101 protein-coding genes, 1 tRNA gene and 1 CRISPR repeat array (1 of these 103 running past the window's edge) are annotated in these 115,343 nt (G+C 57.6%); of the genes, 39 read left to right on the top strand and 63 right to left on the bottom strand.

Annotated elements, in window-relative coordinates; translation table 11 throughout:
- The 5 genes from cas5e to GJA01_RS06835 form a co-directional block, all read left to right on the top strand.
- Positions 1 to 467: the 3' portion of a type I-E CRISPR-associated protein Cas5/CasD gene (cas5e, locus tag GJA01_RS06855; RefSeq protein ID WP_062502714.1), read on the top strand. 394 nt of this gene lie to the left of the window's left edge; 467 of the gene's 861 nt are visible here — the last part of the coding sequence; the start codon falls outside the window, past its left edge; its stop codon occupies positions 465 to 467.
- Positions 464 to 1,183 carry a type I-E CRISPR-associated protein Cas6/Cse3/CasE gene (gene cas6e, locus GJA01_RS06850; protein WP_099282314.1) on the top strand — a complete coding sequence of 240 codons (720 nt, stop codon included), beginning with the start codon at positions 464 to 466 and terminating at the stop codon, positions 1,181 to 1,183. Before cas5e ends, cas6e begins: the two co-directional genes overlap by 4 nt.
- 6 nt (positions 1,184 to 1,189) lie before the next feature.
- Positions 1,190 to 2,152, top strand: coding sequence for a type I-E CRISPR-associated endonuclease Cas1e (gene cas1e / locus GJA01_RS06845; RefSeq protein ID WP_062502712.1), 963 nt, complete (start codon positions 1,190 to 1,192; stop codon positions 2,150 to 2,152).
- Positions 2,133 to 2,465: a type I-E CRISPR-associated endoribonuclease Cas2e gene (gene cas2e / locus GJA01_RS06840; protein ID WP_062502711.1), complete on the top strand. Its 333-nt coding sequence runs from the start codon at positions 2,133 to 2,135 to the stop codon at positions 2,463 to 2,465. The genes cas1e and cas2e overlap by 20 nt, the downstream gene beginning before the upstream one ends.
- A 71-nt stretch (positions 2,466 to 2,536) precedes the next feature.
- A CRISPR array of direct repeats spans positions 2,537 to 2,931; the repeat unit is 29 nt; unit sequence GTGTTCCCCGCACATGCGGGGATGAACCG.
- A 75-nt stretch (positions 2,932 to 3,006) separates the two neighbouring features.
- Positions 3,007 to 3,213, top strand: a complete 207-nt coding sequence (locus tag GJA01_RS06835; RefSeq protein WP_010502791.1) for a hypothetical protein — start codon at positions 3,007 to 3,009, stop codon at positions 3,211 to 3,213.
- Between the two features lie 55 nt (positions 3,214 to 3,268).
- Here GJA01_RS06835 and GJA01_RS06830 read toward each other — a convergent pair whose 3' ends face one another.
- The 4 genes from GJA01_RS06830 to GJA01_RS06815 form a co-directional block, all read right to left on the bottom strand.
- Positions 3,269 to 4,729, bottom strand: coding sequence for a cytochrome-c peroxidase (locus tag GJA01_RS06830; RefSeq protein ID WP_062502710.1), 1,461 nt, complete (start codon positions 4,727 to 4,729; stop codon positions 3,269 to 3,271).
- 96 nt (positions 4,730 to 4,825) lie between these two features.
- Positions 4,826 to 5,656 (bottom strand): DNA-methyltransferase, encoded by an 831-nt coding sequence (locus tag GJA01_RS06825; RefSeq protein ID WP_010502789.1) that lies wholly within the window; start codon positions 5,654 to 5,656, stop codon positions 4,826 to 4,828.
- The gene (mltA, locus tag GJA01_RS06820) at positions 5,653 to 6,798 is read right to left on the bottom strand and encodes a murein transglycosylase A (RefSeq protein WP_062502709.1); all 1,146 of its coding nucleotides are present in this window, start codon (positions 6,796 to 6,798) and stop codon (positions 5,653 to 5,655) included. Before mltA ends, GJA01_RS06825 begins: the two co-directional genes overlap by 4 nt.
- 15 nt (positions 6,799 to 6,813) lie before the next feature.
- Entirely contained in the window at positions 6,814 to 7,572 is a 759-nt protein-coding gene (locus GJA01_RS06815) for a Tim44/TimA family putative adaptor protein (RefSeq protein ID WP_062502708.1), read from the bottom strand.
- A 181-nt stretch (positions 7,573 to 7,753) separates the two neighbouring features.
- On the opposite strand from GJA01_RS06815, the gene secB reads away from it, so the two are divergent.
- The gene (gene secB, locus GJA01_RS06810) at positions 7,754 to 8,278 is read left to right on the top strand and encodes a protein-export chaperone SecB (RefSeq protein ID WP_023945232.1); all 525 of its coding nucleotides are present in this window, start codon (positions 7,754 to 7,756) and stop codon (positions 8,276 to 8,278) included.
- An 8-nt stretch (positions 8,279 to 8,286) separates the two neighbouring features.
- Here the strand turns inward: secB and GJA01_RS06805 are convergent, their stop codons facing one another.
- Positions 8,287 to 8,952 (bottom strand): uroporphyrinogen-III synthase, encoded by a 666-nt coding sequence (locus GJA01_RS06805; protein WP_062502707.1) that lies wholly within the window; start codon positions 8,950 to 8,952, stop codon positions 8,287 to 8,289.
- A gap of 2 nt (positions 8,953 to 8,954) precedes the next feature.
- Entirely contained in the window at positions 8,955 to 10,028 is a 1,074-nt protein-coding gene (gene hemC / locus GJA01_RS06800) for a hydroxymethylbilane synthase (RefSeq protein ID WP_062023850.1), read from the bottom strand.
- 34 nt (positions 10,029 to 10,062) lie between these two features.
- Between hemC and tsaD the strand changes: the two genes are divergently transcribed.
- From tsaD to GJA01_RS06785, 3 genes are read left to right on the top strand one after another with little or no spacing between them, the layout of a single operon-like run.
- The gene (gene tsaD, locus GJA01_RS06795) at positions 10,063 to 11,136 is read left to right on the top strand and encodes a tRNA (adenosine(37)-N6)-threonylcarbamoyltransferase complex transferase subunit TsaD (RefSeq protein WP_062502706.1); all 1,074 of its coding nucleotides are present in this window, start codon (positions 10,063 to 10,065) and stop codon (positions 11,134 to 11,136) included.
- Between the two features lie 24 nt (positions 11,137 to 11,160).
- On the top strand, positions 11,161 to 11,985 hold the full coding sequence (locus tag GJA01_RS06790) for a 23S rRNA (adenine(2030)-N(6))-methyltransferase RlmJ (protein ID WP_062502705.1): 825 nt from the start codon (positions 11,161 to 11,163) through the stop codon (positions 11,983 to 11,985).
- Positions 11,982 to 12,959, top strand: a complete 978-nt coding sequence (locus GJA01_RS06785) for an NAD(P)H-dependent glycerol-3-phosphate dehydrogenase (RefSeq protein WP_062502704.1) — start codon at positions 11,982 to 11,984, stop codon at positions 12,957 to 12,959. The genes GJA01_RS06790 and GJA01_RS06785 overlap by 4 nt, the downstream gene beginning before the upstream one ends.
- Before the next feature lie 249 nt (positions 12,960 to 13,208).
- On the opposite strand, the gene GJA01_RS06775 is transcribed toward GJA01_RS06785, so the two are convergent.
- Positions 13,209 to 14,390, bottom strand: a complete 1,182-nt coding sequence (locus GJA01_RS06775) for a NupC/NupG family nucleoside CNT transporter (RefSeq protein WP_062502719.1) — start codon at positions 14,388 to 14,390, stop codon at positions 13,209 to 13,211.
- Positions 14,391 to 14,542: 152 nt separating this feature from the next.
- Between GJA01_RS06775 and GJA01_RS06770 the strand changes: the two genes are divergently transcribed.
- Positions 14,543 to 15,037, top strand: coding sequence for a glutathione peroxidase (locus GJA01_RS06770; RefSeq protein WP_010502768.1), 495 nt, complete (start codon positions 14,543 to 14,545; stop codon positions 15,035 to 15,037).
- Here GJA01_RS06770 and GJA01_RS06765 read toward each other — a convergent pair.
- On the bottom strand, positions 14,978 to 15,430 hold the full coding sequence (locus tag GJA01_RS06765) for a DUF4112 domain-containing protein (protein ID WP_062502718.1): 453 nt from the start codon (positions 15,428 to 15,430) through the stop codon (positions 14,978 to 14,980). The genes GJA01_RS06770 and GJA01_RS06765 overlap by 60 nt on opposite strands.
- Before the next feature lie 105 nt (positions 15,431 to 15,535).
- On the opposite strand from GJA01_RS06765, the gene GJA01_RS06760 reads away from it, so the two are divergent.
- From GJA01_RS06760 to GJA01_RS06745, 4 genes are all read left to right on the top strand, one after another.
- Positions 15,536 to 15,772 (top strand): hypothetical protein, encoded by a 237-nt coding sequence (locus GJA01_RS06760; protein ID WP_007282397.1) that lies wholly within the window; start codon positions 15,536 to 15,538, stop codon positions 15,770 to 15,772.
- 64 nt (positions 15,773 to 15,836) lie between these two features.
- Complete coding sequence (gene murJ / locus GJA01_RS06755; protein ID WP_062502702.1) at positions 15,837 to 17,393, top strand: murein biosynthesis integral membrane protein MurJ; 1,557 nt, start codon at positions 15,837 to 15,839, stop codon at positions 17,391 to 17,393.
- Positions 17,394 to 17,487: 94 nt separating this feature from the next.
- A complete protein-coding gene (gene mutS / locus GJA01_RS06750; protein ID WP_099282312.1) occupies positions 17,488 to 20,118 on the top strand; it encodes a DNA mismatch repair protein MutS in 2,631 nt (876 codons plus the stop codon).
- Entirely contained in the window at positions 20,115 to 22,961 is a 2,847-nt protein-coding gene (locus GJA01_RS06745; RefSeq protein WP_062504031.1) for a [protein-PII] uridylyltransferase, read from the top strand. The genes mutS and GJA01_RS06745 overlap by 4 nt, the downstream gene beginning before the upstream one ends.
- Here the strand turns inward: GJA01_RS06745 and GJA01_RS06740 are convergent.
- Positions 22,930 to 24,618: a tetratricopeptide repeat protein gene (locus GJA01_RS06740; RefSeq protein ID WP_062504029.1), complete on the bottom strand. Its 1,689-nt coding sequence runs from the start codon at positions 24,616 to 24,618 to the stop codon at positions 22,930 to 22,932. The two genes, GJA01_RS06745 and GJA01_RS06740, sit on opposite strands and share 32 nt — an antisense overlap.
- A gap of 153 nt (positions 24,619 to 24,771) precedes the next feature.
- Here GJA01_RS06740 and GJA01_RS06735 point away from each other — a divergent pair, with 153 nt between their 5' ends.
- The 6 genes from GJA01_RS06735 to GJA01_RS06710 all read left to right on the top strand — a co-directional run bounded on the left by GJA01_RS06735 (position 24,772) and on the right by GJA01_RS06710 (position 31,161).
- Positions 24,772 to 25,128, top strand: a complete 357-nt coding sequence (locus GJA01_RS06735; protein ID WP_062504027.1) for a hypothetical protein — start codon at positions 24,772 to 24,774, stop codon at positions 25,126 to 25,128.
- A 37-nt stretch (positions 25,129 to 25,165) separates the two neighbouring features.
- On the top strand, positions 25,166 to 26,170 hold the full coding sequence (locus tag GJA01_RS06730; RefSeq protein WP_172794472.1) for an SdiA-regulated/phytase-like domain-containing protein: 1,005 nt from the start codon (positions 25,166 to 25,168) through the stop codon (positions 26,168 to 26,170).
- Positions 26,171 to 26,192: 22 nt separating this feature from the next.
- Positions 26,193 to 27,593, top strand: coding sequence for a threonine synthase (gene thrC / locus GJA01_RS06725; RefSeq protein ID WP_062504025.1), 1,401 nt, complete (start codon positions 26,193 to 26,195; stop codon positions 27,591 to 27,593).
- A 66-nt stretch (positions 27,594 to 27,659) separates the two neighbouring features.
- Entirely contained in the window at positions 27,660 to 28,925 is a 1,266-nt protein-coding gene (locus tag GJA01_RS06720) for a M16 family metallopeptidase (protein WP_062504023.1), read from the top strand.
- Complete coding sequence (locus GJA01_RS06715; RefSeq protein ID WP_062504022.1) at positions 28,922 to 30,256, top strand: TldD/PmbA family protein; 1,335 nt, start codon at positions 28,922 to 28,924, stop codon at positions 30,254 to 30,256. The genes GJA01_RS06720 and GJA01_RS06715 overlap by 4 nt, the downstream gene beginning before the upstream one ends.
- On the top strand, positions 30,256 to 31,161 hold the full coding sequence (locus tag GJA01_RS06710; RefSeq protein ID WP_062504021.1) for a Tim44 domain-containing protein: 906 nt from the start codon (positions 30,256 to 30,258) through the stop codon (positions 31,159 to 31,161). The genes GJA01_RS06715 and GJA01_RS06710 overlap by 1 nt, the downstream gene beginning before the upstream one ends.
- Before the next feature lie 122 nt (positions 31,162 to 31,283).
- Here GJA01_RS06710 and GJA01_RS06705 read toward each other — a convergent pair whose 3' ends face one another.
- From GJA01_RS06705 to GJA01_RS06695, 3 genes are all read right to left on the bottom strand, one after another.
- Positions 31,284 to 32,231: a heme o synthase gene (locus GJA01_RS06705; protein WP_082785267.1), complete on the bottom strand. Its 948-nt coding sequence runs from the start codon at positions 32,229 to 32,231 to the stop codon at positions 31,284 to 31,286.
- Positions 32,228 to 33,403 (bottom strand): cbb3-type cytochrome c oxidase subunit I, encoded by a 1,176-nt coding sequence (locus GJA01_RS06700; protein WP_062504019.1) that lies wholly within the window; start codon positions 33,401 to 33,403, stop codon positions 32,228 to 32,230. The genes GJA01_RS06705 and GJA01_RS06700 overlap by 4 nt, the downstream gene beginning before the upstream one ends.
- Positions 33,404 to 33,486: 83 nt before the next feature.
- Positions 33,487 to 34,167 (bottom strand): class I SAM-dependent methyltransferase, encoded by a 681-nt coding sequence (locus tag GJA01_RS06695; RefSeq protein WP_010502747.1) that lies wholly within the window; start codon positions 34,165 to 34,167, stop codon positions 33,487 to 33,489.
- A 162-nt stretch (positions 34,168 to 34,329) separates the two neighbouring features.
- Here GJA01_RS06695 and GJA01_RS06690 point away from each other — a divergent pair, with 162 nt between their 5' ends.
- Positions 34,330 to 34,515, top strand: a complete 186-nt coding sequence (locus GJA01_RS06690; RefSeq protein WP_062023884.1) for an OadG family protein — start codon at positions 34,330 to 34,332, stop codon at positions 34,513 to 34,515.
- 29 nt (positions 34,516 to 34,544) lie between these two features.
- Here GJA01_RS06690 and gshB read toward each other — a convergent pair whose 3' ends face one another.
- The 5 genes from gshB to uvrB form a co-directional block, all read right to left on the bottom strand.
- On the bottom strand, positions 34,545 to 35,522 hold the full coding sequence (gene gshB / locus GJA01_RS06685) for a glutathione synthase (protein ID WP_062017140.1): 978 nt from the start codon (positions 35,520 to 35,522) through the stop codon (positions 34,545 to 34,547).
- Between the two features lie 85 nt (positions 35,523 to 35,607).
- Positions 35,608 to 36,015: an NUDIX hydrolase gene (locus GJA01_RS06680; RefSeq protein ID WP_062504018.1), complete on the bottom strand. Its 408-nt coding sequence runs from the start codon at positions 36,013 to 36,015 to the stop codon at positions 35,608 to 35,610.
- Positions 36,016 to 36,025: 10 nt separating this feature from the next.
- Positions 36,026 to 36,526, bottom strand: coding sequence for a transcription elongation factor GreB (gene greB, locus GJA01_RS06675; protein WP_010502741.1), 501 nt, complete (start codon positions 36,524 to 36,526; stop codon positions 36,026 to 36,028).
- On the bottom strand, positions 36,526 to 37,407 hold the full coding sequence (locus GJA01_RS06670; RefSeq protein ID WP_062504010.1) for an aldose 1-epimerase: 882 nt from the start codon (positions 37,405 to 37,407) through the stop codon (positions 36,526 to 36,528). Before GJA01_RS06670 ends, greB begins: the two co-directional genes overlap by 1 nt.
- A gap of 65 nt (positions 37,408 to 37,472) precedes the next feature.
- On the bottom strand, positions 37,473 to 39,680 hold the full coding sequence (gene uvrB / locus GJA01_RS06665) for an excinuclease ABC subunit UvrB (RefSeq protein WP_062017153.1): 2,208 nt from the start codon (positions 39,678 to 39,680) through the stop codon (positions 37,473 to 37,475).
- A 158-nt stretch (positions 39,681 to 39,838) separates the two neighbouring features.
- Between uvrB and GJA01_RS06660 the strand changes: the two genes are divergently transcribed.
- Entirely contained in the window at positions 39,839 to 40,252 is a 414-nt protein-coding gene (locus tag GJA01_RS06660) for a hypothetical protein (RefSeq protein WP_062504008.1), read from the top strand.
- A gap of 41 nt (positions 40,253 to 40,293) precedes the next feature.
- Here GJA01_RS06660 and GJA01_RS06655 read toward each other — a convergent pair whose 3' ends face one another.
- Complete coding sequence (locus tag GJA01_RS06655) at positions 40,294 to 41,274, bottom strand: DMT family transporter (RefSeq protein WP_062504034.1); 981 nt, start codon at positions 41,272 to 41,274, stop codon at positions 40,294 to 40,296.
- A gap of 93 nt (positions 41,275 to 41,367) precedes the next feature.
- On the opposite strand from GJA01_RS06655, the gene GJA01_RS06650 reads away from it, so the two are divergent.
- A complete protein-coding gene (locus GJA01_RS06650; RefSeq protein WP_061931563.1) occupies positions 41,368 to 41,856 on the top strand; it encodes an Lrp/AsnC family transcriptional regulator in 489 nt (162 codons plus the stop codon).
- A gap of 40 nt (positions 41,857 to 41,896) precedes the next feature.
- On the opposite strand, the gene GJA01_RS06645 is transcribed toward GJA01_RS06650, so the two are convergent.
- The 7 genes from GJA01_RS06645 to alkB all read right to left on the bottom strand — a co-directional run bounded on the left by GJA01_RS06645 (position 41,897) and on the right by alkB (position 49,540).
- Positions 41,897 to 43,258: an ABC1 kinase family protein gene (locus tag GJA01_RS06645; protein ID WP_062504006.1), complete on the bottom strand. Its 1,362-nt coding sequence runs from the start codon at positions 43,256 to 43,258 to the stop codon at positions 41,897 to 41,899.
- A gap of 7 nt (positions 43,259 to 43,265) precedes the next feature.
- Entirely contained in the window at positions 43,266 to 45,083 is a 1,818-nt protein-coding gene (locus GJA01_RS06640; protein ID WP_062504004.1) for a M3 family oligoendopeptidase, read from the bottom strand.
- Between the two features lie 80 nt (positions 45,084 to 45,163).
- Positions 45,164 to 45,658, bottom strand: a complete 495-nt coding sequence (locus GJA01_RS06635; RefSeq protein ID WP_172794473.1) for a DUF523 domain-containing protein — start codon at positions 45,656 to 45,658, stop codon at positions 45,164 to 45,166.
- Positions 45,659 to 45,798: 140 nt separating this feature from the next.
- Complete coding sequence (locus GJA01_RS06630) at positions 45,799 to 46,257, bottom strand: hypothetical protein (RefSeq protein WP_062504000.1); 459 nt, start codon at positions 46,255 to 46,257, stop codon at positions 45,799 to 45,801.
- Positions 46,254 to 47,444 (bottom strand): nicotinate phosphoribosyltransferase, encoded by a 1,191-nt coding sequence (locus GJA01_RS06625; RefSeq protein WP_062503998.1) that lies wholly within the window; start codon positions 47,442 to 47,444, stop codon positions 46,254 to 46,256. The genes GJA01_RS06630 and GJA01_RS06625 overlap by 4 nt, the downstream gene beginning before the upstream one ends.
- Positions 47,441 to 48,835 carry a class II 3-deoxy-7-phosphoheptulonate synthase gene (locus GJA01_RS06620; RefSeq protein ID WP_034881170.1) on the bottom strand — a complete coding sequence of 465 codons (1,395 nt, stop codon included), beginning with the start codon at positions 48,833 to 48,835 and terminating at the stop codon, positions 47,441 to 47,443. Before GJA01_RS06620 ends, GJA01_RS06625 begins: the two co-directional genes overlap by 4 nt.
- Positions 48,836 to 48,883: 48 nt before the next feature.
- Positions 48,884 to 49,540 carry a DNA oxidative demethylase AlkB gene (alkB, locus tag GJA01_RS06615; RefSeq protein WP_062503996.1) on the bottom strand — a complete coding sequence of 219 codons (657 nt, stop codon included), beginning with the start codon at positions 49,538 to 49,540 and terminating at the stop codon, positions 48,884 to 48,886.
- A gap of 94 nt (positions 49,541 to 49,634) precedes the next feature.
- On the opposite strand from alkB, the gene GJA01_RS06610 reads away from it, so the two are divergent.
- Both GJA01_RS06610 and GJA01_RS06605 read left to right on the top strand, forming a co-directional pair.
- Positions 49,635 to 50,090 carry a hypothetical protein gene (locus GJA01_RS06610; RefSeq protein ID WP_026017498.1) on the top strand — a complete coding sequence of 152 codons (456 nt, stop codon included), beginning with the start codon at positions 49,635 to 49,637 and terminating at the stop codon, positions 50,088 to 50,090.
- 85 nt (positions 50,091 to 50,175) lie between these two features.
- Positions 50,176 to 50,997 (top strand): alpha/beta fold hydrolase, encoded by an 822-nt coding sequence (locus GJA01_RS06605; RefSeq protein WP_010502718.1) that lies wholly within the window; start codon positions 50,176 to 50,178, stop codon positions 50,995 to 50,997.
- Between the two features lie 15 nt (positions 50,998 to 51,012).
- Here GJA01_RS06605 and GJA01_RS06600 read toward each other — a convergent pair whose 3' ends face one another.
- The 3 genes from GJA01_RS06600 to GJA01_RS06590 form a co-directional block, all read right to left on the bottom strand.
- The gene (locus GJA01_RS06600; protein WP_062017184.1) at positions 51,013 to 53,052 is read right to left on the bottom strand and encodes an FUSC family protein; all 2,040 of its coding nucleotides are present in this window, start codon (positions 53,050 to 53,052) and stop codon (positions 51,013 to 51,015) included.
- Positions 53,053 to 53,127: 75 nt separating this feature from the next.
- Positions 53,128 to 54,528, bottom strand: coding sequence for a glutathione-disulfide reductase (gene gorA, locus GJA01_RS06595; protein WP_062503995.1), 1,401 nt, complete (start codon positions 54,526 to 54,528; stop codon positions 53,128 to 53,130).
- Between the two features lie 27 nt (positions 54,529 to 54,555).
- Positions 54,556 to 55,443: a ferredoxin--NADP reductase gene (locus GJA01_RS06590; RefSeq protein WP_010502712.1), complete on the bottom strand. Its 888-nt coding sequence runs from the start codon at positions 55,441 to 55,443 to the stop codon at positions 54,556 to 54,558.
- Between the two features lie 136 nt (positions 55,444 to 55,579).
- On the opposite strand from GJA01_RS06590, the gene GJA01_RS06585 reads away from it, so the two are divergent.
- A complete protein-coding gene (locus GJA01_RS06585) occupies positions 55,580 to 58,045 on the top strand; it encodes a helicase-related protein (RefSeq protein ID WP_172794471.1) in 2,466 nt (821 codons plus the stop codon).
- A gap of 70 nt (positions 58,046 to 58,115) precedes the next feature.
- On the opposite strand, the gene GJA01_RS06580 is transcribed toward GJA01_RS06585, so the two are convergent.
- The 10 genes from GJA01_RS06580 to GJA01_RS06535 form a co-directional block, all read right to left on the bottom strand.
- A complete protein-coding gene (locus tag GJA01_RS06580; RefSeq protein ID WP_010502708.1) occupies positions 58,116 to 58,505 on the bottom strand; it encodes a helix-turn-helix domain-containing protein in 390 nt (129 codons plus the stop codon).
- A 365-nt stretch (positions 58,506 to 58,870) separates the two neighbouring features.
- Positions 58,871 to 59,608 carry an META domain-containing protein gene (locus GJA01_RS06575; RefSeq protein ID WP_255312268.1) on the bottom strand — a complete coding sequence of 246 codons (738 nt, stop codon included), beginning with the start codon at positions 59,606 to 59,608 and terminating at the stop codon, positions 58,871 to 58,873.
- Positions 59,609 to 59,625: 17 nt separating this feature from the next.
- On the bottom strand, positions 59,626 to 60,888 hold the full coding sequence (gene serS / locus GJA01_RS06570; RefSeq protein WP_062503991.1) for a serine--tRNA ligase: 1,263 nt from the start codon (positions 60,886 to 60,888) through the stop codon (positions 59,626 to 59,628).
- Between the two features lie 14 nt (positions 60,889 to 60,902).
- Positions 60,903 to 61,682, bottom strand: coding sequence for a twin-arginine translocase subunit TatC (gene tatC, locus GJA01_RS06565; protein ID WP_007283669.1), 780 nt, complete (start codon positions 61,680 to 61,682; stop codon positions 60,903 to 60,905).
- On the bottom strand, positions 61,679 to 62,269 hold the full coding sequence (tatB, locus tag GJA01_RS06560) for a Sec-independent protein translocase protein TatB (protein ID WP_062503990.1): 591 nt from the start codon (positions 62,267 to 62,269) through the stop codon (positions 61,679 to 61,681). The genes tatC and tatB overlap by 4 nt, the downstream gene beginning before the upstream one ends.
- Positions 62,270 to 62,278: 9 nt before the next feature.
- The gene (scpB, locus tag GJA01_RS06555; RefSeq protein ID WP_062503988.1) at positions 62,279 to 62,884 is read right to left on the bottom strand and encodes an SMC-Scp complex subunit ScpB; all 606 of its coding nucleotides are present in this window, start codon (positions 62,882 to 62,884) and stop codon (positions 62,279 to 62,281) included.
- The gene (locus GJA01_RS06550) at positions 62,866 to 63,624 is read right to left on the bottom strand and encodes a segregation and condensation protein A (protein ID WP_062503986.1); all 759 of its coding nucleotides are present in this window, start codon (positions 63,622 to 63,624) and stop codon (positions 62,866 to 62,868) included. Before GJA01_RS06550 ends, scpB begins: the two co-directional genes overlap by 19 nt.
- Positions 63,625 to 63,634: 10 nt before the next feature.
- Entirely contained in the window at positions 63,635 to 64,762 is a 1,128-nt protein-coding gene (locus GJA01_RS06545; RefSeq protein WP_062503984.1) for an SPOR domain-containing protein, read from the bottom strand.
- Positions 64,759 to 66,567 (bottom strand): arginine--tRNA ligase, encoded by a 1,809-nt coding sequence (gene argS, locus GJA01_RS06540; protein ID WP_062503982.1) that lies wholly within the window; start codon positions 66,565 to 66,567, stop codon positions 64,759 to 64,761. Before argS ends, GJA01_RS06545 begins: the two co-directional genes overlap by 4 nt.
- A 45-nt stretch (positions 66,568 to 66,612) precedes the next feature.
- On the bottom strand, positions 66,613 to 67,776 hold the full coding sequence (locus GJA01_RS06535) for a deoxyguanosinetriphosphate triphosphohydrolase (protein WP_062503980.1): 1,164 nt from the start codon (positions 67,774 to 67,776) through the stop codon (positions 66,613 to 66,615).
- Between the two features lie 185 nt (positions 67,777 to 67,961).
- On the opposite strand from GJA01_RS06535, the gene GJA01_RS06530 reads away from it, so the two are divergent.
- Positions 67,962 to 68,306 carry a HesB/IscA family protein gene (locus GJA01_RS06530; protein ID WP_061931529.1) on the top strand — a complete coding sequence of 115 codons (345 nt, stop codon included), beginning with the start codon at positions 67,962 to 67,964 and terminating at the stop codon, positions 68,304 to 68,306.
- Between the two features lie 4 nt (positions 68,307 to 68,310).
- Positions 68,311 to 69,081, top strand: coding sequence for an exodeoxyribonuclease III (xth, locus tag GJA01_RS06525; protein WP_062503978.1), 771 nt, complete (start codon positions 68,311 to 68,313; stop codon positions 69,079 to 69,081).
- A 36-nt stretch (positions 69,082 to 69,117) separates the two neighbouring features.
- Here xth and GJA01_RS15540 read toward each other — a convergent pair whose 3' ends face one another.
- Together GJA01_RS15540 and GJA01_RS06515 are read right to left on the bottom strand one after the other, a co-directional pair.
- Positions 69,118 to 69,243 carry a hypothetical protein gene (locus GJA01_RS15540; RefSeq protein ID WP_228118749.1) on the bottom strand — a complete coding sequence of 42 codons (126 nt, stop codon included), beginning with the start codon at positions 69,241 to 69,243 and terminating at the stop codon, positions 69,118 to 69,120.
- 313 nt (positions 69,244 to 69,556) lie between these two features.
- The gene (locus GJA01_RS06515) at positions 69,557 to 70,456 is read right to left on the bottom strand and encodes a LysR family transcriptional regulator (protein ID WP_062503976.1); all 900 of its coding nucleotides are present in this window, start codon (positions 70,454 to 70,456) and stop codon (positions 69,557 to 69,559) included.
- A gap of 127 nt (positions 70,457 to 70,583) precedes the next feature.
- Between GJA01_RS06515 and GJA01_RS06510 the strand changes: the two genes are divergently transcribed.
- The gene (locus tag GJA01_RS06510; RefSeq protein WP_062503974.1) at positions 70,584 to 71,678 is read left to right on the top strand and encodes an alkene reductase; all 1,095 of its coding nucleotides are present in this window, start codon (positions 70,584 to 70,586) and stop codon (positions 71,676 to 71,678) included.
- 42 nt (positions 71,679 to 71,720) lie between these two features.
- Here GJA01_RS06510 and GJA01_RS06505 read toward each other — a convergent pair whose 3' ends face one another.
- The 6 genes from GJA01_RS06505 to GJA01_RS06480 form a co-directional block, all read right to left on the bottom strand.
- Complete coding sequence (locus tag GJA01_RS06505; protein ID WP_062503972.1) at positions 71,721 to 72,539, bottom strand: alpha/beta fold hydrolase; 819 nt, start codon at positions 72,537 to 72,539, stop codon at positions 71,721 to 71,723.
- Between the two features lie 118 nt (positions 72,540 to 72,657).
- Positions 72,658 to 73,302 (bottom strand): CPBP family intramembrane glutamic endopeptidase, encoded by a 645-nt coding sequence (locus GJA01_RS06500; RefSeq protein WP_062503971.1) that lies wholly within the window; start codon positions 73,300 to 73,302, stop codon positions 72,658 to 72,660.
- A gap of 87 nt (positions 73,303 to 73,389) precedes the next feature.
- Complete coding sequence (locus tag GJA01_RS06495) at positions 73,390 to 74,865, bottom strand: sugar porter family MFS transporter (RefSeq protein ID WP_062503970.1); 1,476 nt, start codon at positions 74,863 to 74,865, stop codon at positions 73,390 to 73,392.
- A gap of 271 nt (positions 74,866 to 75,136) precedes the next feature.
- Complete coding sequence (aspS, locus tag GJA01_RS06490; RefSeq protein ID WP_062503968.1) at positions 75,137 to 76,933, bottom strand: aspartate--tRNA ligase; 1,797 nt, start codon at positions 76,931 to 76,933, stop codon at positions 75,137 to 75,139.
- Between the two features lie 81 nt (positions 76,934 to 77,014).
- Positions 77,015 to 78,538, bottom strand: coding sequence for an FAD-dependent oxidoreductase (locus tag GJA01_RS06485; RefSeq protein ID WP_062503967.1), 1,524 nt, complete (start codon positions 78,536 to 78,538; stop codon positions 77,015 to 77,017).
- 143 nt (positions 78,539 to 78,681) lie between these two features.
- Complete coding sequence (locus GJA01_RS06480; protein ID WP_062503965.1) at positions 78,682 to 79,437, bottom strand: DUF2076 domain-containing protein; 756 nt, start codon at positions 79,435 to 79,437, stop codon at positions 78,682 to 78,684.
- 335 nt (positions 79,438 to 79,772) lie between these two features.
- Between GJA01_RS06480 and GJA01_RS06475 the strand changes: the two genes are divergently transcribed.
- From GJA01_RS06475 to GJA01_RS06460, 4 genes are all read left to right on the top strand, one after another.
- Positions 79,773 to 80,651, top strand: coding sequence for a glycine--tRNA ligase subunit alpha (locus GJA01_RS06475; protein WP_062503964.1), 879 nt, complete (start codon positions 79,773 to 79,775; stop codon positions 80,649 to 80,651).
- Positions 80,644 to 82,698 carry a glycine--tRNA ligase subunit beta gene (gene glyS / locus GJA01_RS06470; RefSeq protein WP_062503963.1) on the top strand — a complete coding sequence of 685 codons (2,055 nt, stop codon included), beginning with the start codon at positions 80,644 to 80,646 and terminating at the stop codon, positions 82,696 to 82,698. The genes GJA01_RS06475 and glyS overlap by 8 nt, the downstream gene beginning before the upstream one ends.
- 5 nt (positions 82,699 to 82,703) lie before the next feature.
- Positions 82,704 to 84,725, top strand: coding sequence for a DUF2075 domain-containing protein (locus GJA01_RS06465; protein ID WP_062503961.1), 2,022 nt, complete (start codon positions 82,704 to 82,706; stop codon positions 84,723 to 84,725).
- A gap of 110 nt (positions 84,726 to 84,835) precedes the next feature.
- A complete protein-coding gene (locus GJA01_RS06460) occupies positions 84,836 to 85,876 on the top strand; it encodes an L-idonate 5-dehydrogenase (protein WP_062503960.1) in 1,041 nt (346 codons plus the stop codon).
- Positions 85,877 to 85,879: 3 nt separating this feature from the next.
- Here GJA01_RS06460 and rodA read toward each other — a convergent pair whose 3' ends face one another.
- The 5 genes from rodA to GJA01_RS06435 all read right to left on the bottom strand — a co-directional run bounded on the left by rodA (position 85,880) and on the right by GJA01_RS06435 (position 91,623).
- Positions 85,880 to 87,067: a rod shape-determining protein RodA gene (gene rodA / locus GJA01_RS06455; protein ID WP_010502676.1), complete on the bottom strand. Its 1,188-nt coding sequence runs from the start codon at positions 87,065 to 87,067 to the stop codon at positions 85,880 to 85,882.
- Positions 87,064 to 88,989 (bottom strand): penicillin-binding protein 2, encoded by a 1,926-nt coding sequence (mrdA, locus tag GJA01_RS06450; protein ID WP_062503959.1) that lies wholly within the window; start codon positions 88,987 to 88,989, stop codon positions 87,064 to 87,066. The genes rodA and mrdA overlap by 4 nt, the downstream gene beginning before the upstream one ends.
- A gap of 65 nt (positions 88,990 to 89,054) precedes the next feature.
- A complete protein-coding gene (locus tag GJA01_RS06445; RefSeq protein WP_062503957.1) occupies positions 89,055 to 89,621 on the bottom strand; it encodes a hypothetical protein in 567 nt (188 codons plus the stop codon).
- A 3-nt stretch (positions 89,622 to 89,624) separates the two neighbouring features.
- Complete coding sequence (mreC, locus tag GJA01_RS06440) at positions 89,625 to 90,557, bottom strand: rod shape-determining protein MreC (protein ID WP_010502671.1); 933 nt, start codon at positions 90,555 to 90,557, stop codon at positions 89,625 to 89,627.
- 16 nt (positions 90,558 to 90,573) lie between these two features.
- Positions 90,574 to 91,623, bottom strand: coding sequence for a rod shape-determining protein (locus GJA01_RS06435; RefSeq protein ID WP_007283695.1), 1,050 nt, complete (start codon positions 91,621 to 91,623; stop codon positions 90,574 to 90,576).
- A gap of 297 nt (positions 91,624 to 91,920) precedes the next feature.
- Here GJA01_RS06435 and GJA01_RS06425 point away from each other — a divergent pair, with 297 nt between their 5' ends.
- Together GJA01_RS06425 and GJA01_RS06420 are read left to right on the top strand one after the other, a co-directional pair.
- Positions 91,921 to 92,178, top strand: coding sequence for a hypothetical protein (locus GJA01_RS06425; protein WP_010502664.1), 258 nt, complete (start codon positions 91,921 to 91,923; stop codon positions 92,176 to 92,178).
- 44 nt (positions 92,179 to 92,222) lie between these two features.
- Positions 92,223 to 92,672 (top strand): hypothetical protein, encoded by a 450-nt coding sequence (locus GJA01_RS06420; RefSeq protein ID WP_062503955.1) that lies wholly within the window; start codon positions 92,223 to 92,225, stop codon positions 92,670 to 92,672.
- A 20-nt stretch (positions 92,673 to 92,692) separates the two neighbouring features.
- Here GJA01_RS06420 and GJA01_RS06415 read toward each other — a convergent pair whose 3' ends face one another.
- The 3 genes from GJA01_RS06415 to GJA01_RS06405 form a co-directional block, all read right to left on the bottom strand.
- Positions 92,693 to 93,460 carry a sulfite exporter TauE/SafE family protein gene (locus tag GJA01_RS06415; RefSeq protein WP_026017496.1) on the bottom strand — a complete coding sequence of 256 codons (768 nt, stop codon included), beginning with the start codon at positions 93,458 to 93,460 and terminating at the stop codon, positions 92,693 to 92,695.
- Between the two features lie 113 nt (positions 93,461 to 93,573).
- The gene (locus GJA01_RS06410) at positions 93,574 to 95,142 is read right to left on the bottom strand and encodes a 2-isopropylmalate synthase (RefSeq protein WP_010502658.1); all 1,569 of its coding nucleotides are present in this window, start codon (positions 95,140 to 95,142) and stop codon (positions 93,574 to 93,576) included.
- Positions 95,143 to 95,359: 217 nt separating this feature from the next.
- On the bottom strand, positions 95,360 to 96,205 hold the full coding sequence (locus GJA01_RS06405; RefSeq protein ID WP_062503953.1) for an N-acetylmuramoyl-L-alanine amidase family protein: 846 nt from the start codon (positions 96,203 to 96,205) through the stop codon (positions 95,360 to 95,362).
- A gap of 546 nt (positions 96,206 to 96,751) precedes the next feature.
- On the opposite strand from GJA01_RS06405, the gene GJA01_RS06400 reads away from it, so the two are divergent.
- The gene (locus GJA01_RS06400; RefSeq protein WP_253783292.1) at positions 96,752 to 99,487 is read left to right on the top strand and encodes an Rne/Rng family ribonuclease; all 2,736 of its coding nucleotides are present in this window, start codon (positions 96,752 to 96,754) and stop codon (positions 99,485 to 99,487) included.
- A gap of 77 nt (positions 99,488 to 99,564) precedes the next feature.
- Here the strand turns inward: GJA01_RS06400 and GJA01_RS06395 are convergent, their stop codons facing one another.
- From GJA01_RS06395 to xseA, 4 genes are all read right to left on the bottom strand, one after another.
- The gene (locus GJA01_RS06395; RefSeq protein ID WP_062503947.1) at positions 99,565 to 100,407 is read right to left on the bottom strand and encodes an NmrA family NAD(P)-binding protein; all 843 of its coding nucleotides are present in this window, start codon (positions 100,405 to 100,407) and stop codon (positions 99,565 to 99,567) included.
- A 100-nt stretch (positions 100,408 to 100,507) separates the two neighbouring features.
- Positions 100,508 to 100,861 carry a zinc ribbon domain-containing protein YjdM gene (locus tag GJA01_RS06390; RefSeq protein WP_010502654.1) on the bottom strand — a complete coding sequence of 118 codons (354 nt, stop codon included), beginning with the start codon at positions 100,859 to 100,861 and terminating at the stop codon, positions 100,508 to 100,510.
- Positions 100,862 to 100,946: 85 nt separating this feature from the next.
- A complete protein-coding gene (locus tag GJA01_RS06385) occupies positions 100,947 to 101,309 on the bottom strand; it encodes a hypothetical protein (RefSeq protein WP_062503945.1) in 363 nt (120 codons plus the stop codon).
- 45 nt (positions 101,310 to 101,354) lie between these two features.
- Positions 101,355 to 102,848: an exodeoxyribonuclease VII large subunit gene (gene xseA / locus GJA01_RS06380; RefSeq protein WP_062503943.1), complete on the bottom strand. Its 1,494-nt coding sequence runs from the start codon at positions 102,846 to 102,848 to the stop codon at positions 101,355 to 101,357.
- A gap of 76 nt (positions 102,849 to 102,924) precedes the next feature.
- Here xseA and purD point away from each other — a divergent pair, with 76 nt between their 5' ends.
- The gene (purD, locus tag GJA01_RS06375; RefSeq protein WP_062503942.1) at positions 102,925 to 104,154 is read left to right on the top strand and encodes a phosphoribosylamine--glycine ligase; all 1,230 of its coding nucleotides are present in this window, start codon (positions 102,925 to 102,927) and stop codon (positions 104,152 to 104,154) included.
- Positions 104,155 to 104,193: 39 nt separating this feature from the next.
- Here purD and GJA01_RS06370 read toward each other — a convergent pair whose 3' ends face one another.
- From GJA01_RS06370 to polA, 4 genes are all read right to left on the bottom strand, one after another.
- A complete protein-coding gene (locus GJA01_RS06370) occupies positions 104,194 to 105,210 on the bottom strand; it encodes a hypothetical protein (RefSeq protein ID WP_062503940.1) in 1,017 nt (338 codons plus the stop codon).
- An 80-nt stretch (positions 105,211 to 105,290) separates the two neighbouring features.
- Positions 105,291 to 106,934 carry an ABC transporter substrate-binding protein gene (locus tag GJA01_RS06365; protein ID WP_062504032.1) on the bottom strand — a complete coding sequence of 548 codons (1,644 nt, stop codon included), beginning with the start codon at positions 106,932 to 106,934 and terminating at the stop codon, positions 105,291 to 105,293.
- A gap of 6 nt (positions 106,935 to 106,940) precedes the next feature.
- Positions 106,941 to 107,549 carry an SCO family protein gene (locus tag GJA01_RS06360; protein WP_062503938.1) on the bottom strand — a complete coding sequence of 203 codons (609 nt, stop codon included), beginning with the start codon at positions 107,547 to 107,549 and terminating at the stop codon, positions 106,941 to 106,943.
- Between the two features lie 14 nt (positions 107,550 to 107,563).
- Entirely contained in the window at positions 107,564 to 110,356 is a 2,793-nt protein-coding gene (gene polA, locus GJA01_RS06355; RefSeq protein WP_062503936.1) for a DNA polymerase I, read from the bottom strand.
- Between the two features lie 50 nt (positions 110,357 to 110,406).
- Between polA and GJA01_RS06350 the strand changes: the two genes are divergently transcribed.
- Complete coding sequence (locus GJA01_RS06350; RefSeq protein WP_253783290.1) at positions 110,407 to 111,429, top strand: alpha/beta fold hydrolase; 1,023 nt, start codon at positions 110,407 to 110,409, stop codon at positions 111,427 to 111,429.
- 62 nt (positions 111,430 to 111,491) lie between these two features.
- Positions 111,492 to 111,568, top strand: a tRNA-Arg gene (locus tag GJA01_RS06345).
- Positions 111,569 to 112,000: 432 nt separating this feature from the next.
- On the opposite strand, the gene GJA01_RS06340 is transcribed toward GJA01_RS06345, so the two are convergent.
- Positions 112,001 to 114,715 (bottom strand): Hint domain-containing protein, encoded by a 2,715-nt coding sequence (locus tag GJA01_RS06340; RefSeq protein ID WP_062503932.1) that lies wholly within the window; start codon positions 114,713 to 114,715, stop codon positions 112,001 to 112,003.
- Between the last annotated feature and the right edge of the window lie 628 nt (positions 114,716 to 115,343).

The following is a 115,343-nucleotide window of genomic DNA, read 5'->3' as shown; positions in this document are numbered from 1 at the left end:
TGGAAACTCTGGCACAGGCCATGCATGAACCGGCTTTCACACCATATCTGGGGCGCAAATCCTGCCCGCTTGGTCTGCCCCTGGCTCCTGACCTCCAGAGCCATGACACTGCCGTTTCCGCACTGCGCGACCGCTATCGGCATGGCCCTGAAAGCAGAGTGTCGATCGGACGTTCATCTTCTTCCCCAACAGCGCCTCAGGAAAGCACAACCCTGCGTCATGCACTGGCCCGAACGGCTCCGAACCGCAGGCACTGGGCTGAGTGGGATCGCCTTGCAACCACGCCGGACCAGAACCCCGAACACACAATGCGGCACATGATCGTCATGGATCAACAGGATGCCGAAACCCATGGCGCGCCTGATGACACCGTCCAGACCGTCTTCCGCAGAGACCAGCCACGCTCCCGAACCCGCTGGCAGTTTGACCTGAGAGAGGAGGCCGTCATGACGGTACCGGTTCTGTGATGTCGCTCTACCTCTCCCGGGCACGTCTGAGGCGGGACAGTCAGGCGCTTTCGGCCCTGTCCAGCCTTCTCCTGCCACACGACGCCAGCGCCCAGATCAAAAGCGGACATCACTTAATCTGGGCGTTGTTCGGAGACACCCCCGAGCGAAACAGGGATTTTTTGTGGAGACAGGAGGAGCCGGGCAACTTCTATATCCTGTCCGAACGTCCACCCGCAGACCCACACGGCCTGTTCGAAATCGACGAACCCCGACCGTTTGAACCCAATCTGCGCCCCGGCGATCAGTTAGAGTTCAGACTCCGTGCCAACGCCACCATCAGCCGTGCTCTCCCCGGTCAGAAGCGGGGCAAGCGACATGATGTTGTCATGGATGCGCTGCACCATATTCCTGGCAAACAACCATCAGAAAGTGGCAAATCAACCCTGCGCGCCGAAGCCCGCCTCGCCCTTGTTCAGGACGCTGGCGCAGCATGGCTCACACGCCAGGCGCAGGAGAGAGGCTTCTCGCTTCCCGTCCCTCCACGGGTGGACAGCTACGATACCGTTGTCATCCCCCGAACGCTTCAGCAGAAACCTGCAACCTTTGGCGTCATGGAGTTCGAAGGCATCCTGACCGTCACAGACCCTGAGCTTTTTCTGACCAGCCTGCGCAATGGCCTCGGACGAGCCAAGAGCTTCGGCTGCGGCCTGATGCTCATCCGGCGGGCCTGGTAAGACATCATGACGGAGCGGCCGGTCCCGGGGCTCCCACCGCCCCGCCCTATTCCCATCCGGGAACGGTCTTCCATCCTGTTTGTTGAAAAAGGACGGCTGGATGTTCTGGATGGTGCCTTTGTCATGGTCGATGAACGCGGCATCCGCACCCACATTCCCATTGGAGGCCTGTGCTGCCTGATGCTCGAACCCGGTACCCGGGTCAGCCATGCCGCCACAGCCCTCGCCGCCCGAGCAGGAACGCTCCTGATCTGGGTCGGGGAAGCAGGGGTACGCCTGTATGCTTCCGGACAACCCGGAGGCGCTCGCGCAGACCGACTTCTCTATCAGGCAAAACTGGCTCTGGATGAAACGGCGCGCCTGAAAGTCGTGCGCCAGATGTACGTTATGCGTTTCGGCGAGGAAGCTCCAGCCAGACGGTCCGTCGACCAGCTTCGCGGGATCGAAGGCACCCGCGTTCGGGAGACCTATCGCCTTCTGGCCTTGCAGTACGGCGTAAAATGGGAGGGGCGACGCTATAATCCACAGGAATGGTCATCCGCCAACGACATCAACCGGGCTCTTTCAACAGCTGCCTCCTGCCTGTACGGCATCTGCGAAGCCGCTATTCTCGCAGCCGGATACGCTCCCGCAATTGGGTTCCTTCACACCGGGAAACCCCAGAGCTTCGTCTACGACCTCGCCGATATCGTAAAATTCGAAACCGTAGTTCCGGAAGCATTCAGAGTCGTCGCAGCCCTTGAGAAAGGCCGCATGCTGGACGGCGAGACCATCACGAACGTGACGGGAACCGTCCGCCGGAGATGCCGGGATGCCTTCCGCCGAACCAGAATTCTGGAACGTCTTGTCCCAATGATCGAAGACGTTCTCTCCGCAGGCGGCCTCTCCCCTCCCGAAGCACCGGAAGAAGCCATGCCCGTGGCCTTTGAAGACCCGGAAGGATTGGCCGATGCTGGTCATCGTGGTTGAAAATGCCCCACCACGCCTGCGAGGACGGCTTGCCGTCTGGCTGCTGGAAATCCGTGCAGGCGTTTATGTCGGAACTTATGGTAGAAAAGTCCGGGAAATGATCTGGCAACAGGTCTGCGCCTATATCGACAGCGGCAATGCCGTCATGGCCTGGGCCGCCCCGAACGACGCTGGATTTGAGTTCGATACCTGCGGTGCAAACAGACGTTGCCCCGTAGATCTCGATGGATTTCGCCTGGTCGAATTCGGCCCCGAAGCAGCCCTCCCCCTCCTGCCCGGCCCTCTTAATTCTCCCAACCGAAACAGGCGTTAGAAACCCTTTGAAAATCGGTAGCTTTTTGAAGTGGAAAAATTCCCTTCTTAATCATAAACTTGCACACAAGAGTGTTCCCCGCACATGCGGGGATGAACCGACGGATTTACCGTTACCTGTTGGGCCGAAAACGTGTTCCCCGCACATGCGGGGATGAACCGAACAATGCCGAGTTTAGGCGTAACGTTTGACTGTGTTCCCCGCACATGCGGGGATGAACCGGCGTTTCACTTCTCTTGATAATGAGACTCGGGGTGTTCCCCGCACATGCGGGGATGAACCGGAACCCAACTATATCAAACAGGCTGCGGTCTCGTGTTCCCCGCACATGCGGGGATGAACCGCCGCATCAAGGACAAGTTTCTCTCTGAGTGGGGTGTTCCCCGCACACGCGGGGATGAACCGGCTACTGTCGTGAACACGCTTCACCTGGCTGGGTGTTCCCCGCACACGCGAGGATAAAGCGTCAGAACCAGATCTGTAATACCTGCACAAACCTTACTGCCCGTCCCACATACCCTTGCAGACAAGGAGACATCCCATGAGCAAACTCACAAAAGAAGAACGGGACAGCCTACCTGACGATGAATTCGGGCTCCCTGAAAAACGGGCCTATCCTGTCGATACCAAGGCACGAGCACGCAATGCGAAAGCCCGCGCTACGCAGGAGTTAGAACGGGGGCTTCTCACACCGGAAGAGCGGGATGAAATTGACCGTGCCGCAGATCGAAAACTGAACGAAGACTAGCCAGAATCAAAAACGGCTCCGGATCACTCCGAGGCCGTTTTCTCTCAACACCTAATCAGTTCGCCTGCGCCGCCCGCAGCGGGGCATCAGCAGGAACATCCTTGAGCGGAATCCCTTGATACTTGCCCGTCAGGGTCTTCAGGAACGCCACGATGTCTGCAACATCCTGGTCGGTAATATCATGATCCGGCGTTTCGTAACGTGCCATGGCACGCACAGCAGCATCCAGTGTTTTTGCTGATCCGTCATGGAACCAAGGACCGGTCAGTTCAACGTTCCGCAGGTTCGGCACCTTGAAGCGTTCACGATCAGACGGATTGTTGGTGAACGAGAAGCGTCCATCATCCGCAGCCGTCAGCTTGCTGTGACGGTCTTCGAAATATGGCCCTTCCAGGCCCAGAATTTCGTAGGCATCCCCACCAACCGCAACACCACTATGGCACCCTGAGCAGCCAATCGCCTTGAAGCGCTCATAGCCGCGCTTTTCCTGCGCCGTAATCGCGTCTGCCTTGCCTTTCAGGTACAGGTCAAAGCGGCTATCAGGCGTAATCAGCGTCTTTTCATACTCGGCAATCGCATCGGTCACGGTGTTCTTGGTAACATCGTCAGACCCGTAAACAGCCGTGAACTGATCCGAATAACCCGGCTCTGCCCGCACGCGATCCGCCACAGCAGTCCAGTCATGCGACCCCATTTCCAGCGGGTTCATGACCGGGCCAGCAGCCTGCTCGGCCAGATCCTTGGCACGACCATTCCAGAACTGCCCGATATTGAAGACGGAGTTATAAACCGTCGGCACATTGATCGGGCCGGTCTGGCCGTTGATGCCAGTCGCAGTCGTCTGATTGTCCACGCCGCCCTTGTCCAGACCATGGCAGCTTGCACAGTTAAGCTGGCCGTTGCCGGAAAGCTGCTTGTCAAAGAACAGGGTACGGCCCAGTTCGGCCTTCTTCCAGTCCACGGCAATTGTTTCCGGGATCGGCTGAATGACTTCACCACGAAACTGCGGCGCCACATCCGTGCTGGCATAATAACGCTCGCGCTGGTCACGCACCCATTTCAGAATATCCGCACGCTGCTTCTCGTTCAGGTGAGCGTGCGGATGCATCGTGAGATAAGCGGCCGGTGGCATCCGGTTCTGTACAATGACTTCTTCGATACGCGAAAGCTGTTCAACGGAAGGCGGCTTGCCTTGCTGGAACGCTTCGATGATCGGCGCAAATTCAAAGTGACGCTGCCCCTGTTCCAGATCCCGGTTCATGATCTGATTGGCCAGCGGGAGTTTGAAATAGAACGGAAGATCGGCATTCCGCGTGTGACAGTAATCACAGCGCACTTCCTGAAAAGCTGCAAACGCCGTCATGGCAACAGGGTCATGACGTGTCGGGCTATTGGCTGGAAGCTTGGGCGCGCCAGCATGATCGAAATGCTCAAGATAGGTGACTGTACCGCCCCAGGCGACAACGCCCAGTGCCACCAGACCGGCAATTCCTTTGGTAAGTGTGCTGCGACGCACCGCAAATCTCCTCACTGTCACGATATCGTGAGATTTGGAGACTGTAACAGAAGAAGTCAAAACGATTGATCCTGTCAGACACACAGGTCTGACCGATCATTCGTCCTCCCAGTCTTCCTCCGGCGTGCCAATGGCAGCCCGCAGACGCTTGCGTGCAATGTTGACGTAACGCGTATCTTTCTCGACCCCGATACCCGACAGCCCCTTGCGTTCTGCGGCAATCAGGCTCGTGCCCACGCCCATAAACGGGTCAAGCAATACACCGCCAGGCTTCAGACCATGCAGACGGATACAGGCTTCCGGTAGCGCGATGGGAAACGTGCCCGGATGGCTGAACTTTTCTTTACGACTCCGAACTGTTTCATAAGGAATAAACCACGTATCGCCACGACAGCGCCGGTCCATCTCGTGCTGCCTACGGGAGATATTGCTCTTGTCCGTAAAGGGGACGCCCGCATCCAGCCGAGCCACTTTCACGTCGCCCTTCTTGGTCAGATGGAAGATGTGCTCATGGTTCCGGTTCACGAAGCGCGGCGAATTCAAAGGCTTGAAATGCCCGTACGTGATCTCACCCACCGAAATTGACTTGATCCAGGTGATATGGTTCTGGAGCACGAACAGCTTCCGCAACCGGGACATCAGTTCAAACGGAAGCCAGGGCTGAGATGATGAGCCCGCGATATTCAGGAAGAACGATCCATCATCCTTCATGATCCGCTTCACGCTGGCACAGACGTCTTCCATCCAGTCCAGATAGGCATCTTCAGGCAACTGGTCCTGATAAGTGCGGTACTCGATACCCAGATTATACGGCGGGGATGTGACGACAATATCGACACTCTGCGACGGCATCCGCCGCAGAACGGTCGTGCAGTCTCCACGGATCATCGTATGGGCGCCGAGCGTCTCCCGGCGGCTACGGATCATGGGGCCGAGGAATCCGCAGGAGGACGTGGCAGCAGAACAACCATCCTGCCCCCTTCATGCAGATTACCGGCCACATACTGGGCAAAAGCACCCCATCCGGTAAACAGATCGGCCCGCCCTGCGCCTTTAATGTCCGTCCCGATATCCTGTGCAAAGACCAGATGCTGCCATGGCGCAGGCTGACCTTTGGCATCCGGCAATTTCGTCTCGATCCAGAGCGGGGTCGCGAACGGAATAACAGACCGGTCAACAGCAACAGACCGACCAGCCGTCAGCGGCACGCCAAAAGCCCCAGTTGCGCCCTGAGCAAGACTGCCATCATCGCGACGGAAAAAAACGTAATTCGGATTACGCTCCATCATTGCCATCATGCGATCCGGATGCGCTTCCAGCCAGCCGCGGATGCTGTCCATGCTGACGGCCGAGGACGCCAATTCGTTATCCTGAACCAAAACACGGCCCAGCGGCACATAAGGCTGACCGTTCTTCCCGTCGTAACTCATCCGGATCTGGGAACCATCAGGAAGAAGCAATCGACCCGATCCCTGAATTTGCAGGAAAAACAGGTCCACCGGACTTTTCAGCCAGGCAATTTCCAACCCCTGCCCGTCCAGCGCGCCCTGGTCAATTTGGGCACGATCATAATATGATTTGAACTGACCATTGTCCCAGCGCCCAGTAACCATCTGACCATTGGTAGCCTTAGTGCGAACAAGATCTTTGGGCCGCCCGTAAACCGGGGTTTGATAGGGGCCACCGCGTGTCAGAGAGGCTTCGATCTGTGGCTCGAAATAGCCTGTGTAGAAGGCATTTCCATCAACAGCATAAGGCTGGAACCATGTCTGAACATAGCTCCGGGCATCCGTCGTGGTCTCAAGAGCCGCACAGGCTGCAGACCAGTTCCCCGCTTCCCGGCCATAGGGCAGTTCGTCCGCGCCCCCCAAAGAGGTTTCTGGCGAAAGCTGCATGACCCGATGACAGTTCTGCCGCAGAACAGGCAGAAGAGAGGAAAAATTCTCCCTTTCCCAGCCTGCGAGAGCATCAAAGCTGGTCGCTGTCAGGGAAAGGGGAGCGGATGTCTCATTCTGTGTGGCGCAGCCCGCCACGAAGGCAAGCGCAACCAGTGTCAGCAGTTTTTTCATGATGCGCGTATATAATCAGGCCGGACAGGATGCCGCCAGACGCCATTGTGTTCCAGAGGCCCCAAACTCGCGTTCGAACAGCCACAGATCATGGAACTCGGTCACGGCATCCGTGCCCTGTACTGGCTCGCCCTGACGATCCGTCAACATGTTCACCTGACGCGACACAATCCGTACTTCGATTCGACCGGTCTGCGTATTGGCGTCCCCGGCAACAAGCATCGCATCCAGAATAGCCATGCTGTCGATACCACGAAGATCACTACGCTGCGTCTCACCGGCTTCCGTTCGTGCGTTAATCGCAGCCAGAAACGCCTCTTCTGTCTCCGGTGTCATCAGCCCTGACAGTGCCGCCCGGTCTCCAGCAGCGAAAGCCGGAACCACCTGACGGAAAATAGTCTCGGCGTCTTTCAGGAAGCCCTGCGGCGTGAAACTACCATCAAGCTGCGTCATCTGCCCCAAAATACCCCCCACACGCGTAGCTGGTGCGGGAATGTCATAATCGACCTGAGCAGCAGGCTCGGCTTGCCCCTGTCCGGCAGCGGCCGGAAGAGGCGGTGGCGTCTGGCGCGTCTGAGCCTGTCCTGCCGCTCCCGGGAACACAGGGGGGCGTGCCTGACGTACACCCTGCATCCCGATACGACGTCCCAGCACGCGATAAAGCCGGAAACCCAACGCAACCGCCAGAACGGCCAGCACCACGATGTCCCAGGGAAAGTCGTGGCCAGTATGACCGATCAGGGCGGACGGGAGATGAATGTCGTCAGAAGACATGAAGGTTATGTTTCACGCAGATCGTTAAGGTTTCTATTCTCTTACAGATAGGGCGACCGCGGCCCAATCTCAACCTCATGCATGCAGGAAGCCTGTCTTGGCGTGCATGACACATCATGCTACCGCCACTGTATCGCAATCGTTCCATTGCTATCCGCCTCGCGGATCGGGAGACCGTTTTATGTCCGAGACCATCAACGACAACGCCACGCAAAATCTTGACGGCGCTCCGCCGCAGATGCCGCTTGCTGTCAACCTGCAGTACACGAAGGACCTGTCCTTCGAAGTCCCGGCTGGCGCTTCCATTTTCGCAACGCTTCGCTCCGCCCCACAGATTTCCGTCAACATCGACGTTCAGGCAAACCGCCTCGAAGAAGAGCAGCCGGTTTATGAAGTGGCTCTGGCCGTCCGCGCCGAAGCTGCTGAACCCGCAGCAGAAGAAGGTGGCAAGGCTGGCCGCACGGTGTTCATCGCCGAACTGACCTACGCCGCTATCGTGACGCTGGGCAACGCCCCGCAGGAACTCGTCGAGCCGATCCTGCTGGTTGAAGTTCCGCGTCTGATCTTCCCGTATGTGCGCTCCATCATCAGCGACGTCACCCGTGACGGTGGTTTCCCGCCGGTGGTTCTGCAGCCGATCGACTTCGTGGCCCTGTGGCAGGCCAAGCGCGCCCAGCAGTTCCCGGAGCCAGCTGGCGAAGCCTGATCTTTCGATCAGTAAGGCCCGAGCCGTTCCAGCGGATCGGGCCACTCCACTGCACGCCAGTTCTTTTCGGTCAGGCGTGCAGCGATGGCCTCTGACAGACAGAGCGCCCTCACCCCGGACAGACTTTTCCTGTCCTGTTCATCCAGCGCCTCCATGAAGGCGTCTGCCGTTTTTCCGGAATAAAAAACAACGGCCTCGGCTTCGTGCCTCAACAGGGCCTCCCGAGCGGCATCCGTAAGCCTGACATTTTTGGTCACGCCATAAACGCTCACCCGGGATGCATTCAGTTCTTCTGCAAGATCCAGCCCGTAGCCTTCGCCGCAAGCCAGCAGGAGTGAGGGACCGGTCAGATTATGACTATGGCAATACGCAGCGAGAGAACACGCATCACCATCTGCCGCCTCGACCCATTGAAATCCCATATCGCGAGCACGGGCAGCGGTGCTTGAGCCCACAGCGACAATACGCTGATCGCGCGGCCAGTCCTGCAGCGCGACCAGTGCATTCGCACTGGTAATAGCGACAGCAACACATTCCCGCACCGCTATAGGCGCATAAGCCCGAACATCCAGCATTGGACAGGCGATCGCGTTCCATCCAAGACGCCGGACATCCTCCAGCGTGCCCGTCAGACCCGGTTCAGGACGCGTTACAAGAACGGCCTGTCGCTTCATGGTCAGGCGCGGATCATCTCAGCGAAAATGGCAGCAGGCGTATCCCGGCGCAGTTCCTCGGCCAGTTCCGTTCCCATGCGGGCGGCCTCCAACGGCGCGCCAGCAATTTCGCGACGAATCAGGAATGTTCCATCTTCACTGGCGATCATACCAGTCAGCTTCAGAACGCCATTTTCGATGCGAGCATAACCGCCAATCGGTGTCCGGCAGGAGCCATCAAGCTCAGCCAGAAGAGCGCGCTCCGCCGTCGAAACAGCCCGGGCTTCCGGATCTTCGATCGCGGACAGCAGTTCACGCAGTTCCGTATCACTCTCACGCACCGTCACACCCACAATGCCCTGCCCCGCAGCAGGCAGCATTTGATCCGGCTCGAGTACGATATCAACGCGGTCTTCCATCCCGAGACGGCGCAGACCAGCAAGTGCCAGAAGCGTAGCATCACAAGCGCCAGCCTGAAGCTTGTCCAGGCGGGTCTGAACATTCCCTCGCAGCAATCCGAACCGCAGATCCGGCCGGCGACTCAGCATTTGGGCCTGACGACGCACAGACGCACAACCAATCAGAGCACCTTCTGGCAAGCAGGCATACGGATCAGATGGATCGACCTTGAGCGTCCGATCACGAAGGATGATCGCATCACGCGCATCTTCCCGCTTCAGCGTACAGGCCAGAACAAGACCGGGAGGCAGATTTGTTTCAAGATCCTTGAGGCTGTGAACCGCAAAATCAATCCGTCCAGCCACAAGTGCTTCGTGAATTTCCTTGGCGAACAGACCTTTGCCACCAATTTCCGCCAGGCGCTGCGTAAGATTACGGTCGCCCTCAGTGCTGATCTGATGCTCCTGAAACGCTCCCATGTCGCGCAGGACCGGGCAAAATCGCGTCAAACGGGTCAGGAATGTCCGTGTCTGCCAGAGCGCCAGCGGAGAGGCGCGTGAGCCAACTCTGAGCGGGAGTTTGCGCTGACCGGAGGGGCTGGCGGCATGAGATCGGCGGACGGCTTCCGCCGCGACCTTTTGGAGGGCGTCGGAAGACAGGACGGAAGCATTCATGGACGGCAGCTTTAGCTCATTCACGCGGGGCTGTCATGATGAGAGAGACTCGGTCATAATGCATGGCATGTCCGACCCTGCTGCATTGCGCCCGCTTCTGGCGATCGAAACGTCCTGTGATGACACCGCCTGCGCCATTCTTGCCTATGATGGCACCATTCTGGCCGAAGGTGTCCTCTCCCAGAACGATCATGCCATTCTGGGTGGCGTTGTTCCCGAAATTGCAGCTCGTGCGCATCTGGATGCCCTGCCCGCACTGGTTCAGTCCGTTCTCGCCAAGGCCTCCCTCACACTGGCAGACATCGACACCTTTGCAGGAACAACCGGACCCGGCCTGATCGGTGGCCTGATTGTCGGCAGTTCCTATGCAAAAGGTCTGGCTCTTGCCCTCGGGCGCCCCTTCATCGCGGTCAATCACATCGAAGGCCATGTCCTGACGGCACGACTGCCCGCGCTTGACGCTAACCTTAAGTTCCCATTTCTGACGATGCTGGTCTCTGGCGGCCATTGCCAGTGCATTTCCGTGGAGAAGACCGGGCAATACATTCGCCTCGGAGGCACCATTGACGATGCCGCTGGTGAGGCTTTCGACAAAGTTGCCAAAATGCTCGGCCTCGGCTGGCCCGGCGGACCCGCTCTTGAAAAACTCGCCGCAGAAGGCCGGGATGATGCCTTCGCCCTGCCCCGTCCGCTCAAAGGACGCGAGGGATGCGACTTCTCGTTCTCTGGTCTGAAAACCGCCGTCAGCCGTCTTATCGAACCGCAGGGTTCCGGCGCACTCCCCCGCCAGTTCGCCGCTGATGTTGCCGCATCCTTTCAGCGCGCCGTTGCCGACGTCATGGCAGATCGTGCGGAACACGCGCTCACCATGGCGCCGCATTCCACGGCCCTTGTCGTGGCCGGAGGGGTCGCGGCGAACCGCACGCTACGCAGCGCGCTCGAAGCTGTTGCCGACCATCATGGCATCCCCTTTATCGCACCGCCCCTACGCCTCTGCACGGATAACGCCGTCATGATCGGCTGGGCCGCCCTGGAACGTCTGCATGCAGGCGAACAGCCACACGAAATCGACGTCGCCGCACGTCCCCGCTGGCCTCTTTCGGAACGCCAGCCCGCCACCGCATTGTCCTGACCCCCAAGCCGGAATACAGAACCCTTGAACTACCGCCACGCCTACCACGCGGGAAACTTCGCGGACTGCATCAAACACGCGATCCTTCTGGTCCTTCTGAAAGCCCTCGCCCGCAAACCGGCAGGGTTCTGCGTTCTGGACACACATGCCGGCTGCGGACAATACGACCTCTCTTCCGAGGAAGCCCAGAAAACCGGCGAGTGGAAAACAGGGATCGGCCTCCTGGAAGGTTCGGAAGACCCTGCGCTTCAGGAGTATCTGGCAGCCGTACGGGATCTCGGGCTGTATCCCGGCTCCCCGGCTTTCACACGCCACGTCCTGCGCCCGCAGGATGAACTCATCGCCTGCGAACTGCACCCGGAAGACGTTCGCCCTCTGCGTCGTCTGTTCCGGGATGACCCACAGGTCTCCATCCATCATCGCAATGGCTACGAGGCCCTACGCGCACTCCTGCCACCGAAGCATTTGAAGCGCGGTCTGGTCCTGATCGATCCCCCGTTTGAAAAGCTGGATGATTTCCAGCAATGCGCGCAGGCCGTTTCACTTATCCGCAATCGCTTCCGCGCCGGGATCGTGGCGGTCTGGTATCCGATCAAACATCGCACACCCGTCCGCGCCTTCTACAATGCCCTGACCGATGCTGGCATCCGAGACATCATCGCCTGTGAATTCCTGTTGCGCCCCGCCCTCGACCCCTCTCGCCTGAATGGATGTGGAATGCTGGTCGTGAACGCCCCATATGGGTTTGAGAACGAGGCCCGCACAGTTCTGGAGGCTATGAAAACCGGACTGGCTACAGAGGATCGGGAAGACATGCAGGTGCATATCGAACGACTGGCCGAAGAATGAGCATGACGGATCGCCATATCGCCGTCATCGGAGCAGGTGCCTGGGGAACGGCGCTCGCCTGTACCGCAGCACGGACAGGGGCGAATGTGACACTATGGATGCGTTCGCCTGTTGCCCCCGATGTTCGGGAACTCCCTCGCCTGCCCGGTATCCGCCTGCCCGATACAGTGCACGTCACGGGAGAATTTCCCACACAGGCCGATCTGGTCCTTCTGGTCGTCCCTGTTCAAACCGCACGGCAGGTCTCGACCTCACTGGAGCAATCTTTAACCCCCGGAATACCCGTCATCACCTGTTGCAAAGGACTGGAACAGGGCACATCCCTTCTCCCCCTTGATGTTCTCGCCGAAACCATGCCCGGTCGGCCAACAGCCGTCCTTTCCGGCCCGAATTTCGCCATTGAAGTCGCCCAAGGCCTGCCCGCTGCCGCAACGCTCGCCAGTGCGGATCTGCCGCTTGCCCAGCATCTGGCCAGTCAGCTTAATTCCTCGTCATTCCGCCTCTATGCCAGTGATGACATTGCCGGTGTACAGCTTGCCGGAGCTGCAAAGAACGTTGTGGCGATAGGGGCAGGCATCGTCATCGGCGCGGGGCTTGGTGAGAATGGACGCGCCGCCCTCATCACACGCGCTGTCGCAGAAATCGCCCGTCTGGCGGAAGCGCTCGGCGGTCGGGCATCCACCCTCGCAGGCCTCTCCGGCGTTGGCGATCTGATCCTGACCTGCACTGGCCGTGGGTCACGAAACTACAGCCTGGGCATCGAACTTGGGGAAGGACGCTCACTGACGGACATCCTCGCCTCCCGCACGACCGTGGCTGAGGGTGTTCTGACAGCTCCGGCACTCGTGGCTCTGGCGCAGAGCCTGAACGTTCAGGTGCCTATCATCGAAACCGTGACGCATCTGCTGTCAGAGAAGCTGACGATCGACGAAGCCCGGTCCCTCCTGCTCGATCGCCCGCCAACGGTGGAATAGAAATCTCTTTCAGGTTCAGGGATAAACATGAAAGCCTCATGGCACGCTTTCCTGACGACACTCGTTTTCTTTCTGCTTGGAATAAGCATCAGTGTGCTGGACTTCGTCGCGACAAAAGAAAATTTGTTCGGCAATTCCCTTTTCTGGGAATGCATCGCTATTGGTGCACCATCCTTATGGATAACGTTCTTTTTCAGCAAAAAGTCGATAGAGCCCTAACGCCTCTGAAGCCCGTCTCCAGAAGCCGCGTCAAACAAACAGTCCCGCAATCACTGCACTCATCGCATTGGAAAACGTTCCAGCCACAACTGCCCGGACAGCCAGCTTCGCTACATCCGTCCGTCGACGTGGTTCCGCACTCCCGAACGCGCCGATCAGAATTCCAATCGTGGAAATATTAGCAAACCCACACAGCGCAAAAGACAGGATCGTAATGGTTCTGTGAGACAGAGCATGCGCTTGGATCATCGGCGACAGATTCACGTAAGCCACAAACTCATTGAACGCGATTTTCTGACCCAACAGGCCACCCGCGACATTGCATTCCGCCCAAGGAACCCCGATCAGCCATGCGAAAGGCGCGAAAACCATTCCCAGAATGCGGGACAGAGACAGCCCAACCATGGCGAGCAGCCCATCTGTCAGCGCAATAATTCCCACAAACGCAATGAGAACCGCACCAACGGCAACGGCAATCCTGGCCCCGTTCATCGCGCCTTCGGCCAAAGCCTCGAACATGCTGTGATGGCCATGATCGGCCCCGGCAATTTCCGTGCTGGCATGCCGCGGACCGGGGAACAGCACCCGGGAAAACAGTATACCACCCGGAATAGCCATGGCAGACGCTGCGAGCAGGTTCTCCATCGGCACACCCAGAGACGCATACCCGGCCAGTACGGACCCCGCGATAGAGGACGTCCCGCTACACAGAACGGTCGCCAGTTCTCCCATCGACAATCCAGCCAGACAACTCTGAAGCACGATGGGCATTTCGCTTTGCCCGAGAAAAATCGTCAGAACTGCGGAGAAAGATTCAATCCGGGTGGTTCGCAAAATCTTGGCAAGCCCCCCACCAATCAGTCGGGACAAAAACTGGAGAACGCCCCAGTGCTGCAACAGCGCCAGAAGGGCCGCGACATAAACGATTTCAGGCAGAACTTTCAGGGCAAAAACAAAGCCACCATTGCCCAGCACATCCGCCATTCTGGGCCCAACGAGCCCACCAAACAGAAAAGCGCTTCCCTGGTCGCCGTAAGACAGCACTTTTGTAATACCATCAGAAACCAAATGCAGAAGATGCGCGCCCATCGGAACCCAGAGGATCACGGCAGCAATGGCAACCTGCAAAGCGAGTGCCCGCAGAACGAAAGCCCAGTCGATTGCCCGACGGTTCGTAGAAAACAGCGCGCCAAGACAAAGAAGACCGGCCATGCCGATCAGGACGCGCAGGATCACGAACAGAAGCTCCCTTTCAGAGACAGAACGGTTCCCAAACTGTCTGCATGACAGCGCCGTGTCCAGCCCTCCTCTCGCGTCCGACGCGTTATGCCATTACACTCATTCAAAACGAGAGGGAGAAACCCATGTCCTGCGCCTATGACTTCCACCTGCCGGGCCTGTCAGGTGAAACCATCGACCTCTCCGCCTATCGTGGCCGCCCACTTCTGGTGGTCAATACAGCATCAAAATGTGGTTTCACGCCTCAATATGAAGACCTGCAACATCTCTGGTCTCTCTACGGGCGAGACAAACCTGATGGACTGATGGTTCTTGGCGTCCCGTCAAATGATTTTGGCGAGCAGGAACCAGGATCAGCGGAAGAAATTAAAACATTCTGCTATCGGAATTATGGCGTGACTTTCCCCATGGCCGCAAAGGCTCATGTGAAAGGACCAGAAGCCATTCCCCTTTTCCAGTGGCTTCGTCAGGAGGGTGGCTTCCTTTCGCGCCCACGCTGGAATTTCTACAAATATCTGATCGGCCGTGACGGTAATCTCACCCGCTGGTTCACGCCGCTGTCAAAACCGACTTCGGGACGGGTAGAAGAGTCCGTCCGCCGGATTCTTCTCGATCACTGATCCCGCATTATTCCGGAATCTCGTCCGCGCAAGAACCTCTTCAATTAGCGCAACATTCCGGAGATCAGCCTTGAAGACAGTATCAAACACATCTCCAAGAAGCGGCACCACACCAACAGCCGCTTCGATTCCGACATTCAGCAGCATCTTGCGAACAATGCGCCTTCCAACGCCCATCCGATGGCCTTCCCACACGATGTAAAGTGAAAGAAGCGTTCCAAACGCAAGCCCACCCGGAACAAGGCCCAGAATCGTATCTGCACCCGCCCGCAGGCGCAGACCGGGAATGCGCACCGCAGCATTCAAAATCCAGGCAAGGCGCCTCAACTTCTCCAACTTCTGCATGAGGTCTTCGGTGCTGGAGGGAGACGTAGTGAACGAAGTTTTGGTCATGATACAAAACAACACAGCAACGGGATCGGAAGTTGCGTCTTTTTCCTTGACGCCATGCACTCAAAAACGCCAGCTTCATGACAGCAATATGACAGGAGGCTTGTCATGACGGTGTCTGTTCTGCGCCCTATTCTGCCGCTACTGGTCGTTGCCGCTCTCGGGGCACTCACGCCGTCTGTTGCCCATCACGTCTCAAGCTTTCTGGGCCTTCCCGGCATCTTCTGGGCCAGTGTCATGTTGACTCTGGAAATCGTCCTGCTCTGCATCGGGCTGGCTGCTGTTCGCCCGAGCATGACCCGCCCTTCCGAGAAGCTGTACGCCCGGGAAACCGTTCTGCGATAAAAATCGTTCCTTCTGCCCTCAGGAGGATATGTTACCTGCTGACGGGATAGGCTAGAGACGGGAAATGCTTCGCAATTTCCTGACTGTTGGCAGCTGGACCATGCTTTCGCGTGTTCTGGGCCTGATCCGTGACCAGCTTCTCGCAGCGTTCCTGGGCGCAGGCCCGGTGCAGGACGCGTATCTGGTCTCCCTGCGTCTGCCCAACATGTTCCGGCGCCTCTTTGGCGAGGGTGCGTTCAATGCCGCCTTCGTGCCAATGTTCACAGCGAAATATGAAACAGAAGGCCGAGCGGCTGCCCTGCGTTTCGCGGGACAAGCCCTTTCGGCCCTTATCGCATGGCTCGTGATTCTGACGGTTCTCTGCGAATTGTTCATGCCGCTCATCATTTCAATTCTGGCCCCAGGCTTCCAGGGCGAGCGTTTCGCACTGGCCCTGACACTGACGCAGATCACCTTCCCTTATATGATTATGATCTGTGCGGCGGCTCTTGTGTCCGGCGTACTGAATGGTCTTGGAAAATTCGGTGCTGCTTCCGCTGCCTATCTGAGTTTCAACATCATTGGCATCGCCGCCATCTTCCTGGGCGCATATGTCTGGCACAATGTTGCCTTCACAAGCGCCTGGGGCGTGACGATTTCCGGCGTTGTGCAGCTTGGCGCGCTCTACTGGGCCGCTCATCGGGCCGGAGTTGCTCCACATCTGATCCGCCCGAGTTTTTCACAGGATATCCGCGCCCTGCTGCGCCGCATGGGGCCGGGCCTTGTCGGGTCTGGCGTGACCCAGATGAACCTGATGGTAGACACCATCATTTCTACCCGCCTGCCGGTCGGGTCTCCCTCCATCCTGTACTTCGCAGATCGAATCAACCAGCTTCCCCTTGGCGTTCTGGGCGCAGCGGCTGGCACAACGCTCCTGCCGCTTCTGACCCGTCATGTCGCGAACAAGGATCGTGTTTCCCTTCACACCAGCCTGAACCGGGCCCTTGATTACGCGCTCCTCCTGACGCTACCCGCTACCGTCGGGCTGATTGCGCTTGCACCGTCCATCATGGCTGGCCTCTTCAGCTACGGGCATTTCACGGTTGCAGACGCTATGAAATCTGCACAGTCGCTCCGTGCCTATGCGCTCGGACTGCCTGCCTTCGTGCTCATCAAGGTCTTTTCACCGGGCTTCTTTGCAGAGGGCGACACCAGCACGCCAGTCCGCATCGGCTTCTTCACACTTGCCCTGAACCTTGTTCTCAATCTAGCACTGTACAAACCGCTCGCCCATGTCGGCCCTCCGTTGGCCAGCACGATCGCCGCACTCGTCAACGTCGCCATTCTGGCCGTCCTTCTTCGTCGTCGTAACGTTTTCAAACCCGATCCCCGCCTGAAGAGTCGCGTCACACGTATCGTCGGAGCGGCCATCATGATGGGTCTGTGGGTTGCCGCCGCCCAGAAATTCGTCGCTCCCGATCTGCCAAACTGGCACGGTGTCTGGCGTCTGGGGATGCTTGGCGCGCTAATCATTTTTGGCGGCGTAGTGTATGCCATCTCCCTCGACGCCCTGAAGGTCGTGAAACTCCGGGATGCAGCCGCGGCGTTGCAAACGCGCATCGCCCGACGCCGCACTCGCTGAGAGAGTCATCCTGCCGGTTCACACACCGGCAGGGACAGGGTAGTTTCCCGCCCCTCCCCTTTCACTACCGGAGACTGGACCCATCGGCACGTTCATGCCCCTGCCTTCTGCTGCGAATGCCACGCCCTCCATGGCTCAGTGGTTTGACCTGAAGCATCAGGAGCCGGATGCTCTGCTGTTCTTCCGCATGGGGGATTTCTACGAGTTGTTCTTCGGGGACGCGCAGGCAGCAGCCATGGCGCTCGATATCGCTCTGACAGCCCGTGGCAACCACAATGGCGAGCCGATTCCAATGTGCGGTGTGCCCGTCGCCGCCGCGCCAGCCTATCTGTCCCGCCTGATCCGCCGCGGCTTCCGCGTCGCCGTCGCCGAACAGACACAGTCTCCGCAAAAGGGCCAGAAAGGCCCACTCCCCCGCGCCATCGTCCGCGTCGTCACCCCCGGCACCCTGACCGAAGACGAACTGCTGGAAGCCGGACGGGCCAATCTTCTGCTGGCCATTGCCCGATCCGGAACGCGCCGTTCCAGCATGATCGGCGCCGCCTGGATCGATATTTCGACCGGGGCTTTCGAAACAACATCCGTTCCCGAAGCCGCATTGCCAGAACTCATGGCCCGGCTCGATGCAGCGGAAGTTCTGTCCGATCCGGAACTCATTCCCTCTGACTATGCGAGCCGTCTGGCGCCGGTTGCCGTCCCGCCGACCATAGATAGTGCCCGCACTCTGATCGCCCGCGCCTATGGCGTCGCCCAACTGGATGCGCTGGGAGACTTCCCGGACGAGCAGGCCATCGCCTGTGCCATGGCTCTGAATTACGTTCAACGCAGTCAGGCCGGTGCGCTTCCACGCCTGTCCCGCCCCATCCCACAGGGTGTCAGCGGCGTTCTGGGAATCGACCCGGCCACCCGCGCGAGCCTCGACATTCTCCGCACCCGCGATGGCGAAACGAAGTACAGTCTCTTTGGCGTCGTCTCCCACACGGCTACAGCCGCCGGCTCACGCCTTCTTTCACAATGGCTGTCCTCGCCGCTCACCAACGCCCAACAGATTACGGACCGACAAAACGCCTGGCTGTGGCTCCAGTCCATACCGGGCCTCGTGGGATCGCTGGGTGACATTCTTAAACGCACCCCCGATCCGGCACGCGCTCTTGGGCGCCTGTCTGCCGGGCGCGGCCAGCCCCGTGACCTTGCCGCCATTCGGGACACGCTGATCGCCGCAGATGATCTCACCGGCTTATTGCAGCCCGTTTGCGACGAACAAACCCCAACGCTGATCCGTACTCTAACAGCCGGATTATATGGCAGGGCAGACACCCTCCTCGATCGCCTGAAAGCTGCTGTTGCCGAAGATCTCCCGGCCCGTATTGAAGATGGCGGGTTCATTGCTGCCGGATTTAATGAAGAACTGGATCGTTATCGCACGCTCCGGGACGAGAGCCGGCGGATTGTCGCTGCCCTTCAGGGGCGACTGTCGGAAGAATACGGCATCGGCAATCTGAAGATCCGCCATCACGCCCAGCTCGGCTATGTCATCGAAGTGCCGTCCGCCGCCGGTGCGAAGCTGAAAGACCGGCCCGAACTGTCCTTCCGTCAGGGTACGGCCAGCCTCGCCCGTTTTTCAACGGAAGAACTCGCTGCTTTGGACCGCGCCATTCTGGAAGCCGCCGACAAAGCGAGCGCCTTGGAACGCCGCCTCTTTGCCGAGCTTTGCACGCATATTCTCCAGACCCCTGCTCTGGACGAAGTGGCGGAATTTCTGGCGTTGGCAGACGTCCTGCGCTCCTGCGCGCTTTTGTCCGAAGGCGGATCATGGTGCCGCCCGGACGTCACAGACGGGACCGATTTTGAACTCGTCGCCTGTCGCCATCCCGTTGTAGAAGCCGCATTGGCAGAATCAGGAAGTGCAGACGCACGCTTCATTCCCAATGACTGCAAGCTACCGCCTGAACATCGCGCCATGCTCCTCACCGGCCCAAACATGGCCGGCAAATCAACCTTCCTCCGCCAGACAGCACTGGCCGTCATCATGGCGCAGGCCGGACTGCCTGTACCCGCAAAAAGCGCCAGAATCGGCGTTGTGGACCGGCTGTTTTCCCGCGTCGGTGGCGCGGATGATCTCGCTCGAGGGCGCTCGACCTTCATGGTTGAAATGACCGAGACCGCCGCCATTCTCAATCAGGCCGGACCGAAATCCCTCGTCGTCGTCGATGAAATTGGTCGGGGCACGGCCACGCTGGACGGTCTTTCCATCGCCTGGGCCACGCTTGAAGCGCTCCATACGCAACTCGGCTCCCGCACAATCTTCGCCACGCATTTCCATGAACTCGGTGCATTGACGGAGTTTCTTCCTCGTCTCGCACCTTACACCATGGCCGTGAAGGAATGGCGCGGCGAAGTCATCTTCCAGCATGAAGTCCGCCCCGGATCGGCACGGAAAAGCTGGGGGCTGCATGTCGCCAAGCTTGCAGGCATCCCGCAGTCGGTCGTCAATCGTGCCTCGCGCCTGCTAGCAACATTCGAACGTGAACAGGCCGAAGCACGCTCTTCCCTGCCATTATTTGAAGCCGTGGCGGACACACCAGACCCGGCCAGTGAGACATCAGAGCCACAATCGCCCGCCCTGGAAGCACTCACAACGCTAAATCCCGATGAACTCTCTCCCCGGGAAGCATTAGCGGCATTATATGAACTTAAACGCCTCGCCTCAGGAGACAGGACTTGAAAAAAGCGGGTTTCTGGGGCGAAAGTCATCCTTCCCCTTTCGCTGACGATACGGATACGACCCTGTCTGACCGCAAAGCCATGACCCCGTCGCTGCAAGCAGCTCTCCAGAATGCTGCAGCCCAGGGGCAGACATCCCGTGAAGATGTTCTCTCCGTCCTCCGTCGCCACCTTGGCAACGGCCACGCGGCCATCCGTCAGCGGTTTGAAACCCGCCAGATCTCCGGTATCGCAGCCGCACGTGCCCTTGCGGCTCAGGCAGACAGCGTTGTCTACGCCTTGGCAGACCTGTCGGCCCGGCAGGACGGCGCATCCGACGAACCGCTCTGTCTCTGTGCGACAGGCGGTTATGGTGCGGGCCTTCTCGCGCCTTTCAGTGACATCGATATTCTCTTCCTGATTCCGGAAGACGCATCCGCTGCCCTCACGATCCGAATCGAGTTCATTCTCTACGCCCTATGGGATCTCGGTCTGCGCGTCGGCCATGCCACCCGCTCCATCAGCGCCTGCATCAAGGACGTCGCGGAAGATCTGACGATCCGTACGGCCCTGTTGGATCTGCGTCCACTTTACGGAGATCGTACCCTCGCCCGTGACCTGCGCTCTGCCCTTGGTGCCGATCTTCAGAACGATACGCTATGCGATTTCGTACGCGGCAAAATTGAAGAGCGCGAACTTCGTCACCGCCGCTTTGGCGACAATCCGTACATGGTGGAGCCCAACATCAAGGAAGGTCGTGGCGGCCTGAGAGACCTCCAGACCTTGAACTGGATGGGCCGCGCCGCCCTTGGCTGCGCGATTACGACGGTTGACCAGACGGCAGCCCCAGCCGAAGCTGTGCCCACACCGTCCTTCATTTCCTTTGGCCTCCTGACTAACCGTGAAACCCACCGCGCCCGGCGTGCGTGGGATTTTTTCTGGACGGTCCGCCTGCATCTTCACTACATCACCGGCCGTGCTGAAGAACGTCTGACCTTCGATGTTCAACCCGTCATCGGTGGTCGCATGGGCTATGCGACACACGGTCGTCAGCGTGGTGTCGAGCGCTTCATGCGCCACTATTTCCTGACGGCCCGTGATGTCATGCGTCTGACGCATGTGCTTCAGCCCATCGTCCTGATGCGCCTTCAGGATCAGGCCAGCGACACCCAGCCGGAAACCCTGGCCGGACCTGAAGGCTTCGAGCGCATTGCGGGGCGTCTGTGCCCTGTCGAACCCGTGACGTTCGCGAAAAATCCGCGTGACATGTTCCGCATGCTGGATTGTGCCCGTCGCCACGATCTGGAACTTCACCCCCTCGCCATCCAGCAACTCATTCGCAACGAACGTCATGCGGTCGAACTTCGGGATGATCCGGAAACGGCTCAGATCTTCCTGAACCTGCTCTGCGAACCCAGTGCGGATGAGACGAAAAATGTTCCGTTCTGGCTCCCCATTCTGAACGAAACCGGCCTGCTCGGACGTTTGCTGCCAGACTGGTCCCGCGTTGTCGGGCAGATGCAGTTCGACAGCTATCATATCTATACGGTGGACGAGCACATCATCGAGGCCGTCCGCATGATGGGGCAGATCGAAGCGGGGCACATGGCGGATGAAATTCCGCTGGCTTATGCCTTGGCCAAGGATCTACGCTCCCGTCGTGCCCTGTATGTCGCCGTTCTTCTGCATGACATCGCCAAAGGCCGTGGCGGTGATCATTCGGAACTCGGAGCGGAGCTGGCACTCACAATCTGCCCGCAGCTTGGCCTTGATCCGGAAGAAACAGACACCGTTTCCTGGCTGGTCCTGCATCATCTCCTGCTCTCGCAGACAGCCTTCACCCGTGACATCGACGATCCACGCACCATTCTGGATCTCGCGGACACCATCCAGTCTCCGGAACGCCTGCGCCTCCTGCTCCTGCTAACCATCGCAGACATGCGCGCCGTCAGCCCGAAAGTCTGGAACGCCTGGAAAGCAACGCTGCTGCGCGAACTGTTTTCCCGTGTTGCCGAAGTTCTGGAAGGCGGACTGGCCGCTACGGAACAGGATGGACGCGTCAGCCATGCCCGCGAACTTGCCCGCGACGGCCTGACCCCGCTCCTGCCCGAGAGCAGCGTCGAACACTTCCTGTCCCTCGGCTACCCAAGCTACTGGCTGGGCTTCGATACCGACACGCACATGCGCCACGCCCGCATGATCCACGATTCGGACCGCTATCGCTCTCCCGTTACGGTAGAAGCTTATCCCATTCCGGACCGTGGCGTGACGGAGCTGACCGTGCTCTGCGCTGATCATCCGGGCCTGTTTTCACAGATCGCCGGAGCCCTCGCCGTTGCCGGCGCTTCCATCGTAGACGCCCGAATTCACACGCTCAGCGACGGGATGGCTCTGGACACGTTCTGGGTTCAGGACGCAGATGGATGCTCTTTCGAAGACCCGCACCAGCTTGGTCGTCTGAATCATCTCGTTGAGCAGGCTCTGTCTGGTCGTCTGGATCTGGAAAAGGGAATTGCCGAAGCCCGCCACCGTGGCGCATCGCGCCGGATGCGCGCCATTCATGTTCCGCCCCGAGTGGTCATGGATAACACAGCCTCAGACCGTCATACCGTCATTGAAATCAATGGCCGTGACAGACCAGGCCTGCTCCATGACATTACGCGGACCCTGAGCCAGCAATCCCTTCAGATTTCCTCGGCCCATATTACGACTTACGGGATGCGCGCCGTGGACGTCTTCTACGTCCGCGATCTTCTGGGCATGAAAATCACGGACCCGGCTCGACTGGCCCATATCCGTGACTCCCTGCTGTCTTCACTGACACCACTCCCTGTCAAGAAGTCGGCTGCCGCTCCCACACTCTAAGGGCTTCGGCCACTCGTTCAATAACGAGTGGCCAGTCCTCAGGCAGAAATCCGTCAGGCCGAAACTGTCGAACATTCTGGTACCAGGACACATCTTTCCAACGCCAGTCTCCTCCTCGCCGATTGAGAAGCCAAAGAGGGCGGCCTGTCGCCCCCGCAACATGAGCAACCAACGTATCAACGCTGATCACCAGTTCGCATTGGCTGACAGCACGTGTCAGAGCCCGCAAAGTCGAGAGATCGACCTTTTCCATCCAGTCCGGACATTCTCCCCGCTGAAGAGACACGAATCTCAAGCCTGAAACGTCTCTCAACGGGTCCAGCCACTCTGGCTTCAACGAACGTCTCGAATCAAAGCGGTATGATGGATTGCCCGCCCAACACACACCAATCGTCTTCGGTACCGGGTCCAAACCTGTTTCAAGATAAGGCTTTTGGTCTGGTGCGCCCTGAACACCCAGAACAAACGGCAAGCTGAGAAGACTGACTTCGCTCTCTACCGGGCCCTGGCGATCCAGAATTCGGGATGCCCCCAGTTGAGGCATGAAAGACACAACATCAGCAGCCGGGAACTGAAGCCTCAAAGGGCGGCGCTTTGCAGCTTCCCTCAGAAGCCGCAGAAACTGCACGCTATCACCCAGCCCCTGCTCCGCCGTGACCGCAATCGGTTCTTCCCCGGGGGAACCATCCCAGGCGGAAACCTGAGGCCTATATCCCAACAGAGAATGGCGGCTTTCAAATTCCTTCCATCCCTGAGCAAAAACGCCCTGACCCAGAAGAAGTGTCGCATGGTTAAAGCGTGCCTGCTCCCGGTCAAAACCGCTCTCGCGCTCCATAACAGCCCTAAAAAGCGCTCCCGCTACGGTATCCTCATCCATTTCCATGAGAACCGTACCCAGACTGTTGGCAACACGGCCATCCTCCGGTCGAAGCGACAGCGCCTCTTCGAGAATGGATCGCGCCTGTGGCAAATCTCCCAGCGCCATCAGAACAAGACCAAAATTATTCAGAGTCTCCGCCGTTCGCGGCCCCAGTTCACAGGCCCGCAGTAAAGTTTCCCGCGCCTCTCCATACTGCCCGAGCCCGAACAGAACGGCTCCGAGATTTGCCCAGGCCCGTCCGTCCTGTGCACAGCGGCGCGTGACTGTTTCAAAGTAGATAACAGCTTGCTCCCCCTGACCATCCTCAAGATAAATCTGCCCCAGCCTCATCAGATAACCCGTATCATCTGAAGCAAGTCTGACCGCTTCTCCAAAGGCCTCTTTCGCCTCGTCTCTCCGCCCCAGAAGCAGCAACGCTTCACCAAGAGCCGCCAACGTACGCGGATCAGAAGGCTGAAGCGTTTGAGCCACCACAAGAGCAGCACGTGCAGGCTCCGAATGACCTTCCGCCATTAAGGCCAGACCCATCGTGAGATGAATACGGGCCAGCCGGGATGCCGGGAGGCCCTCAGCCGCTTTAAGAGCCTTTCCACACAGCGCAATCGCCACAGCGTTTCGGCCGTTGGCACGCGCCAGACAGGCCATACCATGCAAAGCATCCGGCTGCGTCGGATCAGACGTCAGAATATCCTGGAAACAGCGCGCCGCTTCGCTCAGATCTCCCCGCGCAAAGAACTTAAAAGCATATCGGGTGGGATCAGAAGAAAGGCTGCGCATCGTGTTTCCGTCAAACCGGAAGGAGAAAGAAGAGCCGGTACATCTCCGTCACAACGTACCGATATATCCGGTGAATATTAAAAGCCGTTAACGAAGTATTCAGTCTTTGGACAGCATGGTGCGTGTGAACAAGACAATCAGAGGCGTCTGACCATGCATCTTGAACAACGGACAGGCAATGTTCCCGGCCTGGTTTTCGCGACAGTCCGTCAGGGTATGACGACACGAACCTTCCCGATTGAAGTCAGACAAACTGCGTCAGGGCACTACATTTCCCGTATGCCCGATCAACGCTGGTCCATTGAATGCCAGACCATCGATTCCGCTCTCCTGATGCATGCGGCTGTTCTTTTCCCTGTGGAGCATGAACATGCCCCCTGGCTATCCAATCCGCGCCCAGCGCCGCGCCCAACAAACCAGGATTCCCGCATTCCGGAAAAAGCAGGCTCATCTTCTCCAAGTGCGAAGTTTACTGACAAAGCCTGCTCAGAGCTGACACTGGAGAATTAATCCCTTTTCGGTCTTGTCAAATTTTCCAGACAGGCCGATGTCTCGAACCATGAAAAGCTGGCTTCTACATTCCGTCTCCGCCGTTCTTCTGGGAACGTCCTGTCTGTTCGCTTTTCCTGCGTATGCCGATCATCCGTGGAAAGACGCTCCTCAGACAGCAAAGATTACGACGGATGTCCAACTTGAGAATGTGCGGCTGACAGCCTTGACGCGACATAATGCCCTGTCTCTCCTGGGGCTGGATGTAGATGGGCGGCCTGTCCTCATCGATTCGGCCAATCAGGAACATCCGTTTCCTGAGAGTGGGGCTGAAAGAGCAAAAATTCCGCCTCTTTCCGCGCTCACCAAACAAGACAGCATTTTTTGGGGACTTGCTGCCTCCCCAGAAGCCGCATTCGTTCAGTTATCCTCAGACGGAAAACTGCTTCAAACAATTCCTCTTCAAGGTGCCCATAGCGCAGACAGCCGTTTCACGGCCATTCAGGTCGATGGAAATTACGCTTATCTGACCGATGAAGGACAGGCTGCTCTCGTTGTAGTGGCCCTCAAAGACGGCAAGGCGCAGCGTTTTCTTCCCTATGATCCCTCCGTAACAGGTCGCCGCCCCCTTAAACGGAACGACCAGATAACCAATGGTCCTGACAATCATCCGCTGACAGGCGGAAATGTGCGGTTTCTAGCGCTGGATGCCAAAGGCCAGTGGCTGTTCTATATGCCAGCCTGTGGTCCCCTTTATCGTATTGGCAGCGCCCTTCTTACCGACCCGGCTTTCACGCCCGTGGAACAACTTGATGGGATTGTTGAATGGCGTGACACACCTAGCCTGGGCGGTCTCACCCTGTCCGCAGACAATATTTTCTATATGTCTGACATCACTGATGGGGCATTGCTGAAATTCGGTAGCGACCGCAATCCGCTGATCCTTCTTCGGGACAAACGTCTTCTTGATGCTGGGGCACTGGCGGTTTCAGGCGATCATGAGGTCAGTGTTCTGACATCAGAAGATGGAAAACCGCACATTCTTCGCATCGCCTTGCCATAGAAGGTCGTGATATAAAGGCGGCATGCGCTACCGATCTACTCGCGGCGACCTGACCGCCGACGCCCCCAACTTTTCCGACATTCTGCTTGCCGGCCTTGCTGGAGACGGCGGTCTCTACATGCCGGAGACATGGCCCAAAATCAGCCCCCAGACATTCCGGGACTGGCGCTCCCTGTCCTACGCAGATCTGACGGCTGAAGTCATTTCCCTGTTCTCTGAAGGTGCCATTGATCGCGATACCCTGCGCGATATGGCCCGGGATGCCTATGCCGGTTTCGATCACGCGGCCGTAGCACCGCTTTGCGAAGTCGAGCAGGATCTGTTCTCGCTCGAACTGTTCCATGGTCCGACGCTCGCCTTCAAAGATATGGCGATGCAGATGCTTGGCCGCCTGTTCGACCATGTTCTGACCCAGCGAAACCAGAAGGTCACGATCGTCGGCGCAACATCCGGCGATACCGGTTCGGCTGCCATTGAAGCCTGCCGAGGCCGTGAACGCCTCTCGGTTGTGATTCTCCACCCGAAGGGTCGCACCTCGGAAGTCCAACGTCGCCAGATGACGACTGTACCGGACGACAACATTCTGAATATTGCTGTCGAAGGTGACTTCGATACCTGTCAGAATATCGTCAAGGCGCTCTTCGCCGACCAGCCGTTCCGGGACGAAGTCTCCCTGTCCGCCGTCAATTCCATCAACTGGGCACGTATCGCCGCACAGATTCCCTATTACGTCCGTGCAGCGCTGGCTCTCGGCGCGCCAGATCGGGAAGTGTCTTTCTCCGTTCCGACTGGCAATTTCGGTAATGTGCTTGCGGCATGGGCTGCCCGCCAGATGGGCCTCCCCATCCGCCGTTTGTGCATCGGATCAAACCGCAACGACATTCTCACGCGCTTCCTTCTGGAAAACGACATGAGCGTCCGCACGGTTGAGCCCAGCCTGTCGCCGTCGATGGATATTCAGGTTTCGTCCAACTTCGAACGCCTCCTGTTCGAACTTCTGGACCGTAACCCAACGCGTTGCGCTGCGATCATGAGAGAGTTCCGCGAAACTGGCCGTATGGCTGTTCCGCATGATGCCTGGACGCGCATGAAAGACGTCTTCGATGGTATGACGCTCAATGATGAGCAGACCAGCGAAGCCATGCGTCATTTCTATGATGAGAGCCTCTATCTGGCTGATCCGCATACGGCCATCGGTCTGGCTGTCGGCAAACGCTTTCAGGAACCCGGTATTCCGATGATCGCCGCCGCGACGGCTCATCCCGCCAAATTCCCGGATGCAGTCTTCTCAGCGACCGGCATCAGAGCTGCCCTGCCTCCACATCTGGCTGATCTTTTCGAGCGTCCGGAACGCTATGACACGATGAGCAGTCAGATCACTGGCATTCAGGATGCGGTCCGTACCCATCTCAAAAGCCACTAATACCTTGTTCCTTCCCGCAGGCTCCCCATCTCAGGGAGCCTGTCTTTTTATGACTTACGGAAACTCATGCCCGATACGATTGAAGTCACTACGCTCGACAACGGTCTGACCATCATTACGGAACGCATGGATCGCGTTGAGACGATCTCGTTCGGGGCATATGTCTCGATTGGCACCCGTGACGAGACCGCCGAAAACAACGGTGTGTCCCATTTTCTTGAACACATGGCTTTCAAAGGAACCGAACGCCGCTCTGCCTCCCGTATTGCTGAGGAAATCGAGAATGTCGGCGGTTACATCAATGCCTATACCGCCCGTGAAACCACAGCCTACTACGTCAAACTTCTTAAAGAAGATCTGGCTCTCGGCGTGGACATCATCGGCGATATCCTGACGCACAGCACGTTTCTGGATGCCGAAATCGAGCGTGAACGCGGCGTGATCCTTCAGGAAATCGGTCAGGCGAATGACACGCCGGATGACATCATCTTCGACCAGTTTCAGGAACGCGCTTTCCCGGAACAGCCCATGGGTCGCCCGACACTCGGTACAGAACAGCTCGTCTCAGGCATGACACGTGAGACACTGATGGGCTACATGCGTGAGCACTATACCACGCACAACATCACCATCGCCGCCGCCGGAAACCTGCATCATCAGCAGGTTGTCGATCTGGTAAAAGAGCACTTCCGGGACCTTCCAACGCATCAGACGCCGCGCCCTCGTGGAGCAGCTTATGCGGGTGGTGACCTGCGCACGACACGCGAACTGGATCAGGCCCATCTGGTCATGGGCTTCCCGTCCGTGAGCTATCACCACCCCGATCATTACGCGGTTATGATCCTCTCCACCCTTCTGGGTGGCGGCATGTCTTCACGTCTGTTCCAGGAAATCCGGGAACGCCGTGGCCTAGTATACAGCGTTTATTCTTTCGCCTCCCCCTTCAGCGACAGCGGACTGTTCGGCCTCTACGCAGGCACTGGTGAAGCCGAGACGGCCGAGCTTGTCCCGGTCATGATCGACGAACTCAAGCGCCTTCAGGATGGCCTGACAGCGGAAGAACTCTCCCGTGCCCGCGCACAGCTTAAATCTTCTCTGCTGATGTCTCTGGAAAGCACAGGCAGCCGCTGTAAACAGCTCGCTCGCCAGATCCAGATCCATGGCCGCCCTGTCACCGTAACCGAAACGGTCGGAAAGATTGATGCCGTGACGGAAGAGGACATCCTGCGCGTCGCCCGCGAAATCTTCGCTGGCACACCAACCTTCACCGCCATCGGTCCGGTCAAGAACATGCCGACGATGGACGACATCACCGCGAGGCTTGCCGCATGAGTACAACCCGTCACGTTGAAGCCCTTCTTGCTGCGGCAAAACGTCACGGCGCCGACCATGCCGACGCCATTTTCATCCGGAACGAATCCGAGTCCGCCATGGTGCGGAAAGGCATTCCCGAAGGCATCGAGCGCTCTGAAAGCGTAGCCCTCGGTCTGCGGGTTTTCCGTGGCCAGAAAGCAGCTTCCGTTTCGACAAGCGTGCTGGATGATGCTGAGTTTGATCGCTTGGCAGAACAGGCCTGCGCCATGGCGCTGGTGGTGCCGGAAGACCGCTTTGGAGGGGTAGCTCCTGACGCCATGATCGGGCATTTCGATGCTGAAGGGCTAGATCTGTCCGACACGGCATCACCAGATATGGACACCCTGTTGAGCCGCGCCCGAGAAGCCGAGGAGGCCGCTCTGGCGGTATCAGGCGTCACCAACACTAACGGCGCATCCGTCGGACACGGCCGCACTGTGATTGCCTTAGGCACGTCCGCTGGCTTCATGGGCAGCTACAGCCGCACCGGCCACTCCCTCAGCGCCAGCGTTCTTGCGGGCGAAGGGGTGTCCATGCAGCACGATTACGCGTATCACAGCACCGTCCATCTGGAAGATCTGGACGCGCCTGAGAGCGTTGGGCGCCTCGCTGGTGAACGCGCTGTTGCCCGCATCAATCCAAGCCGCCCCAAAACCGGCACTTATGACGTCATCTATGATCCCCGCGTTTCCTCCAGTCTGCTCGGACATCTGGTCAGCGCGATCAATGGTGCGTCGATTGCGCGCGGTACGTCCTTCCTAAAAGAAGCAATGGGGACACAAATCCTCAGCACAGGTCTGACGGTCAGGGACAATCCACGCCTTGTCCGCGGTCCTGCTTCGCGTCCATTCGATGGGGAAGGCTGTGCAGCCAATGTTCTGGATCTCGTCATCGACGGTGTTTTGCAAACATGGCTGCTGGACTCACGGAGCGCCCGCCAGTTGGACCTGCGTTCAAATGGTCGGGCCAGCCGGGGCGTTTCGGGGCCGCCAAGTCCAAGTGTGACAAATCTTCATCTTGCACCGGGTGATCTTTCCGCCATTGAACTGCGTTCCGATATAAAGGAAGGGATTCTGGTTACGGAACTCATGGGGTCGTCCGTCAATATGCTGACGGGGGATTACAGCCGTGGGGCTTCCGGCTTCATGATCCGCAACGGTGAACTTGCTGAGCCGGTAGCGGAACTCACGATTGCCGGGAATCTGCGGGACATGTTCACCCGGATGGTTCCAGCCAGTGATCTTTCCTTCCGGAACAGCGTGAATGCGCCGAGCATCCGGATTGATGGCATGAGCATTGCAGGACTTTGATGCGTAATTTTCGTCTTTTCTCTATCGCCTGTGCACTTCTCTGTGTGCTGGGTTCCGCTGATGCCCGTCCGGGTGGAGGGTCGTCCATGGGCAGCCGTGGATCCCGTACCTGGAGCGCGCCTCCCCGGACCTCCATTACGCCGAGCTGGACACGCCCGATGGACCGGACCATGACGCCGCAGTCCAACTACGGTGCCCAGTCCGCCGCCCCTCGCCCTATGGCGCCCATGACACCAGGGTACCGTCCCTCTTTCCCCAACCGCCACCCGTTCATGACGGGCTTTGCAGGCGGTCTACTGGGGGCTGGGCTTTTTGGAATGCTGAGTGGGCACGGTTTCTTTGGGGGTATGACAGGCGGGACGTCGATCCTCGGCTTCCTGTTCCAGGTTTTCGTGATTGGCGCGCTAATCATGTTCGTTCTGCGCCTGTTTAACCGCCGTCAGGGCGCCTCCGGTTCATCTGCTGCCACGCCCTTTGGTGCAGCCAGCGGCAATGCGCCAGTGACGCTGAGCAACGACGATTACACCAGCTTCCAGCGTCTGCTGCTCGACATCCAGTCTGCCTGGAGCGCACAGAACATGCGCGCCCTGTCGTCCATGACAACGCCGGAAATGGCAGGCTACTTCAACGAACAGTTGTCCGATCTGGCGAGCCGTGGCGCACGGAATATCGTTTCCAACGTCCGCTTCCTGCGGGGTGACCTTTCGGAAGCCTGGCGTGAACGCAACCTGACCTACGCCACAGTCGCCATGCAGTATTCAATGACCGACGTGACGACAGACTCGTTTGGTAATGTCATTGACGGCAGTTCGACCGAGCCGGTTACAGTCACGGAACTCTGGACGTTTGTTCGCGCTGACGGGCGCGGAAACTGGATCCTCTCAGCCATCCAGCAGGGTGGCTGAGAAACTTCCTCAGAAGCGGATCAGGGTAATCACGTAAAAGATTGCAGCGAGGGTGATAACCCCTCCTGCAATTCCCACGATCCGGCTTTGACGCCGCTTGGCGGCAAGATGGGTTGTTGTTTTCATGACAGCAGCACCCGATCCACCAACAAGCCACAGAACAGAAAAAACAGATACGCCAGCGAGTAGCGGAACGCGAACCGTGCTGGCTTGTCTTTCGTAAGGCTGACGCCCTGAGCGTCCTGCTGATCCAACAGCACACGAACCGCGCAGAGAATAAAGCCCAGATCAAGCAGGCTGGTTGTAACCGTGTAGAACAGCCCACATTCATGGACGAAAGACGGAACCAGAGAAACAGCCGTCAAAATGAATGTGTAGAGCAGGATTTGCCAGCGTGTGTGTCGCGCGCCTTTGACGACCGGTAGCATCGGAATCCCGGCTTTGTCGTAATCCTTGCAGGCATACAACGACAGGGACCAGAAATGCGGTGGCGTCCACAGGAACACGATGGCAAACATGGCGACCGGCAAAACAGCCATGGAATTCATGGTTGCAGCCCAGCCAATCATGGGTGGGAATGCGCCCGCCGCGCCGCCAATAACGATATTCTGTGGCGTGCTTCGCTTGAGCCACATCGTATAGATCACGCTGTAGAAAAAGATCGAGAAAGCCAGAATACCAGCGGCCAGAGCATTGGTTGCGAGCCAAAGCACCAGCACAGACAGCACTGACAGCACCACGCCGTAGATCAGCGCACTATCGGCTGGCATCCGTCCGTCTGGGATAGGTCGGACATTCGTACGCTTCATAATCGCGTCGATATCGCGGTCGTACCACATGTTGATCGCACCGGCGGCTCCTGCCCCAATGCAGATACACAGGATGGTAATGATCCCGATGGGGATGGAAGGCCATCGTGGCGCAACCGCCATGCCTGCTGCGCCCGTAAAGACCACGAGTGAGATGACGCGTGGTTTCAGGAGCGCAAGCCAGTCCTTCAAAGACGAGTCGCCGTCAGCGCCCAGAACAGAAAAAAGCCCCGACGGGGCTAGAGGGGTTGTCTCGCTCATGCTCTGACCCGGGCACGCCCGGTCTCCCTGATCAGGAACAGTCCCAGCAGCCCGAATGTCAGCAGACTAAGACCCATCAGTCCTTCACCGACAGGCATCAAAACCGGCGTCAGGGAGCAAAGAGCCCCGACAAACGTCAGGCCTGCATGAAGGCGGCTGAGAGGCGCAGGAATATGATCTGGCAGAAGGCGCATCATCCAGGCATAGAACCCGCCACAAAGTGCCATCACACCGCCGAATGCCGCAGCCGTATGATCGAGCGCATGCCCCGGCATGAACTCCGCAATCCAGCCCGCGGAGAAAAGAACGAGGCTTCCCAGCGCCCAAAGCGTTGTACCGTCCAGGGCGCGCTTCTGCTTCCAAACATCTACGCAAAGTGCCCCCACAAGCACAAAAGACGGAAGAAACTGCGTCAGAGTGACAAGGCTGCTCTGGGAGAGACCCGACATTCCGCCGAAAAGACTATCCATCCAGCAGAGCGGTCCCAGAACGGCCATACATCCGAACACATAAGGCGCAACGCGGCCTGAAAAATTATTCGTATCCGGACGCGGCATCAGAAGATGGCACACCAGACCAAGAGCAGGCGTCAGCATCAACGCCGTCTCAGGAAGATGGAGCATCCCGATCAGACCCTGAGCCGCACTGTCAGGGGCATCATTGATCAGCATGCGGGTCACAACAGCCGCAAGCGTTGGGGCCACAATCGTCACACCTGAAGCCGTGGCCAACATAGACCAGGCAAGTGGAGACAGCGTACGAAAAAGGCGCGTCCGGCCCTCGAGGACAGTCGTGATGATATCCACTGCGAGCGCAAGAACGCCGACGGCCCAAAGTGCAAGAGCAAGAAGAGGTTGCAACGGCAGCAGGACAACGCCCGAAGACAGAAAACCGAAACCGGCCAGACTGAAAGCAGGAAGCGTGGTTCTGTCCGTCCCCAGCTCGGCAGGAAGCAGCCATTGGCCAAACCCGCCGAGCGCAGCCGGACAAATCACAAAAAATGCCATCAGAATCCCGTGGCAGAACGCGAGCCCTGCTGTCGGATGTGTCTGAAGAAATGGCAACGCCAACGACCCACCCAGCAGACCGGCAAACAGCGCCAGCAGAATGAAGGATGTTCCGATCCGTCTGTTGGAAAGAACGGGGGTAGAGTCGAAGGCCTGATAAGTCATGATCGCGTAGTCGGTCCCTGCCAAGGAATACCGCAGCGAGCGTCGGAATACTCGGCGCCGGTTATACCGGAACCATACGCCGATCAGGCGACCAGGGCTGCGGCGTCGCTTTTACTCTCGCATTGCGGCAATGTCACGAGTGTAAACAGCCCTGCAGGCGGAACAGGCGTCAGAGTAGCGCGTTTCAGGTCTTCCGGGGGAAGAAGAGACTCGATCGCGAAGTCCGGATGCCAGCCCAGTGAACGGGATGCACGGGCCATTCCCCGCTCAACTGTCAGGCGCAATCCACCCGTTGCAAGAAAGTGATTTACAAACAGGATATGCCCGCCCGGCCGAACAACACGCTTGAGCTCTGCCAGAAGACGATCCGGATGTGGCACAACGGAAGCCACGAACATCGCTACGGCAATATCGAAACTGTCATCTTCAAAAGTCGTGGCTTCAGCATCCATTTCCAGAAGATCGTCCACATTCGTCAGACGGTCCTGAAGAACGCGCATCCGTGCCCGGTCAAGCATGTCTTCTGAAAGATCAATGCCGGTGATCCGTTTCTCTGGCGTGTAGGACGGCAGGGCGAGTCCCGTTCCAACGCCGACTTCGAGTACCCGTTCACCCGGAAGAGCATTGACAGCCTCAACAGCCCTCTTGCGCCCATAACCGGAAATACCGCCAAAAACAGTATCGTAAACGCGGGCCCATCGACGATAGGCCGCTTTGACGGCCTCCGCATCCAGTGCGGAACGCGGGGAGAGGGTTGAAGACATATTCTATGCGACCTTCTGTGTCCGCTCCCCTCAAGACTGGAGAGCATATCCGGAAACGTAGTTCAGTTGGCTCCTTCTTGCCCTTCCGGATATGCATCTGGCAAGACACGGGTTGCGGATGGTCACTAACTCGACCGTTTTTCATCATTTTGGAAGCAACAGATGCTGATTGTGTTTCTGATCCTGCTTTGCCTTGTTCTGTGGACAAGCATCTACGCCATGTATTTTCGCAAAGAGATCGTAGCCTGGTTTGCAAACCGATTTGAAAAAGATGAACCACCCGCTTCCGACGAGCCACCGGAGCCCATTCGCTACAAGCCGGAGCCCGAGGCAAAGAGTGACGGCTGAATTCTGCTTTCAGCCGCCTTTCCTTCAGCTCAGGACGGGTAACGCCGTTCAATAGCGTCCCAGATCAAACCGGCGCTATTGATCCCTTCAAAACGATCGAGTTCCTGAAGTCCGGTTGGTGAGGTGACGTTGATTTCCGTCAGCCAGTCTCCAATCACGTCGATCCCCGTGAAAATCAGACCGTGATCGCGCAGATACGGGCCAATCGCTTCACAGATTTCCTTGTCCCGGGCCGTCAGGTCCACACGCTCGGCGCGCCCGCCAACATGCATGTTTGAACGTGCCTCACCTGTTGCGGGAACACGGTTAATCGCTCCGATCGGGTACCCGTCCACGAGGATAATGCGCTTGTCGCCCTGACGGACAGCCGGTTCATAGCGCTGGATCATCAGAGGCTCGTTGGTCCGTGCAAAATGCATTTCCAACAGGGCCTTCAGGTTCTCATCATCAGGCTTGATACGGAAAATGCCTGCACCACCATTGCCGTAAAGCGGCTTGACGATGATGTCCTGATGCTTCTCGCGGAAGGCCAGAATATCCCGTGGATCCCACGCCACCAGTGTCGGCGGCATCAGATGTGGAAAATGCGTCACCAGCAGCTTTTCCGGCGCATTCCGGACCGCTACCGGATCATTTACGACCAGAGACAGGCCCTCACCAACGCCATGAACATGCTCCAGCATATGCGTTGCTGTGATGTAGCCCATGTCGAACGGGGGATCCTGACGCATCAGAATGACGTCCGTCTCACCCAGCGGAAGGATTTCTTCTTCCCCAAACGTCGCATGATCGCCACGCACGCGACGAACCTCGACACGACGGGCGCGGGCCTGAAGACGGCCGCCTTTCCCCTGCCCTTCCGTCAGGCTGAGGGTGGAAACAGGATAAACCCAGAGCTCGTGTCCACGCGCCTGCGCTTCAAGCATGAGGGCAAAAGTGGAGTCGCCGTCGATATTGACCTGTTCTAGCGGGTCCATCTGTACGGCAACCCGGAGTGAGCGGGACATGTCGGAAACTCCAACTGAAAAAACGTTGAGAATTCTTCTGTAGCGGGCAGAAGAACTTTTTCAAAGCCGGGGCATAAGCCTGTTGTTAGCGTGGATGCCCGTGAAGTGCCTCTACGGCCTGAATGGTCGGCGTTGTCAGTGGAGAGGGCAATTCCCCGAGAGCGAACCAACCGAAAGCACTGTGTTTTTCAGGCTCCATGAGGGCTGGTATGCCTGTGAATTCGGTGACCAGATAAACGGGCGCAATCCAGTGCGTACCTGCGGCGGGATCCGACTGTTCCACCAGACACAGCATCTGTCGGGCGTGAATCGTAACGCCGAGTTCTTCAGCCACTTCCCGCTCAACCGCCCGGGCAACAGGTTCAAAGAGATCAACCTTGCCGCCCGGAAGCCCCCAGCATTCGGCTTCAGGCTCTCTTTTGCGGCGGATCAGCAGCAGCTTTCCGTCAACGAGAATAGCAGCACCACATCCGATGCGAGGTTCAGATTGCACAGATGCCTCTTCAGTCCTGCAGATCAGGGTAAGTAATTTTCAGGATTTCGATTTCAACAGGCCCACGTGGCGTCTGCAACATCGCCACATCCCCAACGCGGGTACGCATAAGGGCACGTGCAATCGGGGAAATGAGACTGACTTCCCCCCGCACGAGATCCGACTCGTCCACACCCAAAATCGTCACGGTATGTTCCGTGTCATCCTCATCGACATACGTCACTGTTGCCCCAAAGAACACGCGATCACGCGTGGTCTGAGCCGCCGGATCGACGATCACGGCGTTTTCCAGCCGCTTACCCAGAAAGCGCAACCGACGATCAATCTCACGCAGACGACGCTTGCCGTACTGATAATCCGCGTTTTCGGACCGATCTCCATTCCCGGCCGCCCAGGATACGATCTCGACAATACGAGGCCGCTCCTTCTGCGCCAGTTCCTTGAGTTCCGCGCGCATAACAGCGGCACCCTTTGGTGACAGGTAATGCGAAAGCGGCGTCTTTTCAGACATCAGACGGCCCCGACACGAAAACGCATCCGGCCACCAATCCGCGTTTTCGGCTTGAGGATATGCAGCCCCCGGCCCGGAATATCAGGTCGATTGACCGCATCCGTCATGTTCGTCACCGGTTCCACAGCGACGAAAGGTCCATCAGGAGACGTAAAAACGACTAGGTGTGTAAAGATCGGATCAGCTTCTACTGAGACTTTTACGCCTGCGTCCGGACGATCAAGCCCGACCGTTCCCCCAAAACCTGCAAAGCAATTATCAATGGACCGCGCGTGAGCATCCTTTGCAGCGTGAAAAGACCATTCGCCTTCACACGGAACGGACTCAACAGGGAGGCCATCCGGTGAAGTCAGCCAGACTTTTTCCGCATCGAACGAAAGTGTCGCCAGCCCCTCGGCTGCCAGAAACGGATGAAAGCCAAACCCGACCGGCTGATCGACCGTATCGCGGTTTTCGACGACCATGTGGACATCGAGCACATCGTCAGTCAGCAGATAGGACAGAACCGCGCGATAAGCGAAGGGCCATTGCCGGTCATTGTCCTGCGGAACATGATCCAGCGTCAGGACAGCATGGCTCGCACCCTGATGGGCGACCGTCCATTCCTGCTCCCACGCATTGCCATGAATCGTATGAGGATGATCGCCCATATTGGGGGTCAGATCGTAATCCTGCCCATTAAATGAAAAACGTCCGTTCGCTATCCGGTTGGAATAGGGAATCAGCGGATATGCCCCCACGGCTTCCCCCTTCTGCGCAGTCAGGGCTTCGTTCGGGACTGGCAGAAAAATGTCTTTCCCGTCCCGTTGCCAGACACCCACGGCGCCTCCCGTTTCGGGAAGGATGGTCAGGCGGCTCTTACCGCGGCTCAATTCGATCATGACAGTCTGCAATCCTGATAGTGGCGGTCGGTCATGGGCAACCGGGGTCGCCCCATATACCCCGATCAGCGACGACCGCCACGTTTGCGTTTGGCCGGATCATACCCGCCGCCGCCTGGGCCAAGTGGCGTCGGACCTTTCGGCTTCTTGCCCCCTCCAGGCCTCCCGGCCGTCGATGTGGCGACCGGCGGCGGCTCCAGCCCCATATCAATCGCTTCAAGACGACGCACTTCATCACGCAAACGCGCCGCCTGTTCAAAGTCCAGATTGGCGGCCGCTTCACGCATCCGCTTTTCAAGTTCCTGAATGGTGACAGGCAGGGATTTCCCAACAAACTGCTCGGTATCCCCGGCCTCATCAGGCGCGACCGTGACATAGTCCTGCTCGAAGATGGACGACAGTGCATCGCCAATCTTGGAACGAACCGTCATCGGCGTAATGCCGTGCGCCTCATTCCATTCCATCTGACGGGTCCGACGTCGAGCCGTTTCCTCAATGGCGAAGGTCAGGCTGTCCGTCATCTTGTCTGCATAGAGCAGCACACGCCCATCCACGTTACGGGCGGCACGACCAATCGTCTGGATCAGTGACGTCCGTGAGCGCAGGAAGCCTTCCTTGTCTGCGTCCAAAATGGCGACGAGCGCACATTCTGGAATATCCAACCCTTCACGCAGCAGGTTAATGCCAACCAGAACGTCAAAAGCGCCCAGACGCAGGTCCCGAATGATCTCGATCCGCTCCAGTGTATCCACATCAGAATGCAGATACCGGACCTTGATCCCGGCTTCGCCCAGATAGTCCGTCAGATCCTCGGCCATACGCTTGGTCAGTGTCGTGACAAGGACACGGCCACCCTGTGCAATCGTCTCACGCGCTTCATGAAGCAGATCATCCACCTGCCCTTCAACGGGCTTCACGATCGTGACCGGGTCAATCAGACCTGTCGGGCGAATGATCTGTTCGGCAAAGACGCCGCCCGTCTGTTCCATTTCCCATGGGCCCGGCGTGGCAGACACAAAAATACTTTGGGGCCGGAAGGCATTCCACTCCCCGAAGGCCAATGGCCGGTTATCAATGCAGGACGGAAGACGGAACCCATAATCGGAAAGAACGGATTTCCGAGCCCTGTCCCCACGCTCCATGCCGCCAATCTGCGGAACCGTAACGTGACTTTCATCGACGATAAGAAGCGCATCTTCGGGCAAATATTCGAACAATGTAGGCGGTGGATCGCCCGCCCCACGGCCAGACAGATACCGGGAATAATTCTCGATGCCTTTGCACGCGCCGGTCGTCTCGATCATTTCCAGATCGAAGGTCGTTCGCTGGGACAGCCGCTCGGCTTCCAGCAGTTTTCCATCAGCCGTGAATTCCTCCAGCCGCTTACGAAGCTCGTTCTTGATGCCAATCATCGCCTGATTAAGCGTTGGGCGCGGTGTGACGTAATGGGAGTTTGCGTAAACGCTGATTTCCGCAAGATCTGCCGTTTTGTTACCCGTCAGCGGGTCAAACTCGGTGATCTGATCAATCTCGTCGCCAAACAGCGAGACGCGCCAGGCGCGGTCTTCATTCTGGACCGGGAAAATGTCGATCTGCTCTCCACGCACCCGGAACGTCCCGCGCTCGAACCCGGCATCATTTCGACGATACTGAAGTTCGACAAGGGCCTTGATGAGCTTCTCGCGATCAATCTCACCACCGACCTCAAGCCGGACCACCATTTTTGAGTACGTCTCAACCGACCCGATACCATAAATACAGGACACGGATGCAACGATGATAACGTCATTCCGCTCCAGAAGTGCCTGCGTGGCCGCATGGCGCATCCGGTCAATCTGCTCGTTGATCTGGCTGTCTTTCTCAATATACGTGTCCGACCGCGGGACATAAGCTTCCGGCTGGTAGTAATCGTAGTACGAGACGAAATATTCGACGGCATTATCAGGGAAAAACTGCCGCATCTCGCCATAAAGCTGCGCAGCGAGAGTCTTGTTCGGGGCCAGAATGAGCGTCGGCTTCTGCGTCGCTTCAATGACCTTCGCCATGCTGAACGTCTTGCCGGACCCCGTCACGCCCAGCAGAACCTGATCGCGCTCCCCATTCTCCACGCCCTGCACAAGTTCGGAAATGGCCGTGGGCTGATCGCCTGCCGGCTCATAATCCGCCTTGACCACGAACTTCCGCGTCTTGGCCTTTGCAGGCTGCTTTTCAGGAATGAATGCCGTCATGGGCATTGCGGTCGCATTGCGGAGGGCGGAGGGTTTTTTGGCCATGAGATCCAAGATGGGAAAGAAACGGGAACATCACAAGAGCGCAGCAGCACGGAAGGCGTTCCGGCGGCGTATTTTTATGTCATTCTATTGCTGAAAAGGATGGAGAGACTCGCCAAGAGGGCGTATTCAGGCCGCGTATCTTTGAAGGGAAACCGATCATGGACGTCCAGGCGATCGAGCAGACATACAATCAGCTTCAGGAACAGGCCCAGCAATCCGCACATTCTCTCCAGACGCTAGGCGCCAAGATGCAGAGTGCGGCCCAGAGCGGAGACATGCAGGCTCGGGAATGGGCACTGGATCTGCGGGAAGTCGCGCTCTCGTTTCAGGCCGAGCAGCAACAGGTCACAACCCTGCTCCAGCAATTGCATGCAGCGCTTGAAAGCGCGGCAAACAGCCAGAACACCTATGTCTCGCCCCAGCCATATCAAGCACAGCCTCCTGTTCAGGCCGTGGAACAACCTGCTGAAAACAGTTTCTTTTCCAATATCCTCAATTCTGGCTTTGCCCGTTCCGTTGAAGCTGGCGCCGGTTTCAGTATCGGGAATGATCTCATCAAGGAAATCTTCTGAGACTGTCTGGCCCGATCATCCACTGACAAAAGCAGAACTCATCAGGCCGCAAGATCCATGACTGGCAGCGTCTCACGGGCTGAATACCTGCGGTGAACGGCAACGCAGGAAAGAACGCTCCCGATCACCAGAGCAAACGCCGCCATTTCCAGAACACGCGGCGCTCGCTGCTCCCACAAAAATCCGTAAGTCAGACCAAACAGTGTCTCGAACAGGATCATCTGGCCCGTCATGGTCAGCGGCAAAAGTCGGGACATTCGGTTCCACAGGGCATTTCCGAACAAAGAGGCAATCACGGCAACACTTGCCGAAACAAGTGCAAAGCGCCCCCATTCCGGCAGGGAGTGACTGCCTGAAGACACCAGCACAGCAATAGGCAACAGAACCACCGCCTGCCCTCCCGTGACCAGCCCGGTCAGCAGATTCCAGTCATGCACCGAAAGATGGTGCAGACGCATCAGGCATCGACTGTTCCACACGGCATAGGTCGTCCAGCACGTCAAAGCAGCCAACGCATAAACCAACCCCATCACGGATTGCCCTGACGATGAGGGCATGGTCAGCGCCTGCCACCCGATACACACCGCACCCGCCGCACATAATCCTAATGACGGGAGCAGAGACCTGAGCGGCACCGCACCTTTATCCCGACTGCCAATGATCGTCACAGCCACCGGCATGAACCCCAGCACAAGCGACGTCAGGGCAATCCCCCCGGCATGCACGGCAGAAGACACCAGAACGTAATAGAGCGTGTTGCCAAACAAAGAGAGCCAGAACAGGGCTTTCCAGTCCTGAAATTTGACGGCGTAGAAAACACGGTTCCAGCGGGGAGCACTCAGAATGACGGCGATAAGACCGTAAGCGAGATACCGTCCTACAGAAAGCTGAAGAGGCGCAAAAGACCGCACCAGTTCGGGAGCCAGAAAAACCAGCCCCCACAACGCCCCCGCCCCTGCACCACACAGAACTCCCAATGTGGTCTGACTGGATCTGTCTGAATGATGCGACGATGTGTTCACGATGATCTTTCCTCTGGGGACGAGAGGCATATCATCGGTTCGGCGAGTTTTGCGCTCTTGATTGGGGGATCAAATGCAACAAAAACTCATCCCATGACCAAGAAGCCTCCTGCGCCCTCCCGCTCCCTGGACCCGTTTGACCGCGCCATCCTGCGGATCATTCAGAAAGACAACAAAATGCCGCAGCGCCAGATTGCCGAGAAGGTCAATCTGTCTGCTGCGGCTGTGCAGAGACGCATTGCCGCCATGGAAAAATCCGGCGTCATTACCCGCAACAGCGCCACAGTAGAGGCCCGTGCCGTTCAGATGGGCATCACCTCCATTGTTGAAGTCATGCTGACGGACGAACGGATTCAGACTGTTGATACGGCCAAGGCTCTCTTTCGCGCCGCGCCAGAAGTCCAGCAATGCTATTATGTGACCGGCGGCGTCAGCTTCATGCTGATCATCGTCTCACAGGACATGACAACATACGAAGAAACAACGCGCCGCCTGTTTGCGCAGAACGAAGCCGTTGCCAGCTATCGCAGTCTGATTGCGCTGGACCGCGTCAAAACCGGAAGCGAGATCCTCATTCCATGAAAAAAGGCGCCTCCCTGAGAGAAGCGCCTTTTCAATTGGTTCAGCGAGACGAAATCGCTGGAGGAACCTTGGCTTTAGCGAGTGCTTCTTTCTGACGCTCAGCAAGAACATTAACGTCAAAGCCTTCAATCAACTCCTGGAACATCTGATGCCAGTTCAGACGTGCTCCCAGACGCAGGAACGCGCTGCCCAGTCCAATGGCTGACCGGTCCATCAGAACGAACTCACGAGGCAGTTTTACGCCTCCCGTACGCTTCAGCCCTTCATAGACCCGTTCCAGAACCTGCTTGGCTTCTGCCGGATCATTGCTCTCCTGCATGGCACAAACGCGATCCGTCATGAGCGGACGATAGAAGAACCGCGCCCATTCATTCAGCACAGCAGCCGTTTCGCGGGAAAGCCCTTCAAAGCCCCATTTGCTGTAAGCATGGAAGGCCCGATCTTCGTCATTGTCCCGCAGAGCCGCGAACAGATCCACCACGCCCTCAACAAAGCGGGGGGAGAAAATACGAACGGCTCCGAAATCCAGCAGGTTCAGACCGTAATCATCCCGCACGGTGAAATTGCCCATATGCGGGTCACCGTGAATGACGCCATAGCGATAGACCGGCGTATACCAGGCCCGGAACAACGCCCGCGCCATATCATCGCGCTGTTCCTGCGCGGCATCAGACGCCAGCACCGTCTTCATGCTGCGACCCGAGACCCAGTCCATGGTCAGCAAGCGGCCGGTAGACAGTTCTTCAATGGCGGCCGGAACCGTCACAGTTGGGGTTTCGGACAGCATGTCCCGATACAGACGCAGATGGCTGGCTTCCCGACGGTAATCCAGCTCTTCCCGAAGGCGGTCGGACAATTCGGTGTAAACCTCGTCCTGACGGATCGTCGTCTCAAACCGCTTGTAAACACCAAGAGCCGCACGAAACTGCCTTAGATCGGAATCAACCGCGCCCTGCATGTCCGGGTACTGGAGCTTGCAGGCCACTTCGCGTCCATCAGCCAGACGGGCCCGATGCACCTGCCCCAGAGACGCCGCTGCTACGGCATCATGGCTGAAAGAGCGGAAGTTCTTTTCCCAGCCGGCCCCAAGTTCCGCCGTCATTCGACGGCGCACGAAGTTCCAGCCCATCGGGGGTGCATTGGCCTGAAGATGCGCCAGTTCTTCCGCATACTCATCCGGTAGAGCACCGGGGATGGTGGAAAGAAGCTGGGCCGCCTTCATCAACGGCCCCTTCAGATTGCCCAGCGAAGACTTCAGACCTTCCGCGTGAACACCCTTGTCCGTCTTGATGCCAAGACGGTTTCCAGCCAGGCGCGCAGCGATGCCGCCGACTGCACCAGATGTCCGAGCCATCCGGCGAAGTTCGCCCATCAAACCGGTATTATCGAGATCGCGCGCCATGGTGCCCTCAGCCCTCCTGCTCGAGCTGATCGATCAGACCCGAGATTACATCCAGTCCTTTACGCCAGAAACCCGGATCCGTCGCATCAAGACCGAACGGTGCCAGTAATTCCTTGTGGCGAAGCGTTCCGCCAGCTTCGAGCATGGTCCGATATTTGTCAGCAAAACCCTCAGGCTGATCCTGATAGACGCCATACAGCGCGTTCACCAGACAATCCCCGAAGGCATAGGCATACACATAGAATGGCGAATGCACGAAGTGCGGAATGTAGGACCAGTAAGCGTCATAATCCGGCGTAAAGTGAAACGCCGGGCCAAGGCTTCGTTCCTGCACATCGCGCCAGATAGCGCCAAGCTGCTCTGCGGACAGCTCACCCTTGGCACGTTCATCATGCACGCGCACTTCAAACTGATAGAACGCGATCTGGCGCACTACCGTATTCAGCATGTCCTCCACTTTCGCCGCCAGAAGATGTCGGCGGCGCTTCGGATCGGTTTCCCGATCAAGCAAAGATTGGAACGTCAGCATCTCACCGAAGACAGACGCTGTTTCAGCCAGTGTCAGAGGCGTTGCGGAATTCAGATAGCCCTGCTTCTGCCCTGCAAGAATCTGGTGCACACCATGCCCAAGCTCGTGAGCCAGCGTCATCACGTCACGGGCGCGGCCATGATAGTTCATCAGGATATAGGGATGAACAGACGGTACGGTCGGATGAGCAAAAGCCCCCGAAGACTTGCCCGGCGCGGCTTCCGCATCAATCCACGGATGCATCAGGAAGCGGTCTACCAATGTCCCAAGCGCCGGATCGAAACCCGTATAGGCGTTCAGAACAATTTCCTTACCAGTCTCCCAAGAAATCACTGTATCCGCCACGCCCGGCAGAGGCGCATTACGGTCCCAGTGTTCCAGCTTTTCCAGCCCGAGCCATTTGGCCTTCATCGCGTAATAACGATGAGACAGTCGCGGGTAAGCCTCATCAACAGCACTGACCAGCGCGTCCACAACTTCGTCTTCAACCATATTGCCACGGTTGCGACTGCTGGACGGACGGGGGTAGCCTCGGAGCTTGTCCCCGATCGCCTTGTCCTTGGCGAGCGTGTTCGTAATCATCGTCAGAAGACGGGAATTGTCGGCCAGAACAGCACTGATCTGCTCCGCAGCCGCAGCGCGCTTTTCGCGTTCTGCACTCGTGAGGGTGTTGAACGCCGCGCCGAGGGGTTTTGTCTCCCCATCAAGCGTGACAGTCAGGCTGGCCATGGTTTCATCGAACAGTCGGTTCCAGGCATTGCGCCCCGTCACCGACTTGTCCATCAGAACCTGCTCAACCTCATCGGAAAGCTGGTACGGGCGGAAAACGCGCAGATCCCGCAGGAACGGCTGCCATTTTACCATCTCAGGTGCTGTCGTGATTCGCGCCAGAACGTCATCTTCAAAACGGTTCAGTTCCAGCGAGAAGAACAACAGGTCAGCAGAAATATCCGTGACGCGTTCCTGCACACCCTGTGTAAACCGGCCCCAGGTCGGATCCGTTGTATGAGCAGCAAAGCCGAGCTGAGCGAAGGAGCCGATGCGCCCCAGCCCTTCCTCGATCCGCTCATACTCGGCAAAAGCAGCGGCCAGCGCGGTGCCGTCAGCCTGTCCCAGTTTCCCCTTCCAGGTTTCGCTGAATGTTCGGGCAGCGGATGTCAGAGCCGCGAAATCCTGTTCAATCGCAGGATCGTCCAGCGACGCGTACAGATCGGACAGGTCCCAGCGCGGCGGAGTCACGCTCTCGGCTGAAGGAGCAGAAAGGCCTGTGGCCGCGGAGAGATTCTGACTGTTCATCCTTTGAATTTAGACATCCCTGCCGCCGGGTCAAACGGGCGGTTGATGACAAATCCGTAGTAAATGCCCGAACACGGCTTTCAGAGTGCCTGCTGCAAAACGACGCCAAGATCTTCAATAGTGTCCTGACTGAAAACCTGAATCCCGTTCTGACGCAGAAGTGCGGCCGTTACACCCGCTCCGGCATGTTTCTGCCCGCTGAAACTGCCGTCATAGATCATCTGGCTGCCACAGGACGGGCTGCCCTCCATAAGTAATGCGAACCGACACCCCTGTGCCTGCGCGACAGTCAGGGCAATCCGCGCTCCCGCGACGAACGCATCCGTTACATCCGCACCGGACGTGTCAGTCACCCGCACCTCGCCCAGAAGAACATCTTTCCCATCCTGCCGTGCCCCAATTTCCGCCGGAGGGCGTGGAACAGGCATCCCACCTGCAAGCTCCGGACAGACCACAACCAGCCGTCCCTCTTCCTGCCATTGCTGAAGCAGCGGATGCAGAAGGGTCTTTGCCTTGCCATCGTATCGAACAGGCTGACCCAGCAGACAGGCGCTGACCAGAATTCGGTTCTTTATAAGCGGCAAGATCCTACTTTCGGAGCTGATGAGCGTTTTACTCCCGAACCCTTATCGACCCGAAAGCAGACCTCTTTCTGACGCAGTTGCGATCAGGAGACATTTGCCCCTGACATGCCAGCCATACAGGAGCAATACTTTTAGTGACGAATAACTTCGTGAGCGTCTTCGTCATCCTCATCATCGTCTTCGTCATCAACATCCGGTGGCCCGGCGATTTCATCGTCATCCACCAGACGGCGTGGATCAATGGCACGCCAGTCGCGCTCCATATCCGTTGCCGGATTGGCGGCAAAATCTTCCAGTTCTGTGGAAGACTTCCAGCCATCTTCCCCAGCGTCCACCACTTCGGCATTCTCACCGAACGCAAACCAGCTTTCCAGAACTTCCTTGCTCGTCGCACCCGGAACCCGGCAACGCTCGATGCTGTCCCGCACATAGGCGCGGGCATAAGCATTAGCGTGCATCAGATCCATGAAGTCTTTCACAACTTCAACGGTGTCATCCTCGGATGCGCCCGACAGATCAATGATCCGGACATTCCAGGTCTGCCCCTGCTCCGCAGTGCCCGCGCCTGTATTTTCGGGTTCGTCGCTCATGAGGCCTCCTGTTCGGCTCGTGCCTTGTTCAGCAGAAATTCACGTCCTACCTTGACGCGAAGCGTGCCGTCATAGGCCACGATGTCCGCCGTTGCATAGGTCTCGGACCAGCGATCCGGAATAAAAGACCCACTGCCCACGACGTCGATCGGTGCATGAGCATCTCGCATCGTGGTGCATTTGGAAGCATTAAAGCCCGAAGAGACCGTGATTTTCACTTTCGGAAAACCGGCCTCGTCCAGCGCTTCACGCATGCGCCAGATAGCAGCAGCCGAAACACCCGTCCCGACCAAGTCGCGGAGCTCCGCGTCCGAACGATAACGGCGGATCGTACCCGGTGTGTAGCGTTCCAGCACGGCATAGGAAGACTGTGGGTCCAGCCCTTCCAGGAAGCGGCCACCATGCGTGTCGAGGCGGACACTCAACTGTCCCGCTGCGGCTTTTTCAGGAAAACGACGACAGACTTCCAGAGCGTCCGTCACTTCCTGCCCGAAATAGTCCACCAGAATTGTCAGCGGATCATTTGGATAAACATCCACATACATTTCGGCAGCGCGCAGGGTCGAACCCGCATAACCAATCAGGGCATGCGGCATGGTACCAAGCCCATGATCCTGCCCGAAGAACCCTGCCGTCGCATCATTGGCATTGCCAATGAAACCACGAGCACCTTCCTTCTGGGCGGCCTGAGACCCAACGGCCGCGGCATAACCCATCTGTTCCTGCATTTCGAAACCGGCACAATGCCGTGCTTCCATGGCCAGAAACGAGACATCAGGAAGCGCCATGGCCATCTGATAGGCATTATGTGCAGCCACACAGCACGCCCCGAGACGCTGAAGCAAGAGTGTTTCCAAAGGAGCGAGGCAGCTAAAAGGGCCAGTCAGGTACAGGATGGGCTCACCGGCTCCAACCCATTGCCCTTCTTCATACACCTCGCGGATGTGAAGATCGAAGCCCTGCTCTTTGGCGACATTGCGAAGCCAGGTGACGGCAATGCCACAGGCCGCAATCACCGGGCGGCGGATGAACACCGCGTAGGTGACGCGGGAGTCCCCGAAATGTTCAACGATTTGTCGGGTACGCCCGAAATAGGCATCCGTCCGGGATTCGATTGTTTTCCGATCCAGCGGGCCAAGGACACCACTGGACTGGTTTAGTGCACGTTGAGAAACGGAAGAGTTCATTCCTGCTTTCCTGCTCGTCGTCCTGTCAGTTCATGAGCAAGAAGGAACGCCATTTCAAGCGACTGTTCCGCATTTAGGCGCGGATCACAGAATGTTTCATACCGATCACCCAGATCGGCCTCCGTCAGGCACTGGGCACCACCGATGCATTCGGTGACGTCCTGACCCGTCATTTCAAGGTGAATACCGCCCGGACGACGGCCTGCAGCCTCGAAAACATCGAAGAAGCCAAGGACCTCACCAAGAATACTCTCGAAGGAGCGCGTCTTGACCTTGCTGGACGTCGTGGTCGTGTTGCCGTGCATCGGGTCACACAGCCATGTGACCGTACGGCCCGTCTTGATGACGGCATCCAGAAGCGGCGGCAGATGCTCGCGCACCTTGTCCTTGCCCATACGCGAGATCAGCGTGATGCGACCTGCCTCGTCATTCGGGTTCAGGATTTCGAGCAGCTTTTCCAGATCCTCAACCGTGGTCGTCGGACCAACCTTGATGCCGATCGGGTTCTGAACGCCGCGCAGGAACTCTACATGAGCGCCGTCCGGCTGACGGGTGCGATCCCCAATCCACAGGAAGTGCGCAGAGCAGTCGTAGTAGTCACCGCTGGTGCTGTCGATGCGGGTCAGAGCCTGCTCATATGGCAGCAGAAGCGCCTCATGAGAGGTATAGAACTCTGTCTCATCAATCTGGGACGCAGCCGCGTCAAAACCACAGGCCCGCATGAAGGACAGCGTCTCATCAATGCGATGAGCCAGATCCCGATAGCGCGCCGCCAGCGGGGAACGCTCAACAAAGCCGAGGTTCCAGCTATGAACCTGATGCAGGTTTGCATAACCGCCATTTGCGAAAGCGCGCAGCAGGTTCATCACGCCAGCCGACTGGAAGTATCCGGTCTCCATACGGGCCGGGTTAGGAATACGGGCGTCTGCCGTGAATTCCGGACCATTGATGATGTCACCGCGGTAACACGGCAGCGTCACACCATTGATCGTTTCCGTGTTGGACGAGCGCGGCTTGGCGTACTGGCCTGCCATACGCCCAATCTTCACGACCGGCACCTTGGCCGCGAATGTCAGAACCACGGCCATCTGAAGCAGCACGCGGAACGTATCGCGGACGATATCGGCCGTGAACTCGTCAAAGCTCTCAGCGCAGGCGCCGCCCTGAAGCACGAAGGCCTCTCCACGGGAGGCTGCGGCCAGACGTGTCTTCAGGCGACGGGCTTCCCCCGCAAAAACCAGCGGTGGATATCGATGCAGACGTGCCTCGACAGCGGCAAGCGCAGCTTCGTCTTCATAAGACGGAGCCTGGACGATCGGACGGGAACGCCAGCTTGCAGGAGACCATGACATCGTGTTGTCGGACGTCTGGGTCTTGGTCGAGGGGTGCATTGAATGCCCTCCGGGGGTCAGTAAGTGAACAGAATTGCGGGGCGCTGTTTATGGCTGAAAAAGCGCCGCGTTGATAGCGCGAAAAGTCAGATTGTAACGCATGGCACCTGTCTGCGGATGGAATGTTTCGCGTATGGGCGAAACCCCATGCCAGGCAAGGCGGGAGATGCCTCCCCACACGACCACATCTCCATGGAAGAGATCATGCCGTTGCACCGGGTCCGTCTTTAATAAACCACCAAACGCAAAGCGGGCCGGAACCCCAAGAGAGACCGAAACGATGGGGGAGGACAGATCATCCTCATCCCGATCCTGATGCAGCCCCATCTTTGCCCCCGGCTCATAGCGGTTGATCAAACATGAAGACGGAGAAAAATCCGGATAACCAGCCTCTTTTGCTGCGGTACAGGCCAGTTCAAAAAACATATCTGGCATTTGGGGCCATGGCTTCCCGGTTAATGGATCTGTCCGCACATACCGATATCCCTTCTGGTCCGTATACCAGCCACAGTCCCCACAACTGGTTGTCGCAACAGACAGGGGCCGGCCGCCCGGCGTTTTCATGATCCGAAAAGGCGTTTCAAGAGCAAGATGCCGGATACCTTCCAGCAGTTGCTCCGCACAAGATATGGCAAAACCGGGAAGAAGCACCGCTCCATCCGCAAGGTCGGTACGACATCTCAGCGTCGCAAAGAGATCCTCCATGTCATCCCCCGCTTCCCTGATCCGGGAAAAGAACTCTTGAACCGCAGCCCAACCGAGCCGATTATAAAAGAGAGTATGCGGTTCTGCTTCCCATATGGTGATGGGGCCGTTGATTTCCATGATTGGTTCAGGACCAGACTCCATGCTGCCCTTTTCCCGCTTTTTCTGCCACGCTCTGCTGGCAACCGCCCTGCTGGGCGGGGTAGCTCAGGCTCAGACCACGACATTTGGTCAGCCATACGATGCCGCCCCTCAACAGAACAGCACACAGGCGCAGGCTCCATCCACGCAGCAGAAAACCAATGGCGGCGAGCATTTCCGTGCCCGTGGTCATCGTTCTCTCCCGCCCGGATATCAGGATGCCCCAAGCACTGAATTCGAGCATGGTCCTGATCCGGATCACGAAGCTGGCGTTGAGCGTGACAGCGTAACAGGCGCAAATCTGTCCAAGTTCGGCTCTGCCTATCAAGGCAGCAACAACACCCAGTCCGGGCAGTTGGGCGATGCGACCGGAAACGGCTGGACGGCCCCTCGCGGCAACGGCTGGTAAGACGCAACCAATCTGACACAGCGGGGTTCTGCTTTTCAGGATGCGGCTGGTATCATCCAGCCAGATCATATGAGGAGCAGAACCCATGCCCTATATTACTGCGACTGACGGAACCAGCCTTCATGTGAAGGATATGGGCGCAGGCCGCCCCGTTGTTCTCATCCATGGCTGGCCACTAACGGGGGATATGTGGGAAAAACAGACCCTCGCCCTCGTTGAAGCCGGATATCGTGTCATTACCTACGACCGTCGCGGCTTCGGTCTCTCAGGCCACCCCATCAACTGCTACAACTATGACGTTCTGGCAGACGATCTGGCCGTCATTCTGGAACAGCTCGACCTCTGGGACGCAACACTTGTCGGTTTCTCGATGGGCGGCGGTGAAGTCGCCCGTTATCTGAGCCGCCATGGCCGCGCCAGAATTTCCAAAGCGGTGCTTCTGGCATCCATCGTTCCGTTCCTGCTGAAAACCGCAGACAATCCGGATGGCGTCGATATCTCCGTGTTCGACGGAATCAAGCAGGAAATCCGTCAGGACCGTTTTGCGTTCCTGAAAAGCTTCCTCCCCGGCTTTTATGGCATGAGCATGCTGCATCATCCGGTCAGCGAAGGCGTGCTCGACTGGTCTTTCACGCTGGCCAGCATGGCAAGCCCGATGGCAACCCTCGACTGCGTGGATGCATGGGGGAAAACAGATTTCCGCAGTGACCTTCAGGCGTTCACTATTCCAACACTCATCATCCACGGCACTGCCGACAGCGCCGTTCCGGCTGACATCGCTGGACGCCGCGCAGCAGATCTGATTCCGGGATCAGTCTTCTTGGAATATGATGGTGCCCCACACGGTCTGTTCCTGACCCACGCGGAACAGGTCAACGAGGATCTTCTGAAGTTCCTCGCGTCCTGAACAGCAAGACCTGTTTCAGGTCGTCGCTCTCAGGAATGCTCTGCTGGTTGGCAGTTCCGATTGCACAATCAGCAGGGATCCAATCGCCAGAACCAAGTCATGCCGGATGGATGTGTCCTGTGACTCCCGCTCCAGTGCATAAAGTTCTGCGAGTGTCGGCTCGATAGTTGCTGCCGTATGGGTCAGCGGCAACTTGCGGCGTAGCAGATTCCGGATTAGTCCATCCACGGCGGCTACCGCGGTATCTGGCAGGCTTCCATGCTGGGCCAGCTTTCGCAGCATCAACACGTTTCGCCCTACGGTCATGACAGACAGGGTACCGCGCAGCATTTCTTCCGCACGGTCACTCTCCAGAGATCCCGCAAAGCGAACCGCACGCTCCATGCTCTGCGTACCGTCATTGATCCAGACATATTCGTCCATCACAACACCCGGCAGCGCCAGCCGCCGCAGACTGCGCTTGAGCTGATAACGCAGAACTTCCGCCGCCCGACGCGGCGTAAACGGCAGAACCGCCCGGAAGATCACCACACCGGCCCCAAGACCCAGCAGAAGCGCAATGGTGGTATTGAGCCAGGACAGCTCATCCATACGCCCCTGATTGTCCATGCCGAGCAGGAAGGGGAAGAACGTTCCGTAAGACGCGGCCATAACAGCCGTGGCCGGGTTACGGGTCGCAAGGCCACCGAGCATCATGAAGAAGCCGACTGTCAGACAGAAAAATACATAACTGGCTGTAACTGGCATCACGACAAAAACAGGAATGATACTGGCCAATGCCGCAAAAACGGCTCCATAGAAAAACGCCGCGCTGAGCAGAACAGTATTTTCAAAAGTCGCAAACCGGGCACAGACCACTGCAATAAAGGTCAGGAAGACGCTGCCCTGCGGCCACGCCGTCACTTCCCAGACATACGCTCCGAAAAGAAGCGCGGCCATGGTCCGCACCCCGTTTCGGACGGCTGCTCGCCAGTCCGTATTGCGGGTCAGACGGTGACGCTCGGAAATCGGTGCACCGTCCACACTCGCCCGATAAGAACGGAGTGTTTCACAGAGATCCGAGATCATGACCTCAACACCCGTCAGAATGATGCCTTCGTTCAGAGAGTCATCATCGTCCTTTGGAAGGACGGCCTGCATCCGCCCTCGACATTCCGCCAGCAGAGCCTCGGTCTGAACAAGGGCCGCAATACCGCGTCGATCGCTCTCCAGACGTGCGGGCAGCCCTTCAATCGCCACCGCCATATCCCTCAGGAACGGAAGGAGCGCCTGCGGAATATGGGACACAGATGTCATGCGCGTCTTGAGGCCAAGCCCGCGTGATAGCACACGCGCTACAAGACCCAGCGTCACATATGCATGTTCGACTTCATTGCCCTGACTGCGAATTTCGATGCGGGAGAACTCGATCTGATCACTGGACGCCTGAAGCGACCCCATCAGCGCACAAAGCGTATCCGTAGCGTTCGGTTTCTGGTTCAGAACATCCGTCAGAGCCGCGCTGGCTTTGGTAAGAATGGCCTGAAGGCGTTTGCGCAGCTCTTCCCGAGCCCGATCCGCCACATTGGGAACGAACACCATTCCCATGACCATCTCACAAATCACGCCGAGAAAAATATATGTCCCGCGGGCCATGGCAATGTTGAACACATTGTCTGGCTCTTTAACGGCACCAAGCGCGATAATCGTGCAGGTATAGCCCGCCAGAACGAGTGCATACCCCCGGAAGTTATGCGTCAGCGTAGCGAGGCCAGCACAAAGCCCGACCCAAATCGCCAGCGCTGGCAGGAAGAGCCAAGGATATTGCGGAAACATTCCCATCAGGGCGATGGCAGTAATCATGCCGACAACTGTGCCGACAAGCCGCCAGCGCCCTTTGGAAATACTTTCTCCACGAGAGTTTTGTGCGACGATCCAGACCGTCATTGCCGCCCATTGCGGTTCACCAAGCTCCATCCACAGAGCAATCGCAAGCGCCAGCAAAGCAGCAATCGTCGTGCGCAGGGCGAACATCACGGACGTGATGGACGGCGCAAACAGCCAACCGAGTTTCACGCCTGCACCTGCCCTGTTGTGTGATGGCTCATGATCTTCAGGGGCGGCAAAGGATCGTCATGAACCATCGGAGTATCAGTTCTGTTTGTCGGAGGAAGGAGGAACATGGCGCGTTGGCGTCCGCATGGTCACGAACTCCTCCGCACTTGTAGGGTGAAGACCGATCGTGCGGTCCAGATCACGCTTGGTCAGACCTGCTGTGACTGCAATGGCCAGCCCTTGGATGATTTCCGGTGAATCCGGGCCAATCATGTGCGCACCCAGCACGACCTGACTTTTTGAATCCACAACCAGCTTCATAAACGCCTTGCCCTTACGACCAGACAGCGACTGACGCATCGGCGTGAAGGAGGAGGTATAGATATCAAGCGTGTGGTGTTCAGCAGCCTCTTCTTCAGTCAGACCTACCGATGCGAGCGGCTGGCTGAAGAACACGGCTTTGGGCGTCGTAGCAAAAGACCACTCACGGCCTGCCTCACCGAACAGACGCTCCGCCAGAAGATGTCCCTCGGCAATCGCTGTCGGCGTAAGGTTATAGGTATCGGTCACGTCCCCGATGGCATAAATGCCCGGAACATTCGTCTTGGCATCTTCAAGGCGCGTGACAATCCGACCGTCCGTGACCTCTACCCCGGCCAGATCCAGACGCAGGGATTTCAGGTTCGGATGACGCCCGGTTGCCATAAAGACGCAGTCGGTCTCAATGACCTTGCCGCCTTTCAGATGCAGGCGATATCCGTCAGACGTCTTTTCAATACGCTCCGGCGTGCTGCCTAGATGGGAGGTGATCCCATTCAGAGGCACCAGTTCTGCGATATGGCGACGCATTTCCTCGTCAAACCCGCGCAGTGGCAGGTCCTGACGGTAAACGAAGTCCACCTGCGAGCCGAAGCCCGCGAAAATCCCTGCAAATTCAATCCCGATATAACCGCTGCCAATAATGGCAACGCGCTCGGGTCGGTTCTCCAGATGAAACGCATCATCCGAAACAATCGCGTGCTCCGCGCCCGGAATATCGAGGCGCGTCGGTGCACCACCCGTCGCAATGACAATGTTCTTCGCACGAACGGTTTGAACGTCAGCATCCGGAGCAAGCTCAGACGGGCCGATTTCAACCGTGTTCGCATCCACAAAGCGTGCGTCGCCGGTGAATAGCTCAACCCCAGCTTTCTGCAGCATTGAGACGTAAATGCCATTCAGGCGCTCGATCTCGCGGTCCTTGGCATCAATCAACGTGCGCCAGTCATGTGGCCCTGGCGTCACGTCCCACCCATAGGCGCGGGCATCGTCGATCTCGCGGCCATATTCCGCCGCGTAGACCATCAGCTTTTTCGGCACGCAGCCGAGATTGACGCAGGTTCCGCCCCAGTGACGACGCTCCGCAATCGCGACGCGCGCGCCGTTCTGGGCAGCGATACGCGCACAACGTACCCCACCCGATCCGGCTCCGATGACGAAAAGATCGAATTCCTGCATAAATCCCGGCCTTCCGTGCCTCTGGTCTCAGCGCTCTGCGAACGCCTTTTCAACAACATAAGAACCCTGACGGCTCATGTTGCCTTCCTCAAAGCCCATACGCTCAAGCAGTGCTTCCGTATCCGCAAGCATTTCCGGCGAACCGCAGATCATGACGCGGTCATGCTCAGGGTCGAGCTTGTCGATACCCAGATCCTCGAAGATCTTGCCGCTTTCGATCAGCTTTGTGATGCGATCCGTGACGGCATAATCTTCACGCGTTACAGCCGGATAGTACTTCAGCTTTTCAGCAACGAACTCACCTAGGAACTCATGTTCTGGCAGTTCATGACGGATGTGGTTCTCATAAGCCAGCTCGCCAGAGATACGGACCGTGTGGCTGAGGATCACATTCTCATAGCGCTCGTAGGCTTCCGGGTCCTTAATGAGGCTCATGAACGGCGCAAGGCCGGTACCCGTGGACAGGAAGTACAGGTTACGGCCCGGCTTCAGGTTATCGAGCAGCAGCGTCCCCACCGGCTTGCGACCGATCAGAACCGTATCTCCAACCTTCACATGACGCAGACGGGAGGTCAGCGGACCATCCGGCACAGCGATGGAAAGGAATTCCATGTGATCTTCATAATTGGCTGAGGCAATGGAGTACGCACGCAGAAGTGGCTTACCCTCGACCTCGATGCCAATCATTGCGAACTGGCCGTTCTCGAACCGAAGGCCCGGATCGCGCGTTGTCGTGAAGCTGAAAAGGCGATCCGTCCAGTGGTGAACGGTCAAAACCTTTGCAGGATACAGATGAGCATATTCCTTGCTTGGCTCGGCCAGACGGTACTGTTTCGGATGGCCTTCATACGGCGCCAGACCCGTTAGGGGTTCGTCGATCTCAGGAGTCGGGGCGGCAAAACTCGGTGTGGACATATCGGTTTCTGTCTCCGGTGTGGCGCGGATCAAAGGTCTCGGACCTGATAAGAGCCGGACCTTTTAGCGCAATCATCACATTTCGGAAAACCCATCTGCGTTGAACCTGATAGCTGAATGACGCAAAAGTCTTTTCATGACAGACGACTCCGTGAGCGACGCCCCCCTCTCCCCCGCTGAACGCGCCCTGAATCAGGCTGAAGCCGACTTCGGAACGCCGCTGGATATTACTCCGCGTGAGCGACCCGCCCTTTTGCGGCAGGTGGCGCGTCGGCTTGAGGGGAACGAAGCGACCCTCCCTCCTGAAGCCCTGATCGACGCGTTGTGTATTGTGCGTCGCAAAACATGGGCCTCCCAGCTCATGAATGTGGCCCGTCGCGCTGGCGAAGTCTGGGTCACGAAAGCCGACACACAGGAAGCCGCTGCCCGCACACACGATCCCCGTGCCGACATTGCGGCTCTGCGCCTGACGCTCGACGATGTTCTGGTCTCGCGTTGGCAGGATCTTGGGGACTCGCCACGCAGCGTTCTGGAAGAAATCCGGGCTGATCTGGCAGATGCCGGGCTGATTCTTTCAGGCGGTCAGCTTGAAAAGCTTTCCCGCAGCATAGCAGGCGCTTTCGGCAGCGTTGATCTGGGCTTCGAGGACGATCTGCGTCTGGCCGAAGAGCGTCGCGCCCGTGAGCAGGCTGACATTCAGGCCCGTGCCGAGCGCCGTCGGGAGCGCGAACTCGAACGCCTGAAGGAATGGGAAGCCAATCTTGTCAGCTTCGATGAGGTCCCAGGCATTCTCCATTGCTCACGGCGTGAGGCCCTGCGCTGGGTTGCGGAAAACCGTCTCCCGATTGCCAAGCGCGAAACACGTGATGATGGGATCGAACTGTTCTTCTTCGATCCTGACGAACTCAAGAAACTGCGCGCGCGCCTTCCCGAATGGCGCGGTACAACACCGGCCCGACCAGAAGTTCTGGAACGTGGCACCAAGGTCGGTAATGCCGCCATCGCCCGCGTTGCCGCGCTGGACAGGTTTGCAGCTCATTTCCGGACAGCACGTTCTCTCAAGCGCCGTATCACACTCGTTACGGGACCAACCAACTCCGGCAAGTCCTACACAGCGCTGAACGCCCTCGCCAACGCAGAGAGCGGTCTCGCCCTCGCGCCCCTTCGTCTTCTGGCGCACGAATTCCGGGAAGCCCTCCTTAATCGTGGCGTCCCTGCATCCCTCGCCACGGGTGAAGAGCGCATCGAAATGCCGGGCGCACGCCATCTGGCGGCGACGGTTGAAATGTGCCCGTTCCACAAACCTGTGGACGTCGCTATCATCGACGAAGCCCAGATGCTGGCGGACCCCGATCGTGGTGCGGCATGGACCGCCGCCATTATGGGCGTTCCAGCACGCCATGTGTTTATTCTGGGTGCCGCCGACTGCATCCCGCTGGTCAAGCGTATTGCCGAACTTTGCGATGACCCGGTTGACGAAATCCACCTGGAAAGAAAAAGCCCTCTCAAGGCGGGAGGCACACTTCATCTCAGCGAACTCACGGCTGGCGATGCGGTCATTGCGTTCTCACGCCGCGAAGTATTGGACATGCGCGCCGAACTCATGGCGCGCGGGCGACGGGTTGCGGTGGTTTATGGCGCTCTCAGTCCCGAAGTCCGCCGCGCAGAAGCCGCCCGTTTCAACAGTGGTGACGCGGATATTCTGATTGCCACCGATGCCATCGGGATGGGCCTGAACCTCTCCATCCGTCGCGTCGTTTTCAGCGCCCTGAGAAAGTTCGACGGACGCCAGACACGCGATCTCATCTCGCAGGAAGTCAAACAGATTGGTGGCCGGGCCGGGCGCTTCGGCAAGCACGAAGAAGGTCTGGTCTGTGTTCTGGCAGAATCCGGAAGCCCTGCGTTTGTGCGACAGATGCTGGCTGCCCCACCGGAACCGGTCACGGAACTACGCCCTCTGGTTCAGCCGGATTCCGACATCGTCCGAGCCGTTGCCGAAGAAATTGGCAGCGACAGCCTCTACGGTGTTCTGACCCGCATCAAGCGCGCTGTTCTACGGCCAGACGACCCCAATTATCGTCTGGCGGACATGGAACAGTCTCTTGAGATTGCGGCAGCACTGGAAGGCGTGGAAGGTCTGGATCTGACCACCCGCTGGACCTATGCCATGTGCCCGATTGATGAACGGGACAATGGCATCCAGCGTCTGGTCTCCTGGGCGGCTGACCATGCCGCGGGTCGCCCCGTCCCTCCCCCAGGAACCGGTCGTCTGCCCCATCCGGAACAGGCAGGTCGCGAAGAACTCGAACGCGCTGAAAAACGCCACAAGCGTCTCGTCGCATGGCGCTGGCTGGCTCTGCGTTTTCCGGAGGCCTATCCGGCGCAACAAAACGCAGAAATCAATACGTCCATTCTGAATGACTGGATCGAACAGGTTCTCCGCACCCAGAGCCGGATGCGCGAAAGCCAGAAGCAGCAGCGCGGCAACTTCAAGCCCAAAGAACGAAGCGATCGGCCCTTTGCTGGCAAATCTGGCAAGCCCCCCTTCAAGGAGGGCTTCAAAAAGCGTGGGAAACCCTCTGGCCCACGGAAACGAAGCTAAAAAAAAGCCCCTCCCAGTTCTAACGGGAGGGGCTTTCTCTTTTCTGAAAAAACAGACAGGGACAGCTTTTTCAGCCCTCCGCGTCCTCCTCAGCCTGACGAACCCGACGTTCAACCCATTTCTGCGCCTGAAGTTTGATCAGGGGACTAAGCTGACGATACAGGTTCAGGAACATGCTTTCGTCCGGCGTCAGCGTTTCCTGAATTTCCTTATAGGCCATTCCGGTGAGCAGAACTTCGGCATCTACTCCCAGCGCTTCAGCAAGCGCACCAAGATGCTTGCCAACATGGCCTGAACGCCCAGTTTCCCAAAACGCCACAGCAGAACGTGAAATCCCGACCTTATTGGCGAGTTGCTGCTGGTTGAGGCCAGCCATTTCCCGCAGCAGACGAATGCGTCGCCCCAGTTCCAGACCCGGCGAAATCCGTGTCTTCGCGGTATCGTCCGTTACGTCACTCATTCCTTCATCCACCCTACGTTCAATATCTGCCCCACCCTGAAAAGAGCCTGCGGATAATGCAGCCAGACATCACACGCCCCAAGCTCACCCTTAAATAATCATGGCGACTTTACCAACCAAGCCCATCGGCTTTACCTCTTGGTCGTTGACGCCACGACTTCACAACACTTCAGGTTCCATGCCCCTTTCAGCCTTTAAGAGACACGCTCTCAAGACCAGAAAAAACACGAACAATCAGGGTGCTATCGTAAAAACATTGAGGTTTTGCAAATAATTTTTATTTCAACGCGAAGTTTATAATAAACTGACAGATAATTTTACCTTAGCTAAAATACAAAAAAGAATATTTCCAATATTCGGATATTTTATTTCTGTTTTTCTGAAATATCTTCAGAGCGCAGGACTATCAACGGCTTCATATTTTCAGATTGAAAAATCAGGCTTCCTTTCTGATCCAGAGACCAAAAGCGCACTGCATCCAACGCTTTTACAAACGCATTCTCGGTTTTCATGCCCGAACCGATACAAGCCATTCTTGTCATTGCAAAAGGCTGAAATTTCAGACGGTTTCCTGCAAGGTCGGCTTGTCCCATCAGTCTGTTACATCCGCCGCTTCCAAAGACATGACCATCACGCGCCAGCGTCAATGTAGGTGCCCGAACTGCCTCAGGGATCACTTCTCCGTTCAGAGCGTGAACAGCCCAACTGCCGTAAGGAAAGTCATTTGCGGGCGCTGCGACCCTTGTAACCACGATGTCAGGTTCACTTGGAGAATGAGCGTCCTCAGTCGTGAAAAGGAGCTGCTCGCCGACACGGATCTCAGCATGCAGATTATAACGCCGACTGCTTTCAAGGACCGGCACATGCAGAATATATGAAAGAGGCGGTGCACCCTGAATGCTCTGAGTGCTTTCCGCCAAAATCTTTGCCGGGGCATCCGCAAGAGACACATCCTCCAGTCTAACAAGAAGAACCGCACCCGCAGGGAGTGCCATTCTCTCCCGATATGTGACCGTTCCACTGAGCGGTTTCAGGGCCTCCGCACAAGCCGTGAGAGCAAAAGCACTTCCGGCCAGAACAGAAAAAGCGGAACGGCGTGTCATCATGTCAGGACTGGTCCTTAGCCAATACGGGTTAATCCACCCATATAGGAACGCAGGACTTCCGGAATGGTTATGCTGCCATCCTCATTCTGGTACGTTTCCATGACGGCAATCATGGTGCGTCCGACAGCCAGACCGGAACCATTCAGCGTATTCACGAAGGCCGGACCATTCTCGGAGCGATACCGGGCTTTCATACGCCGTGCCTGAAATGCGCGGGTATTGGAGCAGGATGAAATCTCGCGCCAAGCCTGCTGCCCAGGAATCCACGCTTCCAGATCATACGTCTTGGCCGCACCAAAACCCGTATCACCAGCACAGAGCAGAATACGGCGGAACGTGATGCCAAGGCGCTCCAGAATGGTCTCGGCAGCCTGCGTCATGCGCTCATGTTCAGCATCGCTGTCTTCGGGCTTCACGATGGAAACGAGTTCGCACTTCGTGAACTGATGCTGGCGCAGCATACCGCGCACATCACGGCCCGCAGAGCCTGCTTCAGAACGGAAACACTGAGACAGTGCCGTAAGGCGGATCGGCAAAGCATCTGCGGGCAGAATATCGCCCATGACAGAGGCCGTCAGCGGAACTTCCGCGGTCGGGATCAGCCAGCGGCCATCTTCCGTACGGAAAGAATCTTCCGCAAATTTCGGCAGCTTGTCCGTGCCATACATGGCATCGTCATTGACCAGAAGCGGGACGCTGGTTTCGCTGTAACCAAACTCGGTCGTATGCGTGTCCAGCATGAACTGACCCAGTGCACGCTCCAGACGGGCCAGCGCGCCACGCAGAACGACAAAGCGCGTCCCGGACAGCTTGGCCGCCGTCGGGAAATCCATCAGACCAAGAGCTTCACCAAGCTCGAAATGCTGCTTCGGCTCAAATGTGAATTCACGCTTCTCGCCACGATAGTGAACGACGACGTTGTCATCCTCGCTCTTCCCATCAGGCACGGACGGGTCAAGCTGGTTCGGCAGGGACGCCAGAACATCGTCGATGATCTTCTCAATAATGGCCGCACGATCTTCCAGACCCACAATCCGGTCACGCAATTCGACCGCCTGCGCTTCCAGAGCGGACGTATCGGCACCCGTGCGCTTGCCCTGCCCGATCTCCTTGGCCAAGGTCTTGCGGGTAGCCTGAGCCTCCTGCAACGCCGCCAGAGCGGCACGGCGCTCTTCATCTTCCAAGACGATTTTCTGCCCCACAGGTGACAGGCCCCGACGCTCAAGAGCAGCGTCAAATGCGGCCGGATCGGTGCGCAGGGCTTTCAGGTCATGCATGGTTCAGGGCTCCGTCAGTCTTCTTCATCAGTCACGGGCTTCGGCTCAACCAGCCGCGCCACAAGAATGGATACCTCGTACAGCGCAACAAGCGGAATGGCGAGGCTCAGCATGGTAATCGCATCAGGCGGGGCAATCACGGCCGCAACAGCGAAGGACGCTACAACTGCATAGCGCCGGAATTTCTTAAGCTGCGCCGTCCCGATCAGCCCGACACGGACTAGCAACGTCAGGATCACGGGCAGTTCAAAGCAGATCCCGAAGGCGAGGATCATCTTCGTCACGAGCGTCAGATATTCAGAGACCTTGGCCTGAAGCTCGATATCCATTCCGCCATTGCCAGATGTCTGGAACGACAGGAAGAACTTCCAGGCGAACGGGAAAACCACGTAGTAGGCCAGCGCGGCGCCGATGGTGAACATGACAGGCGTGGCGATAAGAAATGGCGCGAACGCTTTTTTCTCGCTGCGATACAAACCCGGCGCGATGAAGATCCACGCCTGAATGGCAATCATCGGAAAAGACAGGCACGTCGCCCCGAAGACTGCCACACGAATATAGGTAAAGAACGCCTCATACAGCGCGGTGTAGATCAGATGCGGCTGCTCGCCCTTCTGCCGCATGATGTCCCCCAGCGGGGCGGCAAGGAAGCGATAGATATCGCCTGCAAAATGATAGCAGATGGCAAAAGCGATCACGAACGTCCCGATGGACCAGATTAACCGCCGCCGCAGCTCAACGATATGGTCAAGCAAAGGCATCGGGGTGTCATTGATGGCATCCGAGTCCGTCACGCGTCTTTCTCCGTGCTTGAAATGGCGACGCGTCGGCCATGATGAATAGCCATGACGGGAGGCAGAATGTCTGGAGCACGCCAGCGCGGGCGCTCATGTATCAGGCGGCGCGCCGTCGCAGGCGGCAAGATGGAAGGCGCATCAACGATATCATCGTTCAACCCTTCCTCCGCCTGCTCCTGCATCATGGCATTGTAAGGCTTGCTGTCCCCCCCGCCAAAAGACGGTGGCGGCATAGGCGGAGGCGCCGGAACCTGTGGCAGATCATTGAGCGTGGACGGCCGGGATGACGCGCCCGTTGTATCCAGTTCAAGGCTGCGTCGGATCGAATTGTCGCCATCAATCGCGCGGGTCACACGGTCCCGGAGATTGAAATTCTTCAGATCCCGAAGCTGATCGCGCGTCTCGGACAGGTCTGCCTCACGTACCATATCGTCGATATGGGACTGAAACTCACCTGCCATCCGGCGCATGGCCTTGATGCCGTTCGAAAGCGTGCGGATGGCAACCGGCAGATCCTTCGGGCGAATGAAAATCATCGCCACGACGACAAACAGGGCTATTTCCGAGAAACTGAAGTCAAACATGCAACAATCCTAGCCCGTCCCGTCAGTCTCGCCTACGGGGGAAGGCGCTTCTGGTGCCGCTTCCGTCGGGGCCCTGTCCAGAAGGAAATCCTCCCGCTTGGGCAATGACCCCAGATCCGGCAGACCGAAGCTTTCCAGAAAGGCTGGCGTCGTACCCCACAGAACCGGACGGCCGGGAACTTCCTTGCGCCCTTTTGGAGCAATCAGACTATCTTCCAGCAGCGCATCCAGAATGGGCTGCCCGAGCGAGACACCCCGGATGGCTTCAATTTCCGCACGCGTGCAAGGCTGGTGATAGGCAATGATAGCCAGTGTTTCCATCGCACCCCGGCTCAAACGACGTGGCTTTTCGACGACTTTTGTCAGCGCCGAAGCATATTCTGGGCGCGTCCGGAACTGCCAGCCCCCGGCAGCTTCGACAAGTTCGATTGCATGGGTCGCATAGCGCTCGGCCAGCGCGGCCAGAACGTCCGACACCACCAAATCCGAACCCTGAGCCTTCAGAAGCTCCGCCATGACAGACGGCCGCACAGGTTCCGGATTGGCAAAAATGAGGGCTTCCAGAAGCAGGCAGCCACGCTGCATCTCTTCAGACGTCACGACACCGCCCGCCATTCAATTTCAGCAAAAGCTTCGGGCTGACGCAGTTCCACCGCCCCGCCCTTCGCCATTTCCAGCCCGGCCAGCAGTGTTCCTGCCATTGCGGCATTCCGTCCATACGGTCCGGTTTCCGGATCATCAGCCAGATGTTCGGGCAGCAGGGATGTCAGGGTTTGCCAGTCCGTAACGGCGTCTGTTCCCAGCATCCGCCGCAGACGCGCCAAAGCGTCCTGGACGCTCCAGTAGCGACGGGTCCGCGGTGCATAGACACGTTTGCGGTTCGTCCGACGTCGGGCAGACAGATAAGCCGTAATTAGAGCCGACAGATCAACGCGCAGGCCAGAACGATCAATTTCCGTATGATCTTCGCCTTCCCCACGGCGAAACACATCAATGCCGAGGCGAGGACGCTCCATAAGCCATGCAGCCGCAGCACGCATCCGCTCCAGCTCAATCAACCGTTCCTGAAGCTGCTCGACCGCCTCTTCCGCGTCTTCCCCACCACTTTCCGCAGGCAGGAGAAGCTTGGACTTCAGCCAGGCGAGCCACGCCGCCATGACGAGCCAGTCCGCCGCAAGTTCCAGACGCAAGGCACGAGCTTCCGCCCGGGCCTGCTCGACCACAGAGAGATATTGCTCAACAAGCTGAAGAATGGAAATCTTTGCGAGGTCCACTTTCTGGGCGCGGGCAAGGTCGAGAAGCAGATCAAGCGGCCCCTCGAACCCATCCAGCGTCAGATGCAGAACCTCGCTCAAGCCCGGTCTCTCAGAACTGGGCTGGAGTGCAGGCGATGGACTGCGCGTGCAGCTTCACGCAATACGCACGGGCCGCCTTCAGATCCTCAAAGCCACCAATGCGCAGACGCACGAACGTCTTGTCACCATGCGTGGTCTTTTCGAACAGCGGTGAGTGTCCGGCAAACAAAGCAGGAGCCTGATGGCGCAGGGTCTCCCATTCCTTACGTGCGGCCGCCTCACTATCGAGTGCGGCAAGCTGCACTTCACGCGCTCCACCCGTTTCAGCCTTCGGCGTTGCGGCTGCCTTCTGGGCTGGCGCAACATTTTCAGGCACCGGCTCCGGTGGAGGAAGCGGCTTCTGCACAGGCTTGGCCGGAGCAACTGGCGCAGCTTTGTGAACCGGGGCTTCAGGAGCCTTCGGCTTCGGCGCAGGGACCGGCTTCTCCGGAGCAGGCTTCGCTGGCTCTGCGTCGTCGGCATCCTCTTCGGGTGCCACAGTTTCCGCAGGCGCCTTGGCAGCACCGGGCGTAGCAGCCGCTCCCGGAACCGCAGCCGGAGCTTTATCAGCAGACGCATCCGGGGAGGCAGGTACCGCACCATCAGACGGTTTAGCGTCAGAAGACGGTGCATTCGGCGCTGCGGCAGGCTTGTCAGCCGGGGTCGCAGGCGTGCCGGGCTGGACACCATACTGGCGCGCCAGCGCCTTGGCATCAGGCTGCTCGGGGCCGGGAGCCAGATGCGCTTCGCCATTCCCCGTCAGATCCGTGTCGCCGCTATCGCTGCCCATGATCTGCATGCCGCCCGGATCGGCTGGAACATCTTTCACCGGCCCCGGCGGCGGCCCAATGATGGGAATGCCACCATGGTGCCCCCCCATAAGGGACCAGCCACCCACCGCCAGTAGCAGCACCGCGCCGATACCGACCGCTCCACCAACAAGCTTGCGCGTTGCCGGATCACTGCCCAGCAAGGAGGCCACGCCCCCTGCCCGTTCCGTATTCCCCGCAGCCGGTGCAGGACGACGACGGGGCGGCGCGTCTTCGTCATAATCGCTGCTCAGGCGCTCACGCCCGCCACGTGGTGGTGGCGTAGCCGGTCCCGAGCCATAGTCGCCCGGGTCCCGGAAATTCCGATCGTCGTCGCTGTCAGGGGTCATCGCATTTCCTCCACCGGAACAACGCCAAGAATGGTCAGTGCACAACGCAGCGTTCCGGCGATTGCGGAGACCAGAGCCAACTTGGCCAGGCTCGTCTCACGGTCATTTTCATGCAGGAATCGCAGGGTCGTGTCCTCACGCCCACGGTTCCACAAAGCATGGAAGTCAGACGCCAGATCAATGCAATAGGTCGCGATACGGTGCGGCTCACGCGCAGCAGCAGCAGCTTCTACCGAACGCGGGAAAGACGCGATACGATGCAACACGGCCAGTTCCACGTCCGAAGACAGGCCGGACAGATCAGCCGTCGCCAGCGCTTCCGGCGTCACGGATTCGGCACCGAACATCGTCTCGGCAGAACGCAGGACCGAACGACAACGGGCGTGCGCGTACTGAACGTAGAAGACCGGATTATCGCGCGTCTGGGCGACGACAGCATCCAGATCAAACTCCATCTGCGCGTCAGCCTTGCGGGTCAGCATCGTGAAGCGCACGGCATCACGCCCGACTTCATCCAGCAGATCGCGCAGCGTCACGAACGTGCCAGCACGCTTGGACATCTTCACCGGCTCGCCGTTCTTCACAACACGTACGATCTGGCACATCACGACTTCAAAGCCGGTCTTGCCATCCGTCAGTGCAGAAATCGCAGCGCGCATCCGGGAGACGTAACCGCCATGATCCGCGCCAAGCACGTCAATCAGAACGTCTGAATTCTCGGCCTTCTGGGCATGATACCCGATGTCATTGGCGAAATAGGTGTTCGTGCCGTCAGACTTACGGAGCGCACGATCCTGATCGTCCCCGAAATCCGTGGAGCGGAACAGCGTCTGCGGGCGGGCCTCCCAGTCTTCCGGCATCTTGCCCTTCGGCGGCTCCAGAACACCTTCGTAGAGCAGGCCCTTGCTTTCGAGCTTGGCGATAGCGGCATCAACGCGTCCGCTGGCGAGCGTTTCAGCTTCGCTGGCAAACACTTCATGCGAAATACCGAGGGCTTCAAGATCCAGGCGGATCGCCGCCATCATCTGCTCAAGCGCCTCACGACGGACGATCTCGAACCAGACGGACGGATCAGCCGGGCTGCCATCTTCGTTGGCGAGCGCGCGACCATGTTTCGCGGCGATGCTTTCAGCGACCGGGATCAGATAATCACCCTGATACTGAAGACCATTCGGCGTCAGCGGGCTGAACGTCTCGGCATCAATCTGCGTACCGATCGCCTGAAGATACCGCCAGTATGTCGCCCATGTGAGGGCCACAACCTGCGTTCCGGCATCGTTGATGTAATACTCGCGCGTAACGCCAAAACCCGCCGCCTGGAGCAGATTGGCCAGCGCATCACCCACCACGGCACCACGACAATGACCGACATGCATCGGGCCGGTTGGGTTGGCGGAGACGTATTCTACATTGACCCGCGTGCCCTGCCCCATCGTGGAACGACCATAAGCCTCGCCTGTTTCCAGAACGGTCTTGGCAATACCCTGAAGCACATGCGGCTTGAGCGTCATGTTCACGAAGCCCGGCCCTGCGGCCTCGGCATGATCGACGTCTGGCAGTTCGGCGAGCTTCAGCACCAGTTCGGCAGCAATATCGGCAGGCTTCCGCTTCGCAGGCTTGGCGGCCAGCAGAGCGGCATTCGTCGCCATATGACCGTGAGACGGATCACGCGGGGGCGTCACTTCAACGCGCTGCACCACCTCTTCCGGCAGGCCGGGGACAACGGACCGCAGGGCCTCGCACACCTGGTCTCTGGTGCGGGCAAAAAGGCAGTCAGTCGTATGAGCAGTGGGTGCAGCGACCATTTTCAGTTCGATTCCTGTAACCTGTAACGTCTTGAAGAGGCTCTATCAGCCCAGCACGGAGAGGTCCGTCAACCGTCGATGTTCTTCCATCGCGAAACGATCGGTCATTCCGGCAATATAATTTACCACCAGACGCCGTCGTTCCATGTCATCCGCAGCCTTGGCGCGGTCCTTGAGCGGGTCTGGCAGAAGACCCGGTTCTTCCGAAAGGATCGTGAAGATTTCAGCCAGTGCGATCTTGGCTTTCCGCGCCATACGGTTGACCCGCCAGTGACGGTACATACGCGCGTAAAGAAATTTGCGGATCGCCTTGTTCTTTTCCCGCATTTCCGGACTGAACGCCACAACCGCATGATCGGCATGACGGATATCATCCGCTGACTGCGGGTTAAGAGCTTCCAGATTCCGGCGTGTCTGTTCTGTCAGATCCGTGGCCAGAGCGTTAATGACCACGCGAATGGTTTCATGACGCACACGCTGCGCCTGATCCGCCGCCTCACGATTTGTCGGGCGTTCCATTTCACGGGAAGCCCGAAGCGCATCCCCGACAAGCGGAAGGTCCTCAATATCCTCAAACGTCAGCAGCCCGGCGCGCAACCCGTCATCCAGATCATGGCCATGATAGGCAATATCATCCGACATCGCCGCGACCTGCGCTTCGGCAGACGCATAACTGCTGAGGTCGAGATGATGCTTTGCGTCATATTCTGCCAGATATGGTGTCGGGCGCTTGACCGGACCGTTATGCTTGGCCAGCCCCTCCAACGTTTCCCATGTCAGGTTCAGGCCATCAAAAGCATGATACCGCGTCTCCAGAGACGTCACGAGACGAAGGGACTGCGTATTGTGATCAAAGCCGCCCCAATCCTGCATGGCCAGAGCAAGAGCATCTTCCCCAGCATGGCCAAACGGCGTGTGGCCCATGTCGTGCGCCAGCGCGAGCGCTTCCGTCAGATCCTCGTTCAGATCAAGGCTGCGGGCAATTGAACGGGCAATCTGAGCGACTTCAAGGGAATGCGTCAGACGGGTGCGAAAGAAATCGCCTTCATGGTTGATGAAAACCTGCGTCTTGTACTGCAAGGTCCGGAAGCCGGCCGAATGCAGAACACGATCCCGGTCCCGCTGCCAGGGTGAACGAACCGGGCTTTCCACTTCCGGATACAGTCTCCCGCGAGCGCCTTTTTCCTGAACCGCGTAAATGGCAGCCATCAACACCCTCTCCTGATGATCCGCAGGCGCAAAACGCACGCTGTTCGCCGGATCATAGATGTTATTCTACGACAGGCTGATGGCAACGCAACTCACCCCCTTTGCCCTTGGGGGTAGTCAGGCCATATAATCAGGACCAGAACCGTCCTGCCTTGCAGCAGTGCTTCAGAAATCAGGAACGAGCCATGTCCGAAACACCCACCTTCACCATGTCTGCCAGCGCGGCTGCGCGGATCGTGGAAATCATCTCCGCCCAGCCGGAACCTGAAGGGCTGGCTCTGCGGGTTGCCGTGTTGGCCGGTGGCTGCAACGGCTTCCAGTATCAGTTCAAGCTGGATCGCACGAAGAATGACGATGACGTCGTGATCGAACGCAATGGTGCGACGGTTTATGTAGATGAAACCAGCCTCGATCTTCTGGAAGGCGCCGAACTGGAATTCGTAGACAAGCTGATGGGTGCGCATTTCACGGTCACGAACCCCAATGCCGCCTCAGCCTGCGGCTGCGGCACAAGCTTTTCGCTGGCCTGATAGAATGTCCTTTACCTTCGCAAGCTGGAACATCAATTCCATCCGCGCCCGCGCCCATCTCGTTCAGGACTGGCTGGAACGCCATCCAGAATGTGATCTGCTCTGCCTTCAGGAAATCAAATGCGAGGACAGCCAGTTCCCGACTGTTTTCCATGAGGCTGGCTTACACGTGGCCACGACCGGGCAGAAAGCCTATAACGGCGTTGCGTTGATTGGCCGCCGCCCATTTGAAGTGACGACCCATCACCTTCCCGGTTTTGAAGATCCAACCGCGCGCTATATCGAAGCGGACATGGATGGTCTCACGATTGGCAATCTGTATCTGCCAAACGGCAATTCAGGCGGCGAAGACGGTTATGCCAAGAAAATGGCGTTCTTCAATGCCCTCGCCATCCGGGCGAAGTCCTTTCTCGAAAGTGAAAAATCCTTCGCCTTCATTGGCGACTACAATGTCTGCCCGACAGACGAAGATCTCGCTCCCGGCGCGCTTTCACCGACTGACGCACTGGTACGGCCTGAAACCCGGGCAGCATTCAACCGTCTGCAATGGCTCGGTCTGACGGATGCCCTGCGCGCTGTTCAGCCTACGGGCCGCCATTATACCTTCTGGGATTATCAGGCCGCTGCGTTCCAGCGGAACTCGGGCCTGCGCATCGACCATGCCCTTCTATCCCCGCGCGTGGCCGAACGGCTTGTCTCTTTCACAATCGACCGTGACGAGCGGGCTACAGAAAAAGCCTCCGATCACGTTCCTGTCCTCGTCACCCTGCGCTAGAAAAAAGACCGCCCAACTGGGGCGGCCTTCGAACTTTTATCGGGGATAAAACGGAGCGGGAGCCGGCCGTGGAGGTGCAGGAGGCCGGATGCGGACCATACGGCCGGGCGTCCACTGATAACCGTTCCCAATCCAGACCCAGTGTCCAGGCACCCATCGCATCCCCCGCCCATGAGGGGGAATCCTCTCCCTGGGCGGACGAGGCGGTGGGGGAGGCGTCTGTCGATACGGTCCATTATAGGGGACAAACTGAGCATGCGCTGTCCCGCTCAGCGGCGGCAATGACATCGCACCCACAAAAAGTGTCGAAACGGCGAGCAAGCCCGATAGATGTTTCAGCATACGTCTCGCTCCTTTCACGATAACGGTGTGAAAGGCGGCACATTGCAGATCTCACAAGGCAGTGATTGGGCCGATCTGTGGCGGAAAAAAGATTCCGATCTTCATTCTGTAACGTCTCCGCGGCTCAGAAGATTCAATTTTCCAAACCCAAAGACGGCTGTACTCGTTCGGCAAAAAAATCAGCCATGGCGCGAACCTTGGCGCTGACCATCCGCCCGGCTGGAAGCAAGAGCCAGAGCTCCACCGGCGGCAGAGACCAGTCAGGCAAGCAACGCTGCACCTCACCGGAAATCAGTTCGGGAGCGAACATCCAGTCTGCTGCAACGGTCATCCCCTGCCCTGAAAGGACGGCAGCACGAATTCCCTCCGCCGCACTCAGGCATAGATCGGGGTGCAAAGGGACGTCCTGCGTTTCCTCTCCTTTCGTGAATGTCGTTCGAATCTGACGGGCCTGCGAATAAAGAATCATCCGATGATTCTTCAGATCTTCCGGGCAAGTCGGCATGGTCGTCTGCTCCAGATAGGCCGGGCTGGCCAGAAGGGAACGATGTCCCCGCGCCAGACATCGCCCGACAACAGACGTCTCTTCCGGGCGACCAATCCTGAGGGCCATGTCGATCCCTTCCGCAATCAGATCCACACGCCTGTCATCCATCTGCACATCCAGAGCAAGATTTGGATACCGAGCCGTAAATTCTCCCAGTCTGGGTATCAGGTGCAGACGACCAAAAGTCGTCGGCAATGCAATCCGCAAATGCCCTGTGAGTTCTCTGTCACTCCCTCGGGCCAGACTGTCAGCCTCCATGGCGTCTTCAAGAACTCTGACAATGCGTTCGTAATAGCGCTGACCTGCGTCTGTCGGCGCAAGGCCATGCGTCGAGCGTAACAGGAGGATTGTGCCCAGATGCGCTTCCAGCTGTGCAATGATCTTGGAAACGGAGGGCTGCCCCATATTCAATAACCGGGCAGCGCCTGAAAAAGAACCAGCTTCCACAACACGAGCAAACACCGTCATAGCTTGAAAGCGGTCCATGTTTATTCCTTTTGAGAATAACAAATATTGTTAAAAACAGTCTACATCCGCCTAATGAGAATAGCCACTCTCACGGTCATGAGACGCATCCACTCCGGACAGTCTCCTCAAAGACCGGAACCGCATCATGACGAACCTTCTGTTCACACCACGTTTCGTTGGGCCAACACGCTTGAGCCATCGCATTGTCATGGCCCCCCTCACCCGAATGAGAGCCAGTGAAGGCAATCTCCCGAATGACCTGATGCGGACCTATTACAGCCAGCGTGCAACGGAAGGAGGGTTGCTGATTTCCGAAGCTTCCCCCGTCTCGCTCACGGGGTATGGCTTCGAACGCGCGGCCGGAATCTATGATGACAGCCAAATCCCGGGATGGAAGAACATCACGGATGCCGTTCACGCCAAAGGTGGCAAAATGGTTCTTCAGCTCTGGCATGTTGGCCGTCAATCAGCACGCATCCTTCAGCCGAGCGGCATTGCCCCCGTTGCTCCATCGGCCATTCGTGCCGATGGAGACGCCTGGACGCTCAATGGAAGGGTGCCTTACGACATGCCCCGCGCGCTTGATCGGAATGAAATTCCCGGAATCATCAAGGATTACGAACAGGCTGCCGAACGCGCCCTGAAAGCCGGATTTGATGGTGTGGAAATCCATGGAGCAAATGGATATCTGCCAGATCAGTTTCTTCAGGATGGCAGTAACACTCGCACAGATGACTATGGCGGCTCGCTAGAAAATCGCGCCCGCTTCCTGCTGGAAGTCACTCAGGCTGCCATGAGCGTGTGGGGACCGGATCGTGTTGGCGTGCGCGTGACACCAAGCGGACGCTATGGGTCCATGGCGGACAGCAATCGCCCGGCAACATTCCGCTATGTGGCCTCTGAACTGGATCGTCTGGGCGCTGGATATCTGCATGTCGTGCAACCCCGCATCGGGGGCGACGCAGAGCCTGACCCCGTGGATGCCGGGACGCTTCGGCAGATCTTTTCCCGCACCATCATTGCCGCTGGCGGATTTGACCGGCAAAGCGCCGAAGCCCTACTGGCTTCCGGGCAGGCGGATCTCATTGCTTTTGGTCGCTCGTTTCTCGCAAACCCGGATCTGGTCGAACGGCTGCGTCAGAACTGGCCCCTGAACTCCTATGATCGCTCCACCTTCTATGGCGGCGATGCACGAGGATATATCGACTATCCATTTTACGCTGACGCGGCGCAGCATTGAACAAAAAAGACCCCGGCCTGTTTCTAGCCGGGGTCTTGCTGATCAGGATTGCAGAAAAGACAGAAGATCCGCGTTGAGCTGATCGCCATGGGTGACCGCAAAGCCGTGCGGTGCACCCGCATAGACCTTGAGAACCGCATCTGGAACCAGCTTTGCCGTCAAGGCACCTGTGGCCTCAAAAGGGACGATCTGATCATCATCCCCATGAATAATCAGGGTCGGGACGGTGATCCGTTTCATGTCTTCCCGGTAATCCAGCCCGGAGAACGCCTTGACGCACTCGATCGTACTCCGCAAGGACGCCTGAAGGGCAATTTGCTGCGTCTGTCCCAGCACACCCTCAGAAATCTTCGCCCCATGATTGATCCCGTAAAAGGGAACGGCAAAGTCTTTCAGGAACTGGGCACGGTCTTTCACCAGACCTTCGATGATGCCATCAAAAACGGTGGCTTCGACCCCTTCCGGATGATCATTCTGCTTCATGAAAACAGGTGTGACGGCCCCCAGAAGTACCAACTTCGCAACGCGGTCACTTCCATGGCGCGTCAGATACCGAGTCACGTCCCCACCCCCCATCGAGAAGCCGACCAGCGTCACGTCTCTCAGGTCCAGGGTTTCGATCAGTTCTGCAATATCATCAGCAAAGCGGTCGTAGGTATTGCCGTCCCAAGGCTGGCTAGACCGTCCAAAACCGCGCCGATCAAAAGCAATCACGCGGTAACCGTTCTGAGCCAGAAACAGCATCTGTGAATCCCACATATCTGCACTGAGCGGCCAGCCATGGCTGAAAAGGACGGGCTTTCCTGCTCCCCAATCCTTGAAATAAATCTCTGCTCCGTCGGATGTCGTAAAGCTGGCCATGTGTCTGCTCCGTTAAGAGGTCAGGAAAGCATCGTCTCCTCCTGAAACCTTGCTCTTACGATAAGCTCCCCTCATCATGTTCAATATAGACATCATGGAATAGTAAGATTTCCATTTATCACTGATTCCACGCCTCACCTGTATAGAAAAACCGTCCTAACCCCACCGTGAAAATGAGACATCCATACAGGCTGTGTTCAAAACAGGTCAGGGTAAGAGAACGATGACGACTGTAGTCACTAGCAAACAGCACTCCCCCTATGAGCGTCATGCCCACGGCAATCCAGTTCAGAAACAGAATATGTGCAAAGCCAAATGCAACGGCACTGGCTACGATCGTCACTGGAATACTTCGGAAAAGATTGCTGTATCGACGGAAGAAAAATGCCCGATACAGAACTTCCTGAGGCCAGACGGAGAGCAGCGGATACAAACACATGATCATCAGCCAGAAGAGCGGCTTCTGTCGTGGCAGGCTCAGGAACGTATCGGGCCAGAAAAACCACGTCAGCAGCGCTATCAACGGTGCAAGAATCGCAAACCTGACAAATATTTTCCAAATCTCGACCCTGAGTACATGCGGCTTGGGACGATCACGACGCATCCATAGAAAAGCCAGAAGAGCGCCAGTCCAGATCAACCCAAAGAGTAATCCGGCCCTACGCTCCAGCAGAACAAGAATTGGTCCACCACCATAAAGGGCCAGAAATTCCGCGCCCAAACGAGCGCGGCGAAGAACGGACATCTCATCGGGGAGCGACATACCGGGATCTTCCAGACGTTCTGGCCACCATTATGAACATAAGCACTTTCCCCCGAAACAAGGCCTTACATTACAGGCGTCTTTGTATCAGACAGGAAGCGAGTCACGCTCCTGCACAACCATGGCTGTATCCGCCTTCAAGCGGCTGGGCTGTCCGATTTCCCGGAGAGGGAACCCGGCCTTAAGCCGATCCTCAATCTCTTCCAACGAGCAGTCTTTTGTCTCCGGAACGAAGAAATACCCAATCAGGAAAAACACTGCATTGAAGCCCGCCAACAGCCAGAACACACCGTAGTCATGAATGGCCCCCATCACGGAGAGGAACACGTTACTGATGAGCCAGTTCGTCATCCAGTTGGCAAATGTAGAGCATGCGATGGCCAGCGTACGCCCCTGAAGCGGCTGAATTTCGGTGCACATCGTCCAGGGGATCGGTCCCTCCCCGAAAGCGTACCCCAGAATGAACAGTACGAGCAGGCTGACAATGGCGATCTGACCAAACACCCCGCCAACGTGCAGATAGAGCAGCGTCCCGAATACAGCGAGGCTCAGAGAGGCCACGACCGTACTGACCAGTAAGAGCGGACGCCGCCCCCATCGGTCAATCAGCAGAATGGCCCCAAATGTCGAGACCATATTGGCCAGACCGAGCAAGGTTGTGCACCAGACGGCTGCCGACGTAGAAAAGCCAAGATGCTCCAGAATATGCGGAGCGTAATACATCAGGATGTTAATGCCTGCGAATTGCTGAAAAACCTGCAATCCAATTCCAAGTGCAAAGGTTTTCCGGAAGCCAGATGAAGACTTCAGGAGGGAAAATCCGTTCCCTTCCGTTTTTCGAAGATTTTCCTCAATCCGGTTCAGTTCTTCCGTTGCCCGTTGCTTCGATCCGCGAACCTGCTGAAGAACAGTATGCGCTTCTTTCCGCCGCCCACGCATGGCCAGCCAACGTGGCGAATACGGCACCTGCATCGTTGCGAGAATGAACACCACCGTAGGGACTGCCAGAATACCCAGCATCCAGCGCCAGTGCCCCCCGTAGGACAGCAGACTGTCTGACAGGAGCGCCAGCAGCATACCCGCCGTAATGACGAGCTGATACATGGAGATCATCTTGCCACGACGGCTCTTCTCAGTGATTTCGGCAATATAGAGCGGCGCGGAGAAAGACCCGAAACCGACGCCCAGCCCGAGGCAGACACGGCCCAGAATCATGACGGGAATGGACGATGTCAGGGAACAAAGCGCTGTTCCGGGCAGGAACAATAACCCTGCATAAAACATGGCCCCTCGCCGCCCGCGATGATGGGACAGCGGAATGGCGAGCAGAGAGCCCGCCGCGGCCCCCAGCATCAGGGACGAGACGATCCATTCCAGCGCACGATCATTCGCCTTCAGGTCCTGGCCCAGAAACTTGAGCGCCCCCGCGATCACTCCCGTATCCAGACCAAACATCAGCCCGGCGAGACCAGCAGCCCCGGCAAAAAGAAACGCATTCCGGCGGCCCTGCTGCACACGGTCCTGGACAGTTCCGCCGCTTTGTTCTGGAAGGGTGCTACTCACCAGATAACCTTTCTTGATCGCTACAGATACCTCAAGAAACGGTCATTCTCTGGAAAAGTTTTTTACTCTCAAAATCATATTCCGAATGCAGACAACCGCGTGCGGTCTATTCAAATACAGTTGTGAGGCTCTACCAGAGCGGAAACGAATGATATTGAATACACAATGATGAAAGGTGGTTTTATACCTTTCATTAAAAATCTGTTTTCCAATAAAAAAAGCCGATGCCCTATCAGGAGCATCGGCTTGTTCGTTCCAAGAGTGGGAACGCTTACTTTGTGACAGCAGGCTTGGGCTTCGGCAGATCCAGCGCCAGATGCAGTTCCTTCAGACGGGCAGGCTCGACCGGGGCCGGAGCTTCCATCATCAGGTCTTCGCCGCTCTGGTTCAGCGGGAAAAGAATGACCTCACGGATGTTCGGCTCATCCGCCAGCAGCATCACGATACGGTCCACACCCGGAGCAGCACCACCATGCGGCGGAGCGCCGTAACGGAAGGCGTTCAGCATGCCACCGAAGCGCTCTTCCACCACTTCCGGGCCATAACCTGCGATTTCAAAGGCGCGCAGCATGACTTCCGGCAGATGGTTCCGGATTGCGCCGGAAGACAGTTCCACGCCATTGCAGACGATGTCGTACTGGTACGCATTGATCGTCAGTGGGTCCTGCGTGTTCAGTGCTTCCAGACCACCCTGCGGCATGGAGAACGGGTTATGGGAGAAGTCCACCTTGCCCGTCTCTTCGTTGAGCTCGAACATCGGGAAGTCCACGACCCAGCAGAAGCGGAAGGCGTTCTTTTCGATGAGATCCAGCTCCGTTGCCACCTTGGTGCGGACAACACCAGAGAACTTGGCAACTTCATCTCCCTTGCCTGCAGCAAAGAACACGGCATCCCCGGCCTTCAGGCCACAGATCTCACGGATGCTTTCGACGCGATCAGCTTCAAGGTTCTTGGCAATCGGCCCCTTGCCGCCTTCTGCCTCGAAAATGATGTAGCCCAGACCACCCGCACCGCTTTCACGCGCCCAGGTGTTCAGCTTGTCAAAGAAGCCACGCGGACGATCGCCTGCATTCGGTGCCGGGATCGCACGGATCTGACCACCGGAAGCCGCAATCTTGGCGAACAGACCAAAACCGGAGTCCCGGAAGGCCTCCGTCACGTCCTTGATGATCAGCGGGTTCCGCAGATCCGGCTTGTCGGAGCCGTAATCACGCATGGCGTCAGCATACGGAATGCGCGGGAATGCACCGTCCGTGATCTTCCAGCCTTCGGGCGTGAATTCATTGAACACGCCAGCCAGAACCGGCTCCAGAACCGTGAAGACGTCTTCCTGCGTGACGAAGGACATCTCGAAGTCGAGCTGATAGAACTCGCCGGGGCTACGGTCAGCGCGTGAAGCTTCATCGCGAAAGCACGGAGCAATCTGGAAGTAGCGGTCGAAACCCGCGACCATCGCAAGCTGCTTGAACTGCTGCGGAGCCTGCGGAAGCGCATAGAACTTGCCCGGATGCAGACGCGCCGGCACAAGGAAGTCACGCGCACCTTCCGGGGAAGACGCCGTCAGGATCGGGGTCTGGAACTCGGTGAAGCCCTGCTCGATCATGCGCTGACGCAGGCTGGTGATGACCTTGCTGCGGAGCATGATGTTCTGGTGCATCTTCTCGCGACGGAGATCGATGTAGCGATACTTCAGGCGCAGTTCTTCAGGATAGTTTTCCTGACCCGCCACCTGGAACGGCAGAACAGCCGCATTGGAACGGACTTCCAGCTCTTCAGCCAGAACTTCGATATCACCCGTCGGCAGGTTCGGGTTCCGCTGGGAACCCTGACGAACCACAACCTTGCCGGTTACGGTAATGACGCTCTCAACGCGAAGACGCTCGGCCTTTTCCAGCAGGTCCGTGCCAGCCGGGATAACAACCTGCGTGACGCCATAATGGTCACGCAGATCAATGAACAGCAGGCCACCATGGTCGCGCTTGCTGTGCACCCAGCCGGACAGGCGGACGGTCTGTCCGGCGTCCTGTTCACGCAGGGCGCTACAGTCATGGGTGCGGTATGGATGCATGTCGGGCCTCTTCAACGTCCTGGCGGATAAGTGGGCGCAGGAAGCCGGGACGGCCCGCTCATGTCAAGCTTCGTGCGCGGTTCAGACCTTTTCCTGCACAAATCCATCGAAATCAACGGCGGCTCTGGCCATGTCATACGCATGACCAGCACCCGCCAGCGCAACGGGCTTTCCGTCCTTGAGATAGGTCGCAAGGAAGCTGAACCCCTTGATATCCCCCTCAAGGCTGACGTTATCGAACCCTTCACCCCATCCAAGCAGCTCGATCTTCTTGCCGAACTGCTGCGTCCAGAACCAGGGCGTCGGCAGATGGGTCGTCTCATGCCCCATCATGGTCAGCGCGGCGATGCGGCCCTGAATTTGTGCATGACGCCAATGCTCGATTCGCCGCGGCTTACCATCATGAAGGATCGCCGAGGCATCGCCTGCTGCATAAACGCCCGGAGCCGCACGCATCAGATGATCGACGACAATCGCGCCATCCTCGTCCCGATCCAGTCCGTCGATATAATCCGTTACGGGAGTCACCCCGACGCCAGCCAGTACAAAAGATGCCGGAAGCTTCATCCCATCATCCAGTTCAACGCCTTCGGCTTTTTTGTCTCCGTAGATTTTGACAGCCTTGGCATCCGAAATGAACGCTACACCATTATCTTCATGCAATTGCCGCAGACGCATTCCAATCTCACGACCAAAATGCTTCTCCATCGGCACGTCCGTATCCGCGATGATTGTCACGCCGACACCGCGCTGACGCAGGCAGGATGCCACCTCAAGACCAATAAATCCTGCTCCAATGATGGTAACCGCCTGATCGGGATCAATCACGCGGGCAATATCCTCTGCATCTTTTTCGCTATGAAGCTTAAAGACGCGCTTCAGATCAGCGCCCGGAAGGTCCAGCATCTGCGACCGGCTTCCAGTCGCGATCAGAACATGATCTGCCGTCAGAACACTGCCATCCGAGAGTGTCGCCATTCTCGTTGCGGGGTGAAAGGCCGCAATTCTTCCATGCTTCACACTGATCCGGTTCTGGCCATAGAAAGACTCACTGCGAAGCGAAGGAGCGTGCGCTTTCTCGGGCTCACTAAGCAGAACGGTCTTGCTTAGGGCCGTACGGTCATAAGGACGATACTTCTCCTCAGTGACCATCGTGATCGTGCCTGCAAAACCCTCTTGCCGCAGAGTAATTGCCGCCATAATCCCGGCCGCCCCTGCACCGAGAATGAGAACACTCTCATCCTCTTGCCTGTCCAATGGTGCTTCACGCTTCATTGGCTCGCTTCCAACCAGAACACGGCCATCCACGATCTCAACGGGGTAACGCGGCAGCGGCTCAAGAGCGAGTGGCTCAACAAGACTTCCATCCACCGCATCAAACACCGCTTTGTGCCAGGGGCACACCAGTACGCTGCCCTTCTCGGTCCGGCAGAAAGCACCCTGCTCCATTGGTGCTTCCTTGTGCGGACACTTTCCTCCAAGGGCATGCACATCCTCGCCATCCTTCACCAGAACAACGGAGGTTCCATTGATGGAAAAAGAGGTGATCTGCCCCTCCTCGAGATCCTTGAAGGCTACCAGATCGCGGAAGTCATTGGTGCTCATCAGAAAACCCCTGGAAATGGAAAAACACGTTACGAAGCCAACGCACCATAAGCGTTCGGGTTGGCAAACAGCAAAAAACCCGCTGGGCGGAACCAAGCGGGTCTTCTGAAACTCTTCAATATCAGGCGAAACAGGGCAGCCTGTCAGAACATGTCGTCGCCACCGCCGCCAAAGTCTCCGCCATCGAAATCCCCACCGCCGAAGTCAGAGTCGGAGAAGCCATTTCCTGCATCAGTTCCAGCACCACCGAACGGATCGCTGCCCGCATCGCCATAGTTGTTATTGATGATGGTCTCGCCACCACCAAAACCACCGGCTTCACTGCCTGAATGGTGATCACTGAACAGGCCTTCAAGCGCGTTGGCTGCCATCATGCCACCGGCAACACCGGCTGCCGTCGTCAGAGCCGAGCCGAGGAAGCCGGACCCGCCACGCTGAAACATGCCAGGCTGATATCCCGGCGGATAGCCATACTGCTGCTGAGGCTGGAAGTTCGGAGGCGGCATTGCACCAGCCTGCGGTCCCCAACCCGGAGGCGGCGAGGACGCCTGCTGACGATTACCGCCACTGAACAACCCGCCAAACAGTCCGCCACCGCTACCGGACGACCGGTTCTGCTGCGCTTGCTGAAGCTGCTGCTGAGCCTGCTGGAGCTGGAACTCAAGCTGGCGGATACGGTTCTGCGCTTGAGCCAGAGCCGCTTCCTGCACAACCGCCATCTGTGTCACGCGATAGCGCGCTTCCGGATATTTCTGGAAATTCTCAGCAATAAAGCGATCAGCTTCCGGGTCGATTGGCGGCAGCGCAGGCGTCTGCTGCTGACTAAAACCACCACCCTGCTGCACACCACCAACACGGCCGATAAAGCGGGAGATGACTTCGCGTTCTTCGTTGTTCATCGTCTCTGATCCTTCCAGACGAAGAAGTTACGTTCCCTCATCATATGAGGCACCCAAGCTTAATCGACAAGGGATGCACATAATGCCTGTCAGCGGCATCTCGCGCTCCAAGTCAGTAAAGCTGGACCATGCAACATGCAGCCATGCTCAGAAGTTGCCTGTCCTAGGCCGTTTTTAGCGTTACGCATTCTCACACTGAAACGCCCTGAAGAGCACGTACACCTTTTACAATGCTCCTTGAACGCTGATCTGCAGCTTCGTCATTCCCCTCACTTCCGGTTATGAACCGCAGGCTGTAAGGTAGCCGCCAATTTTGCCAACCGGAGCCTATCGAATTGTCTGCGACCCGGCCGCTCAGCTTTCAGGACCTGATCCTGCGCCTTCATCAATTCTGGTCTGAAAAAGGCTGCGCTATCCTGCAGCCCTATGACACAGAAGTCGGAGCCGGAACGCTCTCCCCTCATACGACCCTGCGCGCGCTGGGCTCAAAGCCATGGGCCGCCGCCTATGTGCAACCCTGCCGCCGCCCGTCCGACGGTCGTTACGGTGAGAACCCGAACCGCCTCCAGCACTATTACCAGTATCAGGTCCTGCTGAAGCCAACCCCGGAAGAAAGCCAGAACCTGCTTCTGGAGAGCTATCGTGCCATCGGGATCGATCCCGAAAAGCACGATATCCGATTCGTAGAAGACGACTGGGAAAACCCGACGATCGGCGCCTGGGGTCTGGGCTGGGAAGTCTGGTGTGACGGCATGGAAGTCACACAGTTCACGTATTTCCAGCAGGTTGGCGGCATCCCGACCGTCATGCCCTCCACCGAACTGACTTACGGTCTGGAACGGCTGGCAATGTATGTTCAGGGCGTTGAGAACGTTTACGACCTGGACTTTAACGGCAAGGGCCTGACGTACGGCGATGTGTTCCTGCGGGCCGAGCGTGACTATTCCCGTCACAACTTTGAACTGGCCGACACACAGATGCTGCTCACGCATTTCAACAATGCGGAAAAAGAGTCCATCCGTCTGGCGGAATCTGGCGTCGCACAGCCTGCGTTCGATCAGTGCCTGAAGGCTTCCCATTATTTCAATCTTCTGGATGCCCGCGGCGTGATTTCCGTCTCTGAACGCGCATCCTACATCGGACGCGTCCGGACGCTGGCAAAAGCCTCCTGTGAAGCGTGGCTTGCTGGCGAGGAGGAGACGTCCAATGGCTGAACTGTTGCTTGAACTGTTCTGCGAGGAAATCCCGGCAGGCATGCAGCCCAAAGCTGCGAGCGAACTCGGCGCCCTTCTGACCAAGGCGCTCGATGGCCTTAATCCATCCGATGTTCAGACGTTCTACGGCACCCGTCGCATCGCAACCGTTCTGAACGTCGATGCCGAAATCCCAGCTCGTACCGTCTCCGAGCGCGGGCCTCGCGAAGGAGCACCGGAAAAGGCTCTTGAAGGCTTTACCCGCAAGCATGGCGTGACGGCTGATGAACTCACGCTGGAAAACGGCTTCTGGGTTCTGAACAAGCAGCTTGACCCCGTAAGCGCAGAAAGCCGCATCGCCGAAGTTGTACCGGACCTTCTGTGGAAGTTTCCCTGGGCCAAATCCATGCGCTGGGGTGCAGGCTCAAACTTCTCATGGGTCCGCCCGCTCCGTCGCATCACCTGCCTTCTTGATGGCAAGGTCGTTCCCTTCTCGCTCGCCCGCGATGGCGACGATGCTCACGGCCTGAAGTCCTCCAACCTGTCCGAAGGCCATCGATTTCTGGCGCCCGGCGGATTTGAAGTCCGTTCGGCAGATCACTGGCTGGAAGAGCTGGAAACACGCTCCGTCATCGTTGACGCGGACAAGCGCCGCGACATGATCCGCACCGGTGTTCACCGTCTGGCAGACCAGCAGGGCATTACGGTTGTGGAAGACGAAGGACTGGTCGATGAAGTCGCCGGTCTGGTTGAATATCCGGTTCCGCTTCTGGGCCGCATCGACGATGCTTTCATGGATCTGCCCGCCGAAGTCATGCAGGTCTCGATGCGCATCAATCAGCGCTACTTTGCCCTGCGCAATGCAGACGGCAAGGCCGCGCCCTTCTTCGCTTTCGTCGCCAACCTGCCGTTCAAGGACGGCGGCAAGCTGACGATTGCCGGAAACGAACGCGTTCTGCGTGCCCGTTTTGCCGATGCCCGCCACTTCTGGGATCTGGATCGCAAGACAAAGCTCGCGGACCGCGTAGCAGCCCTCGATGCCGTGACGTTCCATGCAAAGCTGGGAACACAGGGGGAGCGCGCCAAGCGGATTTCCGATCTTGCCGGAACGGTCGCTGCGGCCATAGGCCTGAGCGCAGAGCAGATTGAACAGGCAAAGCGCGCAGGTCTGCTGTCTAAAGCCGATCTGACAACCGGTATGGTCGGCGAATTCCCCGAGCTTCAGGGCGTCATGGGTGGCTATTACGCAGCACATGACGGCGAAGGCGACGCTGTTTCGAAGGCTGTGGCCGAGCATTACATGCCGCGCGGCCAGTCCGACGATACGGCAAAAGCGCCTGTCTCGGTTGCCGTGGCCCTTGCGGACCGTCTGGATCTGCTGGCTGGCTTCTTTGCCATTGGCGAGACACCCACCGGCTCGGGCGATCCGTACGGCCTGCGCCGGGCTGCACTGGGCGTGATCCGCACCATTCGTGACAACGGTCTGCGCCTCGACCTGACGGACCTCTTTGCCAAGGCCGCAAACGGTCGCACCGGCGGGGAACTCGCCAAACTGCCGGACTTCATGGCAGACCGTCTGCGTGTTCAGCTTCGCAGCGAAGGCGAGCGCCATGACGTTCTGGCCGCCACACTTGCAGGCGGTCTGGATGGCGATCTTGTACGCCTTCTGGCTCGTACCTCGGCGCTGTCTGACATGATCCAGACGGAAGACGGCAAGAACCTTCTCGCCGCAGCCAAGCGCGCCGCCAACATTCTGCGCATCGAAGACAAGAAGGACGGCCCTCACAAGGGAACACCGGATGCGTCTCTCTACGCACAGGATGAAGAGCGCGCTCTGGCAGATGGTCTGAACAGTGCCGTGCCTGCAATCGAGACGGCCCTGAAAAACGAGCGTTTCACCGATGCAATGCAGGCGATTGCAGCACTGCGCCCGACATTGGACCGCTTTTTCGATGCTGTTACCGTCAACGCCCCGGAAGCTGACATTCGCGCCAACCGCCTGAAGCTTCTGGCGACCTTCCGCACAACCACAGCCCTGATCGCCGATTTCGGTCAGATCGAGGGCTGAATCTGATGGGAGCGTGGTGGTCCGGCCCAGTCGCCACGTTCCTCAACACGGACCCGAATCGCATTGGAGAGCGCCTCGCCCATGAAGCCGGGCGCAGGCGCTTCTCCAGCGAACCCCAGCAACTCCGCGCCTGGGCCACCCAACTTGATCTTCTGCGCACCACGCTCACCGCCCTGCCGCAAACGGCAGGCTGGCAGATCCTGTTTGAATTCCCAATTCCCCGCCTGGGCGGCCGGATCGACACCGTCCTCATTTCCCCGGACGCGACGTTTGTTCTTGAATTCAAGGTTGGTGCGTCTCAATTCGACGCCGCGGCTCTCGCCCAGACCGAAGGTTATGCGCTGGACCTTCAGGACTTTCACGCAGGCAGCCGTCATCACCCAATCATCCCCATTCTGATTGCGACAGAAGCCGCACAACCCGCTCAAACATCGCCGCTCCTTTTAGGATCTGGCGTTACCTCCGTTCTGAAATGCAATGCTGCGAACTTGACTGCGCTTTTGGCGGATCTCGCACGCCGGACATTGCACTCCGTAGCGCCCATGCAACCGGATAATTGGGAACAGGCACCCTATAATCCCGTTCCCAGTATCGTCGAGGCTGCACGCCTCATCTATTCCACGCACAGCGTCGCAGATATTCACACGGCGAGAGCAGACGCGACCAATCTGACCCTGACGTCTGACCGTATCACGGAACTCCTTGAAACCGCCCGGAGACAACACCGGAAGACAATCATTTTTGTTTCGGGCATTCCTGACGCAGGGAAAACGCTTTGCGGCCTTAAGGCTGCGTTCGGCACCACGGAGCCAGATAATTCCGCCACATTCCTCACCGGCAACCCAACGCTCGTCCATGTTCTGCGTGAAGCCCTGACCCGTGACGCCGTAGCACAGGGTCAGAAACGCGCAGCTGTAGAACAGCGCATGGAATCCACCATTCAGTCCCTGACCAAATTCCGAGATTACTATGTTGGGCGCACCGCAGAGTGCCCGCCGGAACGGATTATGATCATTGACGAAGCCCAGCGTTCCTGGAACGCCGATCAGGCTGTTCGCAAAAGTGCACAGCGGTCTGTTCGTCTGACGCAGTCTGAACCTGCGCATCTCCTCGACATCATGCACCGACATGACGGATTTGCCGCCATCATCTGTCTCATCGGGCAAGGCCAGGAAATTCATGACGGTGAAGGGGGAATGGCCTGCTGGGGAGACGCTCTTGCAAACCGTCCCGAATGGCACATCCACGCCTCGCCTGACGTTATCAGTTCCATCCCCGGCCTCACCACTCTGCCTCCGTCCTTGCCGGTTCAGAAAGAAACCTCTCTGCACCTCACAGTACCGGTTCGCTCCCTCCGGGACACTGCAACGCCCAAATGGGTGAATGCCGTACTGGAAGGCAATGCCTCTTTAGCGCGCAGTATTGCGAAGAACGCCAGTCTTCCATTCCGTCTGACGCGAAGTCTTCCGGCGCTCCGCAAAGCCTTGCGAGAACGTAGCCGCCTGACCTATCGCTGCGGCCTGATTGCCAGCTCTCAAGCCAAACGATTGCGCGCGGAGGGCCTCGGTGCAGAACTGGCTCATATGGACTCCAACGCAGTCGCTCAATGGTTCTTGAACCGCTGGATTCCAGACAAGGACGTCCGGGCCTCGGACGCGCTGGAAACCGTCGCCACTCAATTTGCCATTCAGGGACTGGAACTGGATTTTGTCGGCCTTTGCTGGGATGGAGACCTCATCCGTACAGGCTATCCACAACGCTGGCAGTCCCGGCGTTTTAGCGGAACCACATGGCAGACCGTCAAGTCCGCTGAAAAAGCCCTCTGGTCTCTCAACACCTATCGCGTCCTGCTGACCCGCGCACGTTATGAGACCATCATCTGGGTGCCGGAAGGCAATCCCGATGATCCGACGCGCTGCCCAGACACGCTGAATAGCATTGCGGACTTCCTTCTGGCGTGTGGCATTGAACCACTGAAACACGCGGAAACTCTACGCACGCTCGAAAACTGTTTTCTAGACGTGTGAATGGATAGCCAAGCCTGATCGCGTCTCCCAAATGTGACTGCCTTTAGCGCGCAAGATCAGCCATATCTGAATGACATCATTCACGCTGCTCAGATGAAAGAGGCAAAGCCATGCCCGGCCTTTCTGCTCCTCAGACGACCGAAGCTCTGGTTATTCATGAAAAGGGTGATCTGCGTTTAGAGACCGTTGCCGTCCTGCCGCTTAAGGCGGGTCAGGTGCTGGTCCGTCCAGCCTGGGGTGGGATCTGCGGGTCGGACATGCATTACTTCCTGCATGGCGGCGCCGGAGCATCCGTCCTCCGCGAGCCGATGATTCTTGGTCATGAAGTTTCCGGAATTGTGGAAGCTGTCAGCCCGGACGAAACACGTTTCAGGATCGGAGACGCTGTCGCCATCCATCCGGCTCGTCCGTGTGGGCACTGCCCTGAATGCGAAAGAGGCGCCAAGCACCTGTGCCGGAACATGCGCTTTTTTGGCAGCGCTGCATTTCTTCCCCATACGGATGGCGGTTTCCGGCGGGACATGGTTGTCGAAACATCCCAGCTTTATCCGCTGCCAGCAGGTCTGGACGTGAAACGCGCCAGCCTTGCCGAACCCTTCTCTGTCGCCCTCCATGCGATTGCGCGCGCCGGGGATGTTAAGGGCAAACGCATCATGGTTCAGGGAGCCGGCCCGATTGGCGCCCTGATTGTGGCAGGTCTCAAAGTCGCTGGCGCGTCAGAGATTGTCGCAACCGACTTGCAAGACTTTGCCCTCGACGTCGCACACAAACTCGGCGCAACCGGCACAGTCAACACTGGTCGTGACACTCATGACGCAGAGTACGAAATCGTTTTTGAGGCCACGGGCGTCATCCCTGCCCTCCCGACCGCAATCGCCCGTACACAGAAAGGCGGCACCCTCGTTCAGGTCGGGATTTTCCCACCGGGCGATGTACCAGCCCCTCTAGGACAGATTATCGCGCGGGAAATCGACTATCGAGGAACATTCCGCTTTGATGAAGAGTTCGCAGAGGCACTGAAAATCCTCGCAGACAATCCGTGGATTGCGGACGGTCTCATCACCCACAGCTTTCCGCTGGCTCAGTACAAAGACGCTTTTGACGCGTCTCTGGACCGAAAAAGCTCATCCAAAGTTCTTCTGGAACTCTGAAAATCAGTCGTCTTCGTCCTCAAATCCTGGGTCACGCTCATTGCGATGAACCCAGGCGGACATCAGAAGCCCAAAACCGAACATCATCGTCAGCATGGCCGAACCGCCATAGGAAATCAGCGGGAGCGGCACCCCACCGACTGGAATGGCGCCCATCACCATCGACAGATTGACAGCACAATACAGGAAGAAATCCATCGCAATGCCAAGCCCGAGCAGTCGCCCGAACTGATTGCGGCTCCGTATGGCAATGAGCGTTGCTCCCAACGTCAGAACCATCAGCAGACCGATGACGGCAATACCGCCCGCAAAACCCCATTCCTCACCAATCATGGTGAAAATGAAGTCCGTCTGCTTTTCCGGCAAGAAGTTCAGCTGCCCCTGACTGCCATGCAGATACCCCTCGCCCCACATGCCACCAGAACCCAAGGCAATCTTGGACTGGATGATGTTGTAGCCAGCCCCCAGAGGATCATGTTCAGGATGCAGGAAGGTATCGATGCGGGCCTTCTGGTAGTCATGCAGATGGCCATAAATGAACTTCCCCAGAAACGGGATGGGTGCCACCAGAAGAACGATCTGCCAGAGCCGCATTCCAGCCGCGAAGAACAAAGTGGCCCCGATAACGCCAATAATGGTCGCCGTTCCCAGATTTGGCTCCTTCAGAACCAGAACAACAGGCAGAAGCGTCAGGATAGCGGGAATGACGAGACGCAGCGGATTGCCCATCCGCTCGTTTCCAATCCTGTGGAACCAGGTCGCCAGCATCAGAACCAGACCGATCTTGGCAAATTCAGACGGCTGAAACTGCATTCCTGCCAGATTGATCCAGCGCTCGGCCCCCTTGCCCACATGCCCCATCCGCAGCACGAGACCAAGTAGCGCAATAGAGAGAAGATAAATCGGAACGGACACCATGCGAAGGATCCGCGGACTGACGAGCGCCACGGCAATCATCATTACAAGCCCGAAGCCGAACCGGACCATCTGCGGCCCGGCAAACGGCTTTGCCGATCCGCCTCCGGCCGAATAAAGCGCGATATAGCCAACACCAGCCAACAGACAAACCAGCAGAACATACAGCCAGTTCACCTGAAGCAACCGGGCCATGGGGCGGAAATCCGGCTCTGCCCGCAGCAGTCTCTTGTCGGACTTCAGAAAGCCGAATGCATTCACGACACCGCCTCTCATCCCTGAACAGGCTCCTTCTGCGCCACGGTCTGCCCCGTTGGCTGAGGCTGATTCGCAGGGTCTCGCGCCAAAGCTTCCATCATGATCTGCTTAGCCAAAGGTGCCGCTTCATCAGCACCAGCATTGCCATGCTCAACCACGACAGACACCGCATATCGTGGATTATCATAAGGCGCGAAGCAGATGAACAGCGCATGAGGGCGATATTCCCATGGCAGATTCATGGAATTGAAATGCCCGGACTCCCGCAACGCACGAGAGACACGCCGCACCTGCGCTGACCCGGTTTTGCCTGCCATCTGCACATCCGGCAAGTCCAGCCGCGCCTTGGGGGCCGATCCATGCGGTTCGTTCACCACCGCAAACATTCCGCCCCGAATGACATCCAGATGTTCCTTCGGAACGTCCACCACCGGAACGGCGTCCAGCGATGCCAGGCTCGACATCTGATCATTCGTGGCCCGGATCAGATGAGGTTGGACATTCCTGCCCGACGCAATGCGTGACACATAAGTCGCCAACGCCAGCGGCGTCACCTGCACAAAGCCCTGCCCGATACCCGCATTGACGGTATCCCCACCGTTCCAGTGGAAACCATGCTGCTGACGCCACTCGGGTGTTGGAATCACCCCGGAGCGAACATGTGGCAGTTCAATATCCAGTTTGACACCCAGTCCCATGGCGTTACCGACTGCCTTGACCGGATCCATTCCGCATCGGCGGGCCACCTCGTAAAAATAGACGTCGCAGGAATATTTCAGGGCATCACGCATATTGACCATACCATGGCCCCAGCGGTTCCAGCAGTGGAACCGCACCCCGCCCATGTCGAAATAACCCGGACAGTTGAAGCGATCCTGCGCCGTGACCGCTCCCGCTTTCAGGGCGCCCAGTGCGACGGCAGGCTTGAACGTCGATCCCGGCGGATAAAGACCAGACACAGCCTTGTCGACCAACGGGGTGCGTGGATCATTCGCCCATTCGTTCCACTGGGCATGGCTTACGCCTGAATCGAACAGCGATGGATCAAAAGACGGCGTGCTAACCATCGCAAGGACTTCGCCATTCCGGCAATCCATCACAACAGAACTGGCCACGCGGTCTCCGAGATACTCCAGAACCTTTCCTTGAAGACCCACATCCAGCGTCAGACGTACGTCCTCGCCCTGCTGTCCCTCAACGCGATCAATTTCGCCGATCACACGACCCAGCGCGTTGACTTCCATTTCCACAGAGCCAGGATCACCGCGCAGTAAAGCTTCCTGCGTCTGCTCGATCCCTGCACGCCCGACACGCATCCCGGGCAGGGAAAGCGTCGTATCCTTGGCGACATCTTCTTCATTCGGAGGCGCAACATAGCCAACAAGATGAGCGGTCAGGTCCTGAAACGGATACAGCCGGGTTGACCCGACATCGACAAGAACACCCGGAAGAGATGGAGCATTCAGCTCAATCCGCGCCATGTCGTCCCAGGACAAAAACTCATGCAGCGTGACTGGCACATATTTGTGAACATGCTTCAGATCACGTTCAATCCGGGCGTGATCGTGTTCATCCAGCGGAACAATCTGCGAGAACCGATCAATCACCGCCGCAATGTCCGTCGTTTCCTCCGGCATTAGCAGCGCACGCCAACTCACCTTGTTGTCTGCAAGCGCCACTCCAAAGCGATCATGGATTGTTCCGCGTGCCGGTGCCAGAAGGCGCTTGCTGGTGCGGTTACGCTCCGCAAGCTGACGCAGATGATCGCCCTCAACTGTCTGAATATTATAAAGCCGTCGTCCCAACGCCCCAAGAACGCCCGCCTGCACGGCCATCACGACCAGCGCACGACGCGTGAAAACACCCCGCCCGGAGCGCACGGGCGCGTCCTGGCGTCGTGAGCGCAGCAGGGACCAAAAAGGGCGTTTTCTGGAAGACATCAGGTCTGGCGTTCAAGTCCGGAAAAAAGGCAGCATTTTGCGTGAAACACGCGAAAATTGCGCAGTCAGGCCTGATCGGGATTGGCAAACGTGCGGCGTCCCCAGACAAACAACGCAGTCAGGCTGGGATAGATACCGATTGTCAGCGCAGCCTGAAAGAGGCCCGGAGCCGGAGATAATAGCGCAAATGCATGGATACAGACGAGAGCCCACTGAAAAAAGGATGCCAGCGCTGCAAAAAAGCTGAAAATCAGCCAGCAGGACACAAAGCCCAGACGCGACAGTCCGTATCGCCAGTGGTGGGCAACACCATAAATAACCAGCAGGGACAAGAGAACGGCCCCGGGGGGGCCAAAACTGAAAACCTCAACACTCAGCCCACAGAGAAACACTGCCCAGGCTGGCATGGATCTTGGTCGACTGAATGCCCAGAACCAGACAGTGCACATGGCAATTCCGAACTGAAGCTCAGACTGCCCCGGGATACCGAAAGGTGCAGAAAGCAGAATGGCAACCAGCACAATGAACAGCGAGGGCATGGCCGCCCGCGCGATAATGTCCAACCGCCGACGTAATGTCTGGCGTGGCTCCACAGCGGAGTGCAGATGGGGCGTAGAGTTTTCGGCCACCATGGCTTATTGACCCCCCTTTCCCAAGGTCTCCGGCATTCCGGGCAGTTTTGGAAAAGGCAATCCACCTGGCAGGGAGGGTTCCTCAGAGGGACGACGGACCTTGACGCGGCCCGGGGCATCCGGGGCCTGGCCACCGTCCTCTCCGTAATCGAACACCCGAACAATATCCAACCGCCGCAGATCAGCATCAGGCATAACGACTGGCCGATTAGGAGCGAGATAATGCACGGTTCCAATGGGCAGCCCGGCTGGCATGGTGCTCTGACCACGTGTCTCGACCCGTTCGCCTTCAACCGGATGATGATCCTGCGGGTAATAGATCAGGCGTGGATTATCCGTGTCATCACCCGCCATGATGGCATCACCGTGAGAGCCAGAAAGGGTCACCGGAATACGGCTTGCATCATCATTGATCAGCAAAACACGCACAGTATGCGGGCCAATTTCCGTCACACGTCCAAGCAAACCTGCCGAATCGAGCGCCACATCCCCCGTATGCACCTGATGCCCGCTTCCAACGTCCAACAGCACAGCACGGGAGTAAGGGCCACCATCATCCCGCGTCACACGGCCCGTCACGTATTGAGGAGCGCTTTCCGGTATCCAGTGGAGACTGTTTTTCAGGCGCGCATTTTCCGCGGCCAAGGCAACCGCCACGTCGTACCAGTGCCGCAATGCACGGTTTTCATCGCGCAGACTGACATTTTCCTTGGCGAGATCTGTCGCCCCGCGCAAATCGACCAGCCATTCCTGAACCCGCGTCTGCGGATAGACAAGCGCCTGATACGCAGGGGCCAGAATATCCGTCGCCCTCAGACGCACTCCATCCACCACCGGCCGCCGGACCAGCCCGAGCAATACCAACGCCACCGCCAGCAGGATCAGAATGGGCAGGGCCGCTCTCGCAAGTACCTGCCGGGTATGGATGGAAAACATCGGTGAGAGTCCGGGGTCAGTACATGCTGCTCAGTACGCTGCGCAGACGACGCATTTCTTCCAGCGCGCGACCTGTTCCCAGCGCCACGCAGGAGAGAGCATTTTCGGCAACAGTGACCGGAAGGCCGGTGTAAAGACGCAGCACCTCATCAAGACGATACAGCAGCGCTCCACCACCCGAAAGAACAATGCCCTTGTCCACAATATCGGCAGCCAGTTCCGGCGGGGTATTTTCAAGCGCCGTCGTCACCGCATCCACGATCTGCATGACAGGCTCTGCCAGACTTTCAGCAATCTGCGCCTGACTGACCATCACTTCACGAGGAACACCGTTGATCAGATCACGTCCCTTGATTTCCGTGATCGGTCCATCCGGGTTGGACGGATCATCCGGCATCATGGCCGCACCAAGCTCGATCTTGATGCGTTCAGCCGAGCTTTCACCGACCAGCAGATTATAGGTCTTGCGGATGTAGGAAATGATGGCTTCATCCATCTTGTCCCCGCCCACACGGGCAGAACGCGCATAGACAATACCGCCCAGCGAAATCACCGCGACTTCCGTCGTACCACCGCCAATATCGACGATCATGCTGCCCGAAGGCTCCGTGACCGGAAGGCCAGCACCGATCGCAGCAGCCATCGGCTCCTCGATCAGCATGACTTTACGGGCGCCAGCACTTTCCGCGCTTTCCTGAATCGCACGTCTCTCAACAGCCGTTGCCCCGGACGGAACACAGATGATGATCTGCGGGCTCGCAAAAGCCCGGCGATTATGCACCTTGCGAATGAAGTGCTTGATCATCTCTTCAGCAACTTCAAAATCCGCAATCACGCCATCACGCAACGGACGGATCGCCGTGATGTTGCCAGGTGTTCGCCCGACCATCTGCTTGGCTTCGTTGCCAACCGCAAGAACCTGCTTTTTGCCACGCACTTCAGCAATGGCAACAACAGACGGCTCATCGAGCACAATGCCCCGGCCTTTGACGTAAACGAGCGTGTTGGCAGTGCCGAGGTCGATCGCCATGTCAGCAGACATGAGACCCAGCAGACGAGAAAACATCCAAAACTCCTGGCGCAGCTCTGCGAGCGGAGAGATCACAGAGTGTAATGCGGGGCGGGCTCCCCGCGGGTGGACTTAACGTCGCGGCCACCGTTCAGCAAGGGTTCCGTTCAGTATAATGTCATCAAACAGGAACAACTTTTCATCACGCGCTTGTCAGACACGGAAAAAAATTTTTTACAGCCTTAATCCCGCCACCCTTCAGTCACGTTTCCTACGTTACCATAATTGGGTTTCCAAACTCTTTCCCCTCTGCAGTCAGCAGAAGGAGACGGAGCATCGAACAGGACAAAACAGATGACCAACATGAAGACTCCTCGCCTCATTGCCGTCCTGACCCTGTGCGGCGCAGCGCTTGCTGGCTGCGGCAATCCATACGACAGCGGCGCGCGCGCTGGATCCGGTGCCCTCATCGGCGCAGGTGCGGGCGCTGCGCTCGGAGCCATTGCTGGTGGCGGTAGCGGCGCAGCTATCGGCGCACTGGCAGGCGGTGGTACAGGCGCGGCAGTCGGCGCGGCAACAACGCCAAGCCGGCGTTCACGGAACAGTTACTAAGTCTTATAGAGGCTCAGTAACCATGATATCTAAGGATTTTTGATATGAGGTCCGTTATCGCCCGCCCTGCTTTCCGGGGAATGGCTCTGATTGGAGCTTTCGCGACCGTTCTGTCTCTCGGCGGCTGCCAGGGGAACTATGATCCAGGCTCCCGTGCTCTGGGCGGCGGCCTTTTAGGTGGCGGAACAGGCGCTGCAATCGGCGCTCTGGCGGGTGGTGGCCGCGGCGCGGCAATTGGCGCTCTGGCTGGTGGCGCTCTCGGTGCTGCAACAGGGGCCGTAACAACCCCAAACCGTCCGGGCTATCAGCAGGGCGGGTACCAGAACGGCTATCCCCAGCAGCAGGGCAATTACCCTCAGCAGGGATACCAGCAGAACGGCCAGTATCCGACGTATCCGCAGCAGTATCGGTGTCCGCCCAACACGAACTGCCAGAACGGATACCCGCAGGGTTACAACAATGGTTATCCTCAGCAGAGCAACTACGGCTACTGAGGCTTAACGGTATCCGGATGTCAGATCATCCGGATACCAATGACAGCCAGAAGAATACCCAGAACCCATCTCTGCGTATCTTCATGCAGTTTTCCTGCACACAATGTACCCAGAATGATCCCGGGAATGGATCCTACCAGAAGCGCCAGAAGAACAGCCGTATCAACGGCGCCTTCAAGCCAGTGGCCGCCGCCTGCAATCAGCGTCAGGGGAACAGCATGGGCAATATCGGTTGCGACAAGCGTTCGGGTGTTTAAGCGCGGATAAAGCATCGTCAGCGCGGCCATTCCAACAGCACCCGCCCCAACCGAAGACAGCGTCACCAGCGTTCCCAGCAGAACACCCAGAAGAACCGTCAGGATTGTCTCCATCCGCTCACTCAGAGGTATGCGCCCTTCCGCCCAGCGCCTCAGCCGGGGCTTCAGAAGAATAGCCGGCGCCGTCAAAAGAAGAGCAACGCCAAGAACAATCCGGATCAACCGGGATGCCGCGTCAGACATGCCTTCGTGATGCAGGAACAGCAGGCACACCAGACCCGCAGGAATACTGCCAGCCATCTGCCAGCCCACAATCCGCCAGTTCACAACCCCCATATGGCGGTTGAGCCCGGTTCCAACGATTTTCGTAATAGCAGCGTAAAGAAGATCTGTTCCAACAGCTGACTGCGGCTTGGCACCAAAGAGCAGGATCAGCAACGGCGTCATGAGGGACCCTCCCCCCACTCCGGTCATACCAACCAGAAAGCCTACAAATAGACCAGATGCCGAATAAAGCCACGAATGCGGCATAGCTGTCCCTTCCAAATTCAGAAGGAGACAATATCAATCGTGATATCTTTGTCCAGATCCTTAAAGAACGATAATTGTTCGTTCTTTAAGGATCTCTCATTAATCGCGAACGCTCAGAGCGCTTCAGGCTCCGTGCGCTCACGCTTGGTCAACAGCTTGTTCAGGGCATGGATATAAGCACGCACTGCCGATACAACCGTGTCGGAATCCGCACCCTGGCCGTCTACAAGCTTGCCGTTTTCCTGCAAACGAACAGTCGTGCGGGCCTGAGCGTCAGTCCCTTCCGTCACGTTTGCCACGGAAAACAGTGCCAGTTCAGCAGAGTGCGGGAAAGCTTCACCAATAGCCCGGAATGCCGCGTCAACCGGCCCATTTCCACTTACGGCCGCATACTGCGTCGCACCATCGACGCTGATTTCCAGCTTGACCTGCGCCTTCTGCTTCGTCCCCGAAGCCACTTCCAGCGAGATCAGGTGAATGCGCTCATGATCGCGGCTTTCATCATCGACCAGCGCGCAGATGTCGTCATCGAACACGACCTTCTTGCTGTCAGCCAGATCCTTGAAACGCGCGAAGGCGGCGTTCAGGGCTTCTTCTTCCAGCGGCGGGTAACCAAGCTGAGCCAGCTTGTCGCGGAATGCGGCACGGCCGGAATGCTTGCCCATCACCAGTGAACTCTTGTTCCAGCCCACGCTCTCCGGCGTCATGATCTCATAAGTGGCTGCGTTCTTCAGAACACCGTCCTGATGAATCCCGCTTTCATGCGCGAAGGCGTTGCGACCAACGATGGCCTTGTTCGGCTGCACGTCGAAGCCCGTAATCGTCGCCAGCATCCGGGACATGCCGAGCAGCTTCGGCGTCTCGATGCCGGTCACCTTGCCGTACTGATCGTGACGCGTCCGCAGCGCCATGACGATTTCTTCCAGCGCAGCATTACCCGCACGCTCGCCAATACCGTTGATCGTGCATTCGATCTGGCGTGCACCGCCTTCAACAGCAGCCAGCGTATTCGCAACACCCAGACCCAGATCATTGTGATTATGCGTGGAGAAAATCACCTGATCCGCACCCGGAACACGCTCACGCAGCATGGTAAAGATGCGGCGCATTTCTTCCGGCGTCGCAAAGCCTACGGTGTCAGGGATATTAATGGTGTTCGCACCATTCTTGATGGCGACTTCCACGCAACGACACAGGAAGTCCGGGTCCGTGCGGGAGCCATCCTCAGCAGACCACTCCACGTCGTCCGTGTACTGCCGAGCCTTCTGGTTACCAGAGGCAATGATGTCCAGAACCGTTTCCGGCTCCATCCGCAGCTTGTACTTCATGTGCAGCGGAGACGTGGAAATGAAGTTGTGAATACGGGAACGTTCAGCGCCCTTCAGGGCTTCACCACAGGATTCAATGTCGCGCTTGCCGCCACTGCGAGCCAGACCACAGATAACAGAACCGCGTACCTGCTCGGCAATGCTACGAACGCTCTCAAAATCGTCCTTGGAAGCAACCGGGAAGCCTGCCTCAATAACATCCACTCCCAGAGCGCTCAACGCATGCGCCATGCGGAGCTTCTCTTCGAGGTTCATAGAGAAACCGGGGGACTGCTCACCGTCACGCAGCGTTGTATCGAAAATGATAACGCGGTCGTCGGAAATCGTACCGAAAGACGGATGTTGGAAAGTCATGTCTTGATCTTCTCGCTGGTCAGGAAATTTTCTGGTCTGTCATCCCCTGAACGCAACGGAACGCTGCCCGCCTAAGATATGGCGTTCAGGGGCCGATAAGTCGAAGCGAGAGGATCGAAAGAAATGTCATGGCGACGGAAAATGTCCGATTCTTTCGTTATGTGCAACCCACATGACCAAAAACTCTGCCATGCGTTCCGCCAAGGTCGGCCAAAAATCAGCCAGCCATAAGCCTGGGCTGCGCAGAAAAATACCGGTCAACAGCGGTTTTCATCGCACTCGCTACCTGCGTTCGATGCACAGCCTGACGCAAAGCCGCTTCATCCAACCGGTTAGACATGAACCCCATCTCAACCAGAACAGAGGGTATCTCTGCAGATTTCAGAACAACAAACGCAGCATGCCGGGAGGGATGCGTCAGCAGGCCAATCCGGTTCCGGAACGCCCCGACCACACTCGATGCCATATGCGCTGAGCCACGGCGGGTTTCTTCCGAAACAAGGCTGGACAGGATCTGCTGCACATCTGGAGACATCCCATGAAACGCAGGGCCACCAAAACGGTCCGCACTGTTTTCCGTTTGAGCCAAAGCCGCGGTCTGCGCATCTGATGCACCGCTGGAGAGCGTATAGACACTAGCCCCGCGAACATCGCGGTCATGCAGCGCATCGGCGTGCATGGAAATAAAGAGATGCGCCTGATGCTGCTGCGCCAGTTCGACACGCCCCTCTAGAGGGATAAACCGGTCTTCAGACCGTGTCATTGCGACACGGTATTGCCCCGATGCCAGAAGCTGTCTTTGCAGTTCCGTCGCGGCGGCCTCCGCAATATGTTTCTCATACGTACCGGAAATACCAATGGCGCCCGGATCTTTTCCCCCATGGCCTGGGTCCAGCATCACAAGCGGTTTTGGAGGGGCCGCATTACGATGTACCGCAGGCGCATGAAGCGTTCCTCCGGTCGGGAGATGATGCGTAGAATGCTTCGTGCGGGCAGTTGCATCCAGCGGGATTGCCGCTGACAGACAGGCAAGACCTTCCAGTACCGTGCGTCGCGTCAGCATTCGTCTATCCTGCGTCTTTATCAATCGTTTTATGAGCCCAAACAATACAGACACAGGACAATGTCTGAAACAAGGCGGCGCACCTTTTGGAGAGCCCGCAAAAGCCCCGCTTGCCAGCAGCCCTTCTTTAAGTCATCCTGCACATCAAGGACCTGAAGAGAGCGGTCTGATCGTTTGTGGGCTTTTACCCTTTTCCCCGCAGCGCTCCCGCCTCCATTGTCCGAGCCGTGACGCCCCATCGTTTGACATGTGCCTGACATTTCTGTGCCATGTCCTGATCGGGTTATTCCGGCGGGATTAGTTCAGTCCGGCACAGGATAACACCCTGACCGGAATGCGTTTTCATCCGGGACCAGACCATGGACCGGACGTCTGTCAGGGGTCGAATGTCACGCGACGTGATCACAGTCAGGAGCCTAGCCGGAACGGGACCAGATGCGTCCCGCGGACTGGTATTCCGACTGATGCGCCCCCTCCACCCCGTACAATCAGGTGTTCCCTCTGGCCCAAAGCGCCACTCTGGAACATCGTGGAGTTCAGTTTTCCATGACCAAGCGTATGCTTATCGACACCACACACGCGGAAGAAACGCGTGTTGTGGTCATGGACGGTGACCGCGTTGAAGATTACGACGTCGAGACATCGTCCAAGAAACAGCTCAAGGGCAACATCTACCTCGCCAAGGTCATTCGCGTTGAGCCGAGCCTTCAGGCCGCTTTCGTAGAATACGGCGGAAACCGTCACGGCTTCCTCGCCTTCAGCGAAATTCACCCGGATTACTTCCAGATCCCGGTTGCAGACCGCGAAAAACTTCTGGCCCTTCAGGAAGAAGACGTTGCGTCCGAACAGCGCACTGATCTTCCGGAAAGTGAAGAAGAAACCGTCTCTGACGATACCGACGAGACCGAAAACCAGGATCGTCGCGCCCCGGAAACCGTCGGTGGTGAACACGACACCGGCGAGGAAAATGCTGCGTCCCGCCGCACAGCCCGCTTCCTGCGCAATTACAAGATCCAGGAAGTCATTCGCCGTCGTCAGGTCCTGCTCGTGCAGGTCGTGAAGGAAGAGCGTGGCAACAAAGGCGCTGCCCTGACCACCTACGTCTCCCTCGCCGGCCGCTACTGCGTCTTGATGCCCAATGCTCTGCGTGGCGGTGGCGTTTCACGCAAGATCACGTCCGACACCGATCGCCGTCGTCTGCGTGATCTGATTGCGGAACTGAACCTGCCCAAGTCGATGGCCATGATTGTCCGGACAGCCGGTGCAGGACGCCCGGGACCGGAAATCATCCGCGACTGCGAATACCTGCTCCAGTTGTGGGATGACATTCGCTCACATGCGCTGTCTTCCGTCGCACCGACGCTGGTTTATGAGGAAGCAAGCCTCATCAAGCGCGCGATCCGCGATCTGTTCTCCAAAGACATCGAAGACATCATGGTCGACGGTGAATCTGCCTGGAAGAGCGCCCGCGAATTCATGCGCCTGCTGATGCCGCACAACGCTGGCAAAGTGAAGCTGTGGCAGAACCGCGGTCAGAGCCTCTTCGCGCGTTACAACGTCGAAGGCCATCTGGATGCGATGTTCTCGCCGACAGCACGCCTGAAATCTGGTGGCTACCTCGTCATCAACCAGACAGAAGCGCTGGTCGCCATTGACGTGAACTCCGGCAAGTCCACCTCCCAGCGCAACATCGAGGAAACCGCCCTGCGGACCAACCTCGAAGCTGCGGAAGAAGTCGCACGTCAACTCCGCCTGCGTGATCTGGCTGGTCTCGTCGTGATCGATTTCATCGACATGGAGAGTCGCCGTCACAACGCCCAGGTCGAGAAGCGCCTCAAGGACTCCCTGCGTACGGACCGCGCACGCATTCAGGTCGGGCATATTTCCCATTTCGGCCTGCTCGAAATGTCCCGCCAGCGTCTGCGTCCGTCCATCGCGGAATCCCTGCTGACGCCGTGCCCGCACTGTCAGGGCACCGGCTTCATCCGTGGTACGGAAAGTTCCGCCCTGCATGTGCTGCGCGCCATTGACGAAGAAGGCACCCGCCAACGGGCTTCTGAAATCGAAGTCTATATCGGTTCAAGCATTGCGCTCTACATCCTGAACCACAAGCGCGACTGGCTGTCAGACATCGAGCAGCGTCACCGTATGCGTGTGATCTTCCGGACAGAAGAAGACCTGCCAGCATCCGAGATGCGCATCGAACGCCTGCGTCCGCAGACGGCCGCTGCCGCTCATGTCCCTGCCCAGGTTGCAGTGCCTCAGACGGTCCGTACGATCGAGATCATCGAAGACGAAGCTCCGACGCTTCCGCAGGCTATCGTTCCAGAGGCTGCTCCGGCCGCTGTGCGGGCCGAAGACGTCGAGCTAGAGACCAGTGACGAGGAAGAAGGCAACAACGGCAATCGCCGCCGCCGCCGTCGTCGTCGTCGTGGTCGCCGGGATCAGTCTTCCGAGAACGAGACGATTCAGCAGAATGTTTCTGAGGCCGAAGTCGAGCAACCTTCGCAGCCTCAGGAGCAGGACAACGAAGAAACCGGACTCATTCCGGGACGTCGTCGGACCCGCTTCAAGCGCGTTCAGAAGGAAGACGAAGCTGTTGCCGAAACCCCAGTGCCTGCACCTGCGCAGCCTGAGGCTCCGCAGCCGTCTCGTCAGGCACCCGCGCACAACCAGCGTCGTCGCGAAGAGCGTCCGGCATTTCAGCAGCGCAGCTATGTTGGACCAACACCGGCCGACCCGTTCGGTGGCAGCTTCGACATCTTCGACGTGATTGAACAGGCAGAGATGGAACAGGCAGCCCGCCCGGTTCGCACCTCTACAGCACAGCCTACCCCGATCGTGATTGAAGAAGCTCCGATTGCCACCATCACGGAAACAGTGGTTGAACCTGCTGCTGAAGCACAGGAAAAGCCAAAGCGTGGGCGCGGTCGCCGTAGCACGAAGGCTGTAAAGGCAGACACCGTAACGCCAGTTATGGTGGAAGAGGTTGCAGTCGAGGTTCCTGCTCCGGCAGCAACTGAAGAGGCCGAAGCCAAGCCAAAGCGCACTCGTGCCCGTCGCACGACCAAAGCCGCAGCCACCAAGGCTGAGGACGCGACAGTCGAAGCGACACCCGTTTCCGATGAGGACGCTCCGGCTAAGCCGAAGCGCGCGCGTCGCACGACCAAGGCTACACAAGCCAAGGCCGAGGACACGACGGGTGAAGACAATACTCTTCAGCCAATCAACATTGACGAACTTCCCCCGGCGACACGCCGCGTCGGATGGTGGAAGCGCTAAGAAGCGTTTCCATAACGTCTAAAAAAAGCCGACCGGATACCCCTCCGGTCGGCTTTTTTGTTGCTTGTCTCCGAATCCTAAAAGCAGCGTTTCAGACAGGTGGCAAGATCTGTTGAACCGCGCCACGGACCTGTTGGCGCTTCATAACAGTGATGAACAAAAATTCCTGTCATCGTGGCATAAGATCGAGCCGCTTCAGTAGAAAAGCCATTGGCAAGGTAAGTCGCGTACCACTGATCCTGAGGAACAGCCTCAGCCCGAACAGGTCGTCCCAGAAGATCACAAAGCACTTCCGCGACCTCGTCTGGCGTGTAAGTTTTTGGACCTTCGATATGGTAGATCTCGCCCTGACCTTCTTCGGAAAGCAGAATTTGCCCTGCGAAATGCCCAACATCTTCTGGCGCCACCATCGGGAAGGCCTGAGCAGACGGCAGCAGCGTCTTCATCACCCCTGTGGCTCTGACACTCTCCAGAAGCCCAATCCAGTTCGTCATGTAATAGGCAGCCCGCACAATACAAACCGGCATATTCAGGTTAGCAACACCTTGTTCCAGTTCGTAAAGTACGCCCAGATCTCCGCAGTGCGCGCCAGGCTGGGCACCATAAGTTGAGAGTACCACCAGCTTTTCCAAACGAACGCCCTGAAGCGCTGTGAGGAAAGAACGAACTGTTCTGCGCTCCTCAACATCCGTATCACCTGAAACGGCAGCAGGTGGGTTCAGAACAAATACCCTGCGCGCTGTCTGAAACAAGGCTCGTAAAGCCATTGTATCCAGTACGTCCAACGAGACAGCCTTAAACCCCTCGCCCGCTTCCGCATGAACATGACGACCAACAATCGTCACATCGTGACCTGCAGCCCGAACAGTCTCTGCGACAGCCCGTCCCACATGACCTGTTCCACCCAGAATAACATCCATGCCTGCACATCCCCTTTCCTGAAAATTGCCAAAACGCATTCGGCCCTCACGGAAGATCCGCAAGGGCCGAATGGGAAAATCACTCTGATCAGAAGGGCAATCAGGATTTTTTGACGAATTCCGACTTGAGATTCATGGCGCCAATCCCGGTGATCTTGCAGGCAATGTTGTGCCCGTCCGTCGCATCAACCAGACGGATGTTCTTCACCTTGGTGCCGCTTTTCACGACGAGCGAAGAGCCTTTGACTTTAAGGTCCTTCACAACGGTCACACTATCCCCATCGACGAGAACATTTCCGTTCGCATCCTTGATAACGGAGCTTCCTTCCCCCGCATCCCCCTGGCCTTCGGCTTCAGGATTCCATTCATTTGCACAATCCGGACAGACCCAGAGGGTACCATCCGGATAGACATGTTCGGACCCACATTTGGGGCACTTCAGATTATCAGTCATCGCAAGCCTCACTCTTTTGTGAGGCGCATCTTAAAGCACGGTGAATGATAGGGAAATGCGACAGCTCAATCTGAGCTGAAAACTTTTACCGGCACACGCTCTTGTTGCCATCCGCAGCAATAAACGTGCCTGTCAAAGGCTCGAAACAGGCATTTTGCGGACAGGAGGACGCAGTGCTTGCCAGCCCCTGAGCATAGACTGCCGCACCAGCCTGATTGGCTTCATGCAGCGCCGTGCCGCACAAAGGCGTATTTATTGGTGCAGAAGGATCATTGAGCAGCACTTTCTGCCCTGTATGTGGCGCTTCTTCAGCCAGCCCAGGTGCAAAATCCTGCGGAGGGATCTTCTGTGCCGGAGCCTGCACAGCCGTCTGGGCTGGAGCAGCAGACTGTTCGGCACAAGCCGCCAGAAGAGGCAGGACAACAAGGCTCAACCAGAACGGACGCATGTGAACTCCGGATTACAAGCCGGGCAACAGCCCGGCACTTCACGATTAAAGCCCGAGATCGCCCTGAGACGTCAGAGCATCCAGTTTTGCCCCACGTTCGCCATCAGCGAAAGAGAGAACAACACGGTCATTCACAGGAGTAGCCTTCGAACTGGTAACCGGGCGCCCTTTGCTATCCTGAACCAGCACATAGCCACGGCTCAGAATGGCTTTGGGGGACACGGCTTCCAGATGGCTTCCCAACCCTTCCAGACGTGCTTTTTGAAGACGAATGGCCCCGTTAAGCGTCTCGGGAGACAACCGCTGCCGTTCCACACGAAGATGGAAACGCTGTGCCGCGTTCTGCCATGCCGTCATCAAAGCTGTTTCTGCCTTCTGAAGCGCACTTCCCCGGCGTTCAATCATCAGCACAGGTGACGGAAGCTGACGGGAGGGTGCAGTCAACGCCGCCCGGGCACGACTGACGATCAGTTCCGGCGAGGGCAACTGATGCAAAGGCGCATCCAGCCGGCTTCTGATCCGCATCACATAGGCCGGAAGTGCCAGTTCAAGGCGCTGGCTGCGATCGTCCAGTCTCATGCGTGCGGTCGCCAGAAGAGACGGCAGATCCGGCAACCCAGCCGTAGCCTGTTCAAGCCGCCCGCGAGACAACTGCATAATCCGGCTCAACCCACCCGCCAGACGAGCCGTACGATGCGCCAGATCGGCCACCAGTTCGGAGCGTAGCGGAACGGCCATTTCCGCAGCAGCTGTGGGCGTTGGCGCACGTCGATCAGACACCAGATCAATCAGCGTGGTATCCGTTTCATGCCCGACCGCAGAAATCACCGGGATGGGACACGCCGCAACGGCACGCAAAACGCGCTCGTCATTGAACGCCATGAGGTCTTCCAGCGACCCGCCGCCACGCGCAACAATCAGAACATCTGGTCGGCGCGGTCTTTGCGCCATCCCTTCAATCGCTGCTGCAATCTGGGCCGCCGCCCCTTCCCCCTGCACAGCCACAGGCCACAGCAGGACATCACGCGGAAAACGACGCTCAATCGTCGTCTTAATATCGTGCAGGACCGCACCCGCGCGTGACGTGACAACACCAACGAGCGTCGGCAGGAACGGGATCGGCTTTTTGCGGTCAGCCTCGAACAGGCCCTCTTCCAGCAGTTTGCGGCGCAGGCGTTCAATGTTCGCCAGAAGCGCGCCCTCGCCCGCAAACTCCATGCGGTCAATGATGAGCTGATAGCTGGACCGCTCTCCGTAAGACGAGACCTTCCCCGTCGCGATGACTTCATTGCCGTTCTCAGGTGCCATCCCCAGACGGGACACGGTTCCGCGCCAGATCACGCCGGAAATCTTTCCGCCCTCGTCTTTCAGGGACAGATAGACATGCCCGGACGGGTAGCGCTTGAGCTCCGTGACTTCTCCACGCACCCGAACGCGACCGAATCCGGTCTCAAGCGTGCGCTTGATGGCTCCGGAAATCTCGGAAACTGAATATTGCGGCACATTCCCGCGCATGGACGCGGCATCACTCTCCATCATGGCGACAGTCTATGCTACGCACGCCCTCAGACGAAGCCCTGATCTCAGGGACCCGCATATGAAAAGGGAGAGCGGAATGCGCGTTTTGCTGGTCGGTTCCGGAGGGCGCGAACACGCCCTGGCAACATGTCTGGCGCGCTCGCCCAGTCTTTCGGCGCTTTATGCCGCTCCCGGCAACCCGGGCATGGCCTCTCTGGCAACGCTTGTTCCGCTGAAAGCCGATGACGTTGCAGGGCTTGTTGCTTTTGCAAAAGAGCAAAACATCGACCTGATCGTTCCCGGCCCTGAAGCGCCTCTGGTCGTCGGTCTGGCAGATGCCTGCGCCGAAGCTGGCATTCCCTGCGCTGGCCCCACCAAGGCTGCGGCCCTTCTGGAAGGCAGCAAGGCGTTCACCAAAGAAGTCGCAGACGCCGCTGCCATTCCAACGGCAAAGTGGGAACGCTTCGAAGATGAGGCACCAGCCCTTGAATTCGTTCGCCGTCGCGGTGCGCCAATCGTTGTGAAGGCCGATGGCCTGGCGGCCGGTAAGGGCGTGGTCGTGGCCTTGAGCGTCGAAGAAGCGGAAGACGCCATTCGCAAGCTCGGTATGCCGCTCGTTATTGAAGAATGTCTGGTGGGCGAAGAAGTCTCGCTGTTCGCCTTCTGCTCGGACGACAAGGCTGTTCTGATCGGCGCAGCCCGCGACCACAAACGTCTTGGCGATGGCGATACAGGGCCGAACACAGGGGGAATGGGCGCTATCTCCCCTCCATCCGGCTTTGATCGCGCGGCTCAGGAAAAGGCGCTGGACCTCAGCGTTCGTCCGATGCTGGCAGAAATGGTGCGTCGCGGAACACCTTTCCGTGGCGTGATTTTTGCTGGCCTGATGCTGACGAATGAAGGTCCCAAGCTGATCGAGTACAATGTCCGCTTCGGTGACCCGGAAGCGCAGGCTCTGCTCATCCGCCTCAAGTCAGACCTGCTCCCGATCCTTGCGGCTCTCGCAGACGGCAATCTCGATCATGCCGCTGCCGAGTTCTCCGACGAAGCCTCCATCTCACTGGTTCTGGCCGCCAGCGGCTACCCGGATGCTCCGAAAAAGGGTGGACGCATTTCAGGCATCGAACGCGCCGAAGCCGTCCCAGGCGTCTCGGTTTTCCATGCCGGAACAAAGCTGGTCGACGGCTTTCTTGTCGCAGACGGTGGACGTGTTCTGACAGTCTGCGCCAAGGCCGCTACGCCAGAAGACGCACGTCGTCTTGCTTATGAAGGCGCATCAGCCATCCAGTGGGACGACAAGATTTTCCGCACCGATATCGGCCTGTAAAAATACCCAATGGGTGTGAAGTGATCCCTGCATAAAGCTTCACTTCACACCCGCCTCAATCTGTCCGGTTCTCTGTGTGACGGCTGTACGTCCAGCGTGATTTTCATCAAAATGGAAATGCAGCGTCGGGCGAGACGTATTGTCTGGTTCAGGAAGGAAAAACGCCTGACCAGCATGCCTGTTTAGCAAAACAGCCGCCTTCCTGAAGACATCTCCCCCAAGGGCTGCAGTCGAAATATCAGACTGGAACAGCACATTCAGGGAACCGGGAGTATACCCACCAATATCCAGTCCATTAAGAACAGACTGGTGCCCGACCGATATCCCGACATACCGGGTCGTCACGATCTGTTCATGCCGGATGTCATCCGACGTCAGGCTCAGGGCGTCTGCCCAGGATGTCGGTAAAACCGTTTCTGATAAATCCGGGTCAAGAACCATATCCTGAGATGTTGAATTGGCGCGAACAGCAATCAGTGCTCCACGCCGCAGTTCCACAACATGTGCCTGAGCCCCCATGAGACGATGCGCCGCATCCTTGCAGGCCTTGTCTGTTCGAAACTTCAGAAACGCCAGCTTTCCGTTGGGAATGTCGAAGAGAACATCGGTCCCGGAGAATACGTCGCTCCCCAGCCCCAGCATTCCAATGAGGGGCCGGCCATCGACACGGTGCTCAGCCTGACCGTCCAGAAGATTGGCAGCCATTTCTCCCAGATCCATTGGTCCGATCTGCACATCATCAAGAAGTGTTCGGGAGGTTAACGTCACCGCGCCATTCTGGGCTTTCAAGGGCATCTCCGCTCCACGCGGGAACCACAGCTTTCCGGCATCGTGAACCATAACGCGCCCGAACATTGGGCTGACATACATGGCCGCATCCACGCCGTTGACCTTGACCGGAATAATCGGCGCGTCCCCCGGGCCACCCAGCAAAGGAAGAACAACCGCAGCTTTGATGCAGTCATCAGATGATTTCTGTGTTTCCTGCGTGCTCGCTTTCCCGATACTCAAAACAACAAGACACACGCCCATGAGTCTAACGAACAAAACTCTCATGAATCGTCTCCTTGCAGGCCACGCAATACAGGGGAGGCATCAGCAAAGACTATTTACACAATATTATTCTCGTTCGGGCGTTATTTTACCCAAACATGCGAAAACAGCATGTGGTTCAAAAGCGTAGAGTAATAATTCCCCAGCCTTTTCGATACAAAATCAATGGTCTTCATCTGGATCATCGGCGCACCCGGCATCTGGCGCATGATCTCGTGCCCCGCCTCCTGCCAGATGGGCGCGGCTTTGGCGGGGTCAGTCTGTGCCTTGGCCTGCTCGAACAGGCCCTGAACATGCTGGTCACAGAAGCCGGTAAAGTTTGGAGAAATGGTAGAATTGGGGTGGTAGTTATCACACCCAAACAGATCATCCAGAAACGTCGACGCAGACGGATAATCGGCAAACCAGTAGGCCAGAGCGATTTGAACATGGTTGGCCGTATTCTGCTCGTAAGAGTCTGCCAGACCAGCCGTAATCGGTCGCAACTGCGCTTTCAGGCCAATCTGCTGAAGCACATTCCGCAAATACGTCCCCATGCCCAGTTCGATAGCGCGATTAGGGACAACCAATGTAACCGCCTGTCCTTCCGCACCAGCCTCCCGAACCAGCCGCCGAGCCTCTTCCAGATTTTGCGGGCAGGATAACCCAAGATCCGCACCCGGAATACCATGAGGCACCATCTGGCAGAGCGGTTCAGAAATGGCGCTCCCACCAAACAGGATCGTCATGGCATGACGGTTTACCGCCAGACTGACCGCTTGCCGGACCCGCTGATCCGTAAACGGTTTTTCATGAACATTCATCGCCAGATAATAAAGGCCAAGAAGCGGCTCGATATGCACTTGGGACGTATATTTCGCCCCTAGCTCTCCCAGTCGGTCGGAGGGCTTGGCATCCAGCATCCAGTCATATTGCCCCTGCTCAACGGCCGTAATCTGCGCTTCGTCTGACAGGCCGAAACTGTACTCGATATGATCGACGAACCCATCCGTCTGCGCCTGCGGATTCCAGACGTGAAAGTAGGCGTTCCGCTCCAGAGATAATCCGTGCTCGGGATCGTAATGCGTGATCCGGTAAGGGCCCGTCCCCGGTGCTGTCGCATTTCCAAGATCGTGAGACGAAATTCCGGCAGGCAGGATAACAGCATGGGGAAATGCCAGCTTGTAGAGAAACTCTCCATCCTGATGCGTCAGATGAAAAACGATTGTGCCATCCGGATGACCTTCAACGCCTGGCAACGTGCAATGATCTGGCGCATCCAGGCACTCTTTCGCCCCGACAATCCCACCATAAAACGACGCGGCCGTCGGACTGCCAACGCGGTAGATCCGGCGGAAAGACGCAACGACGTCCTCAGCACGGACAGGCGACCCGTCCGAAAATTTCAGGCCAGATCGCAGATGCAGCGTCCATGTCAAACCATCCGGACTGATGGTCGGCATGGCTTCGGCCAGATCAGGCACAACATCCAGCCCGGAAGGACCGCGCGCCTGACGGAACGTCAGCAGAGGGTCGTACATGTTGACGAACACCTGCATGTACTGCGTGCCGTAATTGACCTGCGGATCCAGCGTTCCTCCTGGACCATCTGCCGTCAGACGGAGCGTCCCTCCCCGATGCGGGCTACCGAGCGTCTGCCCATCCCAGTCTGGCGGTGTCCGCTCCTGGGCAACAGCGGTTCCTGCCAAACCAAGAGACAAGGCAAGAACCAGAGCCGACAGCCGCATCGTCACTCAGCGCTTTGCAAGCTGGCGCAGACGCGCAATCAGGGCATCGGCATCACCCGTCGCATCAATCGTACCCGCATACCGGGCATTCGGGTCCATGATGACAATCCGCGGAGCCGGAACGTAATGGTCGCCCTCTTTGTCATCCGGCGCATGATATTCGGCCGTCATGGCTTTGATCATGTTGGGCGTTCCCGTGAACGGCATAACATGAGGCGCAACCGGAATAACGTAGTTCCTGAGGGCTTCATTCTCATCAAACGGATCCAAAGACACCGCCAGCGGCGAGACACGCACGCCTTCTGCATGGAGCGTCTGATAAGCCTGCTCCATGCTCTTCAGCACGGGCTGGCAGCGATCTTCCGGGCAGTTCGTGTCGAAGAACCACACCAGCATCCATGTTCCGTGGAAGTCTCCTTCCGTGACCGTACTTTCCCCAAGGGAATCAAGGCGGAAGCTGCCACCGACTTCATTTCCATTGGACTGCACCAGAAGTCCGGGGCCACCATGAGAGGCCAACTGGAAGCCGACCCCGGCCAGAACCGCCGCAACCGCCAGCACTCCCCAGATAATGCGATTGCTGACCCGCTTGCGGCGTTCGTGTTGGGTTTCCATGCTCGTTCAGTCTCTCAGTGTGCGTCAGCCCAGCTCGGGCCAATACCGGTTTCAACCTCAAGCGCCACATCCAGCTTTGCGGCACTTTCCATTTCCTGACGGACGAAATCCGCCAATTTCTGCGCATCCTGCTCTTGAACTTCGAAGAGCAGTTCGTCATGCACCTGAAGCAGCATCTGCGCCTTGAGGCCTGTTTCAGGCAGCTTTCTCGCCAGACGCACCATAGCGCGCTTGATGATGTCAGCAGCGCCACCCTGAAGCGGCGCATTGATGGCCTGACGTTCCGCATAGGACCGGCGAGCGCCGTTTTTGTCCTTGATGCCAGGCACATAACAGCGGCGACCAAACGGCGTCAGAACGTAACCGTGTTCCTTCGCCTCTTCTTTGGTGCGGTCCATATATGCGCGAATACCGGGATAGCGGGCAAAATACGCATCAATATAAGAGCGTGCTTCGCCCGGCGAAATCTGAAGCTGACGCCCCAGACCAAAAGCCGAAATCCCGTAAATAATGCCGAAATTGATGGCTTTGGCCCGACGACGGGTCAGCGGATCCATACCTTCAATGGGAATACCGAACACTTCGGAAGCCGTACGGGCATGAATATCCTGCCCCAGATGGAATGCCTCCAGCAAAGGCTCGATCTTCGCCACATGAGCCAGAAGTCGCAATTCGATCTGACTGTAATCCGCCGACACTAGAACATGCCCCGGGGCCGCCACGAAGGCCTTGCGGATCAGCGCACCTTCTTCTGTACGGATCGGAATGTTCTGAAGGTTCGGCTCATTGGAAGACAGACGTCCGGTGGTCGTAATGGCCATCTGGAAGGACGTGTGAACACGCTGCGTCCCTTGGTCCATCTGCTCAACCAGCGCATCAGCATAAGTGGATTTCAGCTTGGCCAACTGACGCCAGGATAGGATCTTCTGCGGCAGATCATGCCCCTGCTCCGCCAGTCCCTCAAGGACAGAAGAATCCGTCCCCCAGGAGCCGCTCTTGGTGCGTTTCCCACCCGGAAGCTCCATTTCATCGAACAGGATCTCACCAAGCTGCTTGGGCGATCCAACATTGAAACTGCGCCCAACCTGCTCGTGAATATCCTTCTCGATCACCGCCATGCGCATCGCAAAATCGGCCGACATGCGCCGTAGTTCGACCGCATCCACCTTGATCCCGACGTCTTCCATATCCGTCAGAACCTCAATCAGAGGCCGCTCGATTTCTTCATAGAGGGCCAGCGACTGACGAATACGCAGTTGCGGACGAAGCACCTGCCACAGCCGCAGCGTGACATCAGCATCTTCCGCCGCATAAGCCGTCGCCTGATCCAACGGCACTTCAGCGAACGGAATGCGCTTGCGCCCCGTTCCCGTCACGGAATCATATGTGATCGGCGTATGCCCCAGATGAAGCTGGGAGAGCTCATCCATGCCCTGCCCGTGCTCTCCCGCAGACTGCGCATAGGAGATGAGCATCGTATCGTCGATCGGCGTAATTTCAGGCAGGCCAGCCTTACGGAACACCGTCAGATCATATTTCGCGTTCTGGAAGATCTTCAGAACAGACGGATCACGCATTAACGGCTCAAGGCGCTTCAGCGTCTCTGCACGATCAAGCTGCTGATCGGTTGGCTGATCGTCCGGCCCATCTTGCAACAGATCCCGCTTGCCTTCATGCAGGAACGGCACATAACAGGCCTTCCCCGGCGCGACAGACAGCGACAACCCAACCATATTGGCCTGACGCGCATTGAGACTGTCCGTCTCCGTATCCACAGCCACAAATCCGGCTGCCCGTGCGTCAGTAATCCACCGATCCAGCGTCTCGAAATCCGTTACGGTTTCGTACGGCCCATAAGACGCCGCAGAAAGCGTGACCGTAGGCGCTTCACCTTCCGCCGGAGCGACTGCCTTGGGACGAAACGTAGACTTCGGCTTCGCAGCCAATCCCAGCCCCATCCGCTGGATCGTGGAATGGAAACCCATCGTGTCGAGCCAGTCCCGGAGCGTTTCCTGAACCGGCTCACGGCACCCCAGTTCCTCAATCGGCTGAGGTAACGGTACATCATCCGCCAGCAGAACCAGCTTGCGAGACATCCGGGCGGCATCCGCAAATTCGATCAGGTTCTGGCGGCGCTTGGAGGCTTTCATACTCTCCGCAGCATCCAGAACCTTTTCCAGCGTGCCATATTCATTAATGAGCTGGGCCGCACCCTTCGCGCCAATACCGGGCACACCCGGCACGTTATCAGTAGAGTCTCCCATCAGAGCCTGAACATCGACAACCTGATCCGGCCGCACACCAAACTTGGCCTCAACCTCAGCTTCCCGAATCGGCTTCTGCTTCATCGGGTCCATCAGTTCGACGCCAGGGCAGATCAACTGCATCAGATCCTTGTCCGACGAGATGATCGTGCACCGGCCGCCCTGCTCCACAACAGCCTTGGCATAGCTCGCGATCAGATCGTCCGCTTCCCAACCGGCCAGTTCAATCGCAGGCACATTGAAAGCCGCAGTCGCATCCCGGATCAGGCCGAACTGCGGGCGCAGATCTTCCGGTGGCTCGGGACGATGTGCCTTGTACTGCGGGTAAATCTCGTTGCGGAACGTGTACCGTCCGGCATCAAAAATAACAGCCAGATGTGTGCCAACATGGTCGCGCAGCAGGCGCGTCAGCATATTCGTGAAGCCATAAACCGCATTGACCGGCACGCCATCCGGGCTCGTCATGGGCGGCAGGGCATGGAAAGCACGGAAAATGAACCCAGACCCGTCAATCAGAACCAGATGAGGCGTTTCAGACGGCACGAATATCTCCCTTCTCGCCCGGAAGGGGCGGACGCTCTAAAATCCCTGCGATGATAGGCTCATTCCACTCCGTTTCAAACCGCCTGCGGCGTCTTTCCTGCACCTTCGTCTGCTTTGCAGCCTGTACGCTGCTTGTCGGAGCCTGCACACACCGCCCAATGCCGGACCTGCACCCAACAGCAAAAGAAACAGCCCTCATCCTCCCGGATGTGACGCTCAGCATGTCGGATAGTACTCACATTCCTTTAAGAATTTATCCCGCAGCACACCCCTTGAAGGCCGCTATTCTGGCCCTTCATGGCTTCGGAGACAGCCGGGATGCGTGGGAGTTCTTTGCCCCGCCCCTGAGCACTGCCGGTATCGAAATCGTCGCCTCAGACCAGCGAGGCTTCGGAGCGACACAGGACGCAGGCGGCTGGAGCAGCACGACGCAAATGGTTGAGGACGTACGCGAAGAGCTTGCGTGGCTTCACAGCCGTTATCCCGACCTGCCTCTTTATGTCATGGGCGAAAGCATGGGCGGAGCGGTCGCCCTGCTTCTCGCCACCGATCCGCCACCAGAGCTATCAGGCACAATTCTGCTCGCTCCAGCCATCATGAAAATCGGCGAGCCATGGCAGACTGTTCTGGATGGTATCGACACAGTCGCCCCTCACTGGAAACTGGATGGATCAGCCGTCCCCGGAGAACGCGTTGCAAGCGACAACATTCATGCCCTGCGTCGGATGTATTTCGACCCGTTGACCCAGCACAGTTCGACAGTTCATCCACTTGCTGGCCTGACCCATCTCATGACCGCAGCGTTCAACGCCGCCCCACACATCAGAACGCCAATGCTCATGGTGTTCGGCGGTCGAGACCAGTTCGTCCTGCCCCCATACACCGCACGTTTTCTGAAGCGTCTCCCCGCCGCCGTCCGACTGGATGAATTTCCGACAGCCCACCACCTGATAAGCCGCGACAAACGTATTACCGCGCAGGATGTAGCCTCCTGGATCCTGACGCCAGACCGCGCTTTGCCCTCCGGGGGAGACATTGCCGCAGCCCTCTGGAAAGCAACAGCTCAACCGTGATTGAACAAAATGCCGATTGGGGCTTGGCAAGCCCATCCTGAACCGTCTATTGGAAACCCGACGGACCCGTAGCTCAGCTGGATAGAGCGTTGCCCTCCGAAGGCAAAGGTCACGCGTTCGAATCGCGTCGGGTCCACCACCAATCTCAGAAATCGCTATTTTCCGCCAGTTTTTCGGCAGGTTTGACACCTTCCTCCGGGGGCAAATCGCAGAAAGCCGATAGGGCTGCCCAGGACGTCAAAGATGCAGAAGACGCACTCAATCGGACCTCAGCTATGGCCCAAGCTGCACCTCTATCCGCTATGTGCCCTACCCTCGTTTCGTACTCAGATGCTGAGCAAAAGGAATTAGCGAGTGAGATCCGAAAAAGCCCGCAGCCGCAGTTGATGCGCTGGATAGGAGATTATATCGGACTTCGTGATCAGGTCCGAGCATGCCGGAGTTAGCAACTCTGAACGAAATGAAATGTCTATATTTATTGGGGTCTGGCGCGGAGCCAGCTTTTAATTGGTTGAGCGCTTAAATTATGAAATGGGGAGGCAAATGCCTCCCCATCGGCCCTTAAAGCCTGTTAACCGACCTGACGCAGTTCGGTCTCAGCCACAGGAGCGTCCATCAGATAGGGTCCGCTAGAGACAATCTGAAGGGAAAGCACACTGGGGTCTCTGCTCAACGTGACATGACTCTGGAGTGGCAGAGCCGCGTTGCCATCCGTCCAACGATAGGTGGGGGATTCCAGACCGTGCCAGCCTGACAGATCAGCTATCGACAGATGTGTTGTCAGGTTCGTTGTCTGACGAGCGGCAAACAGAGACACCTCTCCTACCAGCACACCAAGATCACGGCGATCATCCACAAATGGTCCGATCGTGTCGCTCGGACGGCTGGTCCGGGAGACGAGACGGACAGTCGCAACATTTGCAGGGATCATGAACATGACCCGATCATGCGCCGTACGCAGCGGACGAATAACCTGGCCAAAGTTCGTGACCAGATGCAGATCCGGGTCTGTGGTCAGTTCCGGCTGAGGCGCAACACTGGTGGCGCGTGCCGCAATGGCTGCATGGATCGGCTCGACGAAAGCTCGGGACGTCTCAAGCGGCAGCGTTGATGAACCGCCCGTTTTTCTGGAGCCTCCGAAAAGGGCCGTCACGGTATGGTTGTCGAACCGGTCACGATTGCCTGTATCGAGATAGCTCTCGGTCAGTGCATTTTCAGCCCAGACGGCTTCATGGCTGTCCAGTTCCACGTGGTAGTAGGTGTAGCTGTTGATCGTGCGATCAATCAGGATTGAGGTGCCATTGACCAGCATACGGGCCGGGACGAGCTTGCCCTCGAAGACCATGCAGTGCTCCTGCGTGACCAGCAGATCACGGGACGGAACACCATCGGCCAGAGCGCCCTCACGGATGCGAACGAGCCAGTTGTCTTCAGGAACAGGCTGGCTTGCTACCGTGATGGAACGATGACCCAGCCATTTGACGGGCATCGCGCCCTTTGGTGTCATGACCAGTGTACCGGGCACGAGGGTTTCGACCGCTGCTTCGCCATCCGGTGTCATCAGCGATGTGCCTTCTGCAAAGCACGTCGTGTAAACTAGGCCGCCATTGCTGTCAGACGAGAGCGTATAACCGTAGTTGCTGGCACCCGGTACGTTCAGCGAGTAGCTGCCACCTTTGGTGTAAAATGTGATGCCGGTAGATGTTGTAGTAACACTGGTGACACTTGCGGCAGGAATGGACGCAAGCTCGATCGTATCCGTCGGAGACCAGTTGGAAATGGTGTTGGTCGGCATTGTCGTGCCGCTGATGACCAGATTTGCACCGTCACCCGCCAGCGAGACAACGCCGGTGCCCGCAGTTCCATTCAGAACCAGTGTACCACCGGAAGAGACGGTTTGCGTACCCGCGATAACACCACCGGAAGAAATAACAGTCTTACCGCCAGCCGCAATCACAGTGCCAGAAACTGTACCTCCGCTCTGAATAACAAGCGTGTTTCCGGATGTTACGTTATAAGCCGCGCTGTTGGCATTACTCCATGTTACCCCGCTATCAATTATAATCGTGCCGCCAGTTCCACTGCCAAACCGATTGCTGCTTGGGGTTGCGCCGCTGGCAATTTCCAGAGTTCCGCCGTTAACCAGATTAGCGGACCCGGTTGCGCCAGAGCCCAGATACAGGCGCCCGCCACTTTCAATCGATACACCTGACGTGAGGGAGTTTGCCCCTGAGCCCGAAGCGATCAACTGCGCAGAACCTGAGAGTGTTCCGCCGTAAACCGCTCCATAATTGGTTACAGTGCCACTATAAATATAGTTACTGGCAGCACTGAGAACACCCGCGCTCGCGACTGTGGTAAGGCCCGATACGACACCTCCCGACTGAACATTAACCGTTGCGCCGGAATTAACGGTATTAATGGAAAGGGTAGCACCGGAAACAACCGCCTGCGTCCCGCGTAAAATACCTCCGGAAGAAATAACTGTCGTTCCGCCGGATGCAATCACAGTGCCTGTGACAACACCTCCACTCTGGATAATCAGAGTATTACCAGAAGTTACGCCCAAGCTTGTCGTGTTATTGTTGCTCCAGGTAGTGCCACTATCAATGATGATAGTTCCACCCGTTCCGCTTCCAAATCGGTTATTGCTGGGGGTAGCTCCCCCTGCGATCTCAAGTGTGCCACCATTGACGAGATTGGCAGACCCCGTAGCACCAGACCCCAGATAAAGGCGCGTGCTGCTCCCGACACTGACGTTGCTAATAACAGACCCGGTATAAGCACTCAGCGCTGCACCAGAGCCGGTAAGCGTCCCATTTGTCACTGTAGAGCCTGAAGAGACGTTGATTGTGCCCTCCAGAAGCGTTCCAGCATTTGCTGTAATCACGGCTCCTGTTGCCACATTACCGCCGCTGATCACAGCTCCGTTGGCGGCGCTTAAAACACCACCACTAAAGGCGTTAACGGCCAGCACTGTTGCGCCGGTTGCAGCACTAACAGTGCCACCTCCTGCGATGAACGGATTGTCAGCCGTTGCACCTGCAGAGAGATATCGAATGCCGCCACTCTGAATGACCCCTTGGAATGAGGACCCTCCACTGGAGATATAATCCTTACCTCCACTACTGACGACGCCGTTACGGACGATACCGCCGGAAAGAACAAACCGCTGACCGCCATTGTGCTGGTCTTGCGTAACGCCGCCGCTCGAGACGGTTTCAACGTCTCCATACACGAGCTCATTCGAAGCAACCTGCCCCGACGAAACGTTATAAGTCGCCATGGTCTTTTATCCTCACCGACAAGCCACAAGAAACGAAAGAAAAATGTCGTGGATGGTGGCTCATTGAACAGTTTCACCGGAGCGCTCGAGTGTTATCTTTTGAGCAACAACAGTGAGAGGAAAAACCAAACCATGTCCTAGTGTTTCATCTCAAGCGTTTTTTGCGTTTGGCTTCGCCTCTCGTTTTAACGATTTCTTAATGAAACAGGAGACAACGTTTATTTTCTCAAAGAGGAATTTGAAAAAATGTAGAAATGATAAGAAGATTTTTGATCGTAATAATTTTTGATCAAAAATCTCTTCATTCGAGAAAATGATAATTTTCTTTGTAAATATTATTCCTTCGATTCGGCTTTTATGTCCGAATCCAGCGTAAAATTTACGATCCCTAATGTAACTTTTGATAACCAATATTTTGGTACTGGTTTCCATATTATAAATGGTCAATAATCATGACCTTCTTGTTTTATCAGATCCTTTTTTAATGCTCTATCGTGCGATTTGAAGGAGGCGTATGTCTGCGTCTGATGTGACTTCCGTGTCTGCCCAGACAGAGGAGGCTCCAGTGCCTCTCCCGTCCTCTGCGCCGGGTGCTTCGCCTGCTGTCGAGACAGAGACGAAATCTCCC

The organism is Gluconobacter japonicus (genome assembly GCF_002723975.1).
Lineage (GTDB): Bacteria > Pseudomonadota > Alphaproteobacteria > Acetobacterales > Acetobacteraceae > Gluconobacter > Gluconobacter japonicus.
Note: the sequence above shows the minus strand (reverse complement) of the source record. Positions and strands in the feature narration are given on the sequence as shown.

Coding starts and splice junctions, on each gene's coding strand:
- GJA01_RS06410 (WP_010502658.1), bottom strand. CDS start 95,142: ATGACTTTCCAACATCCGTCTTTCGGTACGATTTCCGACGACCGCGTT.
- GJA01_RS06350 (WP_253783290.1), top strand. CDS start 110,407: ATGATAGGCTCATTCCACTCCGTTTCAAACCGCCTGCGGCGTCTTTCC.
- GJA01_RS06415 (WP_026017496.1), bottom strand. CDS start 93,460: ATGCCGCATTCGTGGCTTTATTCGGCATCTGGTCTATTTGTAGGCTTT.
- GJA01_RS06620 (WP_034881170.1), bottom strand. CDS start 48,835: ATGCACCCCTCGACCAAGACCCAGACGTCCGACAACACGATGTCATGG.
- cas1e (WP_062502712.1), top strand. CDS start 1,190: ATGACGGAGCGGCCGGTCCCGGGGCTCCCACCGCCCCGCCCTATTCCC.
- GJA01_RS06445 (WP_062503957.1), bottom strand. CDS start 89,621: ATGGTGGCCGAAAACTCTACGCCCCATCTGCACTCCGCTGTGGAGCCA.
- GJA01_RS06710 (WP_062504021.1), top strand. CDS start 30,256: ATGCGTAATTTTCGTCTTTTCTCTATCGCCTGTGCACTTCTCTGTGTG.
- xth (WP_062503978.1), top strand. CDS start 68,311: ATGTCCTTTACCTTCGCAAGCTGGAACATCAATTCCATCCGCGCCCGC.
- GJA01_RS06765 (WP_062502718.1), bottom strand. CDS start 15,430: ATGACCAAAACTTCGTTCACTACGTCTCCCTCCAGCACCGAAGACCTC.
- thrC (WP_062504025.1), top strand. CDS start 26,193: ATGCGCTACCGATCTACTCGCGGCGACCTGACCGCCGACGCCCCCAAC.
- GJA01_RS06690 (WP_062023884.1), top strand. CDS start 34,330: ATGCTGATTGTGTTTCTGATCCTGCTTTGCCTTGTTCTGTGGACAAGC.
- GJA01_RS06670 (WP_062504010.1), bottom strand. CDS start 37,407: ATGATCGAATTGAGCCGCGGTAAGAGCCGCCTGACCATCCTTCCCGAA.
- GJA01_RS06605 (WP_010502718.1), top strand. CDS start 50,176: ATGCCCTATATTACTGCGACTGACGGAACCAGCCTTCATGTGAAGGAT.
- GJA01_RS06435 (WP_007283695.1), bottom strand. CDS start 91,623: ATGTTTTCTCGTCTGCTGGGTCTCATGTCTGCTGACATGGCGATCGAC.
- gorA (WP_062503995.1), bottom strand. CDS start 54,528: ATGCAGGAATTCGATCTTTTCGTCATCGGAGCCGGATCGGGTGGGGTA.
- GJA01_RS06610 (WP_026017498.1), top strand. CDS start 49,635: ATGGTGATGGGGCCGTTGATTTCCATGATTGGTTCAGGACCAGACTCC.
- GJA01_RS06575 (WP_255312268.1), bottom strand. CDS start 59,608: ATGACACGCCGTTCCGCTTTTTCTGTTCTGGCCGGAAGTGCTTTTGCT.
- GJA01_RS06395 (WP_062503947.1), bottom strand. CDS start 100,407: ATGGATGTTATTCTGGGTGGAACAGGTCATGTGGGACGGGCTGTCGCA.
- glyS (WP_062503963.1), top strand. CDS start 80,644: ATGGCTGAACTGTTGCTTGAACTGTTCTGCGAGGAAATCCCGGCAGGC.
- GJA01_RS06630 (WP_062504000.1), bottom strand. CDS start 46,257: ATGAGCGACGAACCCGAAAATACAGGCGCGGGCACTGCGGAGCAGGGG.
- GJA01_RS06825 (WP_010502789.1), bottom strand. CDS start 5,656: ATGATCCGTAGCCGCCGGGAGACGCTCGGCGCCCATACGATGATCCGT.
- GJA01_RS06510 (WP_062503974.1), top strand. CDS start 70,584: ATGACGAACCTTCTGTTCACACCACGTTTCGTTGGGCCAACACGCTTG.
- GJA01_RS06585 (WP_172794471.1), top strand. CDS start 55,580: ATGACAGACGACTCCGTGAGCGACGCCCCCCTCTCCCCCGCTGAACGC.
- GJA01_RS06775 (WP_062502719.1), bottom strand. CDS start 14,390: ATGGCCGGTCTTCTTTGTCTTGGCGCGCTGTTTTCTACGAACCGTCGG.
- GJA01_RS06360 (WP_062503938.1), bottom strand. CDS start 107,549: ATGGAAACCCAACACGAACGCCGCAAGCGGGTCAGCAATCGCATTATC.
- murJ (WP_062502702.1), top strand. CDS start 15,837: ATGCTTCGCAATTTCCTGACTGTTGGCAGCTGGACCATGCTTTCGCGT.
- GJA01_RS06715 (WP_062504022.1), top strand. CDS start 28,922: ATGAGTACAACCCGTCACGTTGAAGCCCTTCTTGCTGCGGCAAAACGT.
- tatB (WP_062503990.1), bottom strand. CDS start 62,269: ATGTTTGACTTCAGTTTCTCGGAAATAGCCCTGTTTGTCGTCGTGGCG.
- aspS (WP_062503968.1), bottom strand. CDS start 76,933: ATGCATCCATACCGCACCCATGACTGTAGCGCCCTGCGTGAACAGGAC.
- GJA01_RS06485 (WP_062503967.1), bottom strand. CDS start 78,538: ATGAGCACCAATGACTTCCGCGATCTGGTAGCCTTCAAGGATCTCGAG.
- GJA01_RS06370 (WP_062503940.1), bottom strand. CDS start 105,210: ATGAGAGTTTTGTTCGTTAGACTCATGGGCGTGTGTCTTGTTGTTTTG.
- GJA01_RS06545 (WP_062503984.1), bottom strand. CDS start 64,762: ATGACCCCTGACAGCGACGACGATCGGAATTTCCGGGACCCGGGCGAC.
- cas2e (WP_062502711.1), top strand. CDS start 2,133: ATGCTGGTCATCGTGGTTGAAAATGCCCCACCACGCCTGCGAGGACGG.
- GJA01_RS06385 (WP_062503945.1), bottom strand. CDS start 101,309: ATGCGTCCGTTCTGGTTGAGCCTTGTTGTCCTGCCTCTTCTGGCGGCT.
- argS (WP_062503982.1), bottom strand. CDS start 66,567: ATGGTCGCTGCACCCACTGCTCATACGACTGACTGCCTTTTTGCCCGC.
- GJA01_RS06400 (WP_253783292.1), top strand. CDS start 96,752: ATGACCAAGCGTATGCTTATCGACACCACACACGCGGAAGAAACGCGT.
- greB (WP_010502741.1), bottom strand. CDS start 36,526: ATGTCTGAAAAGACGCCGCTTTCGCATTACCTGTCACCAAAGGGTGCC.
- GJA01_RS06460 (WP_062503960.1), top strand. CDS start 84,836: ATGCCCGGCCTTTCTGCTCCTCAGACGACCGAAGCTCTGGTTATTCAT.
- GJA01_RS06695 (WP_010502747.1), bottom strand. CDS start 34,167: ATGTCTTCAACCCTCTCCCCGCGTTCCGCACTGGATGCGGAGGCCGTC.
- GJA01_RS06500 (WP_062503971.1), bottom strand. CDS start 73,302: ATGTCGCTCCCCGATGAGATGTCCGTTCTTCGCCGCGCTCGTTTGGGC.
- serS (WP_062503991.1), bottom strand. CDS start 60,888: ATGCATGACCTGAAAGCCCTGCGCACCGATCCGGCCGCATTTGACGCT.
- GJA01_RS06645 (WP_062504006.1), bottom strand. CDS start 43,258: ATGGCGCGCGATCTCGATAATACCGGTTTGATGGGCGAACTTCGCCGG.
- GJA01_RS06530 (WP_061931529.1), top strand. CDS start 67,962: ATGTCCGAAACACCCACCTTCACCATGTCTGCCAGCGCGGCTGCGCGG.
- mrdA (WP_062503959.1), bottom strand. CDS start 88,989: ATGTCTTCCAGAAAACGCCCTTTTTGGTCCCTGCTGCGCTCACGACGC.
- GJA01_RS06785 (WP_062502704.1), top strand. CDS start 11,982: ATGAGCATGACGGATCGCCATATCGCCGTCATCGGAGCAGGTGCCTGG.
- GJA01_RS06720 (WP_062504023.1), top strand. CDS start 27,660: ATGCCCGATACGATTGAAGTCACTACGCTCGACAACGGTCTGACCATC.
- mreC (WP_010502671.1), bottom strand. CDS start 90,557: ATGTTTTCCATCCATACCCGGCAGGTACTTGCGAGAGCGGCCCTGCCC.
- GJA01_RS06640 (WP_062504004.1), bottom strand. CDS start 45,083: ATGAACAGTCAGAATCTCTCCGCGGCCACAGGCCTTTCTGCTCCTTCA.
- GJA01_RS06515 (WP_062503976.1), bottom strand. CDS start 70,456: ATGGACCGCTTTCAAGCTATGACGGTGTTTGCTCGTGTTGTGGAAGCT.
- GJA01_RS06465 (WP_062503961.1), top strand. CDS start 82,704: ATGGGAGCGTGGTGGTCCGGCCCAGTCGCCACGTTCCTCAACACGGAC.
- GJA01_RS06700 (WP_062504019.1), bottom strand. CDS start 33,403: ATGACTTATCAGGCCTTCGACTCTACCCCCGTTCTTTCCAACAGACGG.
- scpB (WP_062503988.1), bottom strand. CDS start 62,884: ATGGCGGGCGGTGTCGTGACGTCTGAAGAGATGCAGCGTGGCTGCCTG.
- GJA01_RS06420 (WP_062503955.1), top strand. CDS start 92,223: ATGAGGTCCGTTATCGCCCGCCCTGCTTTCCGGGGAATGGCTCTGATT.
- uvrB (WP_062017153.1), bottom strand. CDS start 39,680: ATGGCCAAAAAACCCTCCGCCCTCCGCAATGCGACCGCAATGCCCATG.
- GJA01_RS06650 (WP_061931563.1), top strand. CDS start 41,368: ATGACCAAGAAGCCTCCTGCGCCCTCCCGCTCCCTGGACCCGTTTGAC.
- GJA01_RS06805 (WP_062502707.1), bottom strand. CDS start 8,952: ATGAAGCGACAGGCCGTTCTTGTAACGCGTCCTGAACCGGGTCTGACG.
- gshB (WP_062017140.1), bottom strand. CDS start 35,522: ATGTCCCGCTCACTCCGGGTTGCCGTACAGATGGACCCGCTAGAACAG.
- GJA01_RS15540 (WP_228118749.1), bottom strand. CDS start 69,243: ATGCGATGGGTGCCTGGACACTGGGTCTGGATTGGGAACGGTTATCAG.
- GJA01_RS06405 (WP_062503953.1), bottom strand. CDS start 96,205: ATGCTGACGCGACGCACGGTACTGGAAGGTCTTGCCTGTCTGTCAGCG.
- GJA01_RS06835 (WP_010502791.1), top strand. CDS start 3,007: ATGAGCAAACTCACAAAAGAAGAACGGGACAGCCTACCTGACGATGAA.
- GJA01_RS06740 (WP_062504029.1), bottom strand. CDS start 24,618: ATGCGCAGCCTTTCTTCTGATCCCACCCGATATGCTTTTAAGTTCTTT.
- mutS (WP_099282312.1), top strand. CDS start 17,488: ATGCCCCTGCCTTCTGCTGCGAATGCCACGCCCTCCATGGCTCAGTGG.
- GJA01_RS06505 (WP_062503972.1), bottom strand. CDS start 72,539: ATGGCCAGCTTTACGACATCCGACGGAGCAGAGATTTATTTCAAGGAT.
- GJA01_RS06425 (WP_010502664.1), top strand. CDS start 91,921: ATGACCAACATGAAGACTCCTCGCCTCATTGCCGTCCTGACCCTGTGC.
- GJA01_RS06390 (WP_010502654.1), bottom strand. CDS start 100,861: ATGACTGATAATCTGAAGTGCCCCAAATGTGGGTCCGAACATGTCTAT.
- GJA01_RS06760 (WP_007282397.1), top strand. CDS start 15,536: ATGACGGTGTCTGTTCTGCGCCCTATTCTGCCGCTACTGGTCGTTGCC.
- GJA01_RS06365 (WP_062504032.1), bottom strand. CDS start 106,934: ATGCGGCTGTCGGCTCTGGTTCTTGCCTTGTCTCTTGGTTTGGCAGGA.
- tsaD (WP_062502706.1), top strand. CDS start 10,063: ATGCATGGCATGTCCGACCCTGCTGCATTGCGCCCGCTTCTGGCGATC.
- mltA (WP_062502709.1), bottom strand. CDS start 6,798: ATGAAAAAACTGCTGACACTGGTTGCGCTTGCCTTCGTGGCGGGCTGC.
- GJA01_RS06340 (WP_062503932.1), bottom strand. CDS start 114,715: ATGGCGACTTATAACGTTTCGTCGGGGCAGGTTGCTTCGAATGAGCTC.
- GJA01_RS06735 (WP_062504027.1), top strand. CDS start 24,772: ATGCATCTTGAACAACGGACAGGCAATGTTCCCGGCCTGGTTTTCGCG.
- rodA (WP_010502676.1), bottom strand. CDS start 87,067: ATGAGAGGCGGTGTCGTGAATGCATTCGGCTTTCTGAAGTCCGACAAG.
- GJA01_RS06625 (WP_062503998.1), bottom strand. CDS start 47,444: ATGAACTCTTCCGTTTCTCAACGTGCACTAAACCAGTCCAGTGGTGTC.
- GJA01_RS06660 (WP_062504008.1), top strand. CDS start 39,839: ATGGACGTCCAGGCGATCGAGCAGACATACAATCAGCTTCAGGAACAG.
- GJA01_RS06590 (WP_010502712.1), bottom strand. CDS start 55,443: ATGTCCACACCGAGTTTTGCCGCCCCGACTCCTGAGATCGACGAACCC.
- purD (WP_062503942.1), top strand. CDS start 102,925: ATGCGCGTTTTGCTGGTCGGTTCCGGAGGGCGCGAACACGCCCTGGCA.
- alkB (WP_062503996.1), bottom strand. CDS start 49,540: ATGGAGGATCTCTTTGCGACGCTGAGATGTCGTACCGACCTTGCGGAT.
- GJA01_RS06535 (WP_062503980.1), bottom strand. CDS start 67,776: ATGGCTGCCATTTACGCGGTTCAGGAAAAAGGCGCTCGCGGGAGACTG.
- GJA01_RS06730 (WP_172794472.1), top strand. CDS start 25,166: ATGTCTCGAACCATGAAAAGCTGGCTTCTACATTCCGTCTCCGCCGTT.
- GJA01_RS06580 (WP_010502708.1), bottom strand. CDS start 58,505: ATGAGTGACGTAACGGACGATACCGCGAAGACACGGATTTCGCCGGGT.
- secB (WP_023945232.1), top strand. CDS start 7,754: ATGTCCGAGACCATCAACGACAACGCCACGCAAAATCTTGACGGCGCT.
- GJA01_RS06480 (WP_062503965.1), bottom strand. CDS start 79,437: ATGAACAACGAAGAACGCGAAGTCATCTCCCGCTTTATCGGCCGTGTT.
- GJA01_RS06815 (WP_062502708.1), bottom strand. CDS start 7,572: ATGTCTTCTGACGACATTCATCTCCCGTCCGCCCTGATCGGTCATACT.
- GJA01_RS06705 (WP_082785267.1), bottom strand. CDS start 32,231: ATGAGCGAGACAACCCCTCTAGCCCCGTCGGGGCTTTTTTCTGTTCTG.
- GJA01_RS06770 (WP_010502768.1), top strand. CDS start 14,543: ATGTCCTGCGCCTATGACTTCCACCTGCCGGGCCTGTCAGGTGAAACC.
- xseA (WP_062503943.1), bottom strand. CDS start 102,848: ATGATGGAGAGTGATGCCGCGTCCATGCGCGGGAATGTGCCGCAATAT.